At 54.2% G+C, this 115343-nt stretch carries 102 protein-coding genes, 8 tRNA genes, 6 rRNA genes and 1 riboswitch (2 of these 117 running past the window's edge); of the genes, 62 read left to right on the forward strand and 54 right to left on the reverse strand.

Features of this window, described 5'->3' with window-relative positions; genetic code table 11:
* The 8 genes from hemG to birA form a co-directional block, all read left to right on the forward strand.
* On the forward strand, positions 1–32 hold the final stretch of the coding sequence (gene hemG / locus DD586_RS01015; RefSeq protein WP_012882953.1) for a menaquinone-dependent protoporphyrinogen IX dehydrogenase. The gene continues 508 nt to the left of window position 1, outside the view; only the last 32 of its 540 coding nucleotides appear in the window; the start codon falls outside the window, past its left edge; it ends in the stop codon at positions 30–32.
* A 372-nt stretch (positions 33–404) separates the two neighbouring features.
* Positions 405–1947: ribosomal RNA gene (locus DD586_RS01020) — 16S ribosomal RNA — on the forward strand.
* A 69-nt stretch (positions 1948–2016) separates the two neighbouring features.
* Positions 2017–2093, forward strand: a tRNA-Ile gene (locus tag DD586_RS01025).
* Positions 2094–2210: 117 nt separating this feature from the next.
* A tRNA-Ala gene (locus DD586_RS01030) sits at positions 2211–2286 on the forward strand.
* A 168-nt stretch (positions 2287–2454) separates the two neighbouring features.
* Positions 2455–5360 (forward strand): 23S ribosomal RNA (locus tag DD586_RS01035).
* Between the two features lie 128 nt (positions 5361–5488).
* Positions 5489–5604 (forward strand): 5S ribosomal RNA (rrf, locus tag DD586_RS01040).
* Together the 16S, 23S and 5S rRNA genes with 2 tRNA genes alongside form the textbook arrangement of a ribosomal RNA operon.
* 190 nt (positions 5605–5794) lie before the next feature.
* Positions 5795–6832, forward strand: coding sequence for a UDP-N-acetylmuramate dehydrogenase (gene murB / locus DD586_RS01045; RefSeq protein WP_012882954.1), 1038 nt, complete (start codon positions 5795–5797; stop codon positions 6830–6832).
* Entirely contained in the window at positions 6829–7788 is a 960-nt protein-coding gene (birA, locus tag DD586_RS01050; protein ID WP_012882955.1) for a bifunctional biotin--[acetyl-CoA-carboxylase] ligase/biotin operon repressor BirA, read from the forward strand. The genes murB and birA overlap by 4 nt, the downstream gene beginning before the upstream one ends.
* A gap of 32 nt (positions 7789–7820) precedes the next feature.
* Here birA and coaA read toward each other — a convergent pair whose 3' ends face one another.
* On the reverse strand, positions 7821–8771 hold the full coding sequence (coaA, locus tag DD586_RS01055) for a type I pantothenate kinase (RefSeq protein ID WP_012882956.1): 951 nt from the start codon (positions 8769–8771) through the stop codon (positions 7821–7823).
* Between the two features lie 625 nt (positions 8772–9396).
* Between coaA and DD586_RS01060 the strand changes: the two genes are divergently transcribed.
* From DD586_RS01060 to DD586_RS01125, 14 genes are all read left to right on the forward strand, one after another.
* A tRNA-Thr gene (locus DD586_RS01060) sits at positions 9397–9472 on the forward strand.
* Positions 9473–9489: 17 nt separating this feature from the next.
* Positions 9490–9574, forward strand: a tRNA-Tyr gene (locus tag DD586_RS01065).
* Positions 9575–9709: 135 nt separating this feature from the next.
* Positions 9710–9784: transfer RNA gene (locus DD586_RS01070), tRNA-Gly, on the forward strand.
* A 9-nt stretch (positions 9785–9793) separates the two neighbouring features.
* Positions 9794–9869 (forward strand) — tRNA-Thr (locus tag DD586_RS01075).
* A gap of 106 nt (positions 9870–9975) precedes the next feature.
* Positions 9976–11160 carry an elongation factor Tu gene (gene tuf, locus DD586_RS01080; RefSeq protein WP_012882957.1) on the forward strand — a complete coding sequence of 395 codons (1185 nt, stop codon included), beginning with the start codon at positions 9976–9978 and terminating at the stop codon, positions 11158–11160.
* A 233-nt stretch (positions 11161–11393) separates the two neighbouring features.
* Positions 11394–11777 (forward strand): preprotein translocase subunit SecE, encoded by a 384-nt coding sequence (secE, locus tag DD586_RS01085; protein ID WP_012882958.1) that lies wholly within the window; start codon positions 11394–11396, stop codon positions 11775–11777.
* A gap of 1 nt (position 11778) precedes the next feature.
* Positions 11779–12324, forward strand: coding sequence for a transcription termination/antitermination protein NusG (gene nusG / locus DD586_RS01090; RefSeq protein WP_012882959.1), 546 nt, complete (start codon positions 11779–11781; stop codon positions 12322–12324).
* Between the two features lie 148 nt (positions 12325–12472).
* Positions 12473–12901, forward strand: a complete 429-nt coding sequence (gene rplK / locus DD586_RS01095; RefSeq protein WP_012882960.1) for a 50S ribosomal protein L11 — start codon at positions 12473–12475, stop codon at positions 12899–12901.
* A 3-nt stretch (positions 12902–12904) separates the two neighbouring features.
* Entirely contained in the window at positions 12905–13609 is a 705-nt protein-coding gene (rplA, locus tag DD586_RS01100) for a 50S ribosomal protein L1 (protein WP_012882961.1), read from the forward strand.
* Positions 13610–13924: 315 nt separating this feature from the next.
* Positions 13925–14422 (forward strand): 50S ribosomal protein L10, encoded by a 498-nt coding sequence (rplJ, locus tag DD586_RS01105; protein ID WP_012882962.1) that lies wholly within the window; start codon positions 13925–13927, stop codon positions 14420–14422.
* A gap of 66 nt (positions 14423–14488) precedes the next feature.
* A complete protein-coding gene (gene rplL, locus DD586_RS01110) occupies positions 14489–14854 on the forward strand; it encodes a 50S ribosomal protein L7/L12 (RefSeq protein ID WP_012882963.1) in 366 nt (121 codons plus the stop codon).
* Positions 14855–15178: 324 nt separating this feature from the next.
* Positions 15179–19207 (forward strand): DNA-directed RNA polymerase subunit beta, encoded by a 4029-nt coding sequence (gene rpoB / locus DD586_RS01115; protein ID WP_012882964.1) that lies wholly within the window; start codon positions 15179–15181, stop codon positions 19205–19207.
* Positions 19208–19314: 107 nt separating this feature from the next.
* The gene (rpoC, locus tag DD586_RS01120; RefSeq protein WP_012882965.1) at positions 19315–23538 is read left to right on the forward strand and encodes a DNA-directed RNA polymerase subunit beta'; all 4224 of its coding nucleotides are present in this window, start codon (positions 19315–19317) and stop codon (positions 23536–23538) included.
* Between the two features lie 401 nt (positions 23539–23939).
* Positions 23940–25037, forward strand: a complete 1098-nt coding sequence (locus tag DD586_RS01125) for a DUF1176 domain-containing protein (RefSeq protein WP_012882966.1) — start codon at positions 23940–23942, stop codon at positions 25035–25037.
* A gap of 266 nt (positions 25038–25303) precedes the next feature.
* Here DD586_RS01125 and DD586_RS21125 read toward each other — a convergent pair whose 3' ends face one another.
* Positions 25304–25486: a DUF1127 domain-containing protein gene (locus DD586_RS21125; protein ID WP_041164230.1), complete on the reverse strand. Its 183-nt coding sequence runs from the start codon at positions 25484–25486 to the stop codon at positions 25304–25306.
* Positions 25487–25722: 236 nt separating this feature from the next.
* Positions 25723–25881: a DUF1127 domain-containing protein gene (locus DD586_RS21130; RefSeq protein ID WP_012882968.1), complete on the reverse strand. Its 159-nt coding sequence runs from the start codon at positions 25879–25881 to the stop codon at positions 25723–25725.
* A 175-nt stretch (positions 25882–26056) separates the two neighbouring features.
* On the opposite strand from DD586_RS21130, the gene DD586_RS01135 reads away from it, so the two are divergent.
* A complete protein-coding gene (locus DD586_RS01135) occupies positions 26057–27493 on the forward strand; it encodes an aminotransferase-like domain-containing protein (protein ID WP_012882969.1) in 1437 nt (478 codons plus the stop codon).
* An 11-nt stretch (positions 27494–27504) separates the two neighbouring features.
* Here the strand turns inward: DD586_RS01135 and DD586_RS01140 are convergent, their stop codons facing one another.
* The 3 genes from DD586_RS01140 to DD586_RS01150 are packed head-to-tail and all read right to left on the reverse strand — an operon-like array spanning position 27505 to position 29503.
* Positions 27505–28272 carry a molybdopterin-dependent oxidoreductase gene (locus DD586_RS01140; RefSeq protein ID WP_012882970.1) on the reverse strand — a complete coding sequence of 256 codons (768 nt, stop codon included), beginning with the start codon at positions 28270–28272 and terminating at the stop codon, positions 27505–27507.
* Positions 28265–28867, reverse strand: coding sequence for a cytochrome b/b6 domain-containing protein (locus DD586_RS01145; RefSeq protein ID WP_012882971.1), 603 nt, complete (start codon positions 28865–28867; stop codon positions 28265–28267). The genes DD586_RS01140 and DD586_RS01145 overlap by 8 nt, the downstream gene beginning before the upstream one ends.
* Before the next feature lie 12 nt (positions 28868–28879).
* On the reverse strand, positions 28880–29503 hold the full coding sequence (locus tag DD586_RS01150; protein ID WP_012882972.1) for a hypothetical protein: 624 nt from the start codon (positions 29501–29503) through the stop codon (positions 28880–28882).
* 156 nt (positions 29504–29659) lie between these two features.
* On the opposite strand from DD586_RS01150, the gene DD586_RS01155 reads away from it, so the two are divergent.
* Positions 29660–30331 carry a heavy metal response regulator transcription factor gene (locus tag DD586_RS01155; RefSeq protein WP_012882973.1) on the forward strand — a complete coding sequence of 224 codons (672 nt, stop codon included), beginning with the start codon at positions 29660–29662 and terminating at the stop codon, positions 30329–30331.
* Positions 30328–31761, forward strand: a complete 1434-nt coding sequence (locus tag DD586_RS01160; RefSeq protein WP_012882974.1) for a heavy metal sensor histidine kinase — start codon at positions 30328–30330, stop codon at positions 31759–31761. The genes DD586_RS01155 and DD586_RS01160 overlap by 4 nt, the downstream gene beginning before the upstream one ends.
* A 46-nt stretch (positions 31762–31807) precedes the next feature.
* Here DD586_RS01160 and thiH read toward each other — a convergent pair whose 3' ends face one another.
* From thiH to thiC, 6 genes are read right to left on the reverse strand one after another with little or no spacing between them, the layout of a single operon-like run.
* Entirely contained in the window at positions 31808–32953 is a 1146-nt protein-coding gene (thiH, locus tag DD586_RS01165; protein WP_012882975.1) for a 2-iminoacetate synthase ThiH, read from the reverse strand.
* Complete coding sequence (gene thiG / locus DD586_RS01170) at positions 32953–33732, reverse strand: thiazole synthase (RefSeq protein WP_012882976.1); 780 nt, start codon at positions 33730–33732, stop codon at positions 32953–32955. The genes thiH and thiG overlap by 1 nt, the downstream gene beginning before the upstream one ends.
* A 1-nt stretch (position 33733) precedes the next feature.
* Complete coding sequence (gene thiS, locus DD586_RS01175) at positions 33734–33934, reverse strand: sulfur carrier protein ThiS (RefSeq protein WP_012882977.1); 201 nt, start codon at positions 33932–33934, stop codon at positions 33734–33736.
* Entirely contained in the window at positions 33931–34680 is a 750-nt protein-coding gene (locus DD586_RS01180) for a HesA/MoeB/ThiF family protein (RefSeq protein ID WP_012882978.1), read from the reverse strand. The genes thiS and DD586_RS01180 overlap by 4 nt, the downstream gene beginning before the upstream one ends.
* A gap of 1 nt (position 34681) precedes the next feature.
* Positions 34682–35317, reverse strand: coding sequence for a thiamine phosphate synthase (gene thiE / locus DD586_RS01185; RefSeq protein WP_012882979.1), 636 nt, complete (start codon positions 35315–35317; stop codon positions 34682–34684).
* Positions 35317–37278 (reverse strand): phosphomethylpyrimidine synthase ThiC, encoded by a 1962-nt coding sequence (thiC, locus tag DD586_RS01190; protein ID WP_012882980.1) that lies wholly within the window; start codon positions 37276–37278, stop codon positions 35317–35319. Before thiC ends, thiE begins: the two co-directional genes overlap by 1 nt.
* Positions 37279–37414: 136 nt before the next feature.
* A riboswitch (TPP riboswitch) is annotated at positions 37415–37530 on the reverse strand.
* A 262-nt stretch (positions 37531–37792) separates the two neighbouring features.
* Between thiC and nudC the strand changes: the two genes are divergently transcribed.
* The 6 genes from nudC to DD586_RS01220 all read left to right on the forward strand — a co-directional run bounded on the left by nudC (position 37793) and on the right by DD586_RS01220 (position 42349).
* Complete coding sequence (gene nudC / locus DD586_RS01195; RefSeq protein ID WP_012882981.1) at positions 37793–38566, forward strand: NAD(+) diphosphatase; 774 nt, start codon at positions 37793–37795, stop codon at positions 38564–38566.
* Between the two features lie 55 nt (positions 38567–38621).
* On the forward strand, positions 38622–39695 hold the full coding sequence (gene hemE, locus DD586_RS01200; protein ID WP_012882982.1) for a uroporphyrinogen decarboxylase: 1074 nt from the start codon (positions 38622–38624) through the stop codon (positions 39693–39695).
* Positions 39695–40369: a deoxyribonuclease V gene (gene nfi / locus DD586_RS01205; RefSeq protein ID WP_012882983.1), complete on the forward strand. Its 675-nt coding sequence runs from the start codon at positions 39695–39697 to the stop codon at positions 40367–40369. The genes hemE and nfi overlap by 1 nt, the downstream gene beginning before the upstream one ends.
* A gap of 91 nt (positions 40370–40460) precedes the next feature.
* Positions 40461–41051, forward strand: coding sequence for a YjaG family protein (locus DD586_RS01210; protein WP_012882984.1), 591 nt, complete (start codon positions 40461–40463; stop codon positions 41049–41051).
* 310 nt (positions 41052–41361) lie between these two features.
* A complete protein-coding gene (hupA, locus tag DD586_RS01215; RefSeq protein WP_012882985.1) occupies positions 41362–41634 on the forward strand; it encodes a nucleoid-associated protein HU-alpha in 273 nt (90 codons plus the stop codon).
* A 4-nt stretch (positions 41635–41638) separates the two neighbouring features.
* Positions 41639–42349 (forward strand): DUF1481 domain-containing protein, encoded by a 711-nt coding sequence (locus DD586_RS01220; protein WP_012882986.1) that lies wholly within the window; start codon positions 41639–41641, stop codon positions 42347–42349.
* A gap of 99 nt (positions 42350–42448) precedes the next feature.
* Here DD586_RS01220 and purD read toward each other — a convergent pair whose 3' ends face one another.
* Both purD and purH read right to left on the reverse strand, forming a co-directional pair.
* The gene (gene purD / locus DD586_RS01225; protein ID WP_012882987.1) at positions 42449–43738 is read right to left on the reverse strand and encodes a phosphoribosylamine--glycine ligase; all 1290 of its coding nucleotides are present in this window, start codon (positions 43736–43738) and stop codon (positions 42449–42451) included.
* A 15-nt stretch (positions 43739–43753) separates the two neighbouring features.
* Positions 43754–45343: a bifunctional phosphoribosylaminoimidazolecarboxamide formyltransferase/IMP cyclohydrolase gene (gene purH / locus DD586_RS01230; protein ID WP_012882988.1), complete on the reverse strand. Its 1590-nt coding sequence runs from the start codon at positions 45341–45343 to the stop codon at positions 43754–43756.
* Between the two features lie 608 nt (positions 45344–45951).
* Between purH and DD586_RS01235 the strand changes: the two genes are divergently transcribed.
* The 5 genes from DD586_RS01235 to rrf (DD586_RS01255) all read left to right on the forward strand — a co-directional run bounded on the left by DD586_RS01235 (position 45952) and on the right by rrf (DD586_RS01255) (position 51152).
* Positions 45952–47494 (forward strand): 16S ribosomal RNA (locus tag DD586_RS01235).
* A 69-nt stretch (positions 47495–47563) separates the two neighbouring features.
* Positions 47564–47640: transfer RNA gene (locus DD586_RS01240), tRNA-Ile, on the forward strand.
* A gap of 117 nt (positions 47641–47757) precedes the next feature.
* A tRNA-Ala gene (locus tag DD586_RS01245) sits at positions 47758–47833 on the forward strand.
* 168 nt (positions 47834–48001) lie between these two features.
* Positions 48002–50908, forward strand: a 23S ribosomal RNA gene (locus DD586_RS01250).
* A gap of 128 nt (positions 50909–51036) precedes the next feature.
* Positions 51037–51152 (forward strand): 5S ribosomal RNA (rrf, locus tag DD586_RS01255).
* 471 nt (positions 51153–51623) lie between these two features.
* Here rrf (DD586_RS01255) and DD586_RS01260 read toward each other — a convergent pair.
* The 7 genes from DD586_RS01260 to DD586_RS01290 form a co-directional block, all read right to left on the reverse strand.
* Positions 51624–52385 (reverse strand): amino acid ABC transporter ATP-binding protein, encoded by a 762-nt coding sequence (locus tag DD586_RS01260; protein ID WP_012882989.1) that lies wholly within the window; start codon positions 52383–52385, stop codon positions 51624–51626.
* Between the two features lie 8 nt (positions 52386–52393).
* Positions 52394–53488 (reverse strand): amino acid ABC transporter permease, encoded by a 1095-nt coding sequence (locus DD586_RS01265; protein ID WP_023638686.1) that lies wholly within the window; start codon positions 53486–53488, stop codon positions 52394–52396.
* A 9-nt stretch (positions 53489–53497) separates the two neighbouring features.
* Positions 53498–54676 carry an amino acid ABC transporter permease gene (locus tag DD586_RS01270; protein ID WP_012882991.1) on the reverse strand — a complete coding sequence of 393 codons (1179 nt, stop codon included), beginning with the start codon at positions 54674–54676 and terminating at the stop codon, positions 53498–53500.
* 72 nt (positions 54677–54748) lie between these two features.
* On the reverse strand, positions 54749–55774 hold the full coding sequence (locus DD586_RS01275) for an amino acid ABC transporter substrate-binding protein (protein WP_023638688.1): 1026 nt from the start codon (positions 55772–55774) through the stop codon (positions 54749–54751).
* A 300-nt stretch (positions 55775–56074) separates the two neighbouring features.
* A complete protein-coding gene (locus tag DD586_RS01280) occupies positions 56075–56767 on the reverse strand; it encodes a CTP synthase C-terminal region-related (seleno)protein (protein WP_012882993.1) in 693 nt (230 codons plus the stop codon).
* Positions 56768–56923: 156 nt separating this feature from the next.
* On the reverse strand, positions 56924–57589 hold the full coding sequence (locus DD586_RS01285; protein WP_012882994.1) for an amino acid ABC transporter permease: 666 nt from the start codon (positions 57587–57589) through the stop codon (positions 56924–56926).
* Positions 57590–57616: 27 nt separating this feature from the next.
* Complete coding sequence (locus tag DD586_RS01290; RefSeq protein ID WP_012882995.1) at positions 57617–58387, reverse strand: amino acid ABC transporter substrate-binding protein; 771 nt, start codon at positions 58385–58387, stop codon at positions 57617–57619.
* 245 nt (positions 58388–58632) lie between these two features.
* On the opposite strand from DD586_RS01290, the gene DD586_RS01295 reads away from it, so the two are divergent.
* Positions 58633–59775 carry an endonuclease/exonuclease/phosphatase family protein gene (locus DD586_RS01295; RefSeq protein ID WP_012882996.1) on the forward strand — a complete coding sequence of 381 codons (1143 nt, stop codon included), beginning with the start codon at positions 58633–58635 and terminating at the stop codon, positions 59773–59775.
* A 96-nt stretch (positions 59776–59871) separates the two neighbouring features.
* Here the strand turns inward: DD586_RS01295 and DD586_RS01300 are convergent, their stop codons facing one another.
* From DD586_RS01300 to DD586_RS01315, 4 genes are read right to left on the reverse strand one after another with little or no spacing between them, the layout of a single operon-like run.
* Complete coding sequence (locus tag DD586_RS01300) at positions 59872–60645, reverse strand: dimethyl sulfoxide reductase anchor subunit family protein (protein ID WP_012882997.1); 774 nt, start codon at positions 60643–60645, stop codon at positions 59872–59874.
* 2 nt (positions 60646–60647) lie between these two features.
* Complete coding sequence (locus tag DD586_RS01305) at positions 60648–61202, reverse strand: 4Fe-4S dicluster domain-containing protein (RefSeq protein ID WP_012882998.1); 555 nt, start codon at positions 61200–61202, stop codon at positions 60648–60650.
* Positions 61199–63496: a molybdopterin-dependent oxidoreductase gene (locus tag DD586_RS01310; RefSeq protein WP_012882999.1), complete on the reverse strand. Its 2298-nt coding sequence runs from the start codon at positions 63494–63496 to the stop codon at positions 61199–61201. The genes DD586_RS01305 and DD586_RS01310 overlap by 4 nt, the downstream gene beginning before the upstream one ends.
* A complete protein-coding gene (locus DD586_RS01315) occupies positions 63489–64121 on the reverse strand; it encodes a TorD/DmsD family molecular chaperone (protein WP_012883000.1) in 633 nt (210 codons plus the stop codon). The genes DD586_RS01310 and DD586_RS01315 overlap by 8 nt, the downstream gene beginning before the upstream one ends.
* A gap of 252 nt (positions 64122–64373) precedes the next feature.
* Between DD586_RS01315 and DD586_RS22200 the strand changes: the two genes are divergently transcribed.
* Complete coding sequence (locus DD586_RS22200; RefSeq protein WP_012883001.1) at positions 64374–64517, forward strand: hypothetical protein; 144 nt, start codon at positions 64374–64376, stop codon at positions 64515–64517.
* A gap of 85 nt (positions 64518–64602) precedes the next feature.
* On the opposite strand, the gene fis is transcribed toward DD586_RS22200, so the two are convergent.
* The 11 genes from fis to acuI all read right to left on the reverse strand — a co-directional run bounded on the left by fis (position 64603) and on the right by acuI (position 74380).
* Positions 64603–64899 carry a DNA-binding transcriptional regulator Fis gene (gene fis, locus DD586_RS01320; protein ID WP_012883002.1) on the reverse strand — a complete coding sequence of 99 codons (297 nt, stop codon included), beginning with the start codon at positions 64897–64899 and terminating at the stop codon, positions 64603–64605.
* Between the two features lie 23 nt (positions 64900–64922).
* A complete protein-coding gene (dusB, locus tag DD586_RS01325) occupies positions 64923–65888 on the reverse strand; it encodes a tRNA dihydrouridine synthase DusB (RefSeq protein ID WP_012883003.1) in 966 nt (321 codons plus the stop codon).
* 333 nt (positions 65889–66221) lie between these two features.
* Positions 66222–67109, reverse strand: coding sequence for a 50S ribosomal protein L11 methyltransferase (prmA, locus tag DD586_RS01330; protein ID WP_012883004.1), 888 nt, complete (start codon positions 67107–67109; stop codon positions 66222–66224).
* Between the two features lie 14 nt (positions 67110–67123).
* Positions 67124–68575, reverse strand: a complete 1452-nt coding sequence (panF, locus tag DD586_RS01335; RefSeq protein ID WP_012883005.1) for a sodium/pantothenate symporter — start codon at positions 68573–68575, stop codon at positions 67124–67126.
* On the reverse strand, positions 68565–68807 hold the full coding sequence (locus DD586_RS01340) for a YhdT family protein (RefSeq protein ID WP_012883006.1): 243 nt from the start codon (positions 68805–68807) through the stop codon (positions 68565–68567). Before DD586_RS01340 ends, panF begins: the two co-directional genes overlap by 11 nt.
* Positions 68808–68980: 173 nt before the next feature.
* Positions 68981–70324, reverse strand: a complete 1344-nt coding sequence (gene accC, locus DD586_RS01345) for an acetyl-CoA carboxylase biotin carboxylase subunit (RefSeq protein ID WP_012883007.1) — start codon at positions 70322–70324, stop codon at positions 68981–68983.
* 11 nt (positions 70325–70335) lie between these two features.
* Entirely contained in the window at positions 70336–70797 is a 462-nt protein-coding gene (accB, locus tag DD586_RS01350; protein ID WP_012883008.1) for an acetyl-CoA carboxylase biotin carboxyl carrier protein, read from the reverse strand.
* 35 nt (positions 70798–70832) lie between these two features.
* Positions 70833–71285, reverse strand: coding sequence for a type II 3-dehydroquinate dehydratase (gene aroQ, locus DD586_RS01355; RefSeq protein ID WP_012883009.1), 453 nt, complete (start codon positions 71283–71285; stop codon positions 70833–70835).
* 239 nt (positions 71286–71524) lie between these two features.
* Complete coding sequence (gene msrQ, locus DD586_RS01360; protein WP_012883010.1) at positions 71525–72124, reverse strand: protein-methionine-sulfoxide reductase heme-binding subunit MsrQ; 600 nt, start codon at positions 72122–72124, stop codon at positions 71525–71527.
* A gap of 65 nt (positions 72125–72189) precedes the next feature.
* Entirely contained in the window at positions 72190–73191 is a 1002-nt protein-coding gene (gene msrP, locus DD586_RS01365) for a protein-methionine-sulfoxide reductase catalytic subunit MsrP (RefSeq protein ID WP_012883011.1), read from the reverse strand.
* 202 nt (positions 73192–73393) lie between these two features.
* Positions 73394–74380: an acrylyl-CoA reductase (NADPH) gene (acuI, locus tag DD586_RS01370; RefSeq protein WP_012883012.1), complete on the reverse strand. Its 987-nt coding sequence runs from the start codon at positions 74378–74380 to the stop codon at positions 73394–73396.
* Between the two features lie 152 nt (positions 74381–74532).
* Here acuI and csrD point away from each other — a divergent pair, with 152 nt between their 5' ends.
* The 8 genes from csrD to tldD all read left to right on the forward strand — a co-directional run bounded on the left by csrD (position 74533) and on the right by tldD (position 87069).
* On the forward strand, positions 74533–76479 hold the full coding sequence (gene csrD, locus DD586_RS01375; RefSeq protein ID WP_012883013.1) for an RNase E specificity factor CsrD: 1947 nt from the start codon (positions 74533–74535) through the stop codon (positions 76477–76479).
* Between the two features lie 314 nt (positions 76480–76793).
* Positions 76794–77837: a rod shape-determining protein MreB gene (mreB, locus tag DD586_RS01380; protein ID WP_012883014.1), complete on the forward strand. Its 1044-nt coding sequence runs from the start codon at positions 76794–76796 to the stop codon at positions 77835–77837.
* Between the two features lie 102 nt (positions 77838–77939).
* Positions 77940–79070: a rod shape-determining protein MreC gene (gene mreC, locus DD586_RS01385; protein WP_012883015.1), complete on the forward strand. Its 1131-nt coding sequence runs from the start codon at positions 77940–77942 to the stop codon at positions 79068–79070.
* On the forward strand, positions 79067–79555 hold the full coding sequence (mreD, locus tag DD586_RS01390) for a rod shape-determining protein MreD (RefSeq protein WP_012883016.1): 489 nt from the start codon (positions 79067–79069) through the stop codon (positions 79553–79555). The genes mreC and mreD overlap by 4 nt, the downstream gene beginning before the upstream one ends.
* Positions 79556–79579: 24 nt before the next feature.
* Entirely contained in the window at positions 79580–80173 is a 594-nt protein-coding gene (locus tag DD586_RS01395; RefSeq protein ID WP_012883017.1) for a Maf family protein, read from the forward strand.
* Entirely contained in the window at positions 80163–81632 is a 1470-nt protein-coding gene (rng, locus tag DD586_RS01400) for a ribonuclease G (protein ID WP_012883018.1), read from the forward strand. Before DD586_RS01395 ends, rng begins: the two co-directional genes overlap by 11 nt.
* Positions 81633–81741: 109 nt before the next feature.
* The gene (yhdP, locus tag DD586_RS01405) at positions 81742–85578 is read left to right on the forward strand and encodes an AsmA2 domain-containing protein YhdP (protein WP_041164723.1); all 3837 of its coding nucleotides are present in this window, start codon (positions 81742–81744) and stop codon (positions 85576–85578) included.
* Between the two features lie 45 nt (positions 85579–85623).
* Positions 85624–87069 (forward strand): metalloprotease TldD, encoded by a 1446-nt coding sequence (gene tldD / locus DD586_RS01410; protein WP_012883020.1) that lies wholly within the window; start codon positions 85624–85626, stop codon positions 87067–87069.
* A gap of 53 nt (positions 87070–87122) precedes the next feature.
* Here tldD and aaeR read toward each other — a convergent pair whose 3' ends face one another.
* The gene (aaeR, locus tag DD586_RS01415; protein WP_012883021.1) at positions 87123–88067 is read right to left on the reverse strand and encodes an HTH-type transcriptional activator AaeR; all 945 of its coding nucleotides are present in this window, start codon (positions 88065–88067) and stop codon (positions 87123–87125) included.
* A 346-nt stretch (positions 88068–88413) separates the two neighbouring features.
* On the opposite strand from aaeR, the gene aaeX reads away from it, so the two are divergent.
* Genes aaeX through aaeB form a run of 3 tightly spaced genes read left to right on the forward strand, consistent with a single transcriptional unit; the run spans position 88414 to position 91536 of the window.
* Positions 88414–88617 (forward strand): p-hydroxybenzoic acid efflux pump operon protein AaeX, encoded by a 204-nt coding sequence (aaeX, locus tag DD586_RS01420; protein ID WP_012883022.1) that lies wholly within the window; start codon positions 88414–88416, stop codon positions 88615–88617.
* A gap of 52 nt (positions 88618–88669) precedes the next feature.
* A complete protein-coding gene (gene aaeA / locus DD586_RS01425; protein WP_236032273.1) occupies positions 88670–89572 on the forward strand; it encodes a p-hydroxybenzoic acid efflux pump subunit AaeA in 903 nt (300 codons plus the stop codon).
* Between the two features lie 11 nt (positions 89573–89583).
* Complete coding sequence (gene aaeB, locus DD586_RS01430; RefSeq protein WP_012883024.1) at positions 89584–91536, forward strand: p-hydroxybenzoic acid efflux pump subunit AaeB; 1953 nt, start codon at positions 89584–89586, stop codon at positions 91534–91536.
* Positions 91537–91542: 6 nt separating this feature from the next.
* Here the strand turns inward: aaeB and DD586_RS01435 are convergent, their stop codons facing one another.
* Positions 91543–92043 (reverse strand): DUF1543 domain-containing protein, encoded by a 501-nt coding sequence (locus tag DD586_RS01435; RefSeq protein ID WP_012883025.1) that lies wholly within the window; start codon positions 92041–92043, stop codon positions 91543–91545.
* 116 nt (positions 92044–92159) lie between these two features.
* On the opposite strand from DD586_RS01435, the gene DD586_RS01440 reads away from it, so the two are divergent.
* Entirely contained in the window at positions 92160–92786 is a 627-nt protein-coding gene (locus tag DD586_RS01440) for a LysE family translocator (RefSeq protein WP_012883026.1), read from the forward strand.
* A 393-nt stretch (positions 92787–93179) separates the two neighbouring features.
* On the opposite strand, the gene yjgA is transcribed toward DD586_RS01440, so the two are convergent.
* Positions 93180–93728 carry a ribosome biogenesis factor YjgA gene (gene yjgA, locus DD586_RS01445; protein WP_012883027.1) on the reverse strand — a complete coding sequence of 183 codons (549 nt, stop codon included), beginning with the start codon at positions 93726–93728 and terminating at the stop codon, positions 93180–93182.
* Between the two features lie 190 nt (positions 93729–93918).
* Between yjgA and pmbA the strand changes: the two genes are divergently transcribed.
* The gene (gene pmbA / locus DD586_RS01450) at positions 93919–95259 is read left to right on the forward strand and encodes a metalloprotease PmbA (protein ID WP_012883028.1); all 1341 of its coding nucleotides are present in this window, start codon (positions 93919–93921) and stop codon (positions 95257–95259) included.
* Positions 95260–95321: 62 nt separating this feature from the next.
* Here pmbA and rnk read toward each other — a convergent pair whose 3' ends face one another.
* From rnk to DD586_RS01510, 12 genes are all read right to left on the reverse strand, one after another.
* The gene (gene rnk, locus DD586_RS01455; protein WP_012883029.1) at positions 95322–95732 is read right to left on the reverse strand and encodes a nucleoside diphosphate kinase regulator; all 411 of its coding nucleotides are present in this window, start codon (positions 95730–95732) and stop codon (positions 95322–95324) included.
* Between the two features lie 190 nt (positions 95733–95922).
* On the reverse strand, positions 95923–96195 hold the full coding sequence (npr, locus tag DD586_RS01460; RefSeq protein ID WP_012883030.1) for a PTS phosphocarrier protein NPr: 273 nt from the start codon (positions 96193–96195) through the stop codon (positions 95923–95925).
* A complete protein-coding gene (rapZ, locus tag DD586_RS01465) occupies positions 96192–97046 on the reverse strand; it encodes an RNase adapter RapZ (RefSeq protein ID WP_012883031.1) in 855 nt (284 codons plus the stop codon). Before rapZ ends, npr begins: the two co-directional genes overlap by 4 nt.
* A 137-nt stretch (positions 97047–97183) precedes the next feature.
* Entirely contained in the window at positions 97184–97675 is a 492-nt protein-coding gene (gene ptsN / locus DD586_RS01470) for a PTS IIA-like nitrogen regulatory protein PtsN (protein ID WP_012883032.1), read from the reverse strand.
* 93 nt (positions 97676–97768) lie between these two features.
* A complete protein-coding gene (gene hpf, locus DD586_RS01475) occupies positions 97769–98056 on the reverse strand; it encodes a ribosome hibernation promoting factor (protein WP_012883033.1) in 288 nt (95 codons plus the stop codon).
* 24 nt (positions 98057–98080) lie between these two features.
* Entirely contained in the window at positions 98081–99514 is a 1434-nt protein-coding gene (gene rpoN / locus DD586_RS01480; RefSeq protein WP_012883034.1) for an RNA polymerase factor sigma-54, read from the reverse strand.
* Between the two features lie 48 nt (positions 99515–99562).
* Positions 99563–100288: an LPS export ABC transporter ATP-binding protein gene (lptB, locus tag DD586_RS01485; RefSeq protein WP_012883035.1), complete on the reverse strand. Its 726-nt coding sequence runs from the start codon at positions 100286–100288 to the stop codon at positions 99563–99565.
* 15 nt (positions 100289–100303) lie between these two features.
* Positions 100304–100882, reverse strand: coding sequence for a lipopolysaccharide ABC transporter substrate-binding protein LptA (gene lptA / locus DD586_RS01490; protein WP_012883036.1), 579 nt, complete (start codon positions 100880–100882; stop codon positions 100304–100306).
* Positions 100860–101429 carry an LPS export ABC transporter periplasmic protein LptC gene (lptC, locus tag DD586_RS01495; RefSeq protein WP_012883037.1) on the reverse strand — a complete coding sequence of 190 codons (570 nt, stop codon included), beginning with the start codon at positions 101427–101429 and terminating at the stop codon, positions 100860–100862. Before lptC ends, lptA begins: the two co-directional genes overlap by 23 nt.
* A complete protein-coding gene (gene kdsC, locus DD586_RS01500) occupies positions 101426–101992 on the reverse strand; it encodes a 3-deoxy-manno-octulosonate-8-phosphatase KdsC (protein WP_012883038.1) in 567 nt (188 codons plus the stop codon). The genes lptC and kdsC overlap by 4 nt, the downstream gene beginning before the upstream one ends.
* 49 nt (positions 101993–102041) lie before the next feature.
* On the reverse strand, positions 102042–103028 hold the full coding sequence (gene kdsD / locus DD586_RS01505; RefSeq protein WP_012883039.1) for an arabinose-5-phosphate isomerase KdsD: 987 nt from the start codon (positions 103026–103028) through the stop codon (positions 102042–102044).
* 30 nt (positions 103029–103058) lie between these two features.
* Positions 103059–104021, reverse strand: a complete 963-nt coding sequence (locus DD586_RS01510) for a calcium/sodium antiporter (protein WP_012883040.1) — start codon at positions 104019–104021, stop codon at positions 103059–103061.
* Between the two features lie 278 nt (positions 104022–104299).
* Here DD586_RS01510 and mlaF point away from each other — a divergent pair, with 278 nt between their 5' ends.
* The 7 genes from mlaF to murA all read left to right on the forward strand — a co-directional run bounded on the left by mlaF (position 104300) and on the right by murA (position 109144).
* A complete protein-coding gene (gene mlaF / locus DD586_RS01515) occupies positions 104300–105106 on the forward strand; it encodes a phospholipid ABC transporter ATP-binding protein MlaF (protein WP_012883041.1) in 807 nt (268 codons plus the stop codon).
* A 7-nt stretch (positions 105107–105113) separates the two neighbouring features.
* Entirely contained in the window at positions 105114–105896 is a 783-nt protein-coding gene (gene mlaE / locus DD586_RS01520) for a lipid asymmetry maintenance ABC transporter permease subunit MlaE (RefSeq protein ID WP_012883042.1), read from the forward strand.
* A 4-nt stretch (positions 105897–105900) separates the two neighbouring features.
* Entirely contained in the window at positions 105901–106500 is a 600-nt protein-coding gene (gene mlaD / locus DD586_RS01525) for an outer membrane lipid asymmetry maintenance protein MlaD (RefSeq protein WP_012883043.1), read from the forward strand.
* Positions 106501–106511: 11 nt separating this feature from the next.
* Positions 106512–107144: a phospholipid-binding protein MlaC gene (gene mlaC, locus DD586_RS01530; RefSeq protein ID WP_012883044.1), complete on the forward strand. Its 633-nt coding sequence runs from the start codon at positions 106512–106514 to the stop codon at positions 107142–107144.
* Positions 107137–107430 (forward strand): lipid asymmetry maintenance protein MlaB, encoded by a 294-nt coding sequence (mlaB, locus tag DD586_RS01535; protein ID WP_012883045.1) that lies wholly within the window; start codon positions 107137–107139, stop codon positions 107428–107430. The genes mlaC and mlaB overlap by 8 nt, the downstream gene beginning before the upstream one ends.
* A gap of 143 nt (positions 107431–107573) precedes the next feature.
* Positions 107574–107828, forward strand: coding sequence for a BolA family iron metabolism protein IbaG (gene ibaG, locus DD586_RS01540; RefSeq protein ID WP_012883046.1), 255 nt, complete (start codon positions 107574–107576; stop codon positions 107826–107828).
* Between the two features lie 53 nt (positions 107829–107881).
* Complete coding sequence (gene murA / locus DD586_RS01545) at positions 107882–109144, forward strand: UDP-N-acetylglucosamine 1-carboxyvinyltransferase (RefSeq protein WP_012883047.1); 1263 nt, start codon at positions 107882–107884, stop codon at positions 109142–109144.
* 50 nt (positions 109145–109194) lie between these two features.
* Here murA and degS read toward each other — a convergent pair whose 3' ends face one another.
* The 3 genes from degS to zapG form a co-directional block, all read right to left on the reverse strand.
* Positions 109195–110262: an outer membrane-stress sensor serine endopeptidase DegS gene (gene degS / locus DD586_RS01550; protein ID WP_012883048.1), complete on the reverse strand. Its 1068-nt coding sequence runs from the start codon at positions 110260–110262 to the stop codon at positions 109195–109197.
* 87 nt (positions 110263–110349) lie between these two features.
* Positions 110350–111720 carry a serine endoprotease DegQ gene (gene degQ, locus DD586_RS01555; RefSeq protein ID WP_012883049.1) on the reverse strand — a complete coding sequence of 457 codons (1371 nt, stop codon included), beginning with the start codon at positions 111718–111720 and terminating at the stop codon, positions 110350–110352.
* A gap of 245 nt (positions 111721–111965) precedes the next feature.
* Entirely contained in the window at positions 111966–112370 is a 405-nt protein-coding gene (zapG, locus tag DD586_RS01560) for a Z-ring associated protein ZapG (RefSeq protein ID WP_012883050.1), read from the reverse strand.
* Positions 112371–112583: 213 nt separating this feature from the next.
* Between zapG and zapE the strand changes: the two genes are divergently transcribed.
* The 4 genes from zapE to sspA form a co-directional block, all read left to right on the forward strand.
* Entirely contained in the window at positions 112584–113714 is a 1131-nt protein-coding gene (zapE, locus tag DD586_RS01565; RefSeq protein ID WP_012883051.1) for a cell division protein ZapE, read from the forward strand.
* Between the two features lie 256 nt (positions 113715–113970).
* Entirely contained in the window at positions 113971–114399 is a 429-nt protein-coding gene (rplM, locus tag DD586_RS01570; protein WP_012883052.1) for a 50S ribosomal protein L13, read from the forward strand.
* A gap of 15 nt (positions 114400–114414) precedes the next feature.
* Positions 114415–114807, forward strand: a complete 393-nt coding sequence (gene rpsI, locus DD586_RS01575; protein ID WP_012883053.1) for a 30S ribosomal protein S9 — start codon at positions 114415–114417, stop codon at positions 114805–114807.
* A 322-nt stretch (positions 114808–115129) separates the two neighbouring features.
* Positions 115130–115343 carry the beginning of a stringent starvation protein SspA gene (gene sspA / locus DD586_RS01580; protein ID WP_012883054.1) on the forward strand. The gene runs 428 nt beyond the window's last position, so the window shows 214 of its 642 coding nt (coding positions 1–214); its start codon is at positions 115130–115132; the stop codon falls past the right edge of the window.

Genomic DNA, 115343 nt, shown 5'->3' on the forward strand with positions numbered 1-115343 from the left:
TCGGCCAACTTACCCAGAAAAAGGCGGTTTAACGGGGGGAAATCGGCGTAGTGGTGAAAAAAGAGGCGTTCAGTAATTTTTTTGAAATTAGTGCTTGTCAGGCCGGAATAACTCCCTATAATGCGCCTCCACTGACACGGCAACGGCGAAACGCCAGCGCAGTTTCAGTAAGAAATCAGGCGCATACCGCTTGACTTCTTGTCGGGACAGCATAATATATGCGACCCGCGGCCACGATAAGTGGTGCTGCTCTTTAACAATCAATCAGACAATCTGTGTGGGCACTCGCAGGACGCTTCACTAAAAAATTAGTGAAAGTCTTGAAGAGTGACAACAGTTAATTCATTACGAATAAACAGTAAATTCTTTGAGCACCGTTTTCTTCGGAAAACACATCAAACTTTAAATTGAAGAGTTTGATCATGGCTCAGATTGAACGCTGGCGGCAGGCCTAACACATGCAAGTCGGGCGGTAGCACAAGGGAGCTTGCTCCCTGGGTGACGAGCGGCGGACGGGTGAGTAATGTCTGGGAAACTGCCTGATGGAGGGGGATAACTACTGGAAACGGTAGCTAATACCGCATAACGTCGCAAGACCAAAGAGGGGGACCTTCGGGCCTCTTGCCATCGGATGTGCCCAGATGGGATTAGCTAGTAGGTGAGGTAAAGGCTCACCTAGGCGACGATCCCTAGCTGGTCTGAGAGGATGACCAGCCACACTGGAACTGAGACACGGTCCAGACTCCTACGGGAGGCAGCAGTGGGGAATATTGCACAATGGGCGCAAGCCTGATGCAGCCATGCCGCGTGTGTGAAGAAGGCCTTCGGGTTGTAAAGCACTTTCAGCGGGGAGGAAGGGAGCAGGGTTAATAACCCTGTTCATTGACGTTACCCGCAGAAGAAGCACCGGCTAACTCCGTGCCAGCAGCCGCGGTAATACGGAGGGTGCAAGCGTTAATCGGAATGACTGGGCGTAAAGCGCACGCAGGCGGTCTGTTAAGTTGGATGTGAAATCCCCGGGCTTAACCTGGGAACTGCATTCAAAACTGACAGGCTAGAGTCTCGTAGAGGGGGGTAGAATTCCAGGTGTAGCGGTGAAATGCGTAGAGATCTGGAGGAATACCGGTGGCGAAGGCGGCCCCCTGGACGAAGACTGACGCTCAGGTGCGAAAGCGTGGGGAGCAAACAGGATTAGATACCCTGGTAGTCCACGCTGTAAACGATGTCGATTTGGAGGTTGTGGTCTTGAACCGTGGCTTCCGGAGCTAACGCGTTAAATCGACCGCCTGGGGAGTACGGCCGCAAGGTTAAAACTCAAATGAATTGACGGGGGCCCGCACAAGCGGTGGAGCATGTGGTTTAATTCGATGCAACGCGAAGAACCTTACCTACTCTTGACATCCAGAGAAGCCTGCAGAGATGCGGGTGTGCCTTCGGGAGCTCTGAGACAGGTGCTGCATGGCTGTCGTCAGCTCGTGTTGTGAAATGTTGGGTTAAGTCCCGCAACGAGCGCAACCCTTATCCTTTGTTGCCAGCACGTAATGGTGGGAACTCAAGGGAGACTGCCGGTGATAAACCGGAGGAAGGTGGGGATGACGTCAAGTCATCATGGCCCTTACGAGTAGGGCTACACACGTGCTACAATGGCGTATACAAAGAGAAGCGACCTCGCGAGAGCAAGCGGACCTCATAAAGTACGTCGTAGTCCGGATTGGAGTCTGCAACTCGACTCCATGAAGTCGGAATCGCTAGTAATCGTAGATCAGAATGCTACGGTGAATACGTTCCCGGGCCTTGTACACACCGCCCGTCACACCATGGGAGTGGGTTGCAAAAGAAGTAGGTAGCTTAACCTTCGGGAGGGCGCTTACCACTTTGTGATTCATGACTGGGGTGAAGTCGTAACAAGGTAACCGTAGGGGAACCTGCGGTTGGATCACCTCCTTACCGAGTAGAAGTGCCTGCGTGGTGTCCACACAGATTGTCTGATGAAGAAGATGAGCAGTAAAACCTTATAGGCTTGTAGCTCAGGTGGTTAGAGCGCACCCCTGATAAGGGTGAGGTCGGTGGTTCAAGTCCACTCAGGCCTACCAACTCTACTTGTCCTTGAAACGTTCACGAACTGCGTTGACGATGTGCTTTTGCACGGAGCGCGACGGGGTATGCAGTGTTTCTGTGGCTAAGCGGGTTGAAAAGGTTGATGCATCTATGGGGCTATAGCTCAGCTGGGAGAGCGCCTGCTTTGCACGCAGGAGGTCTGCGGTTCGATCCCGCATAGCTCCACCATTTACGAATGACTTCAGAGTGTACTGGCAACAGTATGCTGCGAAGTATTCTGCTCTTTAACAATCCGGAACAAGCTGAATAATTTGAAACGACGGCATGTGAGTGTGAATTCATGTGTTGTTGGAGTCTCTCAAAATACTCATATCCCGAGACACTTTCGGGTTGTGAGGTTAAGCGACTAAGCGTACACGGTGGATGCCTAGGCAGTCAGAGGCGATGAAGGGCGTGCTAATCTGCGAAAAGCGTCGGCAAGGTGATATGAACCGTTATACCCGACGATACCCGAATGGGGAAACCCAGTGTGATTCGTCACACTATCACACACTGAATCCATAGGTGTGTGAGGCGAACCGGGGGAACTGAAACATCTCAGTACCCCGAGGAAAAGAAATCAACCGAGATTCCCCCAGTAGCGGCGAGCGAACGGGGAGGAGCCCAGAACCTGAATCGGCTTGTGTGTCAGTGGAAGCGTCTGGAAAGGCGCACGGTACAGGGTGACAGTCCCGTACACGAAGATGCACAGGTCGTGAGTTCGACGAGTAGGGCGGGACACGTGGTATCCTGTCTGAACATGGGGGGACCATCCTCCAAGGCTAAATACTCCTGACTGACCGATAGTGAACCAGTACCGTGAGGGAAAGGCGAAAAGAACCCCGGCGAGGGGAGTGAAATAGAACCTGAAACCGTGTACGTACAAGCAGTGGGAGCACCTTTAGGGTGTGACTGCGTACCTTTTGTATAATGGGTCAGCGACTTATATTCTGTAGCAAGGTTAACCGAATAGGGGAGCCGCAGGGAAACCGAGTCTTAACTGGGCGTCTAGTTGCAGGGTATAGACCCGAAACCCGGTGATCTAGCCATGGGCAGGTTGAAGGTTGGGTAACACTAACTGGAGGACCGAACCGACTAATGTTGAAAAATTAGCGGATGACTTGTGGCTGGGGGTGAAAGGCCAATCAAACCGGGAGATAGCTGGTTCTCCCCGAAAGCTATTTAGGTAGCGCCTCGTGAACTCATCTTCGGGGGTAGAGCACTGTTTCGGCTAGGGGGCCATCCCGGCTTACCAACCCGATGCAAACTGCGAATACCGAAGAATGTTATCACGGGAGACACACGGCGGGTGCTAACGTCCGTCGTGAAGAGGGAAACAACCCAGACCGCCAGCTAAGGTCCCAAAGTCATGGTTAAGTGGGAAACGATGTGGGAAGGCCCAGACAGCCAGGATGTTGGCTTAGAAGCAGCCATCATTTAAAGAAAGCGTAATAGCTCACTGGTCGAGTCGGCCTGCGCGGAAGATGTAACGGGGCTAAAACCATGCACCGAAGCTGCGGCAGCGACACAATGTGTTGTTGGGTAGGGGAGCGTTCTGTAAGCCTGTGAAGGTGGCCTGTGAGGGCTGCTGGAGGTATCAGAAGTGCGAATGCTGACATAAGTAACGATAATGCGGGTGAAAAACCCGCACGCCGGAAGACCAAGGGTTCCTGTCCAACGTTAATCGGGGCAGGGTGAGTCGACCCCTAAGGCGAGGCTGAAAAGCGTAGTCGATGGGAAACAGGTTAATATTCCTGTACTTGGTGTTACTGCGAAGGGGGGACGGAGAAGGCTATGTCATCCGGGCGACGGTTGTCCCGGTTTAAGCGTGAAGGTGGGTGGACCAGGCAAATCCGGTCTGCTGTTAACACTGAGGCGTGATGACGAGGCACTACGGTGCTGAAGTGACAGATGCCCTGCTTCCAGGAAAAGCCTCTAAGCATCAGGTAACATTAAATCGTACCCCAAACCGACACAGGTGGTCAGGTAGAGAATACTCAGGCGCTTGAGAGAACTCGGGTGAAGGAACTAGGCAAAATGGTGCCGTAACTTCGGGAGAAGGCACGCTCTTGTGGGTGAAGTCCCTTGCGGATGGAGCTGACGAGAGTCGCAGATACCAGCTGGCTGCAACTGTTTAATAAAAACACAGCACTGTGCAAACACGAAAGTGGACGTATACGGTGTGACGCCTGCCCGGTGCCGGAAGGTTAATTGATGGGGTTATCCTCAGGGAGAAGCTCTTGATCGAAGCCCCGGTAAACGGCGGCCGTAACTATAACGGTCCTAAGGTAGCGAAATTCCTTGTCGGGTAAGTTCCGACCTGCACGAATGGCGTAATGATGGCCAGGCTGTCTCCACCCGAGACTCAGTGAAATTGAACTCGCTGTGAAGATGCAGTGTACCCGCGGCAAGACGGAAAGACCCCGTGAACCTTTACTATAGCTTGACACTGAACCTTGAGCCTTGATGTGTAGGATAGGTGGGAGGCTTTGAAGTGTGGACGCCAGTCTGCATGGAGCCAACCTTGAAATACCACCCTTTAATGTTTGATGTTCTAACCTGGGCCCGTAATCCGGGCTGGGGACAGTGTCTGGTGGGTAGTTTGACTGGGGCGGTCTCCTCCCAAAGAGTAACGGAGGAGCACGAAGGTTAGCTAATCCTGGTCGGACATCAGGAGGTTAGTGCAAAGGCATAAGCTAGCTTGACTGCGAGAGTGACGGCTCGAGCAGGTGCGAAAGCAGGTCTTAGTGATCCGGTGGTTCTGAATGGAAGGGCCATCGCTCAACGGATAAAAGGTACTCCGGGGATAACAGGCTGATACCGCCCAAGAGTTCATATCGACGGCGGTGTTTGGCACCTCGATGTCGGCTCATCACATCCTGGGGCTGAAGTAGGTCCCAAGGGTATGGCTGTTCGCCATTTAAAGTGGTACGCGAGCTGGGTTTAGAACGTCGTGAGACAGTTCGGTCCCTATCTGCCGTGGGCGTTGGAAGATTGAGGGGGGTTGCTCCTAGTACGAGAGGACCGGAGTGAACGCACCGCTGGTGTTCGGGTTGTCATGCCAATGGCACTGCCCGGTAGCTACGTGCGGAAGAGATAACCGCTGAAAGCATCTAAGCGGGAAACTTGCCCCGAGATGAGTCTTCCCTGGGCCCTTGAGGCCCCTGAAGGGACGTTCGAGACGAGGACGTTGATAGGCTGGGTGTGTAAGCGTAGCGATACGTTGAGCTAACCAGTACTAATGACCCGAGAGGCTTAACCTTACAACACCGAAGGTGTTTTGGTGAGAGACTAAAAGTAGAATTTAGCTTGTTCGAGGATTGGATGGCGTGGTGTAGCGATACACGGCGACATGAAGAATCAGGGCGTTGAAAGACGTCAAAAGAATTTGCCTGGCGGCGAGAGCGCGGTGGTCCCACCTGACCCCATGCCGAACTCAGAAGTGAAACGCCGTAGCGCCGATGGTAGTGTGGGGTCTCCCCATGCGAGAGTAGGGAACTGCCAGGCATCAAACAGAGAACCCCCGGTTAGCGCCGGGGGTTTTTTTTATGCCCACAACCCGGGTGGCCGCGTTAATCCACCAGGTAATCACTTCCGGCATCTAACGCTTTCAGTACGATTTGCGAATAAAACATCCCTCAATAATGACTCAGGATCAGTTAGACTATGACTAACTGTTTACTGGGTATCTAGCGCCATGACGAGTTCTGCCATATCTCTCCAAGCATTTAATTCTTTCTCCTTATCGGCCTTTGCGACAGATGTTGTCATTGTCGAAAATGCAACAGAACTGTTGTCTGAGTGGCAGCGCGCTCGTCAGCGTGGGTTGCCAACTCTTATATTGGGAGAAGGGAGCAATATACTCTTCCTTGGGGATTTTCACGGTATCGTCCTTATCAATCGGCTCAAGGGCATTGAGGCTGATGAGACCGAATCTGAATGGATGCTCCATGTAGGGGCTGGTGAGAACTGGCATCAGTTAGTGGAATATACGTTAGCACACCAGATTGCTGGTTTAGAGAATCTTGCCTTAATTCCGGGATGTGTTGGGTCTGCTCCTATTCAGAATATTGGCGCTTATGGGGTGGATTTAAAACGTGTCTGTACTTATGTCGATGTGCTTAATCTGAATACAGGTAAGGTAACCCGACTAAATGCACAGGAGTGCCGGTTTGGGTACCGCGATAGTATTTTTAAACATGAATATCAGAATGGTTTCGCCATTATTGCTGTAGGGTTGTGTTTATCCAAGAATTGGAAACCTATTCTGGAATATGGTGAGCTTACCCGGCTTGATCCAATGACAGTGACATCAAGAGATGTGTTTGATGCTGTCTGCCAGATGAGACGAAGTAAATTGCCCGACCCTGTGGTAATGGGGAACGCAGGGAGTTTCTTCAAAAACCCGGTTGTTCCTTCAGCAATTGCTGAGTGTATTCTGAAACATTATCCGAATGCGCCGCATTACCCTCAACCAGCGGGTGATGTAAAAATAGCGGCAGGCTGGTTGATCGATCAATGTGGGCTAAAAGGGTATCAGATAGGTCAGGCAGCTGTGCATGATAAGCAAGCTCTTGTGCTGGTAAATAAAGGTGGCGCAAACAGTGATGAGTTGATTGCACTGGCTCGTTATGTCAGGAATCAAGTCGCAGCAAAGTTTGATGTGTGGCTTGAACCTGAAGTACGTTTTATTGCCGCTGAAGGGGAAGTTGATGCGGTGGAGGTGTTGTCGTGAAAGATTATACCGTCCCGCTAAAGCTAATCTCCATTCTTTCTGATGGGGCATTCTACTCAGGAGAATATCTCGGCGAACTGATGGGGATGAGTCGTGCCGCTATCAATAAACATATCCAGACCATTAGAGAGTGGGGGCTGGATATATATACGGTAACGGGGAAAGGTTACGCATTTTCATCTCCGATTCAGTTGCTTGATGCAGATGAGATCTGCTCAAAAATACCCGATGGTAATATCGCCGTTTTACCGGTTATCGATTCTACCAACCAATATCTTCTGGACCGCCTTGACTCAATATCATCAGGCGATGCCTGCATTGCCGAATATCAGCAGGCTGGGCGAGGGCGTCGTGGGCGGCAATGGTTCTCTCCTTTTGGCAGCAATCTCTATTTATCCTTATATTGGCGTTTGGAACAAGGACCAGCCGCTGCAGTTGGTGTCAGCCTGGTGATCGGTATCGTTATGGCAGAGGTTCTGCACCAGTTGGGGGCTGACGGGGTGCGAGTAAAATGGCCTAATGATTTGTATCTGAATGATAGGAAGCTGGCCGGCATCCTCGTAGAGCTAAATGGCCGCACAGGTGATGCCGCGCATCTGGTAATTGGTGCAGGCATTAATCTGCGAATGAATTCATCGGGTTCAAATGTGATTAATCAAGGATGGATTAATTTGCAGGAGGCTGGAATTGATATTGATCGCAATAGTCTTGCGGTGAAACTTATCACGGAACTGCGTACAGCATTAGCTGTTTATGAACAACAAGGGCTGGCACCCTTTATTTCTCGCTGGAGTTCACTGGATAATTTTTATAACCGTACTGTGAAGTTGATTGTCGGCAACCGGGAAATAGTTGGAGTTGACAAGGGGATCGATAGCCAGGGCGCACTGCTACTGGAGCAGGATGGTGAAATTCGGTCTTATATCGGCGGTGAAATTTCCTTGCGTGGATGGTAAGTAATAGAGGGGTTATTATCACCCCCTCTATTTTATTTTCTTAAACGAACACACTCGACGGCGTGATTGGCGCTCTTTGTCATAATCAGACTGGCTCGCTCACGCGTTGGTAATATATTCTGCTGTAAATTCAGCCCATTAATTTCTAACCACAGTTGAGATGCGATGTTAACAGCTTCTTCTTTCGTCAGCTTTGCATAGTTGTGGAAGTAAGAATCCGGATTAGTAAAAGCGCCTTCCCTGAATTTAAGAAAACGGTTGATATACCAGCTCTTTAGAAGGTCTTCCGGCGCATCGACATAAATCGAGAAATCCACAAAATCGGATACAAAAACACGATGAGGATCGTGAGGATAATCCATTCCGCTTTGCAGTACGTTGAGTCCCTCAAGGATCAAAATATCCGGCTGCTCTATGACTTTATTGCAGTCGGGAACAATGTCATAAGTTAAATGTGAATATGTCGGTGCAGTTACCCAAGGAACGCCGGATTTTATTTCAGAGACGAATTTCACCAGACTATGCATGTCGTAAGACTGGGGGAATCCTTTTTTCTTCATCAGGTTTTTTTGTTGCAACACTTTATTGGGATGAAGAAAGCCATCGGTAGTAATCAGCTCAACTTTACGATGTTCTGGCCAACGGCTGAGTAATGCCTGTAGTACACGCGCCGTTGTGCTTTTTCCCACGGCAACGCTGCCAGCAATACCGATGATGTAGGGAATTTTCTGCCCGTCGGTTCCCAGAAACTGTTCTAGTACCGCCTGACGCCGTAAATTGGAGCTGATGTAGAAATTCAGCAGACGGGACAATGGCAGATAAATTTCTGCAACCTCATCTAAAGACAAATCTTCGTTAATGCCCTTGAGCTTGATGATTTCATCTTCAGTCAGGGTCAATGGCACCGAATCTCGTAAGTTGGCCCACTGCTGGCGATTGAATTGAAGATAAGGCGTGGCGAAAGATTGCGCTTTATTAGTCATAAATATGTTTCTGCTTGACGCTACCGGTAAGGAAGGGAAACAGCCAGGTTTCAGTGCATGAAACTGAGACACCGGAAAGCTGGACAGGTAACAGCCACAGCGTCCTTTCCTGATAATAATTTATCGTCCAACAGGCAGGTTACCACCATGGGGGTCAGGAAAAGAAGCAAAAATCTGCATCGACCCCGATACCTGTGATAAAGGCATCAGGATGAACAGTATAGAAGCATATGCGCTATACGATGCAAGATTGGAATATGTTCTCGTGCATGTCTATTGGGTGGGTTATCGGGTCGAGATCGCGATGCAGGCGTAAGACGCATAAAAGTGACTAAATACGTAATCTCATACTCCGAAGTGCCTAAAGAGGAATAATGTTGCTTTTGGGTATGCCTTGGGATGAGTAAAGCGCCGACAATGGCAAGCGGCATATCATTGAACGAAGACTTGGAAAACCTCATGTTCAGGCGGCTTTCAGTCTGTTTCCTGATGTTTATTTGCTCGAATAACTGGTAGTAATGTGAAACAGTATCCGATTTTGTGCAAAATCTAAGCGATAGCGCATTTTGGGCAATTTTTTTGTTGCATAGACCGGTCCCTCTGCCTAGAATGCGCAGCACTTGATGCCGGCTTAGCTCAGTAGGTAGAGCAACTGACTTGTAATCAGTAGGTCGCCAGTTCGATTCCGGCAGCCGGCACCATCAAGTACATACAATCAGGTGGGGTTCCCGAGCGGCCAAAGGGAGCAGACTGTAAATCTGCCGTCACAGACTTCGAAGGTTCGAATCCTTCCCCCACCACCAAATTCAATCCTGGCAACAGGATGCAATCGATGCGGTAGTGATAACAAAACCGAATCGAAAAAAGCAAGGTAACAATATAAAATTGTACCTTGCTTTGATGTTATACAGAGAAATCAGGTAGCCGAGTTCCAGGATGCGGGCATCGTATAATGGCTATTACCTCAGCCTTCCAAGCTGATGATGTGGGTTCGATTCCCACTGCCCGCTCCAATTAGATGTGCTGATATAGCTCAGTTGGTAGAGCGCACCCTTGGTAAGGGTGAGGTCGGCAGTTCGAATCTGCCTATCAGCACCACTTCTTTATTTTCCTCCTGATTTTCTTTCTGTTAAAAGCTCAGCAAGTAATTGCTTGGTTGATGTGGTGATACCACCGATTTATCCGTGTCTTAGAGGGACAATCGATGTCTAAAGAAAAATTTGAACGTACAAAACCGCACGTTAACGTCGGTACTATCGGCCACGTTGACCATGGTAAAACAACGCTGACCGCTGCCATCACTACCGTTCTGGCAAAAACCTACGGTGGTCAGGCTCGTGCATTCGACCAGATCGACAACGCGCCGGAAGAAAAAGCGCGTGGTATCACCATCAACACCTCTCACGTTGAATACGATACCCCGACTCGTCACTACGCGCACGTTGACTGCCCGGGACACGCCGACTACGTGAAAAACATGATCACCGGTGCTGCCCAGATGGACGGCGCGATCCTGGTAGTTGCTGCGACTGACGGCCCGATGCCGCAGACGCGTGAGCACATCCTGCTGGGTCGTCAGGTAGGCGTTCCGTACATCATCGTGTTCCTGAACAAATGCGACATGGTTGATGACGAAGAGCTGCTGGAACTGGTTGAGATGGAAGTGCGTGAGCTGCTGTCTCAGTACGACTTCCCGGGCGACGACACGCCGGTAATCCGCGGTTCCGCGCTGAAAGCGCTGGAAGGCGATGCCGAGTGGGAAGCGAAAATCATCGAACTGGCTGAAGCGCTGGACAGCTACATTCCGGAACCGGAGCGTGCGATTGACAAGCCGTTCCTGCTGCCGATCGAAGACGTATTCTCCATCTCCGGCCGTGGTACTGTAGTTACCGGTCGTGTAGAGCGCGGCATCATCAAAGTAGGTGAAGAAGTGGAAATCGTGGGTATCAAAGACACCACGAAAACCACCTGCACCGGCGTTGAAATGTTCCGTAAACTGCTGGACGAAGGCCGTGCGGGCGAGAACGTGGGTGTTCTGCTGCGTGGTACTAAACGTGATGAAGTTGAGCGTGGTCAGGTACTGGCCAAACCGGGCTCAATCAAGCCGCACACTCAGTTCGAATCTGAAGTGTACATTCTGAGCAAAGACGAAGGTGGCCGTCATACGCCGTTCTTCAAAGGCTACCGTCCGCAGTTCTACTTCCGTACCACTGACGTGACTGGCACCATCGAACTGCCGGAAGGCGTGGAAATGGTTATGCCTGGCGACAACATCAAGATGGTAGTAAACCTGATCGCCCCGATCGCGATGGACGACGGTCTGCGTTTCGCAATCCGTGAAGGTGGCCGTACTGTAGGCGCCGGTGTGGTTGCTAAAGTTATCGCTTAATTGCTGATAAAATTTGACGCAACATGCGGTAAAAGGGCATCATTTGATGCCCTTTTTCTACGCTGTTGTCGTAGAACCTATCTCATCAGCGATTGTGCAGTATAATCATTGGTGAGATGGGCTCTGTGTAAGCGGTGTGAGTCCCGGATAGCTTGAGGTTAGAACGCATCCGGTCTGGTTTGCCCTTACGGCAGGGCAAAATTATTTGTCTGAATCTAGTGACAGGTTGGTTTATGAGTGCGAATACCGAAGCTCAGGAGAGCGTGCGTGGTCTCGAGGCGCTGAAATGGCTGGTCGTTGCAGTATTACTGATCGCGGCAATTGTAGGTAACTATTACTACCGTGAATTCAGCTTGCCTTTGCGTGCGCTGGCTGTCGTTGTTTTAATTGCTGCTGCAGGCGGCGTGGCATTGCTGACGACGAAAGGCAAAGCAACGGTGTTGTTTGTGCGTGAAGCCCGGACCGAAGTTCGCAAGGTGATCTGGCCCACCCGACAGGAAACGCTGCACACCACTCTGATCGTTGCTGCTGTAACTGCCGTTATGTCGCTGATTCTGTGGGGACTGGATGGCATTCTGGTGCGTCTGGTATCGTTCATTACTGGCCTGAGGTTCTAAGATGTCTGAAGCTCCAAAGAAACGTTGGTACGTCGTTCAGGCGTTTTCTGGCTTTGAAGGTCGCGTAGCGCAGTCTTTGCGTGAGCATATCAAACTCCATAGCATGGAAGACCACTTTGGCGAGGTCATGGTGCCGACTGAGGAAGTGGTTGAAATTCGTGGTGGCCAGCGTCGTAAGAGTGAACGTAAATTCTTCCCAGGCTATGTATTGGTACAGATGGTGATGGACGATGCCAGCTGGCATTTGGTCCGCAGTGTCCCTCGTGTCATGGGATTCATCGGGGGAACCTCCGATCGTCCTGCGCCGATCAGCGATAAAGAAGTCGACGCTATCATGAATCGTCTGCAACAGGTGGGCGACAAGCCACGGCCTAAGACGCTGTTCGAACCGGGCGAGATGGTACGCGTCAACGATGGCCCGTTTGCCGATTTCAACGGTGTGGTGGAAGAAGTCGATTACGAGAAGAGCCGCCTGAAGGTATCTGTTTCTATCTTTGGTCGTGCAACCCCTGTTGAGCTGGATTTCAGCCAGGTGGAAAAAGGCTAATTATTGCCTGAATGTGATACTTGTATCTGGCGCGAAATTGACCTACAATTTCGCGCCTTTGTTTTATGCGTCATTGAGACGTGTAACATGTTTATAAAACGCGGGGAGCTTCTTTGCGAAGCGCTATTACCCATTAGAGGAAAGTTAAATGGCCAAGAAAGTACAAGCCTATGTCAAGCTGCAGGTTGCAGCTGGTATGGCTAACCCGAGCCCGCCAGTCGGTCCGGCTCTGGGTCAGCAGGGTGTTAACATCATGGAATTCTGTAAGGCATTCAACGCCAAGACAGAAAGCCTGGAAAAGGGTCTGCCGATTCCGGTTGTTATCACTGTTTACGCCGACCGTTCCTTCACTTTCGTTACCAAAACTCCGCCGGCATCTGTACTGCTGAAAAAAGCAGCTGGCATTAAGTCTGGTTCCGGTAAGCCGAACAAAGACAAAGTAGGTAAAGTGACCCGTGCTCAGGTTCTGGAAATTGCCCAGACCAAAGCAGCGGACATGACGGGTGCCAACGTGGAAGCCATGGCGCGTTCCATCGAAGGTACTGCTCGTTCCATGGGCCTGGTAGTGGAGGACTAAGAAATGGCTAAGCTGACCAAGCGCATGCGCGTGATCCGTGAAAAAGTTGATGTAACCAAACAGTATGACATCAACGAAGCCGTTGCCCTGCTCAAAGAGCTGGCCACTGCTAAATTTGTTGAAAGTGTTGACGTTGCCGTAAACCTGGGCATCGACGCACGTAAATCCGACCAGAACGTCCGTGGCGCAACTGTACTGCCGCACGGTACTGGCCGTTCCGTTCGTGTTGCCGTATTTACCCAGGGTGCTAACGCTGAAGCTGCTAAAGCAGCCGGCGCTGAGCTGGTAGGTATGGAAGATCTGGCTGACCAGATCAAGAAAGGCGAAATGAACTTTGACGTTGTTATTGCTTCTCCGGATGCAATGCGCGTTGTTGGCCAGCTGGGTCAGGTTCTGGGTCCGCGTGGCCTGATGCCGAACCCGAAAGTTGGTACTGTAACCCCGAACGTTGCTGAAGCAGTGAAAAACGCTAAAGCAGGTCAGGTTCGTTACCGTAACGACAAGAACGGTATCATCCACACCACCATCGGTAAGGTTGATTTCGACGCTGACAAACTGAAAGAAAACCTGGAAGCTCTGCTGATTGCGCTGAAAAAAGCAAAACCGGCTCAGGCTAAAGGCGTGTACATCAAGAAAGTTAGCATCTCCACCACCATGGGTGCTGGTGTTGCCATCGATCAGAGCGGTCTGAACGCAGTCGCTAACTGATAGCTTTTGTTCCTCTTTACCCGGGCGAGGGATTTCTTTATAATCTTACGCCCGTTGTTCTGTAAATGAACAAGAGACGATTTTTTCGGTTGGAGCCTGGCCTATCCAGGCCTCCGTCCAAGACCGCAGGTGTTTCGTCAGAAACTTAATTTTCCTGCGTAGACGGTGACAGAGCCTAAAGAACATTTTTATTCTTTTTTAAAGAATAGTCCTGCTGGATTCTGCTCACCGTGTTTTAACGCCTGTCTACTAAGTTGGTGGCGGGTGAAGTGAGTTCCGGAAATTTTTTCCGGCTAAATCCAGGAGCAAAAGCTAATGGCATTAAATCTTCAAGACAAACAAGCGATTGTTGCTGAAGTCAGCGAAGTTGCCAAAGGCGCGCTGTCTGCGGTAGTTGCGGATTCCCGCGGCGTTACCGTAGATAAAATGACTGAACTGCGTAAAGCAGGTCGTGAAGCTGGCGTATACATGCGTGTTGTTCGTAACACCCTGCTGCGCCGCGTCGTTGAAGGCACTCAATTCGAATGCCTGAAAGACACGTTTGTTGGTCCGACCCTGATTGCATACTCGATGGAACACCCGGGCGCAGCTGCTCGTCTGTTCAAAGAGTTCGCGAAAGCGAATGCAAAATTTGAGGTCAAAGCGGCAGCCTTTGAAGGTGAGTTGATTCCGGCGGCTCAAATTGACCGTCTGGCTACTCTGCCGACTTACGAAGAAGCAATTGCACGCCTGATGGCGACCATGAAAGAAGCCTCTGCAGGCAAACTGGTCCGCACTCTGGCTGCTGTTCGCGATCAGAAAGAAGCCGCGTAATCGCGCTTTTCCTGTTATCGCATTTGCTAACGTATAAACTTTTTCTGATTGTTAGGAACAATTGTCATGTCTATCACTAAAGATCAAATCATTGAAGCAGTAGCCGCTATGTCTGTAATGGACGTTGTTGAGCTGATCTCTGCAATGGAAGAAAAATTCGGCGTTTCTGCTGCTGCCGCTGTTGCTGTAGCTGCTGCTCCGGCTGAAGCTGCTGAAGAGAAAACTGAATTCGACGTTATCCTGAAAGCTGTTGGCGCTAACAAAGTTGCTGTTATCAAAGCAGTACGTGGCGCAACTGGCCTGGGTCTGAAAGAAGCTAAAGACCTGGTTGAATCTGCTCCGGCTGCCCTGAAAGAAGGCGTGAGCAAAGATGACGCTGAAGCTCTGAAGAAATCTCTGGAAGAAGCTGGCGCTGAAGTTGAAGTTAAATAAGCCAACCCTTCCGGTTGCAGCCTGATTTATCAGGCTGATGGCTGGTGACTTTTTGGTCACCAGCCTTTTTGCGCTGTAGGGTGCCGGTAGCGTTTCACACTGTTTGACTGCCGGTTTCCCATCAATGCTTGTTTCTATCGACGACTTAATATACTGCGCCAGAGCAGTCTGTTCTGTGTAAAGCGCAATGAAATGGTTTAAGAGTGATAGAAACAGGTATTGCGGAATGTGTTCCATATTCCGATCGACATAAATGGTGTTGCATGAACCGTCCTTATCAGGGCGGACAAAGTGGGTCGACTTGTCAGCGAGCTGAGGAACCCTATGGTTTACTCCTATACCGAGAAAAAACGTATTCGTAAGGATTTTGGGAAACGTCCACAAGTTTTGGATATCCCATATCTCCTTTCTATCCAGCTTGACTCGTTCCAGAAGTTCATCGAGCAAGATCCGGAAGGTCAGTATGGTCTGGAAGCTGCATTCCGTTCCGTATTCCCTATCTCAAGTTACAGCGGCAGCTCTGAACTGCAATATGTCAGCTACCGTCTGGGTGAGCCGGTATTTGACGTACAAGAGTGTCAAATCCGTGGCGTTACCTACTCCGCGCCGCTACGCGTAAAACTGCGTCTGGTGATCTACGAGCGCGAAGCGCCGGAAGGCACCGTTAAAGACATCAAAGAACAAGAAGTGTACATGGGCGAAATCCCGCTCATGACCGACAACGGTACCTTTGTTATCAATGGTACTGAGCGTGTTATCGTTTCTCAGTTACATCGTAGTCCTGGCGTCTTCTTTGACAGCGATAAGGGTAAAACCCACTCTTCCGGTAAGGTGCTGTATAACGCACGTATTATTCCTTACCGTGGTTCCTGGCTGGACTTTGAATTCGACCCGAAAGACAACCTGTTTGTCCGTATCGACCGTCGCCGTAAACTGCCGGCTACCATCATTCTGCGCGCATTGAATTACTCCACCGAAGAAATTCTGGACCTGTTCTTCGATAAAGTGGTGTATGAAATCCACAACAACAAGTTGCAGATGGAACTGGTGCCGGAGCGTCTGCGTGGCGAAACCGCCTCGTTCGACATCGAAGCCGACGGTAAAGTCTACGTTGAAAAAGGCCGCCGTATCACTGCGCGCCATATCCGTCAGTTGGAAAAAGACGGTATCGAACGTATCGAAGTACCGGTTGAATACATCGCAGGCAAAGTGCTGGCGAAAGACTATGTGGATGAAAGCACCGGTGAAGTGATCGCTATGGCGAACATGGAGCTGTCGCTGGATCTGCTGGCTAAACTGAGTCAGTCTGGCCACAAGCGTATTGATACGCTGTTCACCAACGATCTGGACCACGGCCCGTACATGTCCGAGACCCTGCGTGTTGACCCAACCAACGATCGCCTAAGTGCGCTGGTTGAGATCTACCGCATGATGCGTCCTGGCGAGCCGCCGACACGCGAAGCTGCTGAAACCCTGTTCGAAAATCTATTCTTCTCTGAAGATCGTTACGATTTGTCTGCGGTTGGCCGTATGAAGTTCAACCGTTCCCTGCTGCGCGAAGAGATTGAAGGCTCCGGCATTCTGAGCAAGGCAGACATTATCGATGTGATGAAAAAACTCATCGATATTCGTAACGGTAAGGGTGAAGTCGACGATATCGACCATCTGGGTAACCGTCGTATCCGTTCTGTCGGTGAAATGGCGGAAAACCAATTCCGCGTTGGTCTGGTGCGTGTTGAGCGTGCGGTGAAAGAGCGTCTGTCTTTGGGCGATCTGGATACGCTGATGCCGCAGGACATGATCAATGCCAAGCCGATTTCTGCGGCGGTGAAAGAGTTCTTCGGTTCCAGCCAGCTGTCTCAGTTTATGGACCAGAACAACCCGCTGTCTGAGATTACGCATAAACGCCGTATCTCCGCTCTCGGCCCTGGCGGTCTGACCCGTGAACGTGCTGGCTTTGAAGTACGTGACGTACACCCGACTCACTACGGTCGCGTATGTCCTATCGAAACGCCGGAAGGTCCGAACATCGGTCTTATCAACTCGCTGTCCGTGTATGCACAGACTAACGAGTATGGTTTCCTGGAAACCCCGTACCGCCGTGTACGCGATGGCGTGGTCACTGACGAAATTCATTACCTGTCGGCTATCGAAGAAGGCAACTACGTTATTGCTCAGGCGAACACCAACCTGGATGACGAAGGCCACTTCATCGATGAACTGGTTACTTGCCGTAGCAAGGGCGAATCCAGCTTGTTCAGCCGCGATCAGGTTGACTACATGGACGTATCCACCCAACAGGTGGTCTCCGTCGGTGCTTCACTGATCCCGTTCCTGGAACACGATGACGCCAACCGCGCCTTGATGGGTGCGAACATGCAACGTCAGGCGGTTCCGACCCTGCGTGCTGATAAGCCGCTGGTTGGTACCGGTATGGAACGCGCTGTTGCCGTTGACTCCGGTGTAACTGCGGTTGCTAAACGCGGTGGTACCGTGCAGTACGTCGATGCCTCTCGTATCGTTATCAAAGTTAACGAAGAAGAGATGTATCCGGGCGAAGCAGGTATCGATATCTACAACCTGACCAAATACACCCGTTCTAACCAGAACACCTGTATCAACCAGATGCCATGTGTGTCACTGGGTGAGCCGGTTGAGCGCGGCGATGTGTTGGCTGACGGTCCGTCTACCGACCTCGGTGAACTGGCGCTCGGTCAGAACATGCGCGTAGCGTTCATGCCGTGGAACGGTTACAACTTCGAAGACTCCATCCTCGTTTCCGAGCGTGTAGTACAGGAAGACCGTTTTACCACTATCCACATTCAGGAACTGGCGTGTGTGTCCCGTGACACCAAGCTGGGGCCAGAAGAGATCACCGCTGACATCCCGAACGTGGGTGAAGCGGCGCTCTCCAAGCTGGATGAATCCGGTATCGTTTACATCGGTGCGGAAGTCACCGGCGGCGATATCCTGGTCGGTAAAGTGACGCCGAAAGGCGAAACTCAGCTGACGCCGGAAGAGAAACTGTTGCGTGCGATCTTCGGTGAGAAGGCGTCTGACGTAAAAGACTCTTCTCTGCGTGTGCCGAACGGCGTTTCCGGTACGGTTATCGACGTACAAGTCTTTACCCGCGATGGCGTGGAAAAAGACAAACGTGCGCTGGAAATCGAAGAAATGCAGCTCAAGCAGGCCAAGAAAGACCTGACTGAAGAACTGCAGATTCTGGAAGCCGGTCTGTTTGCCCGTATCCATGATGTGCTGGTTGCCGGTGGCGTTGAAGCCGACAAACTGGACAAGCTGCCGCGCGAGCGTTGGCTGGAACTGGGTCTGACCGACGAAGAGAAGCAGAATCAGCTGGAGCAGTTGGCTGAGCAGTACGACGAGCTGAAACACGAATTCGAGAAGAAACTCGAAGCCAAACGTCGCAAAATCACCCAGGGTGATGATCTGGCACCGGGCGTGCTGAAGATCGTTAAGGTGTATCTGGCAGTTAAACGTCAGATCCAGCCGGGTGACAAGATGGCAGGTCGTCACGGTAACAAGGGTGTTATCTCCAAGATCAACCCGATCGAAGATATGCCTTACGACGAGAACGGCACGCCGGTCGACATCGTACTGAACCCGCTGGGCGTACCATCACGTATGAACATCGGTCAGATTCTGGAAACCCACCTGGGTATGGCAGCGAAAGGCATCGGTGACAAGATCAACGCCATGCTGAAACAGCAGCAGGAAGTGGCCAAACTGCGTGAGTTCATCCAGCGCGCTTATGACCTGGGCAACGATGTACGCCAGAAAGTTGACCTGAACACCTTCAGCGATGAAGAAGTTCTGCGTCTGGCAGAGAATCTGAAGAAAGGTATGCCGATCGCCACGCCGGTGTTCGACGGTGCCAAGGAAAACGAGATCAAAGAGTTGCTGAAACTCGGCGATCTGCCGACTTCCGGTCAGATTACGCTGTTCGACGGCCGTACCGGTGAGCAATTCGAGCGTTCGGTTACCGTGGGCTACATGTACATGCTGAAACTGAACCACTTGGTTGATGACAAGATGCATGCCCGTTCAACCGGCTCTTATAGCCTGGTTACCCAGCAGCCGTTGGGTGGTAAGGCGCAGTTCGGTGGTCAGCGCTTCGGTGAGATGGAAGTGTGGGCGCTGGAAGCTTACGGCGCAGCCTATACCCTGCAGGAAATGCTGACGGTGAAATCCGATGACGTGAACGGCCGTACCAAGATGTACAAAAACATCGTGGATGGCGATCACCGGATGGAACCGGGTATGCCGGAATCCTTCAACGTATTGTTGAAAGAAATCCGCTCCCTGGGTATCAACATCGAGCTGGAAGAAGAGTAATCCCAGCCCGATAGCGCTGCGAGCATTCGTTACAGGGGCACCTGAACCATGTTGTTAACGGCAAGGTTTAGGTGCCTGACAGGTCTAACTCCGACAGGAGCCAATCCGTGAAAGACTTATTAAAGTTTCTGAAAGCGCAAACTAAAACCGAAGAGTTTGATGCGATCAAAATTGCTCTGGCCTCGCCAGACATGATCCGTTCCTGGTCTTTTGGTGAAGTAAAAAAGCCAGAAACCATTAACTACCGTACGTTCAAACCAGAACGTGACGGTCTGTTCTGCGCCCGTATCTTTGGGCCGGTAAAAGACTATGAGTGCCTGTGCGGTAAGTACAAGCGCCTGAAACACCGTGGCGTGATTTGTGAGAAGTGCGGCGTTGAAGTGACCCAGACTAAAGTGCGTCGTGAGCGCATGGGCCACATCGAGCTGGCGTCTCCGACCGCTCACATCTGGTTTTTGAAATCGCTGCCGTCCCGTATCGGTCTGCTGCTGGATATGCCGCTGCGTGATATCGAGCGTGTACTGTACTTCGAATCTTACGTTGTGATCGAAGGCGGGATGACCAATCTGGAACGCCGTCAGATCCTGACCGAAGAGCAGTATCTGGATGCGCTGGAAGAGTTTGGTGACGAATTCGACGCCAAGATGGGTGCCGAGGCTATCCAGGCTCTGCTGAAAAACATGGATCTGGAGCAGGAATGCGAACAGCTGCGTGAAGAGCTGAACGAAACCAACTCCGAGACCAAACGTAAGAAACTGACCAAACGCATCAAGCTGCTGGAAGCGTTCGTACAGTCTGGCAACAAGCCGGAGTGGATGATCCTGACCGTGCTGCCGGTGCTGCCGCCGGATCTGCGTCCGCTGGTACCGCTGGATGGCGGTCGTTTCGCGACTTCCGATCTGAACGATCTGTATCGCCGCGTGATCAACCGTAACAACCGTTTGAAACGTCTGCTGGATCTGGCTGCGCCCGATATCATCGTACGTAACGAAAAACGTATGTTGCAGGAAGCGGTGGATGCGCTGCTGGATAACGGCCGTCGCGGTCGTGCCATCACCGGTTCTAACAAGCGTCCGCTGAAATCTTTGGCCGATATGATCAAAGGTAAACAGGGTCGTTTCCGTCAGAACCTGCTCGGTAAGCGTGTGGACTACTCCGGTCGTTCCGTTATCACCGTAGGCCCGTACCTGCGTCTGCATCAGTGCGGTCTGCCGAAGAAAATGGCGCTGGAACTGTTCAAACCGTTCATCTACGGCAAGCTGGAACTGCGTGGTCTTGCTACCACCATCAAAGCTGCCAAGAAGATGGTAGAGCGCGAAGAAGCAGTAGTATGGGATATCCTGGATGAAGTTATCCGCGAACACCCGGTACTGCTGAACCGTGCGCCGACGCTGCACCGTTTGGGTATTCAGGCGTTCGAACCGGTTCTGATCGAAGGTAAAGCGATTCAGTTGCACCCGTTGGTGTGTGCGGCATATAACGCCGACTTCGACGGTGACCAGATGGCTGTTCACGTACCGTTGACGCTGGAAGCCCAGCTCGAAGCGCGTGCGCTGATGATGTCCACCAACAACATCCTGTCGCCAGCGAACGGTGAGCCGATTATCGTTCCGTCTCAGGACGTGGTGTTGGGTCTGTATTACATGACCCGTGACTGTGTTAACGCCAAAGGCGAAGGCATGGTGCTGACTGGTCCGAAAGAAGCAGAACGTATTTATCGTGCGGGCCTGGCTTCGCTGCATGCGCGTGTAAAAGTGCGTATTACTGAGCATCAGAAGAATGCACAGGGCGAGTGGACGCAGAAAACCAGCCTGATCGACACTACCGTAGGTCGTGCGATTCTGTGGATGATCGTGCCGAAAGGTCTGCCTTATTCCATCGTCAACCAGGCGTTGGGTAAGAAAGCAATCTCCAAGATGCTGAACACCTGCTACCGCGTGTTGGGTCTGAAGCCGACGGTTATTTTCGCCGACCAGATCATGTACACCGGTTTTGCTTACGCGGCGCGTTCCGGTTCTTCCGTTGGTATCGACGATATGGTGATCCCGGCGAAGAAAGTGGAAATCATCAGCGAAGCGGAAGCCGAAGTTGCTGAGATCCAGGAGCAGTTCCAGTCTGGTCTGGTTACCGCGGGCGAACGCTACAACAAAGTTATCGACATTTGGGCTGCGGCGAATGAGCGCGTGGCCAAAGCGATGATGGAAAACCTCTCTACCGAAACCGTTATCAACCGTAACGGCGAAGAAGAGAAACAGGTGTCTTTCAACAGCATCTTTATGATGGCCGACTCCGGTGCGCGTGGTTCTGCGGCACAGATTCGTCAGCTGGCGGGGATGCGTGGTCTGATGGCGAAGCCAGACGGCTCCATCATCGAAACGCCGATCACCGCGAACTTCCGTGAAGGTCTGAACGTACTCCAGTACTTCATCTCCACGCACGGTGCGCGTAAAGGTCTGGCGGATACCGCACTGAAAACGGCGAACTCCGGTTACCTGACCCGTCGTCTGGTTGACGTAGCACAGGACCTGGTGGTGACCGAGGATGATTGCGGTACCCACGAAGGCATCATGATGACGCCGGTTATCGAAGGCGGCGACGTGAAAGAGCCGCTGCGTGAGCGCGTACTGGGCCGTGTGACGGCAGAAGACGTGCTGAAACCGGGTACGGCAGACATTCTGGTTCCGCGCAATACGCTGCTGAACGAGAAATGGTGTGACCTGCTGGAAGAAAACTCAGTTGATGCGTTGAAAGTACGCTCTGTTGTAGGTTGTGAAACCGACTTCGGTGTGTGTGCTAAGTGCTACGGTCGCGACCTGGCACGTGGTCATATCATCAACAAGGGTGAGGCTATCGGGGTTATCGCGGCACAGTCCATCGGTGAGCCGGGTACTCAGCTGACGATGCGTACCTTCCACATCGGTGGTGCGGCATCGCGTGCGGCAGCAGAATCCAGCATTCAGGTGAAAAACAAGGGTACGTTGCGACTGAGCAATGCCAAGTTCGTTATGAACAACGCCGGTAAGCTGGTCATCACCTCGCGTAACACCGAGCTGAAACTGATCGACGAATTCGGCCGTACCAAAGAAAGCTATAAAGTGCCTTACGGTGCGGTCATGGCGAAAGGTAACGGTGACGATGTCGCAGGCGGTGAAACTGTCGCGAACTGGGATCCGCACACCATGCCGGTTATCACCGAAGTGGGTGGTAGCATTCGCTTTACCGACATGATCGACGGCCAGACGATTACTCGTCAGACCGACGAACTGACCGGTCTGTCTTCTATCGTGGTTCTGGACAGTGCAGAACGTACCGGTGGTGGTAAAGACCTGCGTCCGGCACTGAGAATCGTTGACGCTAACGGTAATGACGTACTGATTCCGGGCACCGATATGCCGGCACAGTACTTCCTGCCGGGTAAAGCGATTGTCCAGTTGGAAGACGGTACACAGATCGGCGCAGGTGATACCCTGGCGCGTATTCCGCAGGAATCCGGCGGTACCAAGGATATTACCGGTGGTCTGCCGCGCGTTGCTGACTTGTTTGAAGCACGTCGTCCGAAAGAACCGGCAATCCTGGCGGAAGTCAGCGGTGTGGTATCCTTCGGTAAAGAAACCAAAGGCAAACGTCGTCTGGTGATTACGCCGGTTGATGGCAGCGAACCGTACGAAGAGATGATTCCGAAGTGGCGTCAACTCAACGTGTTCGAAGGTGAACGTGTGGAACGTGGTGACGTGATCTCCGACGGGCCGGAATCTCCGCACGATATCCTGCGCTTGCGTGGTGTACATGCGGTAACCCGTTACATCACCAACGAAGTGCAGGAAGTTTACCGCTTGCAGGGCGTTAAGATTAACGATAAACACATTGAAGTTATCGTTCGTCAGATGCTGCGTAAAGGTACCATCGTCAATCCGGGTAGCTCTGAGTTCCTGGAAGGCGAGCAGGTGGAAATGTCGCGCATCAAGATCGCCAATCGTCAGTTGGAAGCGAACGGCAAGATTGCGGCAACGTATAGCCGTGACCTGCTGGGTATCACCAAGGCGTCTCTGGCTACCGAATCCTTCATCTCCGCGGCATCGTTCCAGGAAACGACTCGCGTACTGACGGAAGCGGCGGTTGCGGGTAAACGTGATGAGCTGCGTGGCCTGAAAGAAAACGTCATCGTGGGTCGACTGATCCCGGCCGGTACCGGTTATGCATACCATCAGGATCGTATGCGTCGCCGTCAGGCAGGTGAACAGCCGGTGACACCGCAGGTGAGTGCTGAAGAAGCTTCTGCCAACCTGGCTGAGTTGCTGAACGCGGGTCTGGGTGGTAGCGACGACGAATAATCGTCACTTCCTCCGATAATAAAAAACCGTACCTTAGCGATAAGGTGCGGTTTTTTTTATATTCTTATTTCACACCGGAAGCTTTTATTCGTGCCCGTGATTGTTTAACAATAGCTCGATGTGACATTCAGTCGACCGGGGCCGTCACAGGTGACGTTAAAAAACGCTTTCAGCGTTTTATGATTCGTTCCCCCTGATGGTGGAACTCACCCTACGGGCTGTCGCAGGCGACGTTAAAAAACGCTTTCAGCGTTTTGTGATTCGTTCCCCCCGATGGGTGGAACTCACCCTACGGGCCGTCACAGGTGACGTTAAAAAACGCTTTCAGCGTTTTTTTGGATGCGGGGAAAAGACATAATTGCGTTATAACATCAGCATGGCAGTTTCATAAGGAATGTCCGATGCGATTTAACTCAGCGCTTTCAGGCATCATTCTGGTTTTGTTGTCCGGCAGTGCATTTAGCGCTGGCGAGATGCCTTCCGGTTATCCGACTCCGGTGCAGAAGGTATTCCGGCACTGGCAGATAACGTGCAACAACCTGAATGATTGCGATATCAGGAATAATGACCCGTATCTGCGTGTAACGCTAAAGCGTGAAGCTGGCGCTCAGGGCAAAATCTCATTGGACTTCGATCTGGCTGATAAACGTCAGGCGCTGTATCTGGATGGCGCCCGTTTCCCGTTGACGCAGCCTGCCTGGCAGACTGATGAGGAAGAGGGCGCGTACTATGTTCATACCGATCAACTGGATGTGGTTCAGCAGTTCATACTGGCAGCTAAAAACGCTAAACGGTTGTCATTGTCTGAACGTGGCGGCAGTCAGAGTAATAATCAGGAAGAGTCTATCTCGCTTAACGGCCTGAATGCGGCGTTACTACTGGCTGATGAGCGGCAGGGGCGATTGAATAATCGCAGTGCGTTATTACAGGTTGGCACTGGTGATGTGTCGCTGGTTCCCCCGATACCCGTGGGGCAGGAAATTAGCCCCGCCTATACCCAACCACCACCACTGGCTAATGCCAAGGTGTTGATAAATGGTGTCATTAACGCCAAAAAGACGCTACTGGAAGAGGAAGACTGTGGGCTCAGTAAAGAGGCCCGCCAGCTCAGCGAGGCGGAACCGCTGACCAACGAACTGGCGCTGGTGATGCTCAATTGTGGTATGGGGGCCTATCAATCCTCCAGCATGCTGTTTGTTACACCGCGCAATAACCCGCAGGCGGCGCAGTTGCTGGAATTGCCCCGGCCTATTCGCACGGTAGAAAGCCGAGAAGAAAAAATCCGCTGGTTTACTGAAGTGGATTATGACCCAGAAAGCGGTATGTTGTACCACTCCGCGAAAGGGCGTGGTATCGCCGATTGCGGTGAAAGCGCGCAGTGGGTGTTTGACGGTAAAACTTTCCAGCTTGTGGCTTACAACTATCAGCCTGAATGTAACGGTGGGCAGCCAGGAGACTGGCCGTCCGTGTGGGCGATGCCGGGCTACCCAACCGAGTAGCCCGACACGATGTTGACAGCCAGCGTGGTTTTCTCTCCTTCACGCTGGCCCGGAGGCGGCGGAACCGATGGTTGACTCCGGTTCCGGCTGTATCAGCCCGTGCACTGTAGCAACCGTCGCCAGCCTTGGCGACGAGCTGTCTGGTGATGTGCGTGGTGGTACGCAGGCTATCGTTCTCTCTTTGTATCTATTACCTTTTTCTGCGCGTTGTCTCGCATTGTCTGCCTTATTACTGCGTTGCTCCATTCGCTATCGTTTATTGATGGCTACCAAAAATTGTCTACATCCCGGCGAGTTAGCCCGATGTCTTCCAGTTGATTGTTATCTAACCGGCGCAGTGCTTTTCTTGCTCGTCGCCGCTGCCGCCAGGCGCGCCAGTGCTGGCGGGTATGGTGAAGAAGAACATGCAGGCTGAGACGGGTATGTGGACGGCGTGGTGGCTGTGCCATAGATCAATCTCCGATGAGCTGTGTCGGAAATCAGTGTGCCGCCGGAGAGTATTAGGATACAGATGCAGTAAATGACTATTCTGAAGATACAGAAGCGTGATTGTGTGATCTGAATGACCTTTTTTATGGCGATCTGTACCTGTTCCTCTTTTCCACTTCGTGGTTTAAAGAAGACAGATACAGATAGTGTATTTGTTGAAGAGGCGTATTGGCGTTTGACTCGCAGACTACTGGCGCTAGAGATGGCGAATATCTTGTCGTGTCAGGCCGATATCCCGCAGGCGACGATCATCCAGCGCATTGAGTATCTTGCGGGTTTGGTGTCGCTGGTACTGGCTTTGTACCAGGCGATACAGGCGCTGCAATAGAGAGCGAGGCGTCGGATGCTGTGTCATGGTTGTTCTCCGTAAGCGATGGGAACATCATTATGGCAAGTGCATCTGTATGGTTTTATAGACAGAGCTCGGGTTTGTTTTTAATACAGATGGCGTCAAAGACGATCTGAATGGTGGTTTTGATGATTGTCTGTATGGTGATGGCGGGTACGGATGTGAAGAGGGGGAACGGGGTATGACGCGATATCAACTGTTGGCGACGTTACTGACACAGCGCATTGAACAAGGGCTGTATCAGAGCGGCGAGCGCTTGCCATCCGTTCGGGCGCTAAGTCAGGAGCATGGCGTCAGCATCAGTACCGTACAGCAGGCTTATTATCTGCTGGAGCAGCAGCAGTTAATTGTGCCGTTGCCCCGCTCGGGTTATTTCGTTCGCTCTGGTAAAACCCAGCCGCCGATACCGGCGATGAGTAAACCGGTGCAGCGCCCGGTTGAGGTAAAAAAATGGGGTGCGGTACTGGAACTGGTTAATGCCAGACTGGACCCGGAGACGATCTCTTTAGGCAGTAGCGTACCCGATCTTACCCAGAGCACGCTTAAACCGTTGTGGAAGCAGTTGCAACGTATCGGTCAGAAACAGCTGGTCTCCGCCTTTACCTACGACAATCTGGCCGGGGTACCGGTGTTGCGGGAACAAATCGCCCGACTCATGGTTGATAGTGGTTGTCAGCTATCGGCTGACGAAATTGTGGTGACCACAGGATGTACTGAGGCGCTGGCAGTAGCGGTGAGGGCATTGGCGCATCCGGGCGATATCATCGCTGTGGAATCACCGGTGTTTCACGGTATTTTGCAGATCTTGTGCGGGTTGGATATCAAGGTGATAGAGATCCCAACCGATTTCACGTCTGGTATCAATCTGGAAGCGCTGGAGCTGGCGTTGGACCAGTGGCCCATCAAGGCGGTGATCACGGTACCGCATTGCAATAATCCGCTTGGATTCATCATGCCGTTACAACGCAAACGCGCGTTGCTGACGCTGGCGCAGCGCTACGATATTGCCATTATCGAGGATGATGTGTATGGCGAGTTGGCTTACGAATACCCGCGTCCGGCGACGCTGAAGTCGATGGATACTGAGGGTCGGGTATTGCTGTGCAGCTCGTTCTCCAAGACGCTGGCTCCGGGTTTGCGTGTGGGTTGGCTGGCACCGGGGCGCTACCTTGACCGGGCTTTGCATATGAAATATACCAGCACCGGTTCTTCTGCGGTTTGTACACAACTGGCGGTAGCGGAGTTTATCCGGCAGGGGCATTATCAGCCGCATATAAGGCGTATGCGCGGTATTTACCAGCGTAATCTGGAGCGGTTTACCTGCTGGGTGCGTCGCTATTTCCCCGATACCATTTGTGTCAGTCGGCCACAGGGCGGCTTCGTTTTATGGGTGGAAATGCCCGAGTCCTTTGATGGCGTACAGCTTAGTCAGACACTGCGCAAAGATAAGATCCATGTTGCTGGTGGTGCGTTGTTTTCCGCATCCGGCAAATACCGCCATGGTTTACGCTTGAGCTTCGCGATGCCGATGACGCCCCACATAGAGCAGACGATAGCGACGATCGGGGCCGCGGTCGAACAGACGCTGGTCAAGAGGGAAGGCGAGGCGGCGGTCTAGCGGGCTGTGATTCAAATGCCGCTAAACCAGTTATACCCCTGATCTTCCCAGTAGCCGCCGGGGTTGGTATCGCTGACAAACAGTGCGGCGATGTGTTTAGCGTTTTTGAAGCCAAGTTTGGTGGGAACGCGTAAACGTAGTGGGTAGCCGTAATCTGGCGGTAGTGTCTGATCGCCGAATTCCAGTGCCAGAATGGTTTGCGGATGCAGGGCTGTGGCCATATCGATGCTGGAATAGTAGCGGTCAGCGCATTTAAAGCCGACGTAACGGGCGTTCAGGTCAGCCCCGATATGTTGCAGAAACAGACGTAGCGGGATGCCACGCCACTGGCCGATGGCGCTCCAGCCTTCAATACAGATAAGCCGCGTAATCTGCGTTTCCTGCGGTAGCTGGCGCAATTGTTCCAGCGTCCAGACACCTTTTTTTTCGACCTTACCGCTGACCTCAAGGCGATAGCTGTCCAGATCGATATCCGGCACGTTGTATTCCGGGTAGAACGCGTTGAAGGGAAACGGCTGAGTGACCTGATCGGGTCGATAACTGGGAGCCAGACGCTGCCCGCTGAATAACCAGGCTTGTACCCGATCGTTCCAGCGCGACATCGCCCACAGGACTTTATCGATGTTGTCGCCATCTTGCATATTACAGCCAGTCAGCATCGCGACTGCGCCGAGCGTCAGCCCGGAGCGCAGCATCAGGCGGCGTTCGAGATTCACCAACTGCTTTTTCTGGCTCGGCTCCAGCATCAGCGTAGCGCGGCGCTGTGGTTTGTCACTCATGTTTGCCTCCGGTCAGCATTGCCCACAGGGTTCGCGGTACGATAAGTACCATCAGGACGTGGATGACCACGAACAGCGCGATGCCACTCATCGCCAGAAAGTGGACATAACGGGCGATGGCGAAACCGCCTAACAGGTTAGTGAGCCAGGACAACTGAACCGGCTTCCAGATTGCCAGCCCGGACAGCACCAGCAGTACGCCGAGCGCGATGACGCCGAAATACATGAGTTTCTGGATGGCGTTGTATTGATGGGACGTATGACGTAAACGTAGGGTCAGCGTCTGATGAATGTCATGCCAGAGCGATTTGCGACTGAGCGGCAGCCAGCGCTGCCGCCAGTGGCCACTGGCAAGACTCCACATCACATACAGTAAGCCATTACCCGCCCACAGCCACATAACCGCCAGATGCCAGCCAATCGCGCCGCCGAGCCAGCCACCCAATGTCATGGTGGCTGGGAAATGAAAGTTGAATAACGGCGAGGCGTTATAAATTTCCCAGCCGCTCATGAACATGCCTGTCATAGCCAGCAGATTGATCCAGTGGGCAAGCCTGACGGGCCAGGCGTGTATCGGGCGGCGGGATGGCGACATGGCTGACTCCGGTTACATTGGGGGAACGGTGCCGTCTTTACCGGCGGAAACCGCTACGGCAATGCGCTTGCCCTGATCGTCGAGCCGTGAGAACAGCACGATATGGGCGCCAGGTTTCAGCAGACTGCGATCACCGGGCGCGATACTGACGATAGGTACGTCATCCGGTACCACCACGGTTTTCTGCCCGCCGTTATAGGTCACGGTCAGTGTGCGGCCGTTGCTGTTAACCAGCTTGCCGACGGTGCCGTTGGTCATGGTGCCGCTTTTCCCGTCGGCAGATTCCCACGGGCGGAAACCTTCGCCGGTACCACGCAGGCTGGCATCGAAGACATGCACTTCCAGTGCTTTGAGCATGCCATCTGGCTGAGGGATGGCCGCAGTGCCGATAAAACTATCGGGTTTGATATCACCCGGCTCGGCTTTGGTGATGCTCATCACGCGGGTGTCAGCGGTTAGCGAGGCATCAATTTTCTGCCCTTTGCGGTCAGTCAGTTGCAACTGCGTGTCCGATACTGCCGTAATGGTGCCGCGGATCGGTGATTGTGGTTTGGCTGGCGCGTCGGCGGCGTTGACCACGTGGCTACACAGCAGCAAAGAAGAAAGCAGCAGCCCGGCAAAACGAAGTGTTGTCATGATGGATTTCCCCTGAATTGGCGAGTGTCCATCATGGTGAGGATTCCGGGTCGTCAGGATGACGGTTTGATGACATTAATGTCATCAAGTCAGGGGGCTGGAGTTGCTATGATAACGCCGAGGCAGCGGTTCCATCCGAAGGCGGGAGTAGAGGCAATGCGTATTCTGGTGGTTGAAGACGATGGCAGTACCGGCGATTACCTGAAAAAAGGACTCACCGAAGCCGGTTATGCCGTTGATCTGGCACGTAACGGTACCGACGGGTTATTTAATGCGCTTGAGCACAGTTACGACGCCATCATTCTGGATGTGATGTTGCCGGGGCTTAACGGTTGGCAAATTATTGAGATGCTGCGTAAAAAAAGCGATGTACCGGTGCTGTTTCTGACGGCGCGCGACCAGTTACACGACCGTATTCACGGGTTGGAATTGGGGGCCGACGACTACCTGATTAAACCGTTTTCGTTTACCGAGCTGGTGTTGCGTATTCGCACGTTGCTGCGCCGGGGTGTGGTCCGTGAAGCCGATCACTACGCCGTGGCGGACTTACGCCTCGACGTATTGCGGCGTAAGGCTACCCGGCAAGAGGTGGTGATCCCGCTCACCAATAAAGAGTTTATGTTGCTGCATCTGCTGGTGCGGCGCGAAGGTGAGGTGCTCTCGCGCACGTTGATTGCTTCGCAGGTATGGGACATGAATTTTGATAGTGATACCAACGTGGTGGATGTGGCAGTGAAACGCTTACGCGCCAAGATAGACAAACCATTCGATATCAAGCTCATCCACACGGTGCGCGGTATTGGCTATGTGTGCGAGCCGCGTTCATGAACCTCTGGCTTCAGCGCTGGCGCGCTATCTCCCTGAAGACCCGTTGCAGCTTGCTGTTTGCGTTGGTTGCCGCGCTGGTGGTCAGTCTGGCGGGCAGTTACCTGTATAGCGCGCTGTGGCAGGAAATGTACCGACGTAGTGATTTGCAGGTAACCGGGCGCGTTGACTATTACCGCCACCTGTTGGGGAAGAATTTTACGCTGCCGGTGTTGACCAGTAATACCGGCCTGTTTGAGAACATGCTGGGTAGTGAGCAGGATGTATTGCTGTTTTCACTACCGGGGCAAAAGCCGCTTATCAGCGTTAATCCGGCGCATATTTCACTGCCGCCATTAACGCCGGTGGCGGAGAACTCACCGTTGCGGGTTTCCAGCGTGCAAGGGGGCGTTACCGATGATGGTGTGCCGATGCGTGCGATAGCCGCTCAGGTTCGGCTCAATGACGGGCAATTGCTGCAGATTGCCGCCGCTCATGTGATGCTCAATGAGCAACGAATGCTGGAACATTACCTCTGGCGGGTAGTGGGAGCGGTGATAGCCGCGTTCATATTGATAGCCGCGTTGGGGTATCTGGTTTTGCGCCGTGGTCTCTCGCCGTTATGGCGTATGGCGGCGCAGGCGTCGGCGATTGCGCCGAACACCTTATCCACCCGTGTCAGCGATGCCGATGCCCCGCAGGAAGTGCGGCAATTGATTCGTGCTTTTAACGCCATGTTGGATCGTCTCAACGAGGGTTATCAGCGATTAACCCAGTTTTCTGCCGACCTGGCGCATGAGATTCGTACGCCGATCGGTGCGCTGATGGGGCATTGTCAGGTCGCGCTGTATCAGCCACGCAGTGTGGAAGAGTATGAAACGCTACTGTCGGACAATATTGCCGAACTGGAGCGCCTGTCGCGGATGGTAGAAAACATCCTGTTTCTGGCCCGCGCCAGCCATGAACAACCGGTCCTTAACCGGGTGCCGGTTGACGTGGAGGCCGAGCTGCGCCGGGTAGCGGATTACTTTGATATGCTGGCGGATGAGCGTGGTATCGAACTGCGCTATGAAGGTCAGGCGACACTGTCGGTGGATGCGTTATTGTTCCAGCGTGCGCTGAGTAATCTGGTTGCCAACGCGGTACGGTATGCGCATGCAGACAGCCCGATAACGTTGAGTGCGAGCACATCGCCTGAAGGGATTGTGATAGCGGTGACCAACCTCGGCCCTTTATTGCCGCCGGAGCAGTTGGAGCGGCTGTTTGACCGATTTTACCGCGTGGATGCGACCCGCAGCGCGAGTAGTGACTCCAGTGGTTTGGGGCTGTCTATCGTTCGGGCCATCATGACCTTGCATGGCGGCGAGGTGATCGCCCGATGCGATCCTGTTAATCCAACCACCGGGCGGATCTGTTTTAGCCTGATCTTCCCGGCGGTTGATCGCATCGCCTAGATCGCCTGGAAAGGATCGCCGATGTCGCGGCGATCCTGGTGCTACGTCAGTCCATCACCGCTCTTCCCAGATAACCATCCCAGTCTTTCCATACCGGCTGCAACCCAGCCTGCGCCAGCGCATCCGCCACGTCTTGCGGGCGGCGATTGTCGTGCGGGGTGAATTGCTCCAGCTCCGGGTGATCGTCGGCGTAGCCGCCCGGTTGGGTTTTGGAAAACGCGCTGACGTTGTTGATGGCAATCGGGATCATATGGTCGCGGAAGAACGGTGACTCGCGGGTAGAGAGCGACAGTTCCACATCGGGTGCCAGCAGTCGGAAGGCACAGATAACCTGCATCAGTTGCGCCTCATCCATCAACGAGGCGGGTTCAATGCCGCCCGCGCAAGGGCGCAGGCGTGGGAATGACACCGAGTAACGGCTTTGCCAGTAAGTTTGCTGTAAATACAGCAGGTGCTCGGCCACCATATAGCAGTCGGTGCGCCAGCTGTCCGATAACCCAATGAGCGCCCCCAGCCCGATCTTGTCGATACCGGCGCGCCCCAGCCTGTCTGGCGTTGCCAGCCGCCAGGCGAAGTCTTGTTTGTGGCCGCGCAGGTGGTGGTGGGCATAGGTTCTGGCGTGATAGGTTTCCTGATACACCATCACCCCATCCAACCCGAGGGTTTTCAGCTCGGCGTAATCTTCCTGCGATAGCGGCTGTACTTCCATCATCAGTGAACTGAATTGCGGGCGAATTAACGGCAACATCTGGCGAAAATAATCCATCCCCACTTTGCGCTGGTGTTCACCGGTCACCAGCAGCAGGTGGTCGAACCCCAGCGCCTTGATGGCCTCGCACTCACGCTGGATTTCCTGCTCATTGAGTGTCTTGCGTTTGAGGTGGTTACTCATGGAGAAACCACAATAGGTGCAGTCGTTGGCGCACAGGTTGGAAAGGTACAGCGGCACATAGAAACCGACGGTGTTGCCAAAACGCTGGCGCGTCAGTTGTTGCGCCCGCTGGGCCAGCGGTTCCAGCCAGCGACTGGCAGCAGGCGACAGCAACGCCATCATATCGTCGCGCGTGAGCCGATCAGCACACAGCGCCCGCTCTACGTCAGCGTCGGTTTTGCTGTTGATGCGCAGGGTCAGGTCATGCCATTCCAGCTGTTGCCAGCGGTGTTCAAACGACGGTTGAGCGTGAGTGTCCATTACTCGGTGGCCTCCGTCTGGCGCAGAAAACCGGTCAGCGGGCTGGTGGCGCTGGCGAGGTGCTGACGGCTGCCCAGACCGGCCTGACGGGCGAGCGCCCCGGCGTCCACCGCCAGTCGGAAAGCGTGCGCCATCTGCACCGGGTCACGTGCCACGGCGATAGCGGTATTAACCAGTACCGCATCGGCACCGAGTTCGATGGCTTCTGCCGCATGGCTGGGCGCGCCAATGCCAGCATCCACAACCACCGGTACCCGCGCCTGTTCGATGATAATGCGCAGAAAGTCGCGTGTTTGCAGCCCTTGATTGGAGCCGATGGGGGCGCCGAGCGGCATCACCGCGGCACAACCAATGTCTTCCAGACGCTTGCACAGTACCGGGTCGGCACCGCAGTAGGGCAGTACCACAAAGCCGTCTTTCACCAGTTGTTCCGCGGCCTTCAGCGTTTCCACCGGGTCCGGCAGCAGGTATTTCATGTCCGGGTGGATTTCCAGCTTCACCCAGTGCGTTCCCAGCGCTTCACGCGCCAGTCGGGCGGCGAATACCGCTTCTTCAGCGGTTTTGGCTCCTGAGGTATTGGGCAGCAGGTGCACGCCCAGTTCACGTAGCGGGGCCAGAATGGCATCGCTGCCGCCTCTTAAATCCACCCGTTTCATTGCCAGAGTAACCAGCTGTGAGCCGCTGGCGCGCAGCGCATCCTGCATCAGTTGTGCACCGGCAAACTTTCCGGTGCCGGTTAATAACCGGGAAGTAAACGTTGTATCTGCAATCTTCAGCATCTCAACCTCCTGCGATTGCCTGAAACAATAAAATGTCATCACCATCCCGTACGGCAGAATGTGCCCAGGCATCACGCGGGATGATGGTGTGATTGATGGCCAGCGCCGTACCGGGTTGTAGCCGGTTCAACTGCTCAAGCAGTTGCGCGACGGTCAACTCGCTGTGCAGTTCGATAACCTCATCGTTGAGCCGGATCTTCATGCCCGCTCTCCACATACCCGACAGGTCGCTGATCGCGCCAGTTGCAGCGTGGTCCATTGCTGCTGGCGCGCATCGAACAGCCGTAACTTGCCGTCCAGTGGTGAGGGTAATCCGCATAGCAGTTTGAGCGCTTCCAGTGCCTGCAAGGTGCCCATTACGCCGACCACCGGGCCAAGGACACCGGCGGTGCGGCAGTTGCGTTGGGGTTCCGTCGCATCCGGGTAGAGACAGGCGTAGCAGCCGTGTGGGTAAGGGGGTGTCAGTACCAGCAACTGGCCGCTGAACCCTACCGCACTGGCGCTAATCAGCGGTTTTTGCGCCGCGACGCAGGCCGCGTTGACCGCGTGACGGGTGGTCATGTTGTCGCAGCAGTCGAGTACCAGATCGGCTTGCGCCACTGCGGTTGCCAGCGACTCTCCTTCAAGCCGGGTGGTCAGCGCGACGGTTTTCACCAGTGGATTAATCGCTTCCAGCGCGTGGCGGGCCAGCACGGCTTTGGGATGTGACAGGTCTGCATGGCGGTAAAGAATCTGCCGTTGCAGATTAGAGATGTGCAGGGTGTCGTGGTCTGCCAGCAGCAGAGTGCCAACCCCCGCTGCTGCCAGATAGAGTGCTGCCGGTGAGCCCAGCCCACCCAGCCCGACCAGCAACACGCGGGAGGCCGCCAGTTTCTGTTGCCCTTCCTGGCCGATATCCTCCAGCAACAGCTGGCGGCTGTAGCGCATAAATGCCTGATCATCGAGCATGTTATGCCTCCCGTCTTTCTATCAGTCGCAGCAACGTCGCGGTCGCGGCGCGCCAGTCAGCGGCCTGAGTGATGGCGCTGACCACGGCGATGCTGCCGACCCCGGTTTCCAGCACGGCGGGTACCCGGTCAATGCTGATACCGCCGATAGCCACGGTGGGAAAGCGCCCGTTCAACGCGCGAATATGACGGGCCAACTCCACCAGACCTTGCGGTGCGGATGGCATGGCTTTGGTCTGGGTCGGGAAAATATGGCCCAGCGCGATGTAAGACGGCGACAGGGCGATGGCGCGTGCCAGCTCAGCATCGTCATGGGTAGAGACACCCAAACGTAACCCGGCGGCGTGGATTGCCGCCAGATCGGCCGTATCAAGATCCTCCTGACCCAGGTGTACGCCGTATGCCTGATGCCTGACGGCCAGTTGCCAGTAGTCGTTGATAAACAGCCGGGCCTGATATTGACGGCCAAGGGCAATCGCCCGGATGATATCCGGCTCGGCCTGCTCCGCTGGCTGGTCTTTGATGCGTAGCTGGAGAGTGCGAACCCCCGCATCCAGCAGGCGCTCAATCCACGCTACGCTATCGACCACCGGGTAAAGCCCCAGCCGGGCGTCGGTGGCGGGAAACGCGCGGGTCATCAGCGTTCCTCCTGTGGCAGGCTGGTGGCGGTGTGGTACAGCTCGCTACCACGGGCGCGGAATTCGGCGGACATGTTTGCCATGCCGACGTCGATCGGTTGCGCTTCCTGACGGGCGGCGTAATCGCGTACTTCTTGTGTGATCTTCATCGAACAGAATTTCGGCCCGCACATCGAGCAGAAATGCGCGACTTTGCCAGATTCCTGCGGCAGGGTTTCATCGTGGTAGGCGCGAGCGGTTTCCGGGTCCAGCGCCAGATTGAACTGGTCTTCCCAGCGGAATTCAAAGCGAGCCTTGGACATGGCGTTATCGCGGATCTGCGCGCCGGGGTGCCCCTTCGCCAGATCGGCGGCGTGAGCGGCGATCTTGTAGGCGATCAGCCCTTGTTTGACGTCGTTTTTGTTCGGTAGGCCTAAATGCTCTTTCGGGGTGACGTAGCACAGCATAGCGCAGCCGAACCAGCCGATCATCGCCGCACCGATACCCGACGTGAAATGGTCATAGCCCGGCGCGATATCCGTGGTGAGCGGGCCCAGCGTGTAGAACGGCGCTTCATGGCAGTGTTCCAGCTCTTCGGTCATGTTACGGCGGATCATCTGCATCGGGACATGACCGGGGCCTTCGATCATTACCTGCACGTCGTATTCCCAGGCGATTTTAGTCAGCTCGCCCAGCGTGTGCAGTTCGGCGAACTGCGCTTCGTCATTGGCGTCCTGAATCGAGCCAGGGCGCAGTCCATCACCCAGTGACAGGGCGACGTCATAGGCACTACAGATTTCGCAAATTTCGCGGAAATGCTGGTAGAGGAAATTTTCCTGATGGTGCGACAGGCACCATTTCGCCATGATGGAGCCGCCGCGCGACACAATGCCCGTCAGGCGTTTGGCGGTCATCGGTACATAGCGCAACAACACTCCGGCATGAATGGTGAAATAATCTACCCCTTGTTCGGCCTGTTCCAGCAAGGTGTCGCGGAACAGTTCCCAGGTGAGGTTTTCCGCAATACCGTTGACCTTTTCCAGCGCCTGATAGATAGGCACTGTGCCGATCGGCACCGGGCTGTTGCGCAGGATCCACTCGCGGGTTTCATGAATATAGCGCCCGGTGGATAAGTCCATCACGGTGTCCGCACCCCAGCGGGTGGCCCACACCAGTTTCTCGACTTCTTCCTCAATCGAAGAGGTCACCGCAGAGTTGCCGATATTGGCGTTCACCTTCACCAGAAAATTACGGCCGATGATCATCGGCTCCGATTCCGGGTGATTAATGTTGGCGGGGATAATCGCGCGCCCGGCCGCGACTTCCTGACGCACGAATTCCGGTGTGATGTCGTCCGGCAGCAACGCACCGAAACTGTGTCCCGGATGCTGCTGGCGCAGCACTTCGCCGCGAATACGCTCACGTCCCATATTTTCGCGGATGGCGATGAATTCCATCTCCGGCGTGATGACTCCCTGACGGGCGTAATGCAACTGGGTGACACGGCGTCCCGCTTTGGCGCGTCTGGGGTGTGGCAGGTGTTCAAAACGCAGATGGTCGAGACCACTATCTGCCAGCCGTTGTTGGGTAAAACCGGAACTGACGTGCGATAAGGTTTCCGTGTCGTCGCGTTCGGCAATCCAGTCGGCCCGCAGTCTGCCAAGCCCACGGTGTACATCTGGCGTGACGGCCGGGTCGCCGTAGGGACCGGCGGTATCATAAACCGGCACCGCTTCGTTAGGTTCATAGCGCGGGTTGTCGCGGCTACCGCCCAGCAGTGTCGGGCTTAGCTGAATTTCCCGCATGGGTACGCGAATATCTGGGCGTGAACCGGTCAAATAAATCCGCTGTGAGTTTGGGAAGGTTGAGCCGCGCAGCGTATCGATAAACTGTTGAGCGGCAGCACGTTGTTCACGACGACTGGACGGTGTTTTTTCTTCGGAAGCCATCAGCTCCGTGGGAAGTTTGGATTCGGTAGACATAGCAAGTTCCTGTTCATTAATGGGAAAATTGCTTGTCTGGAGTTCGGAGGGAGTAATCGCCGGATGCTGGCTGGCAACGGCAGAAGGCATGTTGCCCTGACTGTTGCGCCACTCCCCTGAATGGATGTTGGGGGGCGATATCATTACTCTTGTTCCCTTCGCAGGTATTAGCCTGATCAGGTTCCGCGGATCCCGAATTAACGGTCTCAGCCCACGCGCCATCAGGCGTGTTGGGCACTCCGACAAGATAGGGCCCCTTGCGGGGCATAAAACTCGTGGTCAATTAAAACGATTAGCCACGACAATACTACAGCCACTTTATGCGCTGTGGTGCGGCGGCGTCAATGATCGAATATCAGCCAAGTCTGGTGATCCGCTGGGGGGATGTGCATTGCCAAGGCTTCACCCGCGCCGGATAATGCCTGACGGAATGTCGTCATGTTGACAAGGTCGATGAAAACACCAATGGGCTGCCTGACAGACCAGCCTGATAATAAGCGGGGCGATAAAAAAGATGGAAGTGACGCTGAAAGGTGAAGAAAGCGGGTGGTGGGTGGTATATCACCGCCACCAGATCTGGCTGCCTCAGGGTGAGTTACCGAAAGGAACAGCAGCGCAGTGGCAATTGCAACAGCGTTCTGCCCGTCAGGTGGGCGAATGGCTGGGGGAGCCGGTATGGCTGGTGCTACAGGAGAAGGCGAGCGACATGGGGTCGGTACGCGAACTGCTGAGTCAGGATGCCGGGTTGTTCCAGTTGGCGGGCCGTGCGGTGCAACTGGCGGAATTCTACCGTTCGCACCGATTTTGCGGTTACTGCGGCCATGAAATGTCAGCCAGTACCACTGAGCTGGCCTGCCTGTGTCACCATTGTAAAGAGCGTTACTATCCGCAAATCGCCCCTTGTGTGATTGTGGCTATCCGCCATCACGACAACATTCTGCTGGCGCAGCATTTACGCCACAAAGGCAATATGTACACCACACTGGCCGGTTTCGTTGAAGTGGGGGAAACGCTGGAACAGGCGGTGGCGCGGGAAGTGATGGAAGAGAGCAATGTCCGCGTCAAAAACCTGCGTTATGTCAGTTCACAACCGTGGCCGTTCCCGCATTCGTTGATGATGGCGTTCATGGCCGATTATGACGGGGGAGAACTGAAGCATGACCCGTCTGAACTGCGGGATGCTAACTGGTTTCGTTATGACCGCTTGCCGGAATTGCCGCCACCGGGTACGGTAGCCCGGCGTTTGATTGAAGACACGGTCGTACTGTGCCGCGAAGCTGATCAGTGATCGGCCATCGCCAGCGACAATCATGCCTGCACGCAGGCGTTACAAGGAAAAGACCATGACTGATCTGAAAAATGATCGCTATTTGCGTGCGCTGTTGCGCCAGCCTGTGGATGTGACTCCGGTATGGATGATGCGTCAGGCAGGGCGTTACCTGCCTGAGTACCGTGCGACTCGCTCGCAAGCCGGTGATTTTATGTCGCTGTGCAAAAATGCCGAACTGGCCTGTGAAGTGACGTTACAGCCGCTGCGACGTTACAACCTTGATGCCGCTATCCTGTTTTCCGATATTCTCACCGTGCCGGATGCGATGGGATTGGGGCTCTATTTTGAAGCAGGGGAAGGGCCGCGCTTTACCTCACCGGTGACCTGCCATGCCGATGTGGAAAAATTGCCGATACCGGACCCGGAACTTGAACTGGGTTACGTGATGAACGCGGTACGGACTATTCGCCGCAATCTGGCTGGCGCGGTACCGCTAATCGGTTTTTCCGGCAGCCCATGGACGCTGGCGACGTATATGGTTGAAGGCGGTAGCAGCAAAGCCTTTACCGTCATCAAAAAAATGATGTTTGCCGAGCCGCATACGCTGCATTTGCTGCTGGATAAGCTGGCGGATAGCGTCACGCTTTACCTGAATGCCCAGATTCGAGCCGGGGCGCAGGCGGTGATGATTTTTGATACCTGGGGTGGCGCACTCAGTGGCCCGGCTTACCGTGAATTTTCGCTACACTACATGCATAAAATTGTCGATGGCTTGCAGCGTGAACATGATGGTCGTCGTGTACCGGTGACGTTGTTTACCAAAGGTGGCGGTCAGTGGCTGGAAGCGATGGCGGATACCGGTTGTGACGCGCTGGGGCTCGACTGGACGACGGATATTGCCGACGCGCGGCGTCGCGTGGGAGACCGGGTTGCGCTACAGGGCAACATGGACCCGTCGATGCTGTATGCACCGCCAGCCCGTATTGAGCAGGAAGTCGCCGCTATTCTGGCTGGGTTTGGCACGGGTAATGGCCATGTGTTTAACCTGGGGCACGGTATCCATCAGGATGTGCCGCCGGAGCACGCTGGTGTTTTCGTTGAAGCGGTACACCGTTTATCCGCACCGTATCATCAGGACATCGCCTGATGGATATACCAGCATTGCGCGCCGAGCAATGTGACAAAGCGGCGTTGGTCGTTCGTCACGATGATGTCCCTTTTGAACAACCGACGCTGATTGCCGGTGCGGATGTCGGTTTTGAGCAGGAAGGCGCGGTAACCCGTGCGGCGGTGGCGGTGCTGGCTTATCCATCGCTACAACTGGTTGAATACCAGATTGCGCGCATTCCGACGGTGATGCCTTACATCCCCGGTTTTTTGTCGTTTCGTGAGTATCCGGCGCTGATGGCGGCATGGGAACAATTACAACACCGGCCGGATTTGCTGTTTGTCGATGGACATGGCGTGTCTCATCCTCGCCGTCTGGGGGTTGCCAGCCATTTTGGTTTGCTGGTTAACGTGCCGACGATCGGTGTTGCCAAGCGCCGATTGTGCGGGCAGTTTTCGCCACTGGCAGACGCAGCGGGCAGTCGTCAGCCGTTGCTGGATAAAAATGAGCAGATCGGCTGGGTATGGCGTAGCAAAGTGCGTTGCAACCCGTTGTTCGTCTCCACTGGTCATCGTGTCGGTATGGACAGCGCGTTGCAGTGGGTCATGCGCTGCATGAACGGGTATCGTCTGCCGGAACCGACCCGTTGGGCGGACGCGGTGGCATCAAACCGTCCGGCGTTTCAACGCTGGCAACGTGAGGCCGGGCTGTAGGATAATGCCGGGCAGTAAACTTTAGGAATTCAGGTATATGGCAGTGTGGTAATTTTCGTTACACTGCCGCCCATTATTATTGAGATAAACAATGTTACGTAACCCGATCCATTTGCGTCTGGAAAAACTGGCAAGCTGGCAGCATGTCACCTTTATGGCTTGCCTTTGTGAACGTATGTACCCCAACTACCATGAGTTCTGCCAGCAGACCGGGTTTGGGGATGCACAACTCTACCGGCGCATACTGGATTTGGTATGGGAAACGCAGGTCGTTAAAGACGCCAAAGTCAATTTCGACAGCCAGTTAGAAAAACTGGAAGACGCCATCCCCGCGCCGGATGATTACGATATTTATGGTGTTTATCCGGCCATTGATGCTTGCGTGGCGCTGAGTGAATTACTGCATTCGCGTCTGAGTGGTGAAACGCTGGAACATGCGGTGACCATTAGCGAAACGTCGATTCGCACCGTAGCGATGCTGGAAATGACGCAAGCCGGTCGGGAAATGACCGATGAAGAGTTAAAGGACTTGCCCGCAGTTGAAGAAGAATGGGATATCCAGTGGGAGATTTTCCGCCTGCTGGCCGACTGCGAAGAACGCGATATTGAGCTGATAAAAGGACTGCGTGCCGACCTGCGTGAAGCCGGAGTCAGCAACATTGGGATAAATTTGTATCAATAACGCGATAAAACGTGATTTAAGGCCTGAAATGGCCTGTCTTTAGGCTTCACATCCGCACCCTGTCTGGTCTACATTTGGGGGGCGTAATAAAAGTGGCTGTCGGTGCGTGTATGCAGGAGAGTGCTACTACACCCTAAATAGTTCGAGTTGCAGGAATACGGTGACGCAGCGCATCCCGAAATCTTACTTGAGTAAGTCAATGGGTTGAGCGAGGTAAGCCAAGGCACCTGTGGCGCGAAGTATGATGGGAGATGGCATATCCGTCGCACTCGATGCTTAGCAAGCGATAAACACACTGTAAGGATAACTTATGAATAAGACTCAACTGATTGATGTAATTGCTGACAAAGCTGACCTTTCCAAGACCCAGGCTAAAGCTGCTCTGGAAGCTACTCTGGCAGCGATTACTGAGTCTCTGAAAGAAGGTGATGCAGTACAATTAGTTGGTTTTGGTACTTTCAAAGTCAATCATCGTAATGAGCGCACTGGCCGCAACCCGCAGACTGGTAAAGAAATCAAAATCGCTGCCGCTAATGTGCCCGCGTTTGTATCTGGTAAGGCATTGAAAGACGCTGTTAAATAAGCGCATGCTGATACAAGGTTTAAGCAGAGGGGCGATTTCGCCCCTTTTGCTTTTCTGCAGACGATATATTCGGGTGGTTGTTCCGGTGCTGGTGTGCTGGCTGACCGCCTGTAGTTCTCATCCGCCGACGCCTGCCGTGTTTGCCAGTGGTTATCTGGCCGATCGCGGTGTAGTCAGGTTATGGCGCAAGGACGACACGCCACAACATCTCACCACGCTGGTGACGGTATTCAGTTCGTTGCAAGGCAACGATGTCAAAACAACCCTGTATCGCTTCCAGCAGGGCGTATTGCGCGAGGTGCAGCAAACGGCTACTTCGCCGTCACAGGGAGAAGTCAGACTGCGTTTTGATCAGTCTGGAAATGTGAGCTTTATGCAGCGCCAGTTGCCGGACCGACGGGAATCTCTGTCGGAAGACGATATTGCGTTGTATCAGTTTGACGCCCGACGTTTGCTGGCGCTAAGCGATTCGCTGCGAACGGGTAAGGTGTCACTGATGCAAGGGCACTGGAAGGCAGGTCAGGTGACCACATGCGATGGAAAAACGGTACGCCCCGATTTCGACCGCGCTTCACTGGCCTGGATTGCTCAACAGAACGAACATGCTGGTGGACCACTTGGCATCGCCTGGCTGGAGTCGCCGGAAGGTACGCAATTGTTGCAGGTAGCCGAAGCCGATTTTTGCCGCTGGGAGCCGACCGCTGAAACGTGGTAGTTAACCCGGTAGTCAGGGAATGCTGGCCCAGGGAAGATCGGGTGCCATAAAACAAAAAATAAGGGGCCGCAGCCCCTTGTTAACGCGGAATACTGGCAGTCAGGCTTTCTGTTCGCGAGCGATGGCACGATAGCCGATATCGCTGCGGCAGAAGCTGCCTTCCCAATGGATGGGTTTAGCCAGTTCGTAAGCGCGTTGCTGCGCATCGGCAACGCTGTGCCCCAGTGCTGTCACGCACAACACGCGTCCGCCGTTAGTCACCACATCGTCGCCATTAAGCTTAGTACCGGCATGGAACACTTTTCCGTCGGTTGCTTCCTGGGTTGGCAGGCCGGAAATGACGTCACCGGTGCGGTAATCCCCCGGATAGCCGCCAGCGGCCAACACCACACCCAGTGATGGACGGGCATCCCAGTCAGAGGTTTTCTCATCCAGTTTGTCGTCGCACGCCGCCAGACAGAGTTCCACCAGATCGGATTTCAGACGCAGCATGATAGGTTGCGTTTCCGGGTCACCGAAACGGCAGTTGAATTCAATCACCTTCGGCTGACCATCCGGGGAAATCATCAGGCCTGCGTACAAGAATCCGGTATACACATTGCCTTCGGCTGCCATGCCGCGCACGGTTGGCCAAATAATCTGATCCATGACCCGCTGGTGGACGTCATCTGTCACCACCGGTGCCGGTGAGTAAGCGCCCATACCACCGGTGTTAGGGCCGGAATCCTGGTCACCTACACGTTTGTGATCCTGACTGGTCGCCATCGGCAGTACGTGTTCGCCATCCACCATGACGATGAAGCTGGCTTCTTCGCCATCAAGAAACTCTTCGACCACGATACGGTGACCGGCATCGCCAAACGCATTACCCGCCAACATATCGGTGGCCGCGTTTTCCGCTTCTTCCAGCGTCATGGCAACGATCACACCTTTACCCGCAGCGAGACCGTCTGCTTTGATAACAATCGGTGCACCTTTGCGACGGATATACTCCAGCGCCGGTTCAATCTCGGTGAAATTTTGGTATTCCGCGGTTGGAATATGCTGGCGAGCCAGAAAGTCCTTGGTAAAGGCTTTGGAACCTTCTAACTGGGCTGCCGCCTGCGTTGGGCCGAAAATCTTCAGGCCGGCGGCGCGGAATGCGTCGACGACACCGATGACCAGCGGCGCTTCCGGGCCAACGATAGTCAGGCCAATCGCGTTCTGGCGAGCGAAATCCAGTAATGCCGGGATGTCTGTCGCGGCGATATTCACGTTTTCCAGCGCAGGTTCCAGAGCGGTGCCCGCATTACCTGGTGCAACATAGACTTTATCAGCCAACGGAGACTGGGCTGCTTTCCAGGCCAGTGCGTGTTCGCGACCACCATTACCAATAATCAAAATATTCATTGTTGTAGCCCCGGATTAATGACGGAAGTGACGCATGTCGGTAAACAGCATCGCAATGCCGTGCTCGTTAGCAGCGGCGATGACTTCGTCATCGCGAATGGAACCGCCAGGTTGAATCACGCAAGTGATACCAACGGCAGCAGCGGCATCGATGCCATCACGGAACGGGAAGAACGCGTCGGATGCCATCACGGAACCCTTCACTTCCAGCCCTTCGTCACTGGCTTTGATACCTGCGATCTTGGCCGAGTAAACGCGGCTCATTTGACCGGCGCCGATACCGATAGTCATGTTATCGCGTGCATAAACAATGGCGTTGGATTTAACGAATTTCGCTACTTTCCAGCAGAACAGGGCATCACGCAGTTCGGTCTGCGTTGGCTGGCGTTCGGTGACTACGCGTAGTTGAGCGGCGTCTACCATGCCTAAATCGCGATCCTGCACCAGCAGGCCACCGTTGACGCGTTTGAAATCCAGTCCAGAAACACGTTGTTGCCACTGGCCGCAGATCAGTACACGGACGTTTTGCTTGGCGGCGGTAACCTTCAGCGCAGCATCGCTGGCGGCAGGCGCAATAATCACTTCAACGAACTGACGACTGATAATGGCTTGCGCGGTGGCTTCATCCAACTCGCGGTTAAAGGCGATGATCCCGCCAAACGCCGATGTCGGGTCAGTTTTGTAAGCGCGCTCATAAGCGTCCAGAATCGAATCACCGATTGCCACGCCGCAGGGGTTGGCATGCTTAACGATAACGCAGGCTGGTTCGGCGAATTCTTTCACGCATTCCAGTGCGGCATCGGTATCCGCGATATTGTTGTAGGAAAGGGCTTTACCCTGTACTTGTTGAGCGGTAGCCACCGATGCCTCAGAGATATGCTCTTCTATATAGAAGGCGGCTTGCTGGTGGCTGTTTTCACCGTAGCGCATATCCTGCTTTTTAATGAAGTTCAGGTTTAGCGTACGAGGGAAACGACCAGCAGGCTGGGTGGTGTCGCCGTGGTAGGCCGGAACTTTGCTGCCAAAATAGTTGGCGATCATGCTGTCGTAAGCTGCCGTATGCTCGAATGCCTTGATAGCCAGATCAAAACGGGTTTCATAAGTCAGAGAACCGTCGTTGGCATCCATCTCCTCGATGATTGCCGTGTAGTCACTGCTTTTAACGACAATCGCCACGTCATTATGGTTCTTGGCAGCGGAGCGCACCATTGTCGGGCCGCCGATATCAATATTTTCTACGGCGTCTTCCAGCGTACAGTCGGCTTTAGCGACGGTCTGGGCAAATGGGTAGAGATTGACGACCACCATATCGATTGGCTGGATATGATGCTGAGCCATAACGGCATCATCCTGACCGCGACGGCCCAGAATACCGCCATGCACTTTGGGGTGCAGAGTTTTGACGCGTCCGTCCATCATTTCCGGAAAGCCTGTGTAATCGGAAACCTCTGTTACCGGCAGACCCGCATTGGCCAGCAGGCGAGCTGTGCCCCCGGTAGAGAGCAGTTCAATGCCACGCTGTGACAAAGACTGGGCAAATTCAACGATACCGGCTTTATCAGATACGCTGAGCAAAGCACGACGGATAGGACGACGTTGTTGCATGATGGTTTGATCCCCTGACTAGGTTCTTACTTTAAAGAGCGTTACGTGAATCGTTACGTGAATAGTGACAGTCATATAAAGAAAAATACGGATTGAGTCGCCAATATTCAGCTAACGCACCCACGAATATGTGTCATTCATCAGGGGAGGAATTGTAGCGAAAACGTTTGCGTGATGCTCGCCAAATTTCAAAAAATGCCAGGGTTGTGGATAACTCTGTGCAAAATAAGGTATAAGCTGGCCTTTTGCTGTGGAATGCAGCGAACGCGCGATTTAATCAAAAATACCGGTTGCGGTCAGCGAGGAACGCCCTATAATGCGACCCCACTGACACGGCAACAGCGGCAACGCAGCGCGGTGTCAGGAAGCGGAAACGAAAATAATCGTTGACACTTCATGAGGAAAGCGTAGTATACGCCACCTCGCGACAGCAGGCTCAGGCCGGTCGCACTGCTCTTTAACAATCAATCAGACAATCTGTGTGGGCACTCGCAGGACGCTTCACTAAAAAATTAGTGAAAGTCTTGAAGAGTGACAACAGTTAATTCATTACGAATAAACAGTAAATTCTTTGAGCACCGTTTTCTTCGGAAAACACATCAAACTTTAAATTGAAGAGTTTGATCATGGCTCAGATTGAACGCTGGCGGCAGGCCTAACACATGCAAGTCGGGCGGTAGCACAAGGGAGCTTGCTCCCTGGGTGACGAGCGGCGGACGGGTGAGTAATGTCTGGGAAACTGCCTGATGGAGGGGGATAACTACTGGAAACGGTAGCTAATACCGCATAACGTCGCAAGACCAAAGAGGGGGACCTTCGGGCCTCTTGCCATCGGATGTGCCCAGATGGGATTAGCTAGTAGGTGAGGTAAAGGCTCACCTAGGCGACGATCCCTAGCTGGTCTGAGAGGATGACCAGCCACACTGGAACTGAGACACGGTCCAGACTCCTACGGGAGGCAGCAGTGGGGAATATTGCACAATGGGCGCAAGCCTGATGCAGCCATGCCGCGTGTGTGAAGAAGGCCTTCGGGTTGTAAAGCACTTTCAGCGGGGAGGAAGGGAGCAGGGTTAATAACCCTGTTCATTGACGTTACCCGCAGAAGAAGCACCGGCTAACTCCGTGCCAGCAGCCGCGGTAATACGGAGGGTGCAAGCGTTAATCGGAATGACTGGGCGTAAAGCGCACGCAGGCGGTCTGTTAAGTTGGATGTGAAATCCCCGGGCTTAACCTGGGAACTGCATTCAAAACTGACAGGCTAGAGTCTCGTAGAGGGGGGTAGAATTCCAGGTGTAGCGGTGAAATGCGTAGAGATCTGGAGGAATACCGGTGGCGAAGGCGGCCCCCTGGACGAAGACTGACGCTCAGGTGCGAAAGCGTGGGGAGCAAACAGGATTAGATACCCTGGTAGTCCACGCTGTAAACGATGTCGATTTGGAGGTTGTGGTCTTGAACCGTGGCTTCCGGAGCTAACGCGTTAAATCGACCGCCTGGGGAGTACGGCCGCAAGGTTAAAACTCAAATGAATTGACGGGGGCCCGCACAAGCGGTGGAGCATGTGGTTTAATTCGATGCAACGCGAAGAACCTTACCTACTCTTGACATCCAGAGAAGCCTGCAGAGATGCGGGTGTGCCTTCGGGAGCTCTGAGACAGGTGCTGCATGGCTGTCGTCAGCTCGTGTTGTGAAATGTTGGGTTAAGTCCCGCAACGAGCGCAACCCTTATCCTTTGTTGCCAGCACGTAATGGTGGGAACTCAAGGGAGACTGCCGGTGATAAACCGGAGGAAGGTGGGGATGACGTCAAGTCATCATGGCCCTTACGAGTAGGGCTACACACGTGCTACAATGGCGTATACAAAGAGAAGCGACCTCGCGAGAGCAAGCGGACCTCATAAAGTACGTCGTAGTCCGGATTGGAGTCTGCAACTCGACTCCATGAAGTCGGAATCGCTAGTAATCGTAGATCAGAATGCTACGGTGAATACGTTCCCGGGCCTTGTACACACCGCCCGTCACACCATGGGAGTGGGTTGCAAAAGAAGTAGGTAGCTTAACCTTCGGGAGGGCGCTTACCACTTTGTGATTCATGACTGGGGTGAAGTCGTAACAAGGTAACCGTAGGGGAACCTGCGGTTGGATCACCTCCTTACCGAGTAGAAGTGCCTGCGTGGTGTCCACACAGATTGTCTGATGAAGAAGATGAGCAGTAAAACCTTATAGGCTTGTAGCTCAGGTGGTTAGAGCGCACCCCTGATAAGGGTGAGGTCGGTGGTTCAAGTCCACTCAGGCCTACCAACTCTACTTGTCCTTGAAACGTTCACGAACTGCGTTGACGATGTGCTTTTGCACGGAGCGCGACGGGGTATGCAGTGTTTCTGTGGCTAAGCGGGTTGAAAAGGTTGATGCATCTATGGGGCTATAGCTCAGCTGGGAGAGCGCCTGCTTTGCACGCAGGAGGTCTGCGGTTCGATCCCGCATAGCTCCACCATTTACGAATGACTTCAGAGTGTACTGGCAACAGTATGCTGCGAAGTATTCTGCTCTTTAACAATCCGGAACAAGCTGAATAATTTGAAACGACGGCATGTGAGTGTGAATTCATGTGTTGTTGGAGTCTCTCAAAATACTCATATCCCGAGACACTTTCGGGTTGTGAGGTTAAGCGACTAAGCGTACACGGTGGATGCCTAGGCAGTCAGAGGCGATGAAGGGCGTGCTAATCTGCGAAAAGCGTCGGCAAGGTGATATGAACCGTTATACCCGACGATACCCGAATGGGGAAACCCAGTGTGATTCGTCACACTATCACACACTGAATCCATAGGTGTGTGAGGCGAACCGGGGGAACTGAAACATCTCAGTACCCCGAGGAAAAGAAATCAACCGAGATTCCCCCAGTAGCGGCGAGCGAACGGGGAGGAGCCCAGAACCTGAATCGGCTTGTGTGTCAGTGGAAGCGTCTGGAAAGGCGCACGGTACAGGGTGACAGTCCCGTACACGAAGATGCACAGGTCGTGAGTTCGACGAGTAGGGCGGGACACGTGGTATCCTGTCTGAACATGGGGGGACCATCCTCCAAGGCTAAATACTCCTGACTGACCGATAGTGAACCAGTACCGTGAGGGAAAGGCGAAAAGAACCCCGGCGAGGGGAGTGAAATAGAACCTGAAACCGTGTACGTACAAGCAGTGGGAGCACCTTTAGGGTGTGACTGCGTACCTTTTGTATAATGGGTCAGCGACTTATATTCTGTAGCAAGGTTAACCGAATAGGGGAGCCGCAGGGAAACCGAGTCTTAACTGGGCGTCTAGTTGCAGGGTATAGACCCGAAACCCGGTGATCTAGCCCATGGGCAGGTTGAAGGTTGGGTAACACTAACTGGAGGACCGAACCGACTAATGTTGAAAAATTAGCGGATGACTTGTGGCTGGGGGTGAAAGGCCAATCAAACCGGGAGATAGCTGGTTCTCCCCGAAAGCTATTTAGGTAGCGCCTCGTGAACTCATCTTCGGGGGTAGAGCACTGTTTCGGCTAGGGGGCCATCCCGGCTTACCAACCCGATGCAAACTGCGAATACCGAAGAATGTTATCACGGGAGACACACGGCGGGTGCTAACGTCCGTCGTGAAGAGGGAAACAACCCAGACCGCCAGCTAAGGTCCCAAAGTCATGGTTAAGTGGGAAACGATGTGGGAAGGCCCAGACAGCCAGGATGTTGGCTTAGAAGCAGCCATCATTTAAAGAAAGCGTAATAGCTCACTGGTCGAGTCGGCCTGCGCGGAAGATGTAACGGGGCTAAAACCATGCACCGAAGCTGCGGCAGCGACACAATGTGTTGTTGGGTAGGGGAGCGTTCTGTAAGCCTGTGAAGGTGGCCTGTGAGGGCTGCTGGAGGTATCAGAAGTGCGAATGCTGACATAAGTAACGATAATGCGGGTGAAAAACCCGCACGCCGGAAGACCAAGGGTTCCTGTCCAACGTTAATCGGGGCAGGGTGAGTCGACCCCTAAGGCGAGGCTGAAAAGCGTAGTCGATGGGAAACAGGTTAATATTCCTGTACTTGGTGTTACTGCGAAGGGGGGACGGAGAAGGCTATGTCATCCGGGCGACGGTTGTCCCGGTTTAAGCGTGAAGGTGGGTGGACCAGGCAAATCCGGTCTGCTGTTAACACTGAGGCGTGATGACGAGGCACTACGGTGCTGAAGTGACAGATGCCCTGCTTCCAGGAAAAGCCTCTAAGCATCAGGTAACATTAAATCGTACCCCAAACCGACACAGGTGGTCAGGTAGAGAATACTCAGGCGCTTGAGAGAACTCGGGTGAAGGAACTAGGCAAAATGGTGCCGTAACTTCGGGAGAAGGCACGCTCTTGTGGGTGAAGTCCCTTGCGGATGGAGCTGACGAGAGTCGCAGATACCAGCTGGCTGCAACTGTTTAATAAAAACACAGCACTGTGCAAACACGAAAGTGGACGTATACGGTGTGACGCCTGCCCGGTGCCGGAAGGTTAATTGATGGGGTTATCCTCAGGGAGAAGCTCTTGATCGAAGCCCCGGTAAACGGCGGCCGTAACTATAACGGTCCTAAGGTAGCGAAATTCCTTGTCGGGTAAGTTCCGACCTGCACGAATGGCGTAATGATGGCCAGGCTGTCTCCACCCGAGACTCAGTGAAATTGAACTCGCTGTGAAGATGCAGTGTACCCGCGGCAAGACGGAAAGACCCCGTGAACCTTTACTATAGCTTGACACTGAACCTTGAGCCTTGATGTGTAGGATAGGTGGGAGGCTTTGAAGTGTGGACGCCAGTCTGCATGGAGCCAACCTTGAAATACCACCCTTTAATGTTTGATGTTCTAACCTGGGCCCGTAATCCGGGCTGGGGACAGTGTCTGGTGGGTAGTTTGACTGGGGCGGTCTCCTCCCAAAGAGTAACGGAGGAGCACGAAGGTTAGCTAATCCTGGTCGGACATCAGGAGGTTAGTGCAAAGGCATAAGCTAGCTTGACTGCGAGAGTGACGGCTCGAGCAGGTGCGAAAGCAGGTCTTAGTGATCCGGTGGTTCTGAATGGAAGGGCCATCGCTCAACGGATAAAAGGTACTCCGGGGATAACAGGCTGATACCGCCCAAGAGTTCATATCGACGGCGGTGTTTGGCACCTCGATGTCGGCTCATCACATCCTGGGGCTGAAGTAGGTCCCAAGGGTATGGCTGTTCGCCATTTAAAGTGGTACGCGAGCTGGGTTTAGAACGTCGTGAGACAGTTCGGTCCCTATCTGCCGTGGGCGTTGGAAGATTGAGGGGGGTTGCTCCTAGTACGAGAGGACCGGAGTGAACGCACCGCTGGTGTTCGGGTTGTCATGCCAATGGCACTGCCCGGTAGCTACGTGCGGAAGAGATAACCGCTGAAAGCATCTAAGCGGGAAACTTGCCCCGAGATGAGTCTTCCCTGGGCCCTTGAGGCCCCTGAAGGGACGTTCGAGACGAGGACGTTGATAGGCTGGGTGTGTAAGCGTAGCGATACGTTGAGCTAACCAGTACTAATGACCCGAGAGGCTTAACCTTACAACACCGAAGGTGTTTTGGTGAGAGACTAAAAGTAGAATTTAGCTTGTTCGAGGATTGGATGGCGTGGTGTAGCGATACACGGCGACATGAAGAATCAGGGCGTTGAAAGACGTCAAAAGAATTTGCCTGGCGGCGAGAGCGCGGTGGTCCCACCTGACCCCATGCCGAACTCAGAAGTGAAACGCCGTAGCGCCGATGGTAGTGTGGGGTCTCCCCATGCGAGAGTAGGGAACTGCCAGGCATCAAACAGAGAACCCCCGGTTAGCGCCGGGGGTTTTTTTATGCCCGCAACCCGGGCGGGTGTGCAGGACAGAGGTGCACGGCGTCCCCGATTGGCGCCGTGTTGCTATATTAGCGCCACGTTGCTATGGCATAGCCCTGGCGGCAGCGCTAATTCACCGGGCAATCACCTCTTCTCTATCCACCGGATAATCACTTCTGCGGTTCTGTCCCGGTGACTCTGATCGGGTCCGTGGGAAAGCCGCTTCGATGCTTCTTCACTCCGGCCTCTGCTTCCATATTCATTGCCTTCATCTCTCACATATGTCCCTTCCCTGTCCCTGTTGTTTTGTCTTGTGTGGATGAAAACATCTTCAGTGAGAAGTTGCTGCCTACGGAAGGGAGGGCGTGCTGATTTTAATATGCAAAGTGAGGGCATAGAAAAGCCCGCACATAGTGGGCGGGCCTGGAGTGTTGTAGGCGGTGATTATGATTAATGCAGGATTTGCGCCAGAAACGTTTGTGTGCGCTCTGAACGTGGGCTGCCGAAGAAGATATCCGGTGGGGCTTGTTCAACGATCTCGCCCTGATCCATAAAGATCACCCGGTTAGCTACCGTGCGAGCGAAGCCCATTTCATGGGTAACGCACAGCATGGTCATACCATCTTCTGCCAGACCCAGCATGGTATCCAGCACCTCTTTGACCATCTCCGGATCCAGTGCGGATGTCGGCTCATCAAACAACATGATTTTCGGTTTCATGCACAGTGAGCGGGCAATCGCAACGCGCTGTTGCTGGCCGCCGGAAAGCTGGCCTGGGTATTTATGGGCATGGGCGGCGATACGCACTCGCTCCAGATAATGCATTGCCAATGCTTCCGCTTCTTTTTTCGGCATATTACGTACCCAGCACGGGGCCAGCGTACAGTTTTGCAGAACCGTCAGATGCGGGAACAGGTTGAAATGCTGGAATACCATGCCGACTTCTGTTCTGACTTTCTCAATATTGCGGCTGTCATGGTTGAGTTCGATGCCGTCAACGACGATACGGCCCTGCTGGTGCTCTTCCAGATGGTTGATACAGCGGATTGTGGTTGATTTACCAGAGCCAGACGGCCCACATAACACGATACGCTCGCCTTGGCTGACCTGCAGGTTAATGTCTTTCAGTACATGGAACTGCCCATACCACTTGTTTACATTTTCCAGTGTAATCATGTGATTGGATGAAGATGTCAATGTGTCCTGGTTCATGGATAACCTCAATGGGACTTATGTCCAGTATCAAAACGTTTTTCTAAATGCTGGCTATAGCGCGACATGCTAAAGCAGAAGATCCAATAGATAATGGCGGCAAAGACATAGCCTTCCGTGGACATACCCAACCACGCCGGGTCAACGGTTGCCTGCTGAATACTGCTAAACAGGTCGAACAGACCGATGATGATCACCAGACTGGTGTCCTTGAACAGGGCGATAATGGTGTTGACCAGACCGGGGATCACCATTTTCAGCGCCTGGGGCAGAATGACCAACCCCTGCATACGCCAGTATCCCAGAGCCAGGGATTGGGCTGCTTCATATTGTCCTTTCGGCAGTGCCTGTAAGCCGCCACGCACCACTTCTGCGACATACGCTGACTGGAACAGGATTACCCCAACCAAGGCGCGCAGTAATTTGTCAATGTTGGTGCCTTCCGTCAGGAACAGAGGCAGCATCACCGAGGACATGAACAGCACCGTAATCAGGGGGACGCCGCGCCAGAACTCGATGAAAATCACGCATAGCGCGCGCAGTACCGGCATGTTGGAACGGCGTCCCAGTGCCAGCAATATTCCCAGTGGTAACGCACCCGCGATGCCGATCGCCGCGATGATGATAGTCAGTGTCAGACCACCCCACTGACGGGTTTCCACCCGGCTCAGACCGCCAAAGCCGCCAAACAGCAACCACCAGGCGAGTAGCGGATAGACTACGCACCAGATGGCGATATAACGGCCACGGCGTGGCAGATTACGCCAAAACATCGGCAGGATGCTGATCAACGCCAGTACCAGCGCGAAGTTAATACGCCAGAGTTCTTCCCGTGGATAAAGCCCATACATGAATTGCTCGAAACGGGCATGGACGAATACCCAGCAGGCACCATCACTGGTGCAGTCTGCACGGGTTGAACCGACCCAGTTGGCCTTGAAGATAGCCCAATTGAGTAACGGTGGGATCAGGGTCCACAGTAACCACAGGCAGACCAACGTCAACACGCTGTTGGTGACATTGGAGAACAGGTTCCGCCGCGCCCAGACGATGGCGTTGCTAATGGGCGTCGGATTGGATGGTGTGTGTGTTGTCATAGTCATCCTGTTCCTTTAACGCTCAATTAAGGCGATTTTCCGGTTATAGATGTTCATCAGTAATGAGATCAGCAGACTGATAATCAGATAGACCGACATAGTGATGGCAATGGTCTCAATGGCTTGTCCGGTCTGGTTCAGCACCGTACCGGCAAACAGCGACACCATATCCGGGTAACCAATGGCAGCCGCCAGCGATGAGTTTTTCACGATGTTCAGATACTGACTGGTCAACGGTGGAATGATGACGCGCAGTGCCTGTGGCAGGATAACTTTGCGTAAGGTGACCGGTTTTGGCAGACCCAGCGACAGTGCCGCTTCATGCTGCCCGTGAGAAACAGACTGGATACCTGAGCGAATGATCTCGGCAATAAACGATGAGGTATACACCGATAACGCCAGCGCCAGCGCTGCCAGTTCCGGAATAAGCACCATGCCACCGCTAAAGTTAAATCCTTTCAGGACGGGGAAATCCCAGTGCAGTGCCCGGCCAAAAACCAGATGAGAGAGGCCCAGCAATACCGCCAACATTGCGATAGGAATGGGCCAGTAGCGGCGTTGCTGACCGGTTAGCTCATGGTAGCGTTTATTCCGACGATGCAAGGCTATCGCACATCCCAGAGAGATGAGCAGCGCAAGCAAAGATGGGAGTGCGCCTGGGCCAAACTCCGCTGCTGGAATGTACAGGCCGCGGTTGCTGAGAAAAAAGGTATCGAACGCGTTAACTGCCTGACGAGGGCCGGGCAGATTGCGTAATACCGCGAAATACCAAAAGAAGATCTGCAGTAACGGTGGGATGTTACGAAACGTTTCGATATAAATCGTTGAAAGTTTACGCAGCAGCCAGTTATCAGACAGACGTGCCAGACCGACGATAAACCCCAGCAGTGAGGCGCAGATAATACAGATAGCTGAAACCAGCAATGTATTAAGCAGGCCAATAACAAAAACGCGGGCATAGGTGTCATCCTGATCGTAGTCAATCAGGTGCTGAACGATACCAAAGCCAGCGTTGTTATTTAAAAAGGCAAAACCTGATGTAATTCCACGCTGTGAGAGGTTAGTGACGGTATTGTGCAGCAGGTAAGCGGCGGCAACCACCACGATGATGACAGCAAGGATTTGATACAACCAGGCGCGCACCGCTGGATTAGTCAGTGATAAATCACCTTTCACGGTTGGGCGTTGCAGCATGTTGGAGCCTCAGTGACGGATAAAGCAAGGGCACGGCTGGTTCGCAGCACGTGCCCGTTTTTGCATCAGGAATTAGCGAACAGCAGGGGCGTACTGGATACCGCCTTTGTTCCACAGTTCGTTCAGGCCGCGCTTGATTTTCAGCTCACTGCCCTGACCTACGTTACGCTCGAACACTTCACCGTAGTTACCGACCTGCTTAACGATTTTATACGCCCAGTCATTCGGCAATTTCAGATCTTTACCGAAGTTACCTTCTTTACCCAACAGGTGCGCCATGTCCGGAGTGGTCGGCTTGGCAGCCATCTGATCGACGTTTTGAGAGGTCACACCCATCTCTTCAGCGTCCAGCATGGCAAACAGTGTCCAGCGAACAATGGCAAACCAGTCTTCGTCACCACGACGTACAACCGGTCCCAACGGTTCTTTGGAGATCACTTCCGGCAGCACGACGAAGTCGGCCGGTTTACCCAGTTTGATACGCAGGGCGTACAACTGAGACTGATCGGAAGCCAGCGTATCGCAACGGCCGGAGTCCAGTGCTTTGGCGCTTTCGTCAGAACGGTCAAAGGTCACCGGGGTGTACTTCATATTGTGGGTCTTGAAGTAGTCGGCTACGTTCAGCTCGGTGTCGGTACCGGCCTGGATACACACGGTGGCACCGTCCAGTTCTTTGGCGCTTTTCAGCCCGGCTTTGTTATGAGCAAGGAAGCCGATACCGTCGTAGTAGGTCACGCCGGTGAACAGCAGGCCCATGCTACCGTCACGGGATGAGGTCCAGGTGGTGTTACGGGACAGCACATCCACTTCGCCGGACTGCAGGGCGGTGAAACGCTCTTTAGCTGTCAGTGGGGTGTATTTGACTTTGTTGGCATCACCAAAAATGGCAGCCGCGACGCCACGGCAGACGTCAACATCGATACCGGAATATTTGCCGTTGGCATCGGCATACGAGAAACCAGGAAGCCCATCGCTGATACCACACTGTACGAAGCCTTTCTTCTGAATGGCATCAAGCGTTGCGCCCGCGTGTGCCTGATTGATGAAGGCAAACAGTGAAGCGCTGGCTACCAGCGTGGACATAATCACTTTTTTCATAATCATCGTATGTGCCTAATGTAATTGTAATGTGCTTGTTGTGTTGTGGCGCAGTCATGGCTGCGCCTGCTCTGTCTGTCAGTGGGCCGGTATGATGAGCCGGACACCGTCATTAACAATAAGCAAAAACGGTGCCAGCTTGTCATAACGGTAGTACAGGCAGAAAACTAAATCGTATCCGTGGCGAATCGGGATAAATGGGTGGTATGGGGGGATAAAGCAAAGGCATAGGGTGCACCAAAATGGTGGAATTGTTCTCCTGTTGATCCAATTTGGTGCAACTTGTGTAAAAAACTGCGGTTAATGCGCTGCCGCTGCCTCAAGGAGAGCAATAGCCAGCGGTGGCGTTATCTGTTTTAGTGCAGCACGTTCCGGCTGAAACAGGGTACCGACGAAAAAGGGATGATCGATGATTTCGATGGCACGAATATCGCCGTTGTCATCTACACCAGACACCCGGATACCGGCTGCGGTGAACGCATCCCGAAACGCTTCATTAATGCCGTAGCGGCAACGGTAGCCTTCGGTGATCGCCTCACGGCCGTAGGCGTGGGCAATACGTGAATCAGGCAACAGGCGGATATCACCCTCTTTTTCCACCATTTCACACTGTAACGGGGTAATTACCGATCGGCCTTCCTGTGTGACTTCCGCATTGTTGGCGTCGTGCCATCCCAGCGCATGGCGGGCATATTCCAGCAGGGCGTACTGGCAACCGCCACAGGTGCCCAGAAATGGGATGGGCGTTTCGCGGGCAAACCGAATGGCTTGCAGGATATTGTCGTCGTGACGGTATGGGCTGGCGGGAATGCACCAAATTGCATCGAAGGCATGAAGCTGGGAGGTCGACAACTGTTCACTGTCTATCCATTGGTAGTGCATCGTGAGGTTCAACTGGCGGGCGGCGAGGGCAAGAGCAGGGGGAATAGCCTGATGGGCGGTGACAGTTGGGGTGTAGTCACCTATCAGCGCGATATTGACAGTCTGTTTCATGACATTCTCCGGCTGGTAAAAAAGAAGGCTACGGGAAATCGGGGGAGATGTCGAGTCTGTCTGATGATGAGCGCGGCAGGTTGGATGGCCTGCCGAGCGAGGATTAATGCGCCATTTATTTATGGACGATGTGGCCGTTAATGCACTATGTGCTGATTAATGCACGATATGGCGTTGGTAGTATTTTTCCAGTCTCGTCTGCAATTTACTCAGTACCGTACTGAACATCAGGTAGATGAGCGCGGCTTCGATATACAGGATGAGTGGTTCATAGGTGACCGAGACGATCCGTTGCGCTGCCAGAAACATTTCAGGCACCGTAATCACGGCAGCCAGCGAAGTATCCTTGACCAGCGAAATAAAGGTGTTAGCCAGCGGTGGCAGCGATACAAATACCGACTGCGGCACAATCACCCAGCGAATAGCCTGTGCGCCGCTCATACCGAGCGAATAGGCAGCATTCCACTGACCTTTGGGTACGGAAAGAATTGCGCCGCGTACTATCTCTGAACTATAGGCACCTACGTTCAGGCTAAAGCCAATCAGCGCGGCCGGAAAGGCATCCAGCGTGATACCGGCGCTGGGCAATCCATAGAAAATCAGAAAGAGCTGGACCAGCAGCGGCGTGCCGCGAATCATCCACACATAAAAATCACAGATCTTTTTGAGCGGTGTGGCACCGTACAGGCGTAACAACGCCACCAATACGCCGATCATCAAACCGAGAATAAAGGAGAGAATCGCGAGAGGAACGGTGAAGGTCAGCCCGGCGGAAAGCAGACTCCAGAAGGAGTCTGCCATGAGTTGTAGCCATGATGGCATATCTACAATAGCTCCGATATCAATGCATTATTTGGAAACGTCTTGTCCAAAGTATCGCACAGAAATCGTCTTATAGGTGCCGTCTGCTTTGATTTGATCCAATGCTTTATTGAGTGCATCAACCAGTTGCGGCTGATTTTTGCGTACCAGAATGGCGGACGGATCGCCGCTTTCTGCGGTGGCAACCACTTTCACATTGGCGTCAGGCTTGTGTTTTTTGAAGTCCAGGAACGACAGGTTATCGTTCAGGGTCGCTTCCGCGCGGCCGCTCAGCACCAGCTCCAGCGACTGGTTAAAGCCATCGGTCGGGACGATTTCCGCGCCGTAGCTGGTGGCCAGTTTGGAGTAGTTACTGGTCAGGCTTTGGGCCGATTTATGGCCTTTCAGATCGTTGAACGATTTGATGCTGCTGTTATCACCACGCACGATCAGCACGGATTTGGCATCGATGTACGGCTTGGAGAAGTCATACTTTACCTGACGTTCTTTGGTGACACCCACCTGGTTGATGACGGCGTCATAACGTTTGGCGTCCACACCTGCGATAAGCCCATCCCAACGGCCTTCAACGAACTCTGCTTTTACGCCCAGTTTTTCTGCTACCGCACGGCCGACGTCCACATCGAAACCTACTAACTTGCCGGAGGCATCATGGTAAGTGTACGGCGCGTAGGTGCCTTCCGTGCCAAATTTAATCACACCGGCGGCTTTGATAGCGCTAAGGTCGTCCTGTGCCTGAGCCAGTACGCTGGTAACCAGTAACGCGCCGGTAAGTAATGCTAAGCGAGATTTTTTCATCATTGTTCCTGCCAGATATGGCTGTTGCCGTTGTGAGTCAGAAATGCTGCGAATTTACGTGATGTCGTGATGTTTGCCAAGTCCATAAAGACATGGCTTATATCTGCTATGAATATAGTGAGTACCCGTATTTTTTACCACAGCGTGTCACAGGTCGGGGTGACGGGCGGTCGTGATATACGGTGGTAACAATCGGTTGCCAGACTTGTGCTTTCCCGCCGTAGTCTGTTGCCTGAGGAGGAGCTATGAAGCTCAGACTTGCCAGCTATAACGTTGAAAACCTGTTTCATCGTACCGCGATTCTTAACCTGCCTGACCCCCAGCAAAGCAGTGAACTGCTTGAAAAAGTACGCCAGCTACAAACGCTGCTGGAAAATGATAACTATGACGATGCCCTGAAAGAGAGGGTTTTTACCCTGACCAGTAATCTCCAGCCTTATATCGACCTGCGTGTTGATGGCGGTTCGCTGGGTAGCTGGAAAAGTGAAGCTGGCAAGACCGGCTTTCGGATTAACAAAAGCTGCCGGGGACGAGGTGATTGGTTAGGCGAGCTGGTTTTTCGTTCCGAGGCGTTTAGCGACCAGCAGCGAAAAAATACCGGGCTGGTGATCAACGCGCTGAAGGCTGACATCCTGTGTGCAGCCGAAGTGGAAAATATGGCGGTGCTGCATGATTTCAACCAGCAGATTCTGGCAGACCAAGCCTTTGCTCAGTATGTCATGATCGACAGTCCGAATGATCCGCGTGGTATTGATGTCGCCTGCCTGACGCGCCACCGCATTACCCAACTACGCACCCACATTTTTGATACCAGTGCGTCGTTTTCCCCGCTGTTTAGCCGTGATTGTCTGGAGGTGACGATCGATATTGGCCTGACGCAGCCAGTGCATGTGCTGTGTAACCACTTCAAAAGCCAGAACGGGCGTAACGATGAAGAACGTGAGCGGTCTGCCAGACGGCGGCACGCTCAGGCGGAGCGTGTGGCTGACATCGTGCGCGGATACAACCTGCAGCAAGAGTATGTGGTGGTGATGGGGGACTTGAACGAGGATAGCGCCAACCCCTGGCACAGCCTGGCGCCGCTGTTTTCCGTGGCGGATTTGCACCCGGTAGTCGATCCCGCTTTGCCGGAAACGGCACGCTATACCTATTACTTCTCCGGCGGTAAGTCTGGCGAGCGTTTGAACCAGTTGGACTATATTTTCATTTCCACACCGTTACATCAGGCAAAGGTCGACTGGGGCATTGAGCGGCGCGGTATCTATAACATCGACAAGATTGCCGCGAAAGAAGGGGCGGATCCGGTGACGCCGTTCCCGACGGTGACCTCCTGGGATACCGCCGCCTCGGATCACGCCGCTATCTGGGTGGAATGTGATCTGAACTGAGCAGGATGAGTACAGCGAAACCAACGAGCCCGCTTTTTGGCAGACCCGTTGCTTTTTTGTCAGTGTCGTCTATGGGTGTTCGCTGTGTTTTCTCTGTCAGTAAGGCTGCCCGATGTTGATGATAGTGCTGATGGTATCGCCAAAGAATGTCAGTCGACTCAGGAAGATACCTAGCAGAGCAATCACGACCGTTGCGACGGAGACGGCTGTTTTTTGTCGCTGGCAGGATAAGCCGAATGCAACGATAAAACAGACTAACCCACTCCAGAAAAATGGCGATGACCCCCATTGCTCTGATGTCATACGCATGATCGTTCCGCCACTACGCCAGATTAGCGGTGCGGCAATCAGCGCCAGAATCAGCAACGTTAATCCGTGACGCAGGGGGGAAATGGCCGACGTTTTATCCAGTAGCGGGAGGGCCGCCGCGCCCATCACCCAGGCCGTCAGCAAATATAAAACCATGGGGAGCCCATTGTTGATAGCGACCATCGCAGGCGCGGCGTAGGTCAGCCCCTGCACAATCACCAGCACGATCCCCATCACGGCGGCCGCTATCACCGTCACCTGTTTTCCATCGGTCAACAGTGCCAGTGCGATAGTGGCAGCAAAGAGTACTGCCGCCAGAATTTCCCGGCTAAGCCATGAATGCTTGAGATTGATAAAGGCGTTATAACCGTGCAACGGGTCTGCCAGATGGAAGGTCGCGCCAATCAATGACACGGCTAGCACCACGCCGGTGATGAACCAGGCTTTGCGCTGTGGCACCTTGTGATCGCACAGACGCCGCCAGGCCAGAAACAGCGCCATGCCAACAGCGGTCTGGCTTAATGATGTAAAGAAAACCAAAGGTAGCTCATAGTGTTCCATGATTATTCTCCAGCCTGTTTTGGCGTGCGAGGCATGATGAAACGCGTTCCGGGGTTCAGCGATGGCATAACCGGGTAGCCCGGCGGGTATTGTACGGCGTTGGCGGGAGCGGCCTTTTCGTCAAGGTCTATCATGGTTAATGCACCCACCGGACAGGCTTCAACGCAGGCTGTCTGTAACCCCACATCCAACCGTTCATAGCACATGCTGCATTTTTCGGCTTTGTGGGTGACCTCGTTGAATTTAGGGGCTCCGTAGGGGCAACTGCGCAGGCAGTTTTTGCAACCGATGCAGCGCGCCGGGTCGTGCACCACAATGCCGTCTTCACGTTTGGTATAGGCTTCGACCGGGCAGGCATCCAGACAGGCGGGATGCTCGCAGTGATTGCAGGCCAGAGAATAAAAAGCCCTCTCTTCGTGCGGGTAGATGGATTTCCCCAGTGGGTAGACATAGCGCCAGAACAGGTCAGGCTCTAACTGATTAAAACTTTTGCAGGCCATGGCGCAGCCACGGCACCCAATACATTTTTCACTATCGACCAGGAATGCGCGTCTCATGCTCTGGTTCCTCCCATCACTCGGCTTTGCGCCGGTGCCGACGTTAAGGCGATATCAGCGAACTGACAGTGAATGGCGGAGCCCGGCGCACCCGTCTTCATTTTTCCCATATCTGATGAGGTATCATCGACGACGTTTTGTACGTTAAACGCTTGTTTGTTAAACCAGGCCTCGTACATCAGCAGCATGTCTTGCGGTACGTTGGTGGTCAGTCTGGCTCTGACGGTGACGTCGCCAATGCCATTAAAGACGCGTACCCAATCGAGTTCACGGATACCTTTTTGTTGTGCGGCTACCGGGTGGAGGTAGACAAAAGGTTCCGGGTAGAAGACCTGCATCCAGTCCAGATTGATGAACTGAGAATGCAGGCCGTATAGCGTGTGGGGGGTAAAGAGCTGGAACGGTAAATTTTTCTCTCTTCCCGGCCGGTACTCGGGCAGCAGAGTATGACCATTCTCTTTACACAAGGCCGATGTAAATTCGTATTTGCCGGATGGCGTCTTGAACTTGCGATCGTGCCAGGCTGCCGGGTGTGGCAGTTTGGCTTTGACCGGACCATCCAGCAACGTTTCCCATGACGAGATACCAAACAGCTTGTAGATACTGTCGTTAAACTCTTTTGCCACCCATTCTTTGCCGTCAATATCCTGTGGGAAGGTGCAGGAGCCGGGAGATAACCGGTTCATGGTGCGCGAAAGCGCAGCGGCGATGTCCAGGTCGGATTTGCACTCGTACATCGGTTTAATCGCTGGCTGATTGATAGTCAGCCAGTAGTGCCAATACGATACCGAGATATTCCACTCTTCCATCTGTGTGGTCGCCGGTAACACGATATCGGCCTGTTCCACGGTCTGATTGAAGAATTGGTCTACGCAGACTACCATCTCCAGTTTATTGAAGGCTTTCAACATCTTGTTATGGTCGAAATCTTGGGAGAGTGGGTTTTTGCAAGACACCCATAGCATGCGAATCGGCGGATCGTTGGTATCCAGTATCGATTGTGCGGTTTTATTGATATTCAGGCTGCGATCGGTATAGCTGGATGCTTCTTTAGCGCCGAAGTCGAACTCCCCTTTAGGCCCGTTCTGACCAGTAAAACCGACAGAACCGGTGGGTTGTTTCTGCATCATGGCGTGGTAGTTGAACCCCCAGGTGTAGAGGTGGCCGTAGCGAGCGCCACCACCCTCCAGACCGATGTTGCCGCTCATGGCGACCAACGCGTCAATGGCTCGCACATTAGCGCCGCCATTGATGTGTCGCTGCATACCGTAGCCTATCCAGATTGTCGCCGGTTTGACGGCAGTAAATTCTTCTGCAAGCTGACGAATCGTCTGTGCAGGCAAGCCACATTGTTCAGATGCCCATTCAACCGTGACATTTTCCCGCAGGTATTGCGCAAACTCAGGGAACCCCAGCGCGTATTGCGTGACAAATTCGTTATCAACCAGCCCGTTATCCAGCAGATGTCGTGCCATACCCAGCGCCAGTGCGCCGTCGGAAGCCGGGCGGATCCGTAAGTACAGATCCGCTTTGGCGGCGGTCTGGGTCAAAATGGGGTCGATGACCACCACTTTGGCTCCGCGCTCCCGCGCCTGATAAAGGTATTTCATACTGTGCAGGGAGCACCAGGCCGGGTTAGCGCCCCAGACAATGATGTATTTGGATTTGGCCAAATCTTCAGGATCGTTGCACCACATATCGCCCATGTCGTAGCTCTGGGCATCAATACCAGCGGGCCAACACGGCGTACCGACAAAGCGGGTGGTGTAGCCCAGCGAGGACATCATGCCTTCAACGCCATAGTTGAGGATGCCGAGGTTGCCTGAATATTTGGTGAGCGCCAGACCCAGTAATGAGCCGTCTTTCTTTTTGATTTCCAGAATTTTGTTGGCGATACGCTCCATCGCTTCGTCCCAGGAAATACGACGCCATTTTCCTGAGCCGCGGCCATCCTGAATCATCGGGTATTTGATCCGGTCAGGGCTGTAGACGCGGCGAGGGTAGGTGAGCCCTTTAAGGCAAGGCATTCCGTGGGTGAAGGTAGACTCTTTTGCACCGTCAATGTAGGCGATAACGCCATCTTTCACATAGGTTTTCAGGCTGCACGTGTCATAGCAGTTTCGCGGGCATGAGTTCCGGAAAATCGTATAGCTGTTCGGGTTGTAAGGAATAGGCGCTTGCGCACGAGCCTGACGAGGCAGTAACAAGCCACCGGGTAAGCTGGCCGCAACACCAGTAATAGCGAGTGTTTTTATAAATCGCCGTCTGTCGGGGGAATTGGGGGTGTCACGCATGTGATGTTCTCCGTTGCAAATCGAAAAACCAAAGCGATAGCACGTCGACCACCGATGAAATCACCGGTGTTGGCGCATGGTTGTTGATGCGATCGATAAAACGCGGTAACCACTGTCCCAGATGGTCATGGGCCAGCCAGTACAGAGCGTCATGCTGTGCTGGCGTGGGAGAGAGACAGGAAAAGAGCAGTAAACAGGCGTCAATCTCGTAAGCGATATGGTCGTCAGGAAGGCAGTTCTCCTGCGGTACTTCATACCCGAGCTGATGGTACAACTGGCGGACTTCCAGCGTATATTTCCCCATCACTTGCGGCTCCGCATGCAGATAAATACCGGCATAAGGTGGCGCTGGCAGCGTCATTGGGCCGACGAACAGGCGGTTAAAGTCATACTCGACTTCCAGCCAGTCATCCTGCGTCAGGTTAACTGGCAGCGTCACCCGGTGCTGACAGAGGGCATGAAGGCGAGTACAGACCGAAGACAGCGAGCCAGATACCGGAAACGCAAAAAAATCACGCAGGCACATGCCGATGGATACCCACTCCTCACGGGAGAAAGGCGCAAGCGGTATTGAAGACGGCACAGAAGGGTTCTCTTCACTAAAGGAGGGGGGGTGCGTATTCATAACGGACGTTCTCATGTACTGATGAATAATCACACTATAGAACTATGTGGATCGTTCATTTTTTGATTAACCACATAGTTTGTACTGATATTTATTGGTGACGCGACAATAATCTGTTGATGCGATTGTGATCACAGTTTGCCGTTGGCAGGCGAAAAAAGGATGTGCGTTAAGTTAAATAGTCCACCGCCTATCCAGGCTACCTGTGTGATGACAGGGGCGTTTTCTAATCGGCAGAGTGGAGAAAAGGGAATGACAAATCAGTATCGGGTGGAAGGTAAAACCACGTTGGTGACGGGGGCCCGCGGCATTGGAAAAGCGATTGTTGAGCGATTGGCTGATGCCCGGTGGATAACGGGGCAGGTGTTGGATGCGTCAGAAGGCTCGTGTCTGTAAACCGCAGGCTACGGCGTGATACCGTCAATAAAAGAGGCGCTTGCCGTGAGGGAAGCGCCTTTCTTCAGAGATGAACGGATGAGTATCAGTTCATGCCGTATTTTTTCAGTTTCTTACGCAGCGTACCGCGGTTGATACCCATCATCAGGGCAGCGCGGGTCTGGTTACCGCGGGTGTATTGCATCACCATGTCCAACAGCGGCTGTTCTACTTCAGCCAGTACCAGCTCATACAGGTCATTCACGTCCTGACCATTCAGTTGAGCGAAATAGTTCTTCAGTGCCTGTTTAACCGAGTCGCGCAGGGGTTTTTGGGTTACCTGAGCCTGAGAGTTTACAGTGGAAACGGTCAGTACGTCAGAATTCACGCGTTGTTCGAACATAGTTCTGTCAGCTCTTTTTCTGTTTACGCAAGATTTTCAAAATATGCCTTCAACGCCTCCAGCTGTTCGCTGGCGTCCTCTATGGCGTTGAATGTGCGCCTAAACTGGTCGTTTGGGGCGTGCTCCTGGAGATACCAGGACACGTGCTTACGTGCTATACGAAATCCCTTGCCTGGACCATAAAAGTCGTGCAATTCCCGTATATGCCCGATCAACAAGTGCTTGACCTCTGCCAGTGGCAGGGGCGGCAGCAACTCCCCTGTGTCCAGATAATGCTGGATTTCCCGAAAGATCCAGGGTCTTCCCTGAGCAGCTCGTCCTATCATCAGGGCATCAGCCCCGCTGTAATCAAGAACCGCTCTGGCTTTGCGCGGGTCAGTAATGTCGCCATTCGCGATAACGGGAATGGAAACACTCTGCTTAACTGTCCGAATGCTGTCGTATTCCGCCTCGCCATTGAACAAACACGCACGCGTGCGTCCATGAACGGTCAGCGCCTGAATACCACAATCTTCAGCCAATTTGGCAATCTCTACACAGTTACGGTGCTCTGGTGCCCAGCCGGTACGAATCTTCAACGTGACCGGTACATCGACAGCGTTTACCACCGCCGTCAGGATCTGCTTGACCAACGCTGGATACTGCAACAGCGCGGAACCCGCCATCTTGCGGTTAACCTTTTTGGCCGGGCATCCCATGTTGATGTCGATGATCTGCGCGCCGCTTTCGGCATTGATTCTCGCCGCTTGCGCCATCTCATCTGGATCACCGCCGGCTATCTGTACTGCTCGGATACCGGGCTCATCGCTATGCACCATGCGCAAGCGCGATTTGTCCGAACGCCACACCTCCGGATTGGAAGAGAGCATCTCGGAAACCGTCATTCCAGCGCCCATCGCGTAACAGAGTGCCCGGAAAGGGCGATCGCTTACGCCCGCCATCGGGGCGGCAATCAAACGATTGGGAAGCTGAAATTGTCCAATGCGCATAGACAAAGAGTGACCATACTGTGCCTGCAAGGGCGCGTATATTACGCATTTTTTACGCGATAGGAAAGGCCAAACTTTGAGCAATTGAGCGGAACAGATCAAGGAAATGCTGCATTGCTACTGCGCTGTTTTTATTTTTCCTTTATTAACAGATGGTTATTCTTATTCCGCTGATTTTGTGTACACGCCGGAGAAATTAAACATCCGCCTGAATATGCTGTTTCACCGCATAGAAACAGTGATTGATGGTAAGGGGAGTCGGTTTGTCCAACGAAATATCCGTACGAATCACCTGACGCAACGGCGATGTTCCGTCAGGTGAATACAACGGGATCAGAGCGGTTTACGGATACCGGTAATGCGGCACCACTCTTCTTTTTCTGCTACCGGGTCGAGCTGGAATTGCGCTTCATAGGCTTGCGCCACACTCTGTGCCTGTGAGGCCAGAATGCCGGACAGACCAAGATGGCCGCCTGCTTTTGGCAACACGCTGATAAGCGGTGCCAGCTCGCGCAGCGGGCCCGCCAGAATATTGGCGACCACCACATCGGCAGATAAATCTTTGGGTTGATCTTTTGGCAGGTACAGCTCCAGCCGTTCAGACACGCCGTTACGCTGCGCGTTATCACGGCTGGCCTGAATGGCCTGTGGGTCGATATCGATGCCGATAGCGTGCGCGGCACCGAGTTTTAGCGCGGCGATGGCCAGAATGCCGGAGCCGCAACCAAAATCGATGACGGTTTTGCCTGCCAGATCCAGCCCGTCGAGCCATTGCAGGCACAACGACGTCGTGGGATGGGTGCCGGTGCCGAATGCCAGACCGGGGTCCAGCATGACATTGACCGCATTCGGGTCTGGTACGTCACGCCAGCTTGGGCAAATCCACAGTCGCTTGCCGAACTGCATCGGATGAAAGTTTTCCATCCATTCCCGTTCCCAGTCTTTGTCTTCCAGTTGTTCGATTTTGTGCTGGAAACCGGCACCGAGCAGCGGCTCCTGCTCCAGTATGGCTACCACCTCGGCCATGTCGGTTTCGGCGTCGTACAGGCCAATCACGTCGGTATCGCCCCATAAACGGGTTTCACCCGGCAGGGGTTCAAACACCGGCGTGTCATGCGTGTCCTGAAACGTGACTGAGACGGCACCGCTTTCAGACAGCGCGTCGCCTAATTGCTCCGCATGTGCGCCGGAGGTATTAATTTTCAGTTGAATCCACGGCATAGCAGCCTCTGACCTTAAAGTGATGAAGATGCGGCAACCGCTGATGCAGGCTGACGCCCTAAGCGGTTACCCAGAATAAACGCCATCAGACTTAACAGCAGTGATGGCACAATCGGATGAAAGCCCGCCAGTTGGATATTGAAGCTGGCGAGCAGGGTATAGCTGATAGCCCCACTGAACATCGAACTCAGCGCGCCTGCGGCGTTAGCGCGTTCCCAGTAGAGGCCCAGCACCAGTGGCCACAGGAACACCGCTTCCAGCCCGCCAAACGCCAGCAGGTTCAGCCAGATGATCATTTCCGGCGGTCGCCATGACGCCAGCAGTACCAGCAGGCCGAGCAGCAGGGTGGTCAGGCTGGATAAATGGCGGATATAACGCTCGTTGTTGATCTTCTGAGGATAGACGCTCAGGTAGAGATCTTTCACGATCGTGGCGGAAGCCTGCAGCAAATGCGCGTTAATATTCGACATGATGGCTGCAGTCGGCGCTGCCAGAAAGATCCCGGCGGCCAGTGGCGGCAGCACGGTGAGCATCAGCTCCGGCAATACCTGATCTGGAATGGTCAGGTTAGGCAGGATAGCGCGCCCCAGCGCGCCCGCCAGATGCATCCCCAGCATCAGTACGCTGATGACCACCGTACCAATCAGGATACCGCGGTGTAGCGCCTTGCTATCGCGATAGGAAATGCAGCGCACGGCGGTATTGGGCAGGCCAATGACGCCAAAACACACCAGTAGCCAGAATGAGGTCATAAACGGGGCAGACAGGATCTGGTTACTGCCGTGCGGATCGACCAACGCTGGGTTGATCTGCGCCAGTTTACCGACGGCAGCGGGCAATCCACCGGCGGTGTAGATCACACCAGCCAGCAGCAACAGCGTGCCTATCAGCATCACGATGCCCTGCAACGCATCATTCAGTACGCTGGCGCGAAAGCCGCCGAACGCGGTGTAGAGCAGGATGGTAATGCCGAAAATCAACAGCCCGACGTTATACGGCACATGCGCCACCGTTTCCAGCAACCGGGCACCACCGATGAACTGCACCGCCATCGCGCCGATAAATGCCACCAGCAGGCTCAGGCTGGCAAACCAGACCAGTAAGCGGCTGCCGTAGCGGGCGTAGAGCATGTCATTCAGTGTGATGGCGTTATAGCGGCGGGCCAGAATCGCGAATTTCTTACCGAGAATGCTCAGTGACAACAGCATCGTCGGTACCTGAATCATCGACAACAGTACCCAGCCTAGCCCGTATTTATAGGCCGCGCCGGGGCCGCCGATAAACGAGCTGGCGCTGACATACGTGCCTATCAGCGTCATCGCCAGTACGAAGCCGCCCATCGAACGGTTGCCGATAAAATACTCGGTGAGAAAGTTACCCTGCTGGCGACGCCGCCAGGCATAAACGGACAGGCCGAATACCAATAACAGGTAAGCTATCAACGGCAGGATGACATCACTTTGCATCGTGATTCTCCAGTGAAATATCGCGGAAGATGACGCGCACCATCAGCCAGCACAGACCGATGAACAGTAGCGGCAGCAGCAGGCAGGCCAGCTCGAACCAATGTGGCAGGCCCGTCAGGCCGGGATGGTTGTCGGGTAGATAGGCAAAGAGCACCCAGGCCACCAGATAGGCCAGCGTCAGTATCAGTGACCAGCGGGCTTCGCGGTGAGCCTGCAGAAAGCGTTTATCCATGATTTCCCCTCAAGTCTTGCAGGAATCAGTGTTATAGGTGACACAAAACAGGGGATTTTACGGCATGTCAGCCAATTGCCCAGCGAAAATTGGTGTATTGGTGCAGAACGCGGTGAGTCGTGGGAAACAAAAACGGGCCGACCTGGGCCGACCCGTTTTATTGGTGCAGAGAATTACTGCAGACCGAGTTTCTTCTCCAGATAGTGGATGTTAGTCCCACCATGCTGGAAGTTTTCGTCGGACATGATGCGCATCTGCAATTCCACGTTGGTTTTGATGCCATCAATGATCAGCTCAGCCAACGCATTCTTCATACGAGAAATGGCGATGTCGCGGCTTTCGCCGTAAGTGATCAGTTTGCCGATCATAGAATCGTAATGCGGCGGTACGGTATAGCCCGCATAAATGTGCGATTCCCAACGTACGCCAAAACCGCCCGGTGCGTGGAAACGGGTGATTTTACCTGGGCTTGGCATGAAGGTGTTCGGGTCTTCGGCGTTGATACGGCATTCCACCGCATGGCCACGCACTTTCACTTCTTCCTGCTTGATAGACAGTGGCTGACCGGCAGCAATACGCAACTGCTCTTTGATCAGGTCCACACCGGTGATCATTTCGGTTACCGGGTGCTCTACCTGAATACGGGTATTCATTTCAATGAAATAGAACTCGCCGTTTTCAAACAGGAATTCGAAGGTACCGGCACCACGGTAGTTGATGTCGACACACGCCTTGGCACAGCGTTCACCGATATAGCGACGCAGATCGGAGGTAATACCCGGTGCTGGCGCTTCTTCCACCACTTTCTGGTGACGACGTTGCATGGAACAGTCGCGCTCCGCCAGATAAATGGCGTTGCCCTGGCCGTCGGCCAGTACCTGGATTTCCACGTGACGCGGGTTTTCCAGGTATTTTTCCATGTAGACCATGTCGTTGTTGAACGCCGCTTTTGCTTCCGCGCGGGTCATCGCGATCGATTGCTCCAGCTCTTTTTCGCTACGCACGACGCGCATACCGCGACCGCCGCCGCCGCCGGAGGCTTTGATAATGACCGGATAACCGATGCGCTTACCGATAGCGCGGTTTTTATCCATGTCGTCGCCCAGCGGGCCGTCAGAACCCGGTACACAGGGAACACCGGCTTTCTTCATGGCGCTGATGGCAGACACTTTGTCGCCCATCAGACGGATGGTGTCGGCACGCGGGCCGATGAAGATAAAACCGGAACGTTCAACCTGTTCAGCGAAGTCAGCGTTTTCAGACAGGAAACCGTAACCCGGGTGGATAGCCACTGCACCGGTGATTTCCGCCGCAGCGATGATCGCCGGAATATTCAGGTAGCTTTTTGTTGACGGAGCCGGACCGATACACACGGTTTCATCCGCCAGCAATACGTGTTTCAGATCGCGATCCGCAGTGGAATGCACGGCGACGGTTTTGATGCCCAGTTCTTTACAGGCACGCAAAATGCGCAACGCAATCTCACCACGGTTGGCGATGACAATTTTATCTAGCATGGTAAGCCTCGTTATTCGATGACAACCAATGGCTCGTCAAATTCAACCGGCTGGCCGCTTTCAACCAGAATGGCTTTCACCACACCCGCTTTGTCTGCTTCGATCTGGTTCATCATTTTCATGGCTTCAACGATGCACAGGGTATCGCCGACTTTGACCTGCTGGCCGACTTCCACGAACGGTTTTGCGTCCGGGCTCGGCGTGCGGTAGAAGGTACCTACCATCGGTGAACGTACCACATGGCCACTGATGGCGGCCGGTGCGGCGGCTTCAGCAGCAACTGGTGCGGCGGCCGGGGCGGCAACTGGCGCTATCTGCGGCATCGGTGCATAGGCTTGTTGCATCATCGGGTAGCTGCCCGGTGCCGGAGTACGACTGATGCGTACCGACTCTTCGCCTTCGGAGATTTCCAGTTCGGCGATGCCGGATTCTTCAACCAGTTCGATCAGTTTCTTGATTTTACGAATATCCATGAATGTGGTTCCGTACTCTTGTTAATTGGAAATGGTTAATTGGACGTTGACAGGCGTTTTACCGCCGTCTGTAAACCATAATGGTATCCATCTGCCCCCAGACCGCAGATCACCCCAGCTGATACATCAGACAGGTAAGAGTGATGACGGAAAGGTTCACGTGCGTACACGTTAGTCAGGTGGATTTCGATAAACGGGATGGCGACCGCCAACAGAGCATCCCGTAGCGCCACACTGGTGTGGGTAAACGCTGCCGGGTTAATCAGAATGAAGTCAGTGTTTCCTCTGGCCTGATGGATACGGTCAATCAGCTCATGTTCCGCATTTGACTGCAGGTGGGAAAGCCGCACGTTCAGCGCTGCCGCATCTTGTTCCAGTCGGCTCACGATCTCCGCCAGCGTCGTATGGCCGTATTTATCCGGCTCACGGGTTCCCAGCAGATTCAGGTTTGGACCGTTAAGGAGCAAAATGTGAAACTTGTCTGCCATTGTGCTGCTATCTCCCTCGATTGGCTCAGTGGCGCACAACATAACGCGAAGCTATCCGTTTGTCACCCTTTGCGGAGCGAAAATGTCCCTTTCCATCCGCACGGTTTGAACATTATAGCCATATCGTAGCAGTTAGCAGCCAAATACTGGTCTTATCTGCGGAGTTACCCGCGGCGCTATTGACAAAATTTTACGAAAATACGCGAAAAACACCGTCTTCCGCGTACAGATAGTGCTGATTAACGACGCCATCGACGTAACTTCTGGTAGCGAAAAAGCAGCAATATGACGGCAACGGCAGCGTACATGATCGGTAATGGCGACAGCGATTTTACCGACCAAAGATAATGAACAGGGGCTAAGATCGCGACCAGATAAATGAGATTGTGTAGTTTTTGCCAGCCTGATCCCAGTTTTCGCTGTGCTGACTGGGTGGAGGTCACGGTTAATGCCAGCAGTATCAGCCAACTTGCCATGCCGAGCATCAGGTAAGGGCGCAGAAGAACCTCTTTTCCCAACAAATCGAGATGATTAACCCCCAATTCCAGCAGCGCATAGCTGAGCAGATGCAGGCAAGCCCAGGCAAAACACCACAGCCCCAGCAGACGGCGGCAGCGGATCAACAACGGCTGTTTACCGTAACGCGCCAGCGGCGTCACCATCAGTGTCGCCAGCAGCAGTTTCAGCGCCATTCTGCCGGTAAAATGCTGAATATCTTTTGCCGGATCGGCGCTGAACGCGCCCTGATTAACGGCGAACACCAGCCAGAGTAGTGGCAGGAGCGCTGCCAGATGCAGCACGACTTTCAGGGCGATGATGTGTCGGGAAGTCAGACGCATACCGTCATGTTCCTATATAGAAGGATGAACGCCCGCAATATGGCGGGAGTCATAGGTTGAGTCGATCAAAAGTTGGCTCGTAAATCCAGCCCCTGATACAGCGAGGCGACCTGATCGGCATAGCCGTTGAACAATAAGGTCGGTTGACGTTGTACGTTCAGCAACCCACCGGCGCCAATGACCCGTTCGCTGGCTTGCGACCAGCGAGGGTGATCGACATTAGGGTTAACGTTGGCGTAAAACCCGTACTCATTGGGCGCAGCCAGATTCCAGGTTGAGGGCGGTTGCTGGCGTGTCAAGCTGATATGCACGATGGACTTTATGTTCTTAAAACCGTATTTCCACGGTGTGACCAGCCGTATCGGCGCGCCGTTTTGTGGTGGCAGCGTTTTGCCGTAAACACCAACGGCCAGGAAAGCCAGCGGGTGCATGGCTTCGTCTAAACGCAACCCTTCGACATACGGGTAATCGAGACCACCCCCCATAAAGCTATCTTTTTGGCCGGGCATTTGTGCCGGGTCATACAAGGTTTGAAAGGCGACATAACGGGCATGGCTGGTCGGTTCAGCCAGTTTTATCAATTGAGATAACTCGAATCCGACCCACGGGATCACCATCGACCAGGCTTCGACACAGCGAAAGCGGTAGATGCGTTCTTCCAGCGGGAAACGGCGGCGAATATCGTCGATATCCAGCGTGATGGGTTTGGCGACTTCACCGTCGATCCGCACCGTCCATCCTTCGGTCTTGAGACCGCCCGCGTTAGCGGCAGGGTCGGCTTTATCCAGACCGAATTCATAGAAATTGTTATAGCCGGTGACTTTATCTTCCGGCGTTAGCGCCAGATCCGGGTGCCACTGTGGCGGCTGGCTAAATGTCAGCGGCTTGCCGGGTGGGGCGGCAGGTGCTCGTTTTCCCTGGAACCAGTTGAGCAGGTCGGCGCGTGCGGCGGGCGACAGGCTCAGCGTGGCGGCGGTCAGCCCCAACGCCTTAAGAACGGTGCGGCGCTGATAGAACAGCGATTCTGGCGTCACGTCGGCGCCAGTCAGTTTGCGATGTCTGGACATGGTGAACTCCCGCTGTTGATTATTGGTGTCAGGCTGGGGATTCGCGTTAACGCTACGCCCTGCTGGTGAGTGATGGGCGTGGGAGCAGTATGCGGTGAAATAATGTGGCGGGGAATCGTTCTTTTTTAGCGGGCGGTATATTTTACCGGTTTTTACAAAATAGGAATAAAGACGGGCGAGAGACCGCCCGTCCTGAGGCCTATCAGTTCGCGCTACCGATGCGCACCAGCGTGCGGCCGGTCACCCGGTTTTCCAATAGCGCGGCGGCGGTGGCGGGAACCTGCTCCAGCGAGATTTCCTGAGTCACCTGCTGATAGAAGGAGGCTGGCAGCAGTGCTGCCAAACGGTGCCAGGCTTCCTGACGACGTGCGCGCGGCGTCATCACCGAGTCGACGCCTTGCAGACGTACGTTGCGCAGAATGAACGGCATTACCGTGGTGGGCAGGGATACGCCAGCCGCCAGCCCGCAGGCGGCAACGGTGGCACCATAATGCATTTGGGCCAGCAGTGTCGCCAGTACCTGATCGCCTGCCGTGTCGATAGCCCCCGCCCAACGCTGTTTTTCCAGCGGACGACCGGCTGTGGCGAATTCTGCGCGGTCCAGTACCTGATGGGCGCCAAGTTGCTGCAGATAGGCGCTATTGTCCGCCCGGCCGCTGATAGCCGTTACCTGGTATCCCAACGCATGCAACAGTGCAATAGCCGTGCTGCCGACGCCGCCGCTGGCACCGCTGACGACCACATCGCCACTCGCCGGGGTGACGCCCCCTTCTTCCAGCGCCATCACGCACAGCATCGCGGTAAACCCGGCGGTGCCGATGATCATCGCCTGACGCGGTGTCAGGCCCTGTGGCAATGGCACCAGCCAGTCGGCTTTGACTCGCGCCTGTTCTGCCAGACCACCCCAATGATTTTCACCCACGCCCCAACCGGTCAGCACCACAGACTGCCCGGCCTGAAAATCCGGATGAGCGCTGTGACGCACGGTGCCGGCAAAATCGATACCCGGCACCATCGGGAACTGGCGAATGATTTTACCTTTGCCAGTAATCGCCAATGCATCCTTATAATTAATGCCGGACCAATCGACGTCGACAGTGACATCGCCATCAGGTAATTGTGATGGTTCAATAGTGCTAACGTTGGCCACTGTCTGGCCATCTTGCTGTCCGAGCACGATTGCGCGCATAAAAACTCTCCTTATCGGGGACAAAAATAGAGGTAAATCATTTAAGGACTATATTTGTAACGGGTAGTATGCGAACTGATAAATCGCAAACAACACACAAAGTCTCTCATGAAAGCACTTTTCAATTCATTGATACGGAGTTAGGCGCAGGGATGGGGTTGACTGCCAGAATATCAATAGTAATGACGCTGCTGACGACACTGGCCGTGGGTCTGGTGTTGGCCAGTAGCATTTTTAGTTTTGTGTGTTATAGCCAGCAACGGATGGATCATCAGCTCAGGGCTGTGGCGGCAAGCATTGATCAGGCTCTGTTGGTTCAGGCTCCCGATAATATCCAGTTCTGGTTGCCTGCGGTGATGAAGGCGGCTGGCATTGTGGAATTGGATCTGCGCGACGGCCATGAAAGGCTCTACTGGCTACGGTTACCAGAAGTGATGTCTGACGGTGGGGAGCGAGCCTTGCTGTACCGTCACACCAGCTTATCGCTGTTGCACCACGCGGACGTCAAGGTCAACGTCACCTACGTTGATCCGTTATTTGGCATGCCACGCTATCTTAAATCCACGTTGTCGATTGTGTTGACGATACTGCTGATCGCGGTAATCGTCTTTCATGGCGTGCGCTGGCTGCGACGGCAGATGGCGGGGCAGGAACAGTTGGAGGCGCGCGCCCGGCGGATTTTGGCCGGTGAGCGCGATACCGTAATGCATGGCTCGGTGCATGAGTGGCCAGCGATGGCCAGCGGCGCGCTTGACCAGTTGCTGCTGGATTTGGCCGAAGCGCGCGAGGCCCGTAGCAGGGTCGATACCTTGATTCGGTCATTCGCCGCGCAGGATTCGCAAACCGGCTTGAATAACCGGTTATTTTTTGAAAATCAGCTCGCGACGCAATTGGACGATACGGAAGACGTCGGCACGCATGGTGTGGTGATGATGATTCGCCTGCCGGACTTCGACACCTTGCAGGAAACGCACGGTTATGGCGGCGTACTTGATGAGTATCGCAATACCCTGATTAACCTGTTGTCTACGTTTGTTTTACGCTACCCCGCCGCGCTGCTGGCGCGCTATTACCACAGTGATTTCACAGTACTGCTGCCGCATTGCAATCTGAAAGAAGCCGATAGCATCGCCAGCCAACTGGTGAAAGCCATTGATATCTTGCCGACGACCTCGCTTATCGATCGGGAAGATATTTTGCACATCGGCATTTCTGCCTACCACGGCGGGCAAACCACCGAACAGGTGATGGAAAGCGTGGAGGACGCGACCCGCAACGCGGTATTGCAGGGTGGGAATGGATGGTGTGTTTATGACCGACGGGTGCCGGAAAAAGGCCGGGGTAGCGTGAAGTGGCGAACACTGCTGGAACACACCCTGTTGCGCGGCGGGCCGCGTTTGTATCAAAAACCGGCGATTACCCACGATGGTGAGGTACATCACCGGGAAATGTTTAGCCGAATTTATGATGGAACCCAGGAATTGCTGGAGGCCGAGTACATGCCGCTGGTGCGTCAGCTTGGCCTGACCTCCGGTTATGACCGGCAGTTGATCAACCGGGTGATTGCTCTGACGGTCAGCTGGCAGGATTCGGTACTGGCTTTCCCGATTACGGTGGATTCGCTGCTGCAACGGCCGTTCCTGCGCTGGTTGCGCGAAACCTTACTTCAGTGTCCGAAAAAGCAACGTACGCGATTATTGTTTGAACTTGCTGAGGCGGATGTGTGTCAATATATCGGCCGTTTGCGTCCCATACTGGCGATGATAACGGGTTTGGGTTGCCGACTGGCGGTGACGCAGGCCGGGCTGACGCTGGTCAGCACCGCCTACATCAAGTCGTTACAGGTGGAGGTGATCAAGCTCCATCCGGGGTTGGTGCGTAGTCTGGATAAGCGGCCGGAGAATCAGCTGTTTGTCAGCAGCCTGACCGAAGCGTGCAAGGGCACAAACGCGCATGTGTTTGCCTCCGGCGTGCGTACGCGTGAGGAGTGGCAGACGTTGCTGGATAAAGGCGTTTGCGGCGGACAGGGCGATCTGTTCGCGTTGTCGGAACCGGTGAGTAACACGCTGAAAAAATATTCACCGCGTACGCATGTTTGATGTCAAAATCCGAACAAACTAGCGTAGAATGTTGGCGCCATAGCGTTGCTGACCGGTTTGCTGAACGGCCTGGCGCGCACGAAAATGTTAGATTTTATGTCGGTGGTTCGTGCAATTTTCGGGGGCAGCTCGCGAGAACCCCAGTCGCTGCCAGAAGGGTAGCCGTTCTGCAGGCATTCATTATCATGGCAATTTACGTAAACATCATTTTTTCACCGTAGCAGAGCCGGTTAGCGCCTTGTCGCTGCTGCGTGTGGTTGGTACAGTAAGCGGATTTCATTTCCGCCCCCAGCTTGCAGGATTATCCTTTAGTTATGTTTAAGAAATTTCGTGGCATGTTTTCCAACGACTTGTCCATCGACCTGGGTACCGCCAATACCCTGATTTATGTAAAAGGACAAGGCATTGTACTGAACGAGCCTTCCGTGGTGGCTATTCGCCAGGATCGTGCCGGTTCTCCTAAAAGCGTGGCCGCCGTTGGTCATGAAGCCAAACAAATGTTGGGCCGTACACCGGGTAATATTGCAGCCATTCGTCCGATGAAAGACGGCGTGATCGCCGATTTCTTCGTTACTGAAAAAATGCTGCAGCATTTCATCAAACAGGTGCACAGCAACAGCTTTATGCGCCCGAGCCCGCGTGTGCTGGTGTGTGTGCCGGTCGGCGCAACCCAGGTTGAACGTCGTGCTATCCGCGAATCCGCTCAGGGCGCTGGCGCCCGCGAGGTGTTCCTGATTGAGGAACCGATGGCGGCCGCGATCGGTGCAGGTTTGCCGGTATCTGAAGCAACCGGCTCTATGGTGGTGGATATCGGTGGTGGTACGACCGAAGTCGCGGTGATCTCCCTGAACGGTGTGGTGTATTCCTCCTCCGTACGTATCGGTGGTGACCGCTTCGATGAAGCCATCATCAACTATGTCCGTCGTAACTACGGTTCGCTGATCGGTGAAGCTACCGCTGAGCGTATTAAGCATGAAATCGGTTCTGCCTATCCGGGTGACGAAGTGCGCGAAATCGAAGTGCGCGGTCGTAATCTGGCGGAAGGTGTACCGCGCGGTTTCAACCTCAACTCCAATGAAATTCTGGAAGCGTTGCAGGAACCGTTAACCGGTATCGTCAGCGCCGTCATGGTGGCACTGGAGCAGTGCCCGCCGGAACTGGCGTCTGATATTTCTGAGCGTGGTATGGTGTTGACCGGCGGTGGCGCGTTGTTGCGCAACCTCGATCGCCTGCTGATGGAAGAGACCGGTATTCCGGTCGTGGTGGCGGAAGACCCGTTGACCTGCGTAGCGCGCGGCGGTGGTAAGGCGTTGGAAATGATCGACATGCATGGCGGCGATTTGTTCAGCGAAGAATAAACCGGCCAGAGTAAAGAAGGGGGACCTATCGCATGGATGAAAATCTGTTGGATTCATCCCGCGTGGTAGCCCCCTTTTTATTGTCGAGGAATACGCAATTTTATGAAGCCGATTTTTAGCCGGGGCCCCTCCCTGCAACTGCGCCTTTTTCTTACTGTCATTACCGCAATTGTGATTATCTTTGCTGACAGTCGGCTCGGTACGTTTGTCAAAATCAGAACGTACATGGACACTGCCGTCAGCCCCTTCTATTTTCTGGCTAATGGTCCGCGTGCCATGCTGGATAAACTGTCTGCCGATCTGACCTCCCGTGAGCAACTGGAGCGTGAAAACACAGCGCTGCGCCAGGAATTGTTGCTGAAAAACAGCGATCTGCTGTTGATGGGGCAATTCCGTCAGGAAAACGCCCGCCTGCGTGAACTGCTGGGCTCCCCACTGCGTCAGGAAGAGCAGAAGATGGTCACGCAGGTGCTCTCCTCGGGTACCGACCCTTACAGCGATCAAGTGGTGATCGACAAAGGGAATGTCAACGGTGTGTACGAAGGGCAGCCAGTCATTAGTGATAAAGGTGTGGTGGGTCAGGTTGTCGCAGTAGGGCAATTTACCAGCCGCGTACTGCTAATTTGTGACGCCTCTCATGCGCTGCCGATTCAGGTGCTGCGCAACGATATTCGCGTTATCGCTGCCGGTAATGGCTGCAACGAAGATTTGCAACTGGAACACCTGCCCAACAATACCGATATCCGGGTGGGCGATGTTCTGGTCACTTCCGGTTTGGGAGGACGTTTTCCGGAAGGGTACCCGGTTGCCGTGGTCTCATCCGTGAAAGTGGATACTCAGCGTGCTTATACCGTGATTCAGGCACACCCTACCGCTGAATTGCAGCGTTTGCGTTATCTGTTGCTGATGTGGGGCGTAGACAGCAATTCCCGTGCTGCGTTGCCGCCAGATGAAGTGCATCAGGTGGCGAATGAACGTCTGATGCAGATGATGCCGCACGTACTGCCGTCGCCGGAAGAAATGGGGCCGCCTGCACCGCGGTCAGCCAATACGCCTGCGCCTGATTTTGTCGGCCCGCCCGCCCCGCCTGCGAAAGCCGCCCCAGCGAAAGCGCCACCGGCGAGATCCTCATCCGTGAAAACGAATGGTACCGCTCCATCTAAACCGACGAATCAGGCGACGCCGCCGCAGGGAACGATGCCTGCACCCGCTACGTCGGGAGGAAACCGATGAGTAGCTATCATCGTCAAGGTTACTGGATTATCTGGCTTTCTTTTCTGGTCGCGATGGTCTTGCAGATCATGCCCTGGCCGGACGATCTTTACATGTACCGTCCTTCCTGGCTGACGCTGGTGCTGATTTACTGGGTGATGGCGCTGCCGCACCGGGTTAATGTTGGGACCGGGTTTGTTTTGGGTATGGTAACCGACCTGATTCTTGGTTCCACGCTGGGGGTTCGGGCATTGGGGCTTAGCATCGTCGCCTATCTGGTGGCGTTCAAATTCCAGTTGTTCCGTAACATGGCGTTATGGCAGCAGGCGTTGATCGTTATGCTGCTGTCGCTGGTGCTGGATTTAGTGGTGTTTTGGGCTGAGTTCCTGGTGATCAATGTCTCTTTACGACCGGAAATTTTCTGGAATAGTGTGGTCGACGGGGTGCTGTGGCCGTGGCTGTTCCTGCTGATGCGCAAGATTCGTCGCCAGTTTGCTGTTCAATAACCAGAAAATAATAAGAGAAATGTGATGATCGATCTGTATCTGGCTTCTGCGTCGCCGCGCCGCCGAGAGTTGCTAACCCTGCTGGAGTTGTCGTTCGATATCGTGAAGATTGATGTCGCCGAGCAGCGTCAGCCCGGTGAAGCGCCGGAACAGTATGTCAGCCGTCTGGCGCACGACAAGGCGTCGGCTGGCGTTGTGGCCGCGCCCCTGGATTTGCCGGTGCTGGGTGCGGATACGATTGTGGTGCTAAACGGTCAAGTGCTGGAAAAACCCCGGGATGAAGACGATGCTGTTCGCATTCTGCGATCGTTGTCTGGTCAGCGTCATCAGGTGATGACGGCGCTGACGCTGGCAGACCGCAGTGAGAGCGTATCGGCGCGTGTCGTCACCGAGGTGCAATTCCGCACGCTTGCCGATGACGAAATTAGACGCTATATCGCCAGCGGCGAACCGATGGATAAAGCGGGCGCTTACGGCATTCAGGGAAAAGGCGGATGTTTCGTTAAATCGATTTTCGGGAGTTACCACGCCGTGGTAGGGTTGCCATTGGTGGAAACGCTTGAATTGTTCACACATTTTTCTGCACAGCGTAAAGAACGAGGAACCCATGACCGCTGAATTGCTGGTAAATATTACCCCTTCAGAAACGCGTGTCGCCTATATCGACGGCGGCATCTTGCAGGAAATCCATATTGAACGTGAAGCCCGGCGCGGGATTGTCGGCAATATTTATAAAGGTCGCGTCAGCCGTGTGTTGCCGGGGATGCAGGCCGCCTTCGTCGATATCGGTCTGGATAAGGCGGCGTTTTTGCACGCGTCCGATATCATGCCGCATACCGAATGCGTCGCGGGCGACGAGCAGAAAAACTTTCATGTACGCGATATCGCCGAGCTGGTGCGTCAGGGGCAGGATTTGATGGTACAGGTGGTGAAAGACCCGCTTGGCACCAAGGGCGCGCGCCTGACCACCGATATCACGTTGCCCTCGCGTTATCTGGTTTTCATGCCGGGAGCTTCCCATGTCGGCGTCTCTCAGCGTATTGAAAGTGAAGCTGAACGCGAACGCCTGAAAAAGACGGTGGCCGATTACTGCGACGAGCAAGGCGGTTTTATTATCCGTACCGCCGCCGAAGGCGTGGGTGAAGAAGAACTGGCACAGGACGCCGCCTTTCTCAAGCGCTTGTGGACCAAGGTGATGGAGCGTAAAAAACGCAACCAGACCAAGTGCAAATTGTATGGTGAGCTGGCGCTGGCGCACCGTATTCTGCGGGATTTTGCCGGTGCATCATTGGATCGCATCCGCGTTGATTCAAAGCTGACGTACGATTCCCTGCTGGAATTCACTGCGGAATATATCCCGGAGATGACCAGCAAGCTGGAGCACTACAGCGGTAAGCAGCCGATTTTCGACCTGTACGACGTCGAAAACGAGATTCAGCGGGCGCTGGATCGCAAGGTAGAACTGAAATCCGGCGGCTACCTGATTATCGACCAGACGGAAGCGATGACTACCATCGACATCAACACCGGCGCGTTTGTGGGCCACCGCAATCTGGACGAAACCATTTTTAACACCAATATCGAAGCGACGCAGGCGATCGCTCGCCAGCTTCGGCTGCGCAATCTGGGTGGCATTATCATCATCGATTTCATCGATATGGCGAATGAGGATCACCGCCGCCGCGTACTGCATTCGCTGGAGCAGGCACTCAGCAAGGATCGGGTCAAAACCGGTATCAGCGGCTTCTCTCAATTGGGACTGGTGGAGATGACGCGTAAGCGCACCCGTGAGAGCATAGAACATGTGTTATGCAGCGAGTGTCCAACCTGCCACGGTCGTGGGTCGGTCAAAACCGTGGAAACCGTGTGCTATGAAATCATGCGCGAAGTCGTGCGTGTGCATCATGCCTATGACTCTGATCGTTTCCTGGTCTACGCTTCACCTGCGGTGGGCGAGGCACTGAAAAGCGACGAATCACATGCGCTGGCGGAAGTGGAAATTTTCGTCGGCAAACAGGTCAAGGTTCAGATAGAACCCCTGTACAGTCAGGAACAGTTTGATGTGGTCATGATGTAACGTCATGCCGCCCGTCGCCGGATACCGGTTGACGGGTTTTCTCTGTGACGGTTTTCGCTCGTCGCCGGTGATGAATAATGAGGAGACAGGTGTGAGGCGACTGCCCGGCATAAAGCGATTGCCTGGAATAGTAGTAGCGACGGGGGCCGTTCTGGTTGTGCTGGCTGCGTTGCTGGTCAGCGGCCTGAGAATGGTGCTGCCGACGTTGGATACTTTCCGGCCACAGATCGTGGCCTGGGCACAGTCTGCCACCGGTTTGCCGATGGAGGTGGATAGCCTCAGCGGCAGTTGGGAAACCTTCGGGCCGACGCTGGACATCACTAACCTGCGTATTCATCATCCCGATGCCGAGTGGCAATCCGAACGCATTTCAGTGGCGCTGGATGTCTGGCAGTCATTGCTGCATTTGAAGTGGAAATTCCGCGATCTTACGTTTTATCACCTGCAACTCGACCTCAAGACACCGATCGACCCTGAGAGACAGCGCACCCGTAGCTGGGAGCCGGATCAACTCGGGTCACTGTTTCTGCGCCAGTTCGATCATTTCGATCTGCGTAATAGCCGCATCCGCTTTCTGACCCCGTCGGGGACTCAGGCTGAGCTGCAAATTCCCCAATTGACCTGGCTGAACGGTAAAAATCGGCACCGTGCAGAAGGGCAGATTAGTTTATCGAGTTTCAATGGCCAGCACGGTGTGGTGCAGGTCCGCATGGATTTGCGTGATGAGCAAGGCTGGTTGAATAACGGCGTGGTGTATCTGCAAGCCGATAACATCGACATGAAACCGTGGCTGGGCCGTTGGATCCGCAGTAATACCGGTCTGGAGAATGCCAGGTTCAGTCTGGCTGCCTGGCTGCAGGTGCGGGAAGGCGATATTTACGGCGGCGATCTGCTGCTCAATCAGGGTGATGCCAGTTGGCGAGATGGCGACACCTTGCACCAGTTAGGGGTCAACGGCCTGGCATTGCACGTCAACCGCTACCAGAACGGTTGGCAATTGGATGTGCCGTCGCTGAATCTGTCTACGGATGGCGTCGCGTGGCCGAAAGGGCAACTGTCTGCGCTGTGGCTACCGGAAGATACCCAGCTACTGGGCCCTGATCGCTCCGCCGAGTTGCGTATTCGTGGCCGTCATCTGGCGCTGGAGCGGCTGGGGCCGTTGCTGCCGCTGCTCAGTACCACCACACCGGAGCTAAAAACCCGCTGGCAGGCGTTGCAACCGCAAGGGCAACTGACCACGCTGGCGCTGGATATTCCGTTACAACAGCAGGAGCAAACCCGTTTTCAGGTGAGCTGGCAGGATGTCGGTTGGAAAAACTGGCAATTGCTGCCAGGTGCCAATCATGTCTCTGGTGACGCGGTCGGTAGTCTGGCGCGTGGGCGGACGCAGGTGAGCCTGACGCAGAGTACGTTACCGTATCAGGACATGTTTCGTGCACCGCTGGATATTCAGCAGGCGAACGCCACGCTGGACTGGCGTCATGACGCACAAGGCTGGGAATTGTGGGGGCAGGGGCTGGACGTGCGCTCTCATTCGCTGTGGGCCAATGGGGATTTCCATTACCGTCACCCGGCTCAGGGGGAACCCCGGCTGGATATTCTTGCCGGGATCCGGCTTGGTGATGCGGCTGACGCCTGGCGCTACTACCCCGAGTATTTTATGGGCAAAAACCTGGTGGATTACCTGACTGGCGCTATCAAATCCGGTCAGGTGGACAACGCCACACTGGTATTTGCCGGTAATCCGGCGCAGTTTCCGTTCGAGCATCAGGAAGGGCAATTTCAGGTTTGGGTGCCGCTAGAGAAATCACGCTTTGAATTTCAGCCCGGCTGGCCTGCGCTGGATAACCTGAATATCACACTGAATTTCCTTAACAACGGCTTGTGGATGCAGGCGCCGCAGATAAAGCTGGGCGATGCCGACGGGCACAACATCAACGCCATCATTCCGGATTACAGCAAAGAGAAGTTGTTGATCGACGGCGATATCAGCGGAAGCGGTAAAGAAGTGAGCGATTACTTCGATCAAACGCCCATGAAGGACTCGATTGGTAGCGCGCTGACGCAAATCCAGATTGGCGGAGAGGTTCAGGGTAACCTGCATCTGGATATTCCGCTCAATGGCGGGCAGGTAAAAGCCAGCGGTGATGTCGCGTTAAATAATAACCCGCTGTTTATCAAGCCGCTGGACGTGTCACTCCAGTCGGTCAGCGGACGATTCCACTACGATAACGGTAATCTTGCCAGTCAGACGTTGCAGGCGCGCTGGCTTGATCAGCCACTCACGTTCAACTTTTCGACCCAGGAGCAGGAAAAGGCGTTTCTGGTGAATGTCGGGTTGCAGGGTAGCTGGGCGTTGTCCCGCCTGCCGGGCTTGCCTAAACCGGTAGCCGCGTCGTTAGACGGCAATACCGGCTGGCAGGGTACCGTACAGGTCACTCTGCCACGTCGCGGCCCCGCCAGTTATGACGTTGCCGTGCAGGGTGATCTAAAAGAAGTGAGTAGTCACTTACCTTCTCCCTTGAATAAAGCGGGAGGTACTGCGCTGGGGCTTCAGGTTAACGCCAAAGGGGACGAGCGCGGTTTCTCTCTCGGCGGTACCTTGGGGAAAAAACAGTCCTTCAACAGTCAGTGGTTGCTTAAAGACAGCAAAGTCATGCTGGTGCGAGCCGCCTGGCAGGAAGGCGCGAAACCGCCTTCGCTGCCGGACGATTCATCACTGACTCTGGCATTGCCACCGCTGGATGGCGAGCGCTGGCTGGCGCTGTTGCCCGGTGTACGCAACGCAGCCAGTGCGCAGGCAGGAGCCAGCCGTTTCCAGTGGCCGGAGCGGGTCACGCTGACGACGCCAGAATTGAAGGTACTGGGTCAGCAATGGCATGACCTGATGTTTACCAGTCGTACCCAGAACGGCGGCCGAGAAATCACCGCTACCGGTAGAGAGATTGACGGTCGATTGCTGATTCCCGCTGCCGGGCAGTGGCGCAGCGATGTGCGCTATCTGTATTACAACCCGCAATGGCAGGGGGACGATGCCACCAACCCGGCCGCGCTGGCGGAGAAAAAATCACCGCTTAACGATCCCAGTATTCGCTTTGAAGACTTGCCGTCACTGCAATTTGAGTGCCGTGAATGCTGGCTGATGGGGCAGAATATCGGGCAGGTGAGAGGCGCAATACAACCAGAGCCTAACAAGCTGGTGCTGACTAACGGGCTGGTTGATAACGGCAAAGCCAAATTAACGCTGGACGGCAGCTGGCAGGAAAGCGGCGAAGGCACCCGCACGGCGATAAAAGGGCAGTTGTCTGGCAACAACCTGAGTGATAACGCCGACTGGCTGGGGCTGGCAACACCGTTGCGCGCCGGGGCGTTCAAAATCGACTATGACCTGTACTGGCGCGGCTCGCCGTGGGCACCGCATATCCCGAGCCTGAGCGGTATTTTGAAAACCGATATCGGCAAGGGTGAAATTGTTAATGTCGGCACTGGCCAGGCCGGGCAATTATTACGTCTGGTGAGTTTCGATGCGCTGCTGCGTAAGCTACAGTTTGATTTCAGTGATACGTTCGGTAAAGGGTTTTACTTTGATTCGGTTCGCAGCACGGCGTGGATAAAAGACGGGGTGTTACACACCGATAATCTGCTGGTGGACGGCCTCGAAGCGGATATCGCCATGAAGGGTGATGTTGACCTGGTGAAGCGTGATATTTCGATGGAGGCGGTGGTGGCACCGGAAATTTCCGCTACCGTCGGTGTGGCCACGGCCTTTGCGGTGAACCCGGTTATCGGGGCGGCGGTGTTTGCCGCCAGTAAAGTGTTGGGGCCGCTGTGGAGTAAAATTTCCCTGATTCGTTACCACATTTCCGGTAGTGTGGATCAACCAAAGATTCAGGAAGTAGTGCGTGAACCGCAAAAAGCCAATGCCGCCGGTGCGGCAGGCCAGTAACGGCGGTCTGGTTATCTGAGACATTGACAATAAGAGTGACATTCTATGAGTCTGACATTTGTCAGTGAGCAATTACTCACGGCCAATAAACTGAGCCATCAGGATTTACAGTCCATTCTGGGTACGTTGAGTGAGCGGCGTCTTGATTACGCCGATCTGTATTTTCAGTCGAGCTACCACGAGTCCTGGGTGCTGGAAGACCGCATTATCAAGGACGGTTCTTATCATATCGACCAAGGGGTCGGGATCCGGGCTATCAGCGGGGAAAAGACCGGTTTTGCCTACGCCGACCAGATAACGCTCAATGCGTTGCAGCAAAGCGCGCAGGCGGCGCGCAGCATTGTGCGTGAGCAGGGCAACGGCACGGTGAAAACGCTGGGTGAGGTGCCGCATCGCGGCCTGTACCCGCAGGCCAACCCACTGGATAGTCTGAGTCGTGAAGATAAGATTGCTCTGTTGCAACGCGTTGACGCCACCGCCCGAGCGGCAGATTCGCGTGTACAGGAAGTGACCGCCAGTTTAACCGGCGTGTATGAACTGGTATTGGTGGCCGCTACCGACGGCACACTGGCGGCGGATGTCCGTCCATTGGTTCGCTTATCCGTTAGTGTGTTGGTGGAAGAGGATGGCCGTCGTGAACGTGGTTCGAGCGGCGGTGGCGCACGTACCGGTTACGATTATTTCTGGCAGCAGGCCGATGGCGAAGCGCGGGCGGAAGCCTGGGCTAAAGAAGCGGTGCGTATGGCGCTGGTGAATTTGTCAGCGGTCGCGGCACCGGCCGGGTCGATGCCAGTGGTGCTGGGCGCAGGCTGGCCGGGCGTGTTGTTGCACGAAGCGGTCGGGCACGGTCTGGAAGGCGATTTTAACCGTCGTGGTACCTCAGTGTTCAGCGGTCAGGTCGGCAAACTGGTGGCGTCCGAGCTGTGTACGGTGGTGGATGATGGCACACTGGAAGGGCGTCGTGGTTCACTGGCTATGGATGATGAAGGGGTACCCGGTCAATACAATGTGCTGATCGAAAACGGCGTCCTCAAAGGCTACATGCAGGATAAACTGAATGCCCGTCTGATGGGCGTCGCGCCGACCGGCAACGGCCGCCGCGAGTCTTACGCGCATCTGCCGATGCCAAGGATGACCAACACCTACATGCTGGCCGGTCAATCGACCCCTGAGGAGATCATCGCCAGCGTGGAATATGGCCTGTATGCGCCGAACTTTGGTGGTGGTCAGGTGGATATTACCTCCGGTAAATTTGTGTTCTCCACGTCTGAAGCGTATTTGATTGAGAAGGGACGCGTGACCACGCCGGTGAAAGGGGCGACGTTAATTGGCTCCGGTATTGAGGCCATGCAGCAGATCTCGATGGTCGGCAACGATCTGGCGCTGGACAGAGGCGTCGGGGTGTGCGGCAAAGAAGGGCAAAGCCTGCCGGTGGGCGTCGGTCAGCCAACGTTGAAGCTGGATGGCATCACGGTAGGCGGTACCGCCTGAGTGAGGCGATGCAACTGAAAGTATGAATGCAGGCCGCCTTTGTGTGGCCTGCATTATTTCTGCGGTAGCCCGGTTTGTGGGTGCTCCTGTCGGTATCCCTGATAAATCAGCGCCACCTTGTTGAAGTACTCAGTCAGGTAGTTGATGCACACCTGTACTTTTAGCGGCAGGTTGTCGCGGCGGGTATAAAGCGCGTATACCGGGCGTGGATCGGAGTGGTAGCGCGAAAAGAGGATCTCTATCTCTCCACGTTTGATCTCTTCAAATACCCACATTAACGGCACATAAGCGATGCCAGCGCCGTTTTTCAGCCAGCGAATCAGCGTAACCGGGTCATTGGTGACGAAGCGCCCTTGCGGCGTCAGTCGGGTGGTGATGCCTTCCGGGGCGATCAGTTCGAATTCGCTGTCCGGGCGAACGCTGTATTCGAGCCAGGACGCGTTGCTTACATCACCGGGCTTTTCCGGCGTGGTATGCTGCGCCAGATAGCTTTTGGCGGCACACACCACCATGGGCATCGAACCCAGGCGGGTGCTATACAGGCTGGAATCCTGCAACGCGCCGACGCGAATAACGATATCCAGCCCATCAGCAATCAGGTCTGGTGCTGGGATCCCACACACCAGATTAACCGATAATCCCGGGTATTCCTTTAGCATGTCGGTGGTCATTGTGGCCAGTACGTTTTGCGCCATGGTGGAGGAACTGCCGATGCGCAAGGTACCGATTGGCGTATTGTTGAACGCATATAACTGCTCATGCACTTCGTGGGCTTCGTGCAGCATACGGCGACAGCCGTGGTAATAGATCCTGCCAGCTTCCGTCAGCCCGATGCTACGGGTGCTGCGGTTGAGCAGTTTCACCTGTAGTTCATCTTCCAGCCGGGTCACCGTCTGACTGACGGCGGAGACGCTCATCGCCAACTGGCGTGCGGCGGCGGTAAATGAGCCGAATTCCACCACGCTGGCGAACACTGACATACTCTTTAATCGTTCCATTGTTAACCCTGGCTTAAAAGTGATTTAGATCACGCTGCGTAGATAACACAATAATAACGTTTCATAATATAGCTTGTCTGGCTACAACGCGTGGCCTCGATTACCCGTCTTCACTGCTGTGGTTGTTTCAAAGGGTTAAAAACGCTGATGTAACATGGTAAGCGATACCCATTACACCAGAACCCACCATCGCGATTATTCAGTTAATGCTCTGTCTTTATTCGTCGGCAACCCTGTTGGCGGAAACGGACGTTCATTCTGTTTTCCCGGTCTTTCCGGTGTTTCAGGAGACGGGCGAGAGCGATAGACGTGGTGAGGGGAAAATGGGGAATATAAGGAAAAGAGGATGAATTCACTCCCGGTTATGGTGCTGTTTGGTTTGTCGTTTCCACCGGTATTTTTTGTACTGCTGGTGACGCTGGCGTTATTTTTTGTCTGCATTCGGCTGCTGCATCCCACGGGGATTTATGACCTGGTGTGGCACCCGGCCTTGTTTAATACCGCACTGTTTATCTGCCTGTTCTATCTGCTGTTCCGTTTCGGTCTTTGAGGTTGTTGTGAAAACATCTGTTGTGAAAGTGATTTTCAAAAAATTCAGTCGCATGGCAATAACACTGTTGCTGGTGTTGTTGGCGGCGGTAGCACTGGTGCGCGTATGGTCGTTTTACACCGAATCCCCCTGGACGCGTGACGCCCGTTTTAGCGCCGATGTCGTCGCGATAGCCCCCGATGTCAGCGGTCTGTTGACCGAGGTAAAAGTGCAGGATAACCAGCCGGTGAAACAAGGCGATGTGTTGTTCGTCATCGATCAACCACGTTACCAGCAGGCGCTGGAAGAGGCTCAGGCTGATGTGGGCTATTATCAGGCGCTGGTCGATGAGAAAAAACGAGAGTCGGCACGCCGTTTACACCTCGGCGTGCAGGCGATGTCGCGCGAAGAAATAGAACAATCCGGCAATGCGTTGCAGACCACGCAGCACCAACTGGCGAAGGCACAGGCTGAACTGGAACAGGCGAAGCTCGATCTGGCGCGCACAGTGGTGAGAGCCCCGTCGGATGGCTGGGTTACTAATTTACATGTGCATGCCGGTGAGTTCATTACCCGTGGTTCTACGGCGGTGGCGCTGGTGAAGAAAGACTCGTTCTATCTGCTGGCCTACATGGAAGAAACCAAGCTGGCGGGTGTACGCCCCGGTTATCGGGTGGAAATCACGCCGCTGGGCAGCAACCAGATTTTGTTCGGCTCGGTGGACAGCATAGCGGCGGGGGTCACCAACAGCAGCAGTTCCTCTGACATCAAAGGTCTGGCGACGGTGGACTCCAATCTGGAATGGGTGCGGCTGGCGCAGCGGGTACCGGTAAAAATTCGCCTCGATCAGCAATGGGGCGACCTGTATCCGGCAGGAACCACCGCCACCGTGGTGGTGACCGGTGAACATACCCGCAACACCACGCCGATGTCGCCGTTATTGCAACTACTGCATCGCCTGCGTGAGTTCGGCTAAGCGAGCCCCCTATGATCAACAGTCCCGCGTTTTTGCGCCTACGGTTTGCATTCAAACTCAGTACCGCCATCGTGTTGTCGCTGGTGCTGGGCTTTCACCTGCAACTGGAAACCCCGCGCTGGGCGGCATTGACCGCTGCCATTGTGGCGGCGGGTCCGGCTTTTGTGGCTGGCGGAGACCCGTTTTCCGGCGCTATTCGTCACCGTGGCATGCTTAGGGTGATCGGTACGTTTATCGGCTGTATTGGGGCGTTGGTGATTATCATTTCCACGGTTCGGGCACCGGCGTTGATGCTGCTGCTGTGCTGCTTGTGGGCCGGTGTCTGTGTATGGATTTCGTCGCTGGTAAAAGTAGAGAACGCCTATGTGTTTGCGCTGGCAGGCTACACGACGCTGATTATTATCGTGACCAGCCAGAGTGAGCCGTTGCGTATTTTGCAATTTGCGGTGGAACGATGTAGCGAAATCGTGCTGGGTATCGTGTGTGCCATTCTGGCTGACCTGCTGTTTTCGCCCCGTTCGATCAAGCAAGAGATCGACCGTGCGGTGGAGGAACTGTTGGTAGGGCAATATCACTTGCTGCAACGTTGCGTGAATGGCATATCGAAAGAGGAACTGGACGCCGTCTGGAACGGTCTGGTGCGTAAAACCCACGCCATCAATGGGATGCGTAGCGTACTGATGATGGAGTCGTCACGCTGGCAGGGTGCCAGTCGCCGGATAACCACGCTGTTGACCCAATCCTGGGTCATGATTACCCAGGCGTGCGAAACCCGCCTGACGTTGCAGGATCACCCAAACGCCGTCAAAGGGGCGATCGCCGTGATGCTGGAACAACCGGCAGAGACCCCTGCCGACGTACAGCGACGTTTACGGCAGTTGCGCCATCTGGCGGCGGCGCATAGCCGCAGTCTGCCGCCAACACTGGTGAGCTGGCTGGGGGCGGCGGCACGCTATCAATTGCTGGCGAAAGGCGTGAAAACTAACGTACGCATCAGCCAGAGTGAGGCGGTGTTACTGGACGCTGATATCCCGGTCAAGGCCAGTTCGGCGGAAACCCACCATGCCATGATCAACGGCGTGCGTACGACTGTCGCCACAGGACTTGGATGCCTGTTCTGGCTGTGGACCGGCTGGACATCGGGCAGCGTTTGTATGGTGATGCTGGCGGTGGTGACCTCGCTGGCGATGCGCTTACCCAATCCACTGATGGCGGCGAAAGACTTTCTGATCGGTACGCTGGTGGCGCTGCCGCTGGGTGCGCTGATGTTCATGCTGGTGCTGCCGTCTACCCAGCAAAGTCTGCTGCTACTTTGTCTGAGCCTCGGCGGTGTTGCCTTTGTGATAGGCATTGAAGTACAGAAGCGCCGCTTGGGGTCGCTGGGGGCGTTGGCCAGTACTATCAACATTCTGGTACTCAGCAACCCGATGAAATTCAATCTGTCCCAGTTTCTGGATAATGCGATTGGTCAGGTGATTGGCTGTATTCTGGCATTGAGCGTTATTTTGCTTATCCGTGACAATACCCGTGAGCAAACGAGTCGCACACTGCTTAACCGGTTCGTTTTCGGCGCGGTCTCGGCGTTGTCGACCCGTCCGGCACAGCGTCAGGAGAACCACCTGCCCGCGCTGTACCAGCACCTGTTTTTGTTGCTGAACCTGTTTCCCGGTGAAATCGGTAAGTATCGCCTGGCGCTGTCGCTTATCATGATGCACCAGCGCCTGCGGACGTTGGTGCTGCCGGTCAGCCCGACACTGTCCGCTTTTCACCGTCAGATGCGAGCGACGGCCGAGCAGGTCATCGGCTCCACTCGCGATCGTAGCCTGCATTTTTCCCGATTACTGGCACAAATGGATGAGTATCAGCAACTGTTACGCGACCATCAGGTATCGGATGAGGCGATTGATGCGGTTGGCAGACTCACCGCGTTATTGCATCGCCATCAACATGCGCTCGGCGACTAAACCGCATTACAGCGGGTGGTAACCCTGCCACTGCGGCGGCAAAACCTGCCCGGTAGGGTTTGCGGTGAGGTGGATATACCAGCGGTCCAGCAGCGTGAGCGGCAGGCAATCGTCCACATCGCGCAGGTCGTCCTTGTGCTGCTGAAACACGTCGGTCAGTAGCACTGCTTTGGCTCGTTGTTTAGCCTGTTCCGCGTTCGTTGCGACAAACAGCCCGAACTGATGCACCTCCGCCGGATTGTGCGGCAGATAACCCCCCATATTGATGAACCAGAGTTTTTCTCTGCCCTGAAACGGCTGGCGACTGAGCGTGATATCATAGCCGTCTGCCCAAGGGCAGGGGGTATAGCTGTCGACGTGGATCTGGTTTTTATCGCCGAACCAGTTGGCTTTTAAGAGGGGAAACCCATCTTGTGGGTGTTCCACCGCGGCGAACTGGATGTCATGCAATTCGATATTCGCACCCTGGGCGCGCCCGCCCACGTAATACATAAATAGCGTTGTCATTCGCCGTGGTTCCTCCTGGTTTGGGTCTGCTATTTTTCGCTGTATTACTGATTGTATAATGAAGTGGTTGAATTAACCGCTTGTAAAATAAATTGATATCAACGGAAGACAGGATAATGACACTGCATCTTTGGCTGGTTTACCTCGGTGTAATCACCGTGTTGATTGCGGTTCCGGGGCCATCGGCCTTACTCAGTATGACGCATGGTTTGCGCTACGGGCAACGACGTGCACTGGCGACTATATTGGGCGGCGCGACCGGTTCACTGTTGCTGATGACCGCGTCGGCACTGGGGTTGGGTGCGGTGCTGGCCGCATCGGCGACGGCGTTTCTGGTGTTAAAAGTTGTGGGGGCGCTCTACCTGATTTGGCTCGGTATTTCCGCCTGGCGAACGCAGGAAAACACCCTGACGCCCTCCTCTGAGGTAGAAGAGAGTGCACCAGGGGCGCTGGGGTTGTATCGACGTGGTTTTATGGTGGGCGTCAGTAATCCTAAAGACATCCTGTTTTTTGCCGCACTGTTTCCCAATTTTATCGACACGGGTGCGCCGCAGGCGATGCAGTTCGCATTGCTGGCGTTGACCTGGGCGGTGCTGGATTGCAGCATCATGTTTACTTACGCCTGCATGGGGAACCGTGTCTCCACGCTGTTTGCTCACCCACGACGTTTGCGGTTGTTTAACCGTGCGACCGGCACCCTGTTTATTTTTGCAGGCTCCGCACTGGTGGCATCAACCAAATAAAATACGTACCGTAAGGTGTCTGAGATGTTGTTGACAAACAGTTATGTTGTTTTATGAATGGTGAAGTTTGTCCGGTCAGTGAACAATTTCGTGCGGGATAAGCGGTGTGATTTTTTTGCTGCTTTATCGCACGCACGACAATGAGAGGCTCAAACGCCGCCTCTCCTTGACCACTGGCTTGGTGGCTAAACAGTGGCGCTGCGCGCTACCTTCGGCGTTCGCCTTCGCTGTTCGGGCCGCCCGTGACGCGTTCCCGACGCGGCACGGGCTTTCGCCGCGTCCAGCGGCTCACCCGGCGAAGTCATCCACCTCAGCACTGTTTGGGACGCCAGGAAAACCCGCTTACCGATAATCAAGGTGTTTATCCGCAATCTGACAGGTGCTTGCCTGAAATTATTCGGCTTCTGCCAGTTCGCGTAGATACTGAAAAATCTGCCGGGCTGACTTGGGTGGCTTGTTGGCCGCTTTTTCTTTTTGGGCGTTACGCACCAGCGAGCGTAGTTGCTGGCGGTCGGCCTGCGGGTAAAGCGCAAGGATATCGGGAACCGCACCGTCACCTTCGGCTATCAATCTGTCACGCAATTGCTCCAGTTTGTGGAACAGCGACACCTGCTGGTTATGGCGGTTACGCAGCTTGTCCAGTGCGGTCTGAATCGGTTCCGGGTCGCGGGCGCGCAACATTTTGCCAATCAACTGCAACTGGCGGCGGCGGCCTTCTTTGGTGATGCGCTGCGCCAGCTCAATCGCGGCACGCAGATCGTCATCCAGCGGAATACGTTCCAGCGCGTTTTTACCCAGCTCGACCAATTCGGTACCCAGCGCTTTAAGGGCTTCAGCATCGCGTTTAATCTCGCTTTTGCTGACCCAGATTATCTCTTCGTCTTCATCGTCCTGGCTGGCGTCAGGAATCTCGTCCTGCCAGTCTTCGGGATGTTTGTTCATGGTAGCTCCCCAATAAAAGAGGCTGATCCTATCAGGTTATGGGCTTTGTGCGAAATTGTCCGCCGATCCTGTTAGACTCAATCACAGGTTACCTCATGGTAAAACTGAGGTCAGGTAACGAATAGCAGGCGGACGGCATTCGTTGCATCATAGATTATCTGAATGTTTTCTTACTCATTATGGCAAATCGATGACAATAATCACTCAGGTTGCAGAACAGCGTAAAGTGCTGGAACAGGCGGTATCACAGGCGCTGGAACTGGCCCGTGCCGGTTCTGATGCGGCGGAAGTTGCCGTCACGAAAACAACCGGTATCAGCGTCAGCTCCCGGTATGGTGAAGTTGAAAACGTCGAATTCAACAGCGATGGCGCGCTCGGCATTACCGTTTACTATCAGCAGCGTAAAGGCAGTGCGTCATCCACGGATATGAGTCCGGACGCTATCGCCCGCACAGTGCAGGCGGCGCTGGATATTGCCCGTTATACCTCGGTTGACCCTTTTGCCGGCCCGGCAGACAAAGAGCTACTGGCGTTTGATGCGCCGGACCTGGATTTATTCCACCCTGCTGAACTGGATGCCGATCGCGGTATCGAACTGGCCGCCGCTGCCGAACAGGCGGCGCTGAAAGCCGATAAACGCATCACCAACACCGAAGGCGGCAGCTTCAATAGTCACTACGGTATCAAGGTATTCGGTAACAGCCACGGTATGTTGCAGAGCTACTGCTCCAGTCGTCATTCCATGTCAGTTAGCGTGATTGCCGAGCACAACGGTGATATGGAGCGTGATTACGCCTATACCATCGGTCGTGCGCTGGGCGACTTGCAATCCCCGTCATGGGTTGGGGAAGAGTGCGCGCGCCGTACACTGGCACGTCTGTCACCGCGTAAGCTGGCGACGATGCAGGCTCCGGTGATGTTCGCCGCCGAGGTGGCGACCGGTCTGTTCGGTCATTTAGTCGGCGCTATCAGCGGCGGCAACGTTTACCGGAAATCCACTTTCCTGTTGGATAGCCTGGGCAAACAGATTCTGCCGGAATGGCTGACTATTCGGGAGTTGCCGCATTTGCGCAAAGGGCTGGCCTCCACGCCGTTTGACAGCGAGGGTGTGCGTACCGAACAGCGGGAGATAGTCAAAGACGGCGTGCTGCAAACCTGGTTGCTGACCACCTATGCGGGTCGGAAATTGGGCATGAAGAGCACCGGCCATGCGGGTGGCATTCATAATTGGCACATTGCCGGACGTGGGCTGGATTTTGACGGTATGCTCAAGGAAATGGGGACCGGCCTGCTGGTCACCAGCCTGATGGGGCAAGGGGTCAGCGCGGTAACCGGGGATTATTCCCGCGGTGCTTCCGGTTTCTGGGTAGAAAACGGTGAAATTCAGTACCCGGTGAGTGAAATCACGATTGCCGGTAACCTGAAAGATATGCTGCGTAATATGGTGACCATGGGGGATGATATCGAAACGCGCAGCAACATCCAGTGTGGTTCGGTGTTACTGCCGTCAATGAAGATTGCCGGGGTATAACGCCTGACTTTAGCGATTGGCTGCCCGATATCAGGGCAGCCTTTTTGGCGTTAACGGCCTGATTAGCGGTGATACTCACCTGCTGCTTCTGGCTGGTAGAGCAGTTCCATCACTTCAATGCGCGTTTCTTCGCCGTTAGGCAGCGGCCAGGCGATGCTGTTGCCGACATGCATGCCGAGCAGTGCCGCTCCCAGCGGTGCCATGACCGAAATTTGTTCCCGACTGTCCTTAAGACTGGCCGGATAGACCAGCGTGCGGATATGTTCTTCTGCGGTGAGTAGATCACGGAATCGGACCCTGCTGTTCATGGTGACGACATCAGCGGGCATCTCGACCGGCTGGACGATGTCCGCCCGATCCAGTTCCTCGCTCAGAGCCTGCGCAACCTCTGTATCGGCAAAAGCGGGTTGTTCCAGCAGCGCATCCAGGCGTTCGGCATCCAGCTCGCTAATCGTCAGGTGCGGTTTGTCCATATGTTTCTCCAGTTTTTGCAATAGCAGATAACAACACCCCCGCCGTGAAGGGCAGGGGCATAAGTTGGTATAAGTTAATCCGATGGTATCAGGGATGCAGGGAACTTACCGCATAAAAACGTACCGCATAAACAGGAATCGACTGGGATCACAGATGGCGACTTGCGCCATCCGGGGGCACAGCAGCAGATTAATCTTCGTCAAACCCGGCTTCAAACAGCTGAATGACCGCTGCTAACGCGTGTTCTTCATCTGGTCCAGAGACTTCCACTTCGATATGGCGGCCTTTGGCGGAATCCAGCATCAGCATGGCAATGACGCTACTGGCATCAGCTTCGGTGCCATTTTCGTTGCGTAGCAGCACCTCAGCATCAAAACTTTGCACCAGCTCGAACAGTTTCATGGCCGGGCGCGCGTGCATCCCTAAGCGGTTTTTCACTTCAACGGTTTGCCTGACGGTCATGATTTACGTTTTTCCAGCGTTCGGTGGCGCGACTGCACGTTCTTGCCACGGGAGCGAAAGTAGTCCGCCAGTTGTTCAGCAATGTAGACGGAGCGGTGTTTACCGCCGGTACAACCGATAGCGACGGTAAGATAGCTGCGATTGTTGGTTTCCAGCATTGGCAGCCACAGTTCCAGATAGCTGCGGGTCTGATAAATAAAATTGTGGACTTCGGTGTGCCGGTCCAGAAACGCCGCCACCGGTTTATCCAGACCGGTCATCGGGCGCAATTTGGGATCCCAGTGCGGGTTTGGCAGGAAACGTACGTCAAACACGTAGTCGGCATCAATCGGGATGCCATGTTTGTAGCCGAATGACTCGAAGACCATCGTCAGTTCACGCTCGCGCTTGCCGAGCAGACGGGTGCGCAACATTTCCGCCAGTTCGTGTACCGACATTTCCGACGTATCGATGATAAGGTCGGCACGGGAACGCAGCGGCTCCAGCAGATCATTTTCTTCGTCGATGGCGCTTTCCAACGACAGATTTTTGCTGGAGAGAGGATGCAGACGGCGGGTGTCGCTGTAACGCCGAATCAGCGTGTTGCGATCGGCATCCAGAAACAGCAATTGAGGCGAAAAGCTCTGAGGCAGACGTGTCAGGGCATGCTCCAGTACTTCCGGCGTTTCCGGCAGGTTACGCACGTCAATGCTGACCGCGGCGGAAATGTTCCGTTCCGCCAATGTCTGCGCCAGCTCGGGCAACAACACCACCGGCAGGTTATCTACGCAATAGAAACCCATGTCTTCCAGCGCGCGCAAGGCTACGGATTTTCCCGAGCCTGAACGACCACTGACAATCATCAGCACCATCTGACGACTCCCCCCTGGCAGCGGGATGGTGAATGTCCACCGCCACAGTTAGCTAACTTCGTTTTCCCGGCCAGGCCGGTATCTGTCAGGCTTACACCTGCTGTCATTCATGATTGGATAACGTCCGAAGCCTGCCGTCAGGGCTGGTCGGGCAGATCATCCGCTTCGGTCATGATCTGATAGAGCTCTTCATCGCTTTGGGCAGCGCGCAGGCGCTTACACACGATTTTATCCGCCAGTCGTTTGGCGACAAGCGATAGCGTATGCAAATGGGTTTTACATTGTTCAGTGGGAACCAGCAAGGCAAAAAGCAGATCGACCGGCTGGTTATCGATGGCATCAAAGGCTATCGGTTGTTCCAACTGGATAAAGACGCCGACTGCACCGAGCGTATTGTCGTCTTCCAGCTTGCCGTGCGGAATGGCGATACCATTGCCGATTCCGGTACTGCCCATGCGCTCGCGGGTCAGAATGGCTTCAAACACCATCTGTGGCGGCAAATTGAGCTGTCTGGCGGCCAGTTCACTGATAATTTCCAGTGCGCGCTTTTTGCTCTGACAGTGGACGGCGCTACGCGTGCACTCCTTACGGAGGACGGTGCTAAGTTGCATAACGGGCTCGTTGTTCATGATGCGTTCACTTAACGACACGGTTGCCTTCGGTTACCAGCCTGCCATAAAGCAAGCAGGCTGGTTGCTGTCCCTGCACCTGAAACGGCAACATCAGTGCTGTTTCAGTTTATCCTTATGTTTGTTTAACTGTCTCGCCAGCTTGTCGATCAGTAGATCGATGGCGGCATACATATCATCCGCTTCCGATGTGGCATGCAGCTCACCTCCGTTGACGTGGATCGTGGCATCTGCAATGTGCAGGATCTTCTCCACTTTCAGTACCACGTACACCTGATTGATACGATCAAAGTATTGCTCAAGTTTGGCGAATTTTGAGGTCACGAATTCGCGCATAGCATCCGTGATTTCGACGTGGTGTCCGGTAATGTTAAGCTGCATATCGTCTTCCTTCTCATGTAGGGGTCAAACCAGCTGTTTGCGTTGGTTTGACGGCGGGATAGATAAAGACTCTCGATACTTGGCGACAGTACGGCGGGCCACAATGATTCCCTGTTCGGAAAGCAGGGTGGTCAGCTTGCTGTCGCTCAGCGGTTTAGCGGGATTTTCCGCTGCAATGAGTTTTTTCACCAGCGCACGGATAGCGGTGGACGATGCCTCGCCGCCGCTGTCTGTATTGACGTGGCTGGAAAAGAAATACTTCAGCTCAAAAATACCACGCGGACTGTGCAAAAATTTCTGGGTCGTCACGCGGGAAATGGTGGACTCATGCATATCCACGGCCTGAGCGATATCCGCCAGCACCATGGGTTTCATAAATTCTTCACCGTGTTCGAAGAACGCCTGTTGTTGTTCCACAATGCAACGGGTGACTTTCAACAGGGTATCGTTACGGCTTTCCAGACTCTTGATGAGCCAGCGCGCTTCCTGCAAATGACTGCGAATGAACTGCCCGTCGCTGTCGTTACGCGCACTGTTGCCAAGAGCGGCATACTGTTGGTTGATTTGCAGCCGTGGCACGCTGTCGGTGTTGAGTTCTACCATCCAGTGGCCTTGTACCTTGCGAACCAGGACGTCTGGAATGACATACTCGGATTCGCCTGTATTGATAGACTGCCCAGGGCGCGGATCCAGTGACTGAATCAGCGCCAACGCTTCTTTCAATACGTCTTCTTTGAGGCGGCTGGTACGGATCAGGGTGCGGAAATCATGGTTGGCGAGCAAATCGAGATAGTCGCTGACAATCAACCTGGCTTCGCTCAGACGGGGAACGTCGCTGTTGAACTGCGATAGCTGTACCAGCAGACATTCGCGTAAATCGCGGGCTGCCACGCCGACAGGGTCAAAACGTTGCACGCGTTTGAGCACCGCCTCCACTTCTTCCAGCGTGACCTCTTCATTGCCGATGCTTTCACGGATGTCATCCAGCGATACCGTCAGGTAACCGGTGTTGTCCACCGCATCGACGATGGACGTGGCAATCGCGGCATCGGTATCGGAAAACGGCGTCAACTCCACCTGCCACATCAGGTAATCCTGCAGTGTCTGCGTGGTTTCACCCTGATAGACCGGTAATTCCTCATCACGGTAGTCGGTGCTGGTACCGGAGGGCGTACCGGCGGTGTAGATTTCATCCCAGGCGGCGTCGAGCGGTAACTCGTCGGGCATCTCTTTTTGCTCCAGCGCCTCGCGGGTGTCCAACGCTTCGCTGTCGCTGATTTCCTGGGTTTCTATTTCGTCATGAATATCGGCCTGCTCCAGCAACGGGTTGCTTTCCAGCGCCTGTTGGATTTCCTGCTGGAGTTCAAGCGTGGACAACTGCAGCAGGCGGATGGCCTGCTGTAACTGCGGTGTCATAGCCAGTTGCTGGCTGAGCCTGAGTTGCAAACCTTGCTTCATAACGCGCGTTAACTTCCTTTTGAATTATCAACCTAAAACATGACGTGGTTAGAGTCGGAAGCCTTCGCCCAGATAGACTCGTTTTACCTGCTCATTCGCCAGTATATCCATCGGGGAGCCGTGGGCAATAAGCTGACCCTGACTCACGATATAGGCACGTTCACAGACATCGAGCGTTTCACGCACATTATGGTCGGTAATCAGTACGCCTAACCCACTATCGCGCAAATGCTCAATGATTTTCTTGATGTCGAGAACCGAAATCGGATCTACCCCGGCAAAGGGTTCGTCCAGCAGGATGAATTTGGGGTTGGCAGCCAGCGCCCGGGCGATTTCCACCCGACGGCGTTCACCACCGGACAACGATTGTCCCAGACTATCGCGCAGGTGAACAATATGAAACTCTTCCATCAGTTCGTTGGCGCGATCCTGCTGTTGCTCGCGGGTCAGATCTTTTCTGATCTCCAGTACCGCCATCAGGTTGTCGTAGACGCTCAGTCGCCGGAAAATCGAGGCCTCTTGCGGCAGGTAACCAATACCGCGACGGGCGCGATCGTGCAACGGCAGCAGGCTGATGTCCTCATCGTCTATCACGATACGACCTTCGTCACGTGGGACGATACCGACAACCATATAGAAGGTGGTCGTCTTGCCGGCCCCGTTAGGGCCGAGCAGCCCAACGATTTCGCCGGAATTGACATTCAGGCTGACGTTTTCCACCACTTTGCGGCCTTTATACGCCTTGGCCAGATTTTCGGCGATTAGTGTTGCCATGGGTTAGCGCGTTACTCACTGTTGTTTGGTGGGCTTGCCGGTGTTGCTGCCGGGCTTGGCGCCATTTTGCGCGCCTTTATCCTGCAATTGTGTCGGGACCAGCACGGTAGTGACTCGTTTGCCTTTGTCGCTGAACGCTTCCATCTGCTGTTGCTGTACCAGATAGGTGATGCGGTCGCCCTTGACGTTGCTGTCCAGCTGTTCCAGATAAGCATTGCCGGTTAATGTGACCAGTTGCTTGTCCATTTCATAGCGTATTTTCTGAGCATGGCCTTTGACGGGCTTACCGTTGTCCTGCATTTGGTAGAAGGTCGCCGGATTGCCGTAGCCTTCGATGATTTCATGGCCTTGCTGGCCGTTAGGACGGGTTACGACGACTTTGTCGGCCTGTGCTTTTATCGACCCCTGCGTGACGATAACGTTGCCGGTAAACGTCACCACATTGCCTTGCATGTCCAGTGCCTGCTGGTCGGAGGTAATGTGGATCGGTTGCTCGGTATCTCCGGTCAGTGCCAGTGCCGGAATACTGACGGCAAAAAGCGAGCTGGCGATCAGGATGCTGTGTAACACATTAATTTTTTGGTTGGATTTCATAATAGGATTTTACCTTATCGATCAACTCAGCGGTTTTGCTGCGCAGGTTTCCGCGCATTTTCAGTCCGTTAGAGGTAAAGCTGGCACCGTACAGGGTGACCTCATCATCTGACGTCACGTCCTGCGTAACCAGATTAATCTGCGCATTGTCCGTTTTAATCCGCTTTAACTGCGAATCGTCGGTCAGGCTGGTGACCTCGACATGACCGTACAGATACAACATGCGATCTTTTGTCAGCTTGGCGCGATCTGCGCGCACCGACCAGGTCGCGATAGCTTGTTCATTGAACATGGTCGCTACCGGTTGAGTAAACCAGCTGACTTGTTCGGTGTTGTAGTGCTCGGCTTTTTCGGCTACCAGCCTGTAACTCAGTTTCCCGGTCGGGTCATACACCATCGTCGTGTTTTGCTGCATGGTGTAGGCCGGGTCATTATTTTGTACTTCAGTCGGCCCGCTTCCTTCCCGTCGGGTCGTCAAATTTAACCCGATAAGCACCAGCGCAATCAATGCCAGCAACAACGTCAGCCAGCGTTTCGTTTTACTCATATCGACAGCCCTTTGGCAAAGTCCAGTTTACCCTGTGCCAGCAGAATAAGATCGCAAATCTCTCGTACTGCGCCACGGCCGCCGCCGATACGCGTGACGTAATGCGCTCGGGGTAGCAACAGTGGGTGGGCGTCCGCGACGGCGACGCTGAGCCCCACCTCGGCCATCACCGGCCAGTCGATCAGATCGTCGCCGATATACGCCACCTGGCTGGCAGTGAGCGACAGTGTATCCAACAGCTCGCGGAAGGCCAAAATCTTATCTGATTGTCCCTGATATAAGTGGCGTATTCCCAATGTCTGGCAGCGGTCGATGAGTAACTGCGATGAGCGGCCGGTGATAATCGCCACGTCGATATCCGACGTCAGCAGGCAGCGAATGCCGTAACCGTCGCGGACATGAAAGGTTTTCAGCTCTTCGCCCTGATTTCCCATGTAAATCAGGCCATCAGACAGGACACCGTCGACATCGCAGATTAACAGACGTATATCACGGGCACGCTGCATGACCAGGGTATCGACAGGCCCGTAACAGGTATCGGTTTGCGACCGGGTTTCACTCATTCACTCGTATCCTTGGTTTTTCATTCTCTGCGGCGTGTGTGCGTCAGGTTTATACCACACCTGCGCGCAGCATATCGTGCATGTGGACAATCCCCAGCAGGCGATCGCCCTCTGCGACCAGCAGCGAGGTGATATGGCGGGACTGCATCAGATTCAGGGCATCCACCGCCAGGGTTTGCGGCGTTACCCGAATACCACCACGCGTCATCACATCGGCGATACCCGCGCTGTTAAGGTCGATATTCATATCGAACACCCGGCGCAGGTCACCGTCGGTGAAAATACCTTCGATGCGATCGTCCGGACTGCAAATGACCGTCATCCCCAGATTTTTGCGGGTAATCTCCAGCAGGGCGTCGCGCAGTGAGGCGTCTTGACCGACACGGGGGATCTCGTCGCCAGTGTGCATGATATCGTTGATTCGCAACAGCAGTTTGCGACCGAGTGCGCCGCCGGGGTGCGACAGCGCGAAATCTTCAGCCGTAAAGCCGCGCGCTTTCAATAGCGCCACCGCCAGCGCATCGCCCATCACCAGGGTCGCGGTGGTACTGGAGGTCGGTGCCAGACCCAGCGGGCAGGCCTCCTGGGAGACATGAACGCAAAGATGAATGTCAGCGGCTTTCGCCATGGTGCTTTCCGGGTTACCGGTCATGCAGATCAGGCACACTTGCAGGCGCTTTAACACCGGGATGAGCGCCAGAATCTCATGTGATTCGCCGGAATTGGAAATGGCGATCACAATGTCTTGCGCGGTGATCATACCCAAATCACCGTGGCTGGCTTCGCCGGGGTGGACAAAGAAAGCGGGTGTGCCAGTACTGGCGAAGGTCGCGGCCATCTTGCAACCGATATGACCGGATTTACCCATGCCCATCACCACGACTTTGCCGTGGCAGTAAAACATTTTCTCGCAGGCGCGGGAGAAATTGTCGTCAATGTATTGATCCAACTGCGCGAGGCTGTCGCGCTCGATGGATAAAACCTGCCGACCCGCACTCTGGAAGTCGAAACCCGGTTGTAACTCGAAATGTGACATGTAAAACATCCTGCGTTGCCAATGCTCTGGCTATGAGAACAAGAACAGCACCGAAAGGTATGCGATGAACGCACACAACAGCAATGCGCCAGCACCCTGACCGATGCGCCGTTTCTGGCGGAGACAGAGAACCGTCAGGAGCGCGCTGACACCCAGCATCACCCAGTAATCGCGCGTAAACGCGAGCGGATTGACCGCGCCAGGGGACAAGAGAGCGGGCACGCCCAGCACTATCACGATATTAAAGATATTCGAACCAATCAGGTTACCGAGCGCGATGTCGTCTTCTTTCTTTAGTGTGCCGACGATAGCGGTCGCCAATTCCGGCAGACTGGTGCCGACGGCCAACACGGTGAGCCCAATGGTCAGTTCGCTGATATTAAAGTAATTAGCGATAACTGTGGCGTTATCGATCACAATACGCGCCGACATCGGCAGAATAATCAGGCCGAGTAACAGCCATAACAACGCCACGGTTTGGTTGTTCTCTCTGGGCAGTTCGGCCATCTGTTCGCGTGTCAGGCTGTCGTCACCGCGACGCTGAGCGGCGTGGGCCATGCGTAGCATCAACAGGATACAACCGCAGGCTGTCAGCAGCAGGATCACGCCGTCCAGGCGGCTGAGAAAACTATCATGCAGCAGAACACCACACAGCAGCGTGACCACCAGCATCGGCGGGAGTTCCTGGCGCAGCAGTGTGGAATGAAACGTCAACGGGCGGATCAGCACGGCGCTGCCGAGGATCAACAGGATGTTGGCGATATTCGACCCCAATACATTGCCTACCGCCATGTCGGTCTGATGGTTGAGCGCGGCGGTAACCGAGACCATCAATTCGGGCAGCGAGGTTCCCATGCCTACTATCGTCATGCCGATAATCATCGGCGGTACACCCAATGTGCGCGCCAGTACAGCTGCGCCATACACCACTCGGTCGGCGCCATAAACCAGTAACACTAAACCAACAATTAACAGTACTGTCGCAAAAAGCATGCAGCGTCCTTTATTCAGGTATAATCACCGGTTTATTGGCGCACAAACCAGTATTTCTGGACGAATAATAAGCAAAACCGCCATTTTTCCTCGTTGGCGCTAATTCTGACTGCGCAGGGCGAAAAAGTAAAACCAATGGCAATTTTGGTCACGACCCCGTGTCCTGATTCTGTAACAGTGAAGAGTAAGCGTAACACTCTGAAAAGCGATTTCAGGGCGTAACGGTGCGAAAATGTGAAAACGGGCGGTCACTATGGGTGATCGTTGAGGAATAGACCATGAACCACGAAAATCTGGTAGAAATTCGCGGGCTCAGTTTCCGGCGAGGTAGCAGGCCGATTTTTTCGGATGTCTCGCTGAATGTGCCAAAGCAAAAAATTACGGCCATCATGGGGCCGTCCGGTATCGGTAAAACCACGCTGTTACGGCTGATTGGCGGTCAACTGCAACCAGACAGCGGTGAAATCTGGTTCGACGGGGAAAATATTCCGACGCTTTCCCGTTCTCGTTTGTATGAAACGCGTAAGAAAATGAGCATGTTGTTTCAGTCCGGCGCGTTATTTACCGACCTGAATGTGTTCGACAATGTTGCCTGGCCGCTACGGGAGCATACGCGTCTGCCTGAACCGTTGCTGCAAAGCACGGTGATGATGAAGCTGGAAGCGGTGGGGTTGCGCGGTGCGGCACAAATGATGCCGTCAGAGCTGTCTGGCGGTATGGCAAGGCGTGCGGCTCTGGCGCGTGCGATTGCGCTGGACCCGCAACTGATTATGTTTGATGAGCCTTTTGTCGGCCAGGACCCGATCACCATGGGGGTGCTGGTGAAGCTCATTGATGAATTAAATCACGCGCTTGGCGTGACCTGTATCGTGGTGTCTCACGATGTGCCGGAAGTGCTGAGTATCGCCGATCATGCCTACATTATTGCCGATCAGCGTGTCGTGGCGCAGGGCGCACCGGCCGAATTGCAGCAGAATGACGATCCGCGTGTCAGGCAGTTTCTCGATGGCATTGCCGATGGCCCGGTGCCGTTCCGCTATCCGGCGGGCGATTACCAGCGTGAGCTGTTAGGTTTGGGGGAGTAAGTAATTCATGCTAGTACAGGCATTAGCGTCGCTAGGACGTGTTGGCATCCAGGTTTGCGCCTCTTTCGGGCGTGCCGGGCTGATGTTGTTCAATGCGCTGGTGGGCAAGCCGGAACCGGCCAGACAGTGGCCGCTGTTGCGTAAGCAACTCTATAGCGTTGGCGTGCAATCATTGCTGATCATTATGGTATCCGGCGTGTTTATCGGCATGGTCTTGGGTCTGCAGGGCTATCTGGTCCTGACCACCTACAGTGCGGAAGCCAGCCTGGGCATGATGGTGGCACTGTCATTGTTACGTGAGCTGGGGCCGGTGGTGACGGCGTTGTTGTTCGCCGGGCGTGCCGGTTCTGCCCTGACGGCGGAAATCGGACTGATGAAGGCGACCGAGCAGTTATCCAGCATGGAAATGATGGCGGTAGACCCGTTGCGCCGTGTCGTCGCACCGCGGTTTTGGGCCGGGGTGATTTCCATGCCTTTGCTGACGGTGATTTTTGTCGCCGTTGGTATTTGGGGCGGCGCACTGGTTGGCGTGGACTGGAAAGGGATCGACAGCGGCTTTTTCTGGTCGGCGATGCAAAACGCGGTGGAATGGCAGAAAGACCTACTTAACTGTGTGATTAAGAGCCTGGTGTTTGCCATTACCGTTACCTGGATTGCGCTGTTTAACGGTTATGACGCGATTCCGACGTCAGAAGGCATCAGCCGCGCGACGACCCGCACGGTGGTGCACTCGTCGCTGGCGGTACTGGGATTGGATTTTGTGCTGACGGCACTGATGTTTGGGAAATAAGTCGATGCAAACAAAGAAACATGAAATAGGGGTTGGCGTGTTCATGCTGATCGCACTGTGCGCCATCATCTTTTTATGCCTGAAGGTGGCAGACCTGAAATCGCTTGGGCAACAGCAGACTTACCGTTTGTATGCCACGTTCGACAATATTGGCGGCCTCAAGGTGCGTTCGCCGGTAAAAGTCGGCGGTGTGGTGATTGGCCGTGTCGTGGATATTTCGCTGGATACCAAGACCTATCTGCCGCGGGTAGCGATGGATATCGATAAGCGCTACAACCACATTCCGGATACCAGCTCGCTGGCGGTTCGTACTTCCGGTCTGCTGGGGGAACAGTATCTGGCGTTGAATATTGGTTTTGAAGACGAGGACATGGGTACCTCGATTCTGCAGGACGGCGGGACTATTCAGGATACCAAGCCTGCTATGGTTCTGGAGGATCTTATCGGTCAATTCCTATATAAGAGCGGTGGCAACAATACTGACAATGCCAGCCAGAATAATGCGAATCAGGGGCATACCGAACCGACCGCGCCTAAACCGGCCGAGAAAAACGGTGATGCGGCAAAACCTGAAGCCAGCGAAAAACCGGCCCAACAGCCTTGAGAGGACACAGCATGTTAAAACGTTTATTGATGGTGGCTTTGTTGGTGGTGGCCCCGTTTGTCAGTGCAGCGGATCAAACTAATCCTTACAGCCTGATGCGCGATGCGGCGCAGAAAACGTTTGATCGTCTTAAAAACGAACAGTCGCATATTCAGCAGGACCCTAACTATCTGCGCACCGTGGTACGTGAAGAACTGCTGCCTTACGTGCAGATAAAATACGCTGGTGCGCTGGTGCTGGGGCAGTATTACAAGAGTGCCACGCCAGAACAGCGCGAAGCCTATTTCACGGCGTTTGGATCGTATCTGGAGCAAGCCTACGGTCAGGCGCTGGCGTCTTACCATGGACAGACTTACGAGATAGCGCCGGAACAACCGCTGGGCAATGCCGAGATTGTGTCTATCCGCGTCACTATTATTGACAATGGTGGTCGTCCGCCGATTCGTCTGGACTTTCAGTGGCGTAAAAACACCAAAACCGGCTACTGGCAGGCTTATGACATGATCGCCGAAGGGGTGAGCATGATTACCACCAAGCAGAACGAATGGGCGTCCACGTTGCGCCAGAGTGGCGTTGATGGGTTGACGAAGCAACTGCAAGCGGCGGCTCAGCAGCCGATTACGTTGGATCAGAAAAATGGCTGATGCACTGCAGTGGCGGCAGACTGACGGCACACTGTATCTGGAAGGCTGCCTGGATCGGAACAGTTTACTGCCGCTCTGGCAACAGCGGGATGCGTTACTGGCAGGTAGCCGTGTGCTGGATGTCGGCCAGGTTGAGCGTGTGGATTCTGCGGGACTGGCCCTGTTGGTGCATTTTTATCACCAGCAGGAGCAGCAGGGAACGCCGATGACGATTACCGGTGCCAGTGAGCGACTGCGTACGTTGATTCAACTGTATAACCTGAATGAAATCATTCCAGTCCATTGAGTCGACCTGTCGCCGTGAGTTTTTATGATTAAGGTTCCCCCTTGTCGCCTGTGCGCAAGGGGGATTTCTTTTGTTTAAGATAGCGACAGATTCATCTAAGATACCACCCTGTTTATCATCCCCCTGACGTAGAATCGAGAGCAATGGAAAACGACGAAATTAAAGACGTGCTGATGAAAGCGCTGGCGCTTGAAGATGCGCATGTGTCTGGCGACGGCAGCCACTTCCAGGTCATTGTGATAGGTGAGTTGTTCAAGGGTATGAGCCGCGTAAAACAGCAGCAGGCGGTCTATGCGCCGTTGATGGAATACATCGCGGATAATCGCATTCATGCGTTGTCGATCAAGGCTTATACCCCTGAAGAGTGGCAGCGCGACCGTAAACTAAGCGGTCTGTAAGTTAGCGGCCATCCGGCCATGCTATTGAGTCTGAATATTGAGAAATCGTCACTATGGATAAATTTCGTGTGCAGGGGCCAACCCGGCTCGCTGGTGAAGTTACTATTTCCGGCGCAAAAAACGCCGCCCTGCCTATCCTGTTCGCTGCCCTGCTGGCTGAAGAGCCGGTAGAAATTCAAAACGTTCCCAAACTGCGTGATATCGACACCACCATGAAGTTACTGAGCCAATTAGGCGCTCGTGTTGAGCGCAATGGTTCTGTACATGTCGATGCCAGCTCGGTGAATGTGTTTTGTGCACCGTATGACCTGGTAAAAACCATGCGCGCTTCTATTTGGGCATTGGGCCCGCTGGTGGCACGTTTTGGGCAAGGGCAGGTGTCGCTGCCGGGTGGTTGTGCTATTGGTGCCCGTCCGGTCGACTTGCACATTAATGGCCTGGAGCAGCTTGGCGCGCACATCACGCTGGAAGAAGGGTATGTGAAGGCGACGGTTGATGGTCGGCTGAAAGGTGCACACATCGTGATGGACAAAGTCAGCGTTGGTGCGACGGTGACCATCATGAGCGCCGCCACGTTGGCGGTGGGTAAAACTATCATTGAGAACGCCGCGCGCGAGCCTGAAATTGTCGATACGGCGAACTTCCTGAATACGCTGGGCGCCAAAATCAGTGGTGCGGGTAGCGACAAGATCGTTATCGACGGTGTGGATCGTCTGGGCGGCGGGGTATACCGTGTACTGCCGGACCGTATTGAGACCGGCACGTTTTTGGTCGCGGCGGCGGTCTCCGGTGGCAAGGTCGTATGCCGTCACACCCGTCCTGATACGCTGGATGCGGTGTTGTCCAAACTGCGTGAAGCGGGTGCTGATATCGAAATTGGTGACGACTGGATCAGCCTGGATATGCATGGACGTCGGCCGAAAGCCGTGAATGTGCGTACCGCTCCGCATCCGGGGTTCCCGACCGATATGCAGGCGCAGTTCAGCCTGTTGAATCTGGTGGCGGAAGGTACTGGCGTTATCACCGAAACCATTTTTGAAAACCGCTTTATGCACATCCCTGAACTGATTCGTATGGGAGCACAGGCGGAAATCGAGAGCAACACCGTGATTTGTCATGGCGTCAGCCGCCTCTCTGGCGCACAGGTGATGGCAACTGACCTGCGAGCGTCGGCCAGTCTGGTGCTGGCGGGATGTCTTGCACAAGGCACTACGCTGGTAGACCGCATCTATCATATCGATCGCGGCTATGAGCGCATCGAAGACAAGTTGCGTGCGTTGGGTGCCAATATTGAGCGCGTGAGCGCTAACGACTAACGGTTATGGCCGGGTGCTCTGCTATCGCATCACCCGGCGTACCCGGCGATTTAATCGCTGGGAGGATGTTCCTGAATTGTGATATTCAGTTTTATTTCCTGATTATCCCGGGAAATGATGACGGGAATGACCGAACCGGGCCGAATTTCTGCCACCTGATCCATGGTTTCTATTACGGAACGTGCGGGTTTGTTGTTCACTTCCAGCAGTAAGTCGCCTTTTTTAATCCCCGCTTTATCCGCTGGTCCACCCGCATCAACCTCATTGACGACGATACCTTGCAACCGCTCAAGGCCAGTGACTTGATTGCCCAGCCGTTCGCGTTGCGCCCCCCGGATACCGAAATAACCCCGAATCACGCGTCCATCGCGGATCAGTTTATTCATGATCTTGGTCGCCAGCGCGACAGGAATAGCAAAACCGATACCTTCTGGCGTACCGCCATCATCGCTTTTATCAAATGACAAGGTATTGATGCCAACCAGTTCGCCGAGTGTATTAACCAGCGCGCCACCCGAGTTGCCGTGGTTGATAGAAGCGTCAGTTTGCAGAAAATTCTGACGACCGGACGCGCTTAATCCTACCCGACCGGTAGCACTGATAATCCCCTGAGTCACCGTCTGACCAAGGTTGTAGGGATTGCCAATCGCCATTACGACATCGCCGACATGGAATACCCGTTTCGGGTTGATGGGGATTTCAGGCAAATTCGCGCCTTCGATTTTTAGTACGGCGAGGTCAGTCAGGCTATCTGAACCTACCAGCAGCGCTTCGAAAATGCGGCCATCCTGCAAGGTGACCACAATTTGTTCGGCATTGTTGATCACATGCTTGTTGGTCAGGATGTATCCTTTGCTGTTCATGAGAACGCCAGATCCCAGCGTGCGGATATTTAATTCGTTTTTGGCAGCAGGATCGTTGGCCTGATTGTATACGTTCACCACGGCGGGAGCCGCACGGCGCACCCCCTGGTAATAGCTGACCGGGGTTTCCTGGCTACTGTCGCTAGTGGACTGGAGCCGCCAGCCCTGACTGGAGCGTAGCGTCGGAATAGCCAATAACAGAATACCGGCGACGATGACACCGAACAGCGCCGAACGTAACAGTTTGGTTAGCATGAGCGTTTTGGGTGTAAAAGAAGGTTGAATCGCAGAATATCAGAGAAGGGTGGACACCGCATCGCGCGGTGTCCACTTTTTCATAGCTTAGCGCAACAGAAGGTAGATACTTTCATCGCCACGGACAATATTCAGTGCCAGTACCGAAGGCTTGGCTTCCAGAATTTTGCGCAATTGGGTGATGTTTTCCACTCGTTCGCGGTTCACGCCGACGATAATGTCGCCTTTTTGCAGGCCGACTTTAGCGGCGGCGCTGTCTTTGGCTACGTTATCGATAGCCACGCCTTTGCTGCCATCCTTCAACTGCCCGTTATTGAGGGTCGCACCCTGCAGTGCCGGGGTGAGTGTATCGGCATTGGTTGTCACGTTGGCGCTATTATCCAGTACCACTGAGACTTCCTGCTGTTTACCGTCACGCAGCAGGCCGATGCGCACGGTTTTGCCCGGTGCGGTCGTACCAATTTTAGCGCGCAGTTCAGCGAAGCTGCTGATAGGCTTGCCATCCAGTGAAACCAGTACGTCACCGGCTTTAATACCGGCTTTGGCGGCGGCGGATTTAGGAATCACTTCGCTCACGAAAGCGCCACGCTGGGCGTCCACCTTGAAGGCTTTGGCTATCTCGGAGGTCATTTCGCTGCCTTTGATTCCCAGCAGGCCGCGTTTTACCTCGCCAAATTCCACCAATTGCTGAGCCAGGTTTTGCGCCATGTTACTGGGGATCGCAAAACCAATACCCACGTTACCGCCGCTCGGTGCCAGAATCGCGGTGTTGATGCCGATAAGTTCGCCACGCAGGTTGACCAGCGCCCCGCCGGAGTTACCACGGTTGATGGAGGCATCGGTCTGGATGAAGTTTTCCAGCCCTTCCAGATTCAGGCCACTACGGCCCAAGGCGGAAATAATACCGGATGTCGCCGTTTGACCAAGCCCGAATGGGTTGCCGACAGCAACAGCAAAGTCGCCGACCCGCAACTGATCGGAGTCCGCCATTTTGATTTCGGTAAGGTTCTTGGCATCATTTAACTGCAACAACGCGATATCGGTTTGTTCATCGCGGCCGATCAGCTTGGCGTCATATTCACGGCCGTCATTCAACTGCACTTGAATTTTATCCGCATTGTTGACGACGTGATTGTTGGTTAGCACATAGCCTTTTTCGGCATTGATGATGACGCCAGAGCCTAACCCTTCGAACGGACGTGAATTCTGTTTTTCTGACGGGGTGTTCGGGCCAAAGAAGAATTTGAACTCTTCCGGAATGCGCTGGCGCTGTACCTGTGTGCCTTCCACATGCACGCTGACGACCGCAGGCAGCACTTTTTCCAGCATGGGTGCCAGACTGGGCAGCGCCTGACCTTCTACAACGGCAGGCAGCGCGGCGTTGGCTGGGGGCACTGAAGACAACGACAGTCCAATACCGAGTGCCAGTGCGCTATATAACAACGATGTTTTTTTCATTGATTGTTAACTCTCTCACGACCTGCTGATGAATAAAACGATGATATATAAACTCAAACTTGCGGTGAATACTCAGACCCGGAGCTGTGTGTAAAGTTCGCTGATATTTCGTCAGCGAAATGTAACGACTGACCGTGTCATGGATAAAGTGGATAGGGTCAGCATGACCGACAAGAAACGCCCTGACGACAAATTGAGTACCGTCAGGGCGGATAACCGCGGCAACGTTGGCTAAAAATAGCCGCTTATTTGCCTGTCGGGTGAGTGCCACGCAGCAGGCCGGAGGCACTGCCGGAATAGTCGCGTGGCGGCATATCCACCGGTGCCTGGTCATTGTCTGACTCGGCTTCGGTCAGGCGATAACGAAACGGGTTATCTTGCATCGGAACATCCGGCAGCAGGTTGTTGGAGCTTTTCACCATATGCTGATAAAGCTGACGATAATCACGCGCCATATTGTCGAGCAGCTCTGCACTGTGGGCAAAATGGCTGACTAATTCCTGACGGTATTCTTCCAGTTCTGTTTTGTTTTTCTCCAGTTCGTTTTGCAGTACCTGCTGCTGGCGCAGTTTACGGTTACCGAACCGCATCGCGACAGCGCCAATGATGACACCGATAACAAATCCAATCAGCGCAGACTCCCAGGTCATAAAACGACTCCTATTTTTGACTTCGTTGTCCCGTAGGGTTTTTTCACTTAATAATAGTCACTATAACCGCTAACCTCGCTGGAGTGGAGCCCTTGTATATCTGGTCTGATCGGGTAGGTGGGTACTGCGAAGCGGTAACGCTCACGATCACGGGCTGAACCGGCGTTAACGCACGATAAAATACAACGAAATTTTTCTCAGGGATTTTGTGCTATGCAGAGAACAACCCCTTTGGCACTTTATCAGCAGGCTTTGATGGCACAGACCTATCAGCCGGATGAGGTGCAGCATCAGACGGTTGTCCGTTTGAACGCTATCCATCAGACGCTGACGGATCAGGTATGGATACAACCCGAAAATCGTACGCCGGGACTGATATCGAAATGGCGCAGTTGGCTGGGTCAGAAAGAAAAAACGCCGACGCCGGTACAAGGGCTGTACATGTGGGGCGGTGTCGGGCGGGGTAAAACCTGGTTGATGGACCTGTTTTTCCACAGCCTGCCTTCGGAGCGGAAACTTCGGCTGCATTTCCACCGTTTTATGCTGCGGGTGCATGAAGAACTGAACCAGTTGCAAGGGCAAGAAAATCCGTTGGAAAAGGTGGCGGACGGCTTTAAGGCGCAGACTGACATTCTGTGTTTCGATGAGTTTTTCGTTTCGGATATTACCGACGCCATGTTGCTGGCGGAACTGTTGCGGGCGTTATTCTCGCGAGGGATTGCGTTGGTAGCGACGTCTAACATTCCGCCAGACGAGTTGTATCGCAACGGGTTGCAGCGTGCGCGCTTCCTGCCCGCTATTGAGCTTATCAAGCGTTATTGTGATGTGCTCAATGTGGATGCGGGTATTGATTACCGGCTGCGTACGTTGACCCAGGCCCATCTGTACCTGACTCCACTCAATGCCGAAACTGAGGCTGACATGCAGGCGATGTTTCGCCGTCTGTCTGGGCGCGATATCACCCAGCCTGGCCCTGTACTGGAGGTGAATCATCGTCCGTTGGCAACACTGAGTGCGGGGGATGGCGTGCTGGCGGTGGATTTTGCCACCTTGTGTCTTGAGGCGCGCAGTCAGAACGATTACATCGCCTTATCGCGGTTGTACCACACGGTGTTATTGCACCATGTGCCGGTGATGGCGGTAAAAGATGAGAACGCGGCGCGTCGTTTTCTGGCGTTGGTGGATGAATTCTATGAACGTCGGGTGAAGCTGATTATCTCTGCCCAGGCACCGATGTTTGACATTTATCAGGGTGAGCACCTGAAGTTCGAATATCAGCGCTGTTTGTCGCGTTTACAGGAAATGCAAAGCGAGGAGTACCTGCGCCAGCCGCATTTGCCGTAGCTGCGATTGACGGTGGCAAACAGCTGTATGCTGTGCAGGAAATTATGAGAGAAAAAAGTCGACCTTTGGGATCGACTTCTCTATAATCTTGCGACCCCACGTTACAACAAAGTTTTTTCCCGAAACTTTAATCGCGCTGGCAATAGCTATTCGAAGGGGTAGGTTTGCTGGACTAGATAGCCGTGTGAACCTCAACACTATTTATTTAAGCGTTTGGGTGTTCACCAACGTGTAACTTAAATTGGGTAAGCTTTTAATGAAAACTTTTACAGCTAAACCAGAGACCGTAAAACGCGACTGGTACGTTGTTGACGCGAGCGGCAAAACTCTTGGCCGTCTTGCTACTGAACTGGCTCGTCGTCTGCGCGGCAAGCACAAAGCGGAATACACTCCGCACGTTGATACCGGTGACTACATCATCGTTCTGAACGCAGAAAAAGTTGCTGTAACCGGCAACAAACGTTCTGACAAGATGTACTACCATCACACCGGTCACATCGGTGGTATCAAAGAAGCGACCTTTGAAGAGATGATTGCCCGCCGTCCTGAGCGCGTAATTGAAATCGCGGTTAAAGGCATGCTGCCGAAGGGCCCGCTGGGTCGTGCTATGTACCGTAAACTGAAAGTTTACGCGGGTAACGAGCACAATCACGCGGCACAGCAACCGCAAGTTCTGGACATTTAATCGGGATTATAGGCAATGGCTGAAAATCAATACTACGGCACTGGTCGCCGCAAAAGCTCCGCCGCTCGTGTATTTATCAAACCGGGCAGTGGCAACATCGTTATCAACCAGCGTACACTGGAACAGTACTTTGGCCGCGAAACCGCGCGCATGGTCGTTCGCCAGCCGCTGGAACTGGTCGATATGGTTGGTAAACTGGATCTGTACATCACCGTTAAAGGTGGTGGTATTTCCGGTCAGGCCGGTGCTATCCGTCATGGTATCACCCGCGCTCTGATGGAATACGACGAATCCCTGCGTTCTGAACTGCGTAAAGCTGGCTTCGTTACTCGTGACGCTCGTCAGGTTGAACGTAAGAAAGTGGGTCTGCGCAAAGCACGTCGTCGTCCGCAGTACTCCAAACGTTAATTTCTGTCTGCCTGGCAGCGAAATCAACGCAGAAAAACCCGGTGCCTGTCACCGGGTTTTTTTTCTTCCTGAACTCGCCTGTGGAAAAAATCTGCTGTGATTACCGTGGGTTAGTCATGAAAACACGCTTATCCCCCCACAAAACAAACAGAATCTGATACACTATTGGCCGGTTTTGTGCCTGTTCGCCAGCAAGTGATTTTAACAGAACGACGGATGTCGTCCGCTTTCTCCCCCCTGGGGAAGCCTAAACGCGGCAAGGCCAGCAGGATCATATTCGATCGGTTGTTCGCCGTATTTTTTCGATAACTTGGAGGTTTTCATGGCTGTCGCTGCCAACAAACGTTCGGTGATGACGCTGTTTTCTGGTCTGTCCGACATTTTTAGCCATCAGGTCCGCATTGTACTGGCCGAGAAAGGGGTAAGTGTCGAGATTGAACAGGTGGACATGGATAATCTGCCGCAGGATCTTATCGACCTTAATCCCTACGGCTCGGTGCCGACACTGGTTGACCGTGAACTGACGTTGTATGAAT

The organism is Dickeya parazeae Ech586, assembly GCF_000025065.1.
GTDB lineage: Bacteria > Pseudomonadota > Gammaproteobacteria > Enterobacterales > Enterobacteriaceae > Dickeya > Dickeya zeae.

Excerpts from the sequence above, each read along its gene's own strand:
- DD586_RS01305 (WP_012882998.1), bottom strand. The coding sequence starts at position 61,202 with ATGAGACGCGCATTCCTGGTCGATAGTGAAAAATGTATTGGGTGCCGT.
- DD586_RS01395 (WP_012883017.1), top strand. The coding sequence starts at position 79,580 with ATGATCGATCTGTATCTGGCTTCTGCGTCGCCGCGCCGCCGAGAGTTG.
- mlaD (WP_012883043.1), top strand. The coding sequence starts at position 105,901 with ATGCAAACAAAGAAACATGAAATAGGGGTTGGCGTGTTCATGCTGATC.
- ptsN (WP_012883032.1), bottom strand. The coding sequence starts at position 97,675 with ATGAACAACGAGCCCGTTATGCAACTTAGCACCGTCCTCCGTAAGGAG.
- mlaB (WP_012883045.1), top strand. The coding sequence starts at position 107,137 with ATGGCTGATGCACTGCAGTGGCGGCAGACTGACGGCACACTGTATCTG.
- nusG (WP_012882959.1), top strand. The coding sequence starts at position 11,779 with ATGTCTGAAGCTCCAAAGAAACGTTGGTACGTCGTTCAGGCGTTTTCT.
- accC (WP_012883007.1), bottom strand. The coding sequence starts at position 70,324 with ATGCTAGATAAAATTGTCATCGCCAACCGTGGTGAGATTGCGTTGCGC.
- DD586_RS01145 (WP_012882971.1), bottom strand. The coding sequence starts at position 28,867 with ATGTCGCCATCCCGCCGCCCGATACACGCCTGGCCCGTCAGGCTTGCC.
- degQ (WP_012883049.1), bottom strand. The coding sequence starts at position 111,720 with ATGAAAAAAACATCGTTGTTATATAGCGCACTGGCACTCGGTATTGGA.
- mlaC (WP_012883044.1), top strand. The coding sequence starts at position 106,512 with ATGTTAAAACGTTTATTGATGGTGGCTTTGTTGGTGGTGGCCCCGTTT.
- thiC (WP_012882980.1), bottom strand. The coding sequence starts at position 37,278 with ATGTCTACCGAATCCAAACTTCCCACGGAGCTGATGGCTTCCGAAGAA.
- thiH (WP_012882975.1), bottom strand. The coding sequence starts at position 32,953 with ATGGACACTCACGCTCAACCGTCGTTTGAACACCGCTGGCAACAGCTG.
- secE (WP_012882958.1), top strand. The coding sequence starts at position 11,394 with ATGAGTGCGAATACCGAAGCTCAGGAGAGCGTGCGTGGTCTCGAGGCG.
- mlaE (WP_012883042.1), top strand. The coding sequence starts at position 105,114 with ATGCTAGTACAGGCATTAGCGTCGCTAGGACGTGTTGGCATCCAGGTT.
- aroQ (WP_012883009.1), bottom strand. The coding sequence starts at position 71,285 with ATGGCAGACAAGTTTCACATTTTGCTCCTTAACGGTCCAAACCTGAAT.
- nudC (WP_012882981.1), top strand. The coding sequence starts at position 37,793 with ATGGAAGTGACGCTGAAAGGTGAAGAAAGCGGGTGGTGGGTGGTATAT.
- zapG (WP_012883050.1), bottom strand. The coding sequence starts at position 112,370 with ATGACCTGGGAGTCTGCGCTGATTGGATTTGTTATCGGTGTCATCATT.
- hupA (WP_012882985.1), top strand. The coding sequence starts at position 41,362 with ATGAATAAGACTCAACTGATTGATGTAATTGCTGACAAAGCTGACCTT.
- DD586_RS01260 (WP_012882989.1), bottom strand. The coding sequence starts at position 52,385 with ATGAACCAGGACACATTGACATCTTCATCCAATCACATGATTACACTG.
- dusB (WP_012883003.1), bottom strand. The coding sequence starts at position 65,888 with ATGCGCATTGGACAATTTCAGCTTCCCAATCGTTTGATTGCCGCCCCG.
- tldD (WP_012883020.1), top strand. The coding sequence starts at position 85,624 with ATGAGTCTGACATTTGTCAGTGAGCAATTACTCACGGCCAATAAACTG.
- DD586_RS01440 (WP_012883026.1), top strand. The coding sequence starts at position 92,160 with ATGACACTGCATCTTTGGCTGGTTTACCTCGGTGTAATCACCGTGTTG.
- DD586_RS01290 (WP_012882995.1), bottom strand. The coding sequence starts at position 58,387 with ATGAAAAAATCTCGCTTAGCATTACTTACCGGCGCGTTACTGGTTACC.
- DD586_RS01155 (WP_012882973.1), top strand. The coding sequence starts at position 29,660 with ATGCGTATTCTGGTGGTTGAAGACGATGGCAGTACCGGCGATTACCTG.
- rplA (WP_012882961.1), top strand. The coding sequence starts at position 12,905 with ATGGCTAAGCTGACCAAGCGCATGCGCGTGATCCGTGAAAAAGTTGAT.
- DD586_RS01140 (WP_012882970.1), bottom strand. The coding sequence starts at position 28,272 with ATGAGTGACAAACCACAGCGCCGCGCTACGCTGATGCTGGAGCCGAGC.
- lptC (WP_012883037.1), bottom strand. The coding sequence starts at position 101,429 with ATGAGTAAAACGAAACGCTGGCTGACGTTGTTGCTGGCATTGATTGCG.
- thiE (WP_012882979.1), bottom strand. The coding sequence starts at position 35,317 with ATGACCCGCGCGTTTCCCGCCACCGACGCCCGGCTGGGGCTTTACCCG.
- aaeX (WP_012883022.1), top strand. The coding sequence starts at position 88,414 with ATGAATTCACTCCCGGTTATGGTGCTGTTTGGTTTGTCGTTTCCACCG.
- mreC (WP_012883015.1), top strand. The coding sequence starts at position 77,940 with ATGAAGCCGATTTTTAGCCGGGGCCCCTCCCTGCAACTGCGCCTTTTT.
- rplL (WP_012882963.1), top strand. The coding sequence starts at position 14,489 with ATGTCTATCACTAAAGATCAAATCATTGAAGCAGTAGCCGCTATGTCT.
- mreD (WP_012883016.1), top strand. The coding sequence starts at position 79,067 with ATGAGTAGCTATCATCGTCAAGGTTACTGGATTATCTGGCTTTCTTTT.
- rplM (WP_012883052.1), top strand. The coding sequence starts at position 113,971 with ATGAAAACTTTTACAGCTAAACCAGAGACCGTAAAACGCGACTGGTAC.
- DD586_RS01125 (WP_012882966.1), top strand. The coding sequence starts at position 23,940 with ATGCGATTTAACTCAGCGCTTTCAGGCATCATTCTGGTTTTGTTGTCC.
- DD586_RS01150 (WP_012882972.1), bottom strand. The coding sequence starts at position 29,503 with ATGACAACACTTCGTTTTGCCGGGCTGCTGCTTTCTTCTTTGCTGCTG.
- DD586_RS01180 (WP_012882978.1), bottom strand. The coding sequence starts at position 34,680 with ATGCTCGATGATCAGGCATTTATGCGCTACAGCCGCCAGCTGTTGCTG.
- msrP (WP_012883011.1), bottom strand. The coding sequence starts at position 73,191 with ATGTCCAGACATCGCAAACTGACTGGCGCCGACGTGACGCCAGAATCG.
- kdsD (WP_012883039.1), bottom strand. The coding sequence starts at position 103,028 with ATGTCACATTTCGAGTTACAACCGGGTTTCGACTTCCAGAGTGCGGGT.
- DD586_RS01295 (WP_012882996.1), top strand. The coding sequence starts at position 58,633 with ATGAAGCTCAGACTTGCCAGCTATAACGTTGAAAACCTGTTTCATCGT.
- DD586_RS21125 (WP_041164230.1), bottom strand. The coding sequence starts at position 25,486 with ATGGCACAGCCACCACGCCGTCCACATACCCGTCTCAGCCTGCATGTT.
- mreB (WP_012883014.1), top strand. The coding sequence starts at position 76,794 with ATGTTTAAGAAATTTCGTGGCATGTTTTCCAACGACTTGTCCATCGAC.
- prmA (WP_012883004.1), bottom strand. The coding sequence starts at position 67,109 with ATGCCGTGGATTCAACTGAAAATTAATACCTCCGGCGCACATGCGGAG.
- DD586_RS21130 (WP_012882968.1), bottom strand. The coding sequence starts at position 25,881 with ATGACACAGCATCCGACGCCTCGCTCTCTATTGCAGCGCCTGTATCGC.
- thiG (WP_012882976.1), bottom strand. The coding sequence starts at position 33,732 with ATGCTGAAGATTGCAGATACAACGTTTACTTCCCGGTTATTAACCGGC.
- rplJ (WP_012882962.1), top strand. The coding sequence starts at position 13,925 with ATGGCATTAAATCTTCAAGACAAACAAGCGATTGTTGCTGAAGTCAGC.
- rplK (WP_012882960.1), top strand. The coding sequence starts at position 12,473 with ATGGCCAAGAAAGTACAAGCCTATGTCAAGCTGCAGGTTGCAGCTGGT.
- zapE (WP_012883051.1), top strand. The coding sequence starts at position 112,584 with ATGCAGAGAACAACCCCTTTGGCACTTTATCAGCAGGCTTTGATGGCA.
- tuf (WP_012882957.1), top strand. The coding sequence starts at position 9,976 with ATGTCTAAAGAAAAATTTGAACGTACAAAACCGCACGTTAACGTCGGT.
- murB (WP_012882954.1), top strand. The coding sequence starts at position 5,795 with ATGACGAGTTCTGCCATATCTCTCCAAGCATTTAATTCTTTCTCCTTA.
- thiS (WP_012882977.1), bottom strand. The coding sequence starts at position 33,934 with ATGAAGATCCGGCTCAACGATGAGGTTATCGAACTGCACAGCGAGTTG.
- DD586_RS01275 (WP_023638688.1), bottom strand. The coding sequence starts at position 55,774 with ATGAAAAAAGTGATTATGTCCACGCTGGTAGCCAGCGCTTCACTGTTT.
- DD586_RS01435 (WP_012883025.1), bottom strand. The coding sequence starts at position 92,043 with ATGACAACGCTATTTATGTATTACGTGGGCGGGCGCGCCCAGGGTGCG.
- nfi (WP_012882983.1), top strand. The coding sequence starts at position 39,695 with ATGGATATACCAGCATTGCGCGCCGAGCAATGTGACAAAGCGGCGTTG.
- rng (WP_012883018.1), top strand. The coding sequence starts at position 80,163 with ATGACCGCTGAATTGCTGGTAAATATTACCCCTTCAGAAACGCGTGTC.
- lptA (WP_012883036.1), bottom strand. The coding sequence starts at position 100,882 with ATGAAATCCAACCAAAAAATTAATGTGTTACACAGCATCCTGATCGCC.
- DD586_RS22200 (WP_012883001.1), top strand. The coding sequence starts at position 64,374 with ATGACAAATCAGTATCGGGTGGAAGGTAAAACCACGTTGGTGACGGGG.
- msrQ (WP_012883010.1), bottom strand. The coding sequence starts at position 72,124 with ATGCGTCTGACTTCCCGACACATCATCGCCCTGAAAGTCGTGCTGCAT.
- accB (WP_012883008.1), bottom strand. The coding sequence starts at position 70,797 with ATGGATATTCGTAAAATCAAGAAACTGATCGAACTGGTTGAAGAATCC.
- DD586_RS01315 (WP_012883000.1), bottom strand. The coding sequence starts at position 64,121 with ATGAATACGCACCCCCCCTCCTTTAGTGAAGAGAACCCTTCTGTGCCG.
- csrD (WP_012883013.1), top strand. The coding sequence starts at position 74,533 with ATGGGGTTGACTGCCAGAATATCAATAGTAATGACGCTGCTGACGACA.
- acuI (WP_012883012.1), bottom strand. The coding sequence starts at position 74,380 with ATGCGCGCAATCGTGCTCGGACAGCAAGATGGCCAGACAGTGGCCAAC.
- aaeA (WP_236032273.1), top strand. The coding sequence starts at position 88,670 with ATGGCAATAACACTGTTGCTGGTGTTGTTGGCGGCGGTAGCACTGGTG.
- coaA (WP_012882956.1), bottom strand. The coding sequence starts at position 8,771 with ATGACTAATAAAGCGCAATCTTTCGCCACGCCTTATCTTCAATTCAAT.
- murA (WP_012883047.1), top strand. The coding sequence starts at position 107,882 with ATGGATAAATTTCGTGTGCAGGGGCCAACCCGGCTCGCTGGTGAAGTT.
- hpf (WP_012883033.1), bottom strand. The coding sequence starts at position 98,056 with ATGCAGCTTAACATTACCGGACACCACGTCGAAATCACGGATGCTATG.
- hemE (WP_012882982.1), top strand. The coding sequence starts at position 38,622 with ATGACTGATCTGAAAAATGATCGCTATTTGCGTGCGCTGTTGCGCCAG.
- DD586_RS01135 (WP_012882969.1), top strand. The coding sequence starts at position 26,057 with ATGACGCGATATCAACTGTTGGCGACGTTACTGACACAGCGCATTGAA.
- aaeR (WP_012883021.1), bottom strand. The coding sequence starts at position 88,067 with ATGGAACGATTAAAGAGTATGTCAGTGTTCGCCAGCGTGGTGGAATTC.
- degS (WP_012883048.1), bottom strand. The coding sequence starts at position 110,262 with ATGCTAACCAAACTGTTACGTTCGGCGCTGTTCGGTGTCATCGTCGCC.
- kdsC (WP_012883038.1), bottom strand. The coding sequence starts at position 101,992 with ATGAGTGAAACCCGGTCGCAAACCGATACCTGTTACGGGCCTGTCGAT.
- DD586_RS01310 (WP_012882999.1), bottom strand. The coding sequence starts at position 63,496 with ATGCGTGACACCCCCAATTCCCCCGACAGACGGCGATTTATAAAAACA.
- npr (WP_012883030.1), bottom strand. The coding sequence starts at position 96,195 with ATGACCGTCAGGCAAACCGTTGAAGTGAAAAACCGCTTAGGGATGCAC.
- DD586_RS01160 (WP_012882974.1), top strand. The coding sequence starts at position 30,328 with ATGAACCTCTGGCTTCAGCGCTGGCGCGCTATCTCCCTGAAGACCCGT.
- yjgA (WP_012883027.1), bottom strand. The coding sequence starts at position 93,728 with ATGAACAAACATCCCGAAGACTGGCAGGACGAGATTCCTGACGCCAGC.
- DD586_RS01510 (WP_012883040.1), bottom strand. The coding sequence starts at position 104,021 with ATGCTTTTTGCGACAGTACTGTTAATTGTTGGTTTAGTGTTACTGGTT.
- DD586_RS01270 (WP_012882991.1), bottom strand. The coding sequence starts at position 54,676 with ATGCTGCAACGCCCAACCGTGAAAGGTGATTTATCACTGACTAATCCA.
- aaeB (WP_012883024.1), top strand. The coding sequence starts at position 89,584 with ATGATCAACAGTCCCGCGTTTTTGCGCCTACGGTTTGCATTCAAACTC.
- DD586_RS01220 (WP_012882986.1), top strand. The coding sequence starts at position 41,639 with ATGCTGATACAAGGTTTAAGCAGAGGGGCGATTTCGCCCCTTTTGCTT.
- panF (WP_012883005.1), bottom strand. The coding sequence starts at position 68,575 with ATGCAAAGTGATGTCATCCTGCCGTTGATAGCTTACCTGTTATTGGTA.
- rpoB (WP_012882964.1), top strand. The coding sequence starts at position 15,179 with ATGGTTTACTCCTATACCGAGAAAAAACGTATTCGTAAGGATTTTGGG.
- purD (WP_012882987.1), bottom strand. The coding sequence starts at position 43,738 with ATGAATATTTTGATTATTGGTAATGGTGGTCGCGAACACGCACTGGCC.
- DD586_RS01300 (WP_012882997.1), bottom strand. The coding sequence starts at position 60,645 with ATGGAACACTATGAGCTACCTTTGGTTTTCTTTACATCATTAAGCCAG.
- DD586_RS01285 (WP_012882994.1), bottom strand. The coding sequence starts at position 57,589 with ATGCCATCATGGCTACAACTCATGGCAGACTCCTTCTGGAGTCTGCTT.
- pmbA (WP_012883028.1), top strand. The coding sequence starts at position 93,919 with ATGACAATAATCACTCAGGTTGCAGAACAGCGTAAAGTGCTGGAACAG.
- rpsI (WP_012883053.1), top strand. The coding sequence starts at position 114,415 with ATGGCTGAAAATCAATACTACGGCACTGGTCGCCGCAAAAGCTCCGCC.
- rpoN (WP_012883034.1), bottom strand. The coding sequence starts at position 99,514 with ATGAAGCAAGGTTTGCAACTCAGGCTCAGCCAGCAACTGGCTATGACA.
- rnk (WP_012883029.1), bottom strand. The coding sequence starts at position 95,732 with ATGGACAAACCGCACCTGACGATTAGCGAGCTGGATGCCGAACGCCTG.
- purH (WP_012882988.1), bottom strand. The coding sequence starts at position 45,343 with ATGCAACAACGTCGTCCTATCCGTCGTGCTTTGCTCAGCGTATCTGAT.
- rapZ (WP_012883031.1), bottom strand. The coding sequence starts at position 97,046 with ATGGTGCTGATGATTGTCAGTGGTCGTTCAGGCTCGGGAAAATCCGTA.
- DD586_RS01210 (WP_012882984.1), top strand. The coding sequence starts at position 40,461 with ATGTTACGTAACCCGATCCATTTGCGTCTGGAAAAACTGGCAAGCTGG.
- mlaF (WP_012883041.1), top strand. The coding sequence starts at position 104,300 with ATGAACCACGAAAATCTGGTAGAAATTCGCGGGCTCAGTTTCCGGCGA.
- ibaG (WP_012883046.1), top strand. The coding sequence starts at position 107,574 with ATGGAAAACGACGAAATTAAAGACGTGCTGATGAAAGCGCTGGCGCTT.
- fis (WP_012883002.1), bottom strand. The coding sequence starts at position 64,899 with ATGTTCGAACAACGCGTGAATTCTGACGTACTGACCGTTTCCACTGTA.
- lptB (WP_012883035.1), bottom strand. The coding sequence starts at position 100,288 with ATGGCAACACTAATCGCCGAAAATCTGGCCAAGGCGTATAAAGGCCGC.
- DD586_RS01340 (WP_012883006.1), bottom strand. The coding sequence starts at position 68,807 with ATGGATAAACGCTTTCTGCAGGCTCACCGCGAAGCCCGCTGGTCACTG.
- DD586_RS01280 (WP_012882993.1), bottom strand. The coding sequence starts at position 56,767 with ATGAAACAGACTGTCAATATCGCGCTGATAGGTGACTACACCCCAACT.
- DD586_RS01265 (WP_023638686.1), bottom strand. The coding sequence starts at position 53,488 with ATGACTATGACAACACACACACCATCCAATCCGACGCCCATTAGCAAC.